77 protein-coding genes are annotated in these 93,745 nt (G+C 47.9%); 27 read left to right on the top strand and 50 right to left on the bottom strand.

The genetic code is table 11. The features are described 5' to 3' along the window. The 6 genes from A596_RS18255 to A596_RS18230 form a co-directional block, all read right to left on the bottom strand. On the bottom strand, positions 1-4,197 hold a 4,197-nt coding region (locus tag A596_RS18255; protein ID WP_235425776.1), incomplete at its 3' end, for a YhdP family protein. 25 nt (positions 4,198-4,222) lie between these two features. Further along, positions 4,223-5,692 (bottom strand): ribonuclease G, encoded by a 1,470-nt coding sequence (gene rng / locus A596_RS18250; protein WP_039917482.1) that lies wholly within the window; start codon positions 5,690-5,692, stop codon positions 4,223-4,225. Then, the gene (locus A596_RS18245) at positions 5,689-6,306 is read right to left on the bottom strand and encodes a Maf family protein (RefSeq protein ID WP_039917480.1); all 618 of its coding nucleotides are present in this window, start codon (positions 6,304-6,306) and stop codon (positions 5,689-5,691) included. The genes rng and A596_RS18245 overlap by 4 nt, the downstream gene beginning before the upstream one ends. Before the next feature lie 97 nt (positions 6,307-6,403). Then, complete coding sequence (gene mreD / locus A596_RS18240; protein WP_039917478.1) at positions 6,404-6,889, bottom strand: rod shape-determining protein MreD; 486 nt, start codon at positions 6,887-6,889, stop codon at positions 6,404-6,406. After that, positions 6,889-7,812, bottom strand: a complete 924-nt coding sequence (mreC, locus tag A596_RS18235) for a rod shape-determining protein MreC (RefSeq protein WP_084128595.1) — start codon at positions 7,810-7,812, stop codon at positions 6,889-6,891. Before mreC ends, mreD begins: the two co-directional genes overlap by 1 nt. Before the next feature lie 72 nt (positions 7,813-7,884). Further along, complete coding sequence (locus A596_RS18230; RefSeq protein WP_039917477.1) at positions 7,885-8,919, bottom strand: rod shape-determining protein; 1,035 nt, start codon at positions 8,917-8,919, stop codon at positions 7,885-7,887. Between the two features lie 442 nt (positions 8,920-9,361). Between A596_RS18230 and gatC the strand changes: the two genes are divergently transcribed. From gatC to cysZ, 7 genes are all read left to right on the top strand, one after another. Beyond that, positions 9,362-9,649, top strand: coding sequence for an Asp-tRNA(Asn)/Glu-tRNA(Gln) amidotransferase subunit GatC (gatC, locus tag A596_RS18220; protein WP_039917474.1), 288 nt, complete (start codon positions 9,362-9,364; stop codon positions 9,647-9,649). A gap of 198 nt (positions 9,650-9,847) precedes the next feature. After that, a complete protein-coding gene (gatA, locus tag A596_RS18215) occupies positions 9,848-11,302 on the top strand; it encodes an Asp-tRNA(Asn)/Glu-tRNA(Gln) amidotransferase subunit GatA (RefSeq protein ID WP_039917472.1) in 1,455 nt (484 codons plus the stop codon). 16 nt (positions 11,303-11,318) lie between these two features. Next, on the top strand, positions 11,319-12,764 hold the full coding sequence (gene gatB / locus A596_RS18210) for an Asp-tRNA(Asn)/Glu-tRNA(Gln) amidotransferase subunit GatB (protein WP_039917573.1): 1,446 nt from the start codon (positions 11,319-11,321) through the stop codon (positions 12,762-12,764). Positions 12,765-12,784: 20 nt separating this feature from the next. Continuing rightward, entirely contained in the window at positions 12,785-13,081 is a 297-nt protein-coding gene (locus A596_RS18205; protein ID WP_039917471.1) for a PA4642 family protein, read from the top strand. Between the two features lie 39 nt (positions 13,082-13,120). After that, positions 13,121-13,777, top strand: a complete 657-nt coding sequence (locus tag A596_RS18200) for a phytanoyl-CoA dioxygenase family protein (RefSeq protein ID WP_039917467.1) — start codon at positions 13,121-13,123, stop codon at positions 13,775-13,777. Between the two features lie 7 nt (positions 13,778-13,784). Further along, positions 13,785-14,378, top strand: a complete 594-nt coding sequence (rrtA, locus tag A596_RS18195) for a rhombosortase (RefSeq protein WP_235425775.1) — start codon at positions 13,785-13,787, stop codon at positions 14,376-14,378. Continuing rightward, positions 14,379-15,113 (top strand): sulfate transporter CysZ, encoded by a 735-nt coding sequence (gene cysZ, locus A596_RS18190; protein WP_039917464.1) that lies wholly within the window; start codon positions 14,379-14,381, stop codon positions 15,111-15,113. Positions 15,114-15,183: 70 nt separating this feature from the next. Here the strand turns inward: cysZ and A596_RS18185 are convergent, their stop codons facing one another. The 4 genes from A596_RS18185 to rhlB all read right to left on the bottom strand — a co-directional run bounded on the left by A596_RS18185 (position 15,184) and on the right by rhlB (position 19,640). After that, the gene (locus A596_RS18185; RefSeq protein WP_039917461.1) at positions 15,184-16,440 is read right to left on the bottom strand and encodes a response regulator; all 1,257 of its coding nucleotides are present in this window, start codon (positions 16,438-16,440) and stop codon (positions 15,184-15,186) included. 101 nt (positions 16,441-16,541) lie between these two features. Beyond that, a complete protein-coding gene (locus A596_RS18180; protein ID WP_039917459.1) occupies positions 16,542-17,348 on the bottom strand; it encodes a DODA-type extradiol aromatic ring-opening family dioxygenase in 807 nt (268 codons plus the stop codon). A 37-nt stretch (positions 17,349-17,385) separates the two neighbouring features. Beyond that, positions 17,386-18,264, bottom strand: a complete 879-nt coding sequence (locus A596_RS18175) for a DMT family transporter (protein ID WP_039917456.1) — start codon at positions 18,262-18,264, stop codon at positions 17,386-17,388. Between the two features lie 74 nt (positions 18,265-18,338). Continuing rightward, positions 18,339-19,640 carry an ATP-dependent RNA helicase RhlB gene (rhlB, locus tag A596_RS18170; protein ID WP_412130337.1) on the bottom strand — a complete coding sequence of 434 codons (1,302 nt, stop codon included), beginning with the start codon at positions 19,638-19,640 and terminating at the stop codon, positions 18,339-18,341. A 521-nt stretch (positions 19,641-20,161) separates the two neighbouring features. Here rhlB and A596_RS18165 point away from each other — a divergent pair. Continuing rightward, entirely contained in the window at positions 20,162-20,854 is a 693-nt protein-coding gene (locus tag A596_RS18165; RefSeq protein WP_039917453.1) for a type 1 glutamine amidotransferase, read from the top strand. 15 nt (positions 20,855-20,869) lie between these two features. Here A596_RS18165 and A596_RS18160 read toward each other — a convergent pair whose 3' ends face one another. Next, positions 20,870-21,565 carry a VIT1/CCC1 transporter family protein gene (locus tag A596_RS18160; protein WP_039917451.1) on the bottom strand — a complete coding sequence of 232 codons (696 nt, stop codon included), beginning with the start codon at positions 21,563-21,565 and terminating at the stop codon, positions 20,870-20,872. A gap of 264 nt (positions 21,566-21,829) precedes the next feature. On the opposite strand from A596_RS18160, the gene A596_RS18155 reads away from it, so the two are divergent. The 6 genes from A596_RS18155 to A596_RS18135 all read left to right on the top strand — a co-directional run bounded on the left by A596_RS18155 (position 21,830) and on the right by A596_RS18135 (position 31,508). Further along, positions 21,830-22,438: a TetR/AcrR family transcriptional regulator gene (locus A596_RS18155; protein WP_039917448.1), complete on the top strand. Its 609-nt coding sequence runs from the start codon at positions 21,830-21,832 to the stop codon at positions 22,436-22,438. Between the two features lie 614 nt (positions 22,439-23,052). Beyond that, the gene (locus A596_RS23385) at positions 23,053-23,319 is read left to right on the top strand and encodes a hypothetical protein (RefSeq protein WP_200882966.1); all 267 of its coding nucleotides are present in this window, start codon (positions 23,053-23,055) and stop codon (positions 23,317-23,319) included. Next, entirely contained in the window at positions 23,273-25,399 is a 2,127-nt protein-coding gene (locus A596_RS18150) for a DUF1549 and DUF1553 domain-containing protein (protein WP_200882965.1), read from the top strand. The genes A596_RS23385 and A596_RS18150 overlap by 47 nt, the downstream gene beginning before the upstream one ends. A gap of 38 nt (positions 25,400-25,437) precedes the next feature. Next, a complete protein-coding gene (locus tag A596_RS18145) occupies positions 25,438-26,880 on the top strand; it encodes a DUF1501 domain-containing protein (protein WP_039917446.1) in 1,443 nt (480 codons plus the stop codon). Between the two features lie 463 nt (positions 26,881-27,343). Then, a complete protein-coding gene (locus A596_RS18140) occupies positions 27,344-28,267 on the top strand; it encodes an MBL fold metallo-hydrolase (RefSeq protein WP_052417663.1) in 924 nt (307 codons plus the stop codon). A gap of 391 nt (positions 28,268-28,658) precedes the next feature. Continuing rightward, positions 28,659-31,508: a TonB-dependent receptor gene (locus A596_RS18135; protein WP_039917443.1), complete on the top strand. Its 2,850-nt coding sequence runs from the start codon at positions 28,659-28,661 to the stop codon at positions 31,506-31,508. 52 nt (positions 31,509-31,560) lie between these two features. Here the strand turns inward: A596_RS18135 and A596_RS18130 are convergent, their stop codons facing one another. After that, a complete protein-coding gene (locus A596_RS18130; protein WP_039917441.1) occupies positions 31,561-31,929 on the bottom strand; it encodes a zinc ribbon domain-containing protein in 369 nt (122 codons plus the stop codon). 191 nt (positions 31,930-32,120) lie between these two features. After that, positions 32,121-33,350: a formamidase gene (gene fmdA, locus A596_RS18125; RefSeq protein ID WP_039917439.1), complete on the bottom strand. Its 1,230-nt coding sequence runs from the start codon at positions 33,348-33,350 to the stop codon at positions 32,121-32,123. Between the two features lie 261 nt (positions 33,351-33,611). Here fmdA and A596_RS18120 point away from each other — a divergent pair, with 261 nt between their 5' ends. Further along, positions 33,612-33,944, top strand: coding sequence for a hypothetical protein (locus tag A596_RS18120; RefSeq protein ID WP_039917437.1), 333 nt, complete (start codon positions 33,612-33,614; stop codon positions 33,942-33,944). A 124-nt stretch (positions 33,945-34,068) separates the two neighbouring features. Here the strand turns inward: A596_RS18120 and urtE are convergent, their stop codons facing one another. The 7 genes from urtE to A596_RS18085 form a co-directional block, all read right to left on the bottom strand. After that, positions 34,069-34,758 (bottom strand): urea ABC transporter ATP-binding subunit UrtE, encoded by a 690-nt coding sequence (urtE, locus tag A596_RS18115; RefSeq protein ID WP_039917435.1) that lies wholly within the window; start codon positions 34,756-34,758, stop codon positions 34,069-34,071. Between the two features lie 20 nt (positions 34,759-34,778). Then, a complete protein-coding gene (urtD, locus tag A596_RS18110) occupies positions 34,779-35,525 on the bottom strand; it encodes an urea ABC transporter ATP-binding protein UrtD (RefSeq protein WP_039917434.1) in 747 nt (248 codons plus the stop codon). Beyond that, positions 35,518-36,687: an urea ABC transporter permease subunit UrtC gene (gene urtC / locus A596_RS18105; protein WP_412130336.1), complete on the bottom strand. Its 1,170-nt coding sequence runs from the start codon at positions 36,685-36,687 to the stop codon at positions 35,518-35,520. The genes urtD and urtC overlap by 8 nt, the downstream gene beginning before the upstream one ends. Positions 36,688-36,744: 57 nt before the next feature. Beyond that, the gene (gene urtB, locus A596_RS18100; protein ID WP_039917431.1) at positions 36,745-37,671 is read right to left on the bottom strand and encodes an urea ABC transporter permease subunit UrtB; all 927 of its coding nucleotides are present in this window, start codon (positions 37,669-37,671) and stop codon (positions 36,745-36,747) included. Positions 37,672-37,932: 261 nt separating this feature from the next. Beyond that, a complete protein-coding gene (gene urtA, locus A596_RS18095; RefSeq protein WP_412130335.1) occupies positions 37,933-39,183 on the bottom strand; it encodes an urea ABC transporter substrate-binding protein in 1,251 nt (416 codons plus the stop codon). Between the two features lie 291 nt (positions 39,184-39,474). After that, positions 39,475-39,780 carry a type II toxin-antitoxin system RelE/ParE family toxin gene (locus A596_RS18090; protein WP_200882964.1) on the bottom strand — a complete coding sequence of 102 codons (306 nt, stop codon included), beginning with the start codon at positions 39,778-39,780 and terminating at the stop codon, positions 39,475-39,477. Then, positions 39,777-40,010 (bottom strand): type II toxin-antitoxin system ParD family antitoxin, encoded by a 234-nt coding sequence (locus tag A596_RS18085; protein WP_039917427.1) that lies wholly within the window; start codon positions 40,008-40,010, stop codon positions 39,777-39,779. The genes A596_RS18090 and A596_RS18085 overlap by 4 nt, the downstream gene beginning before the upstream one ends. A gap of 119 nt (positions 40,011-40,129) precedes the next feature. Here A596_RS18085 and A596_RS18080 point away from each other — a divergent pair, with 119 nt between their 5' ends. The 4 genes from A596_RS18080 to A596_RS18065 all read left to right on the top strand — a co-directional run bounded on the left by A596_RS18080 (position 40,130) and on the right by A596_RS18065 (position 45,910). Beyond that, positions 40,130-40,327, top strand: coding sequence for a hypothetical protein (locus tag A596_RS18080; RefSeq protein WP_039917425.1), 198 nt, complete (start codon positions 40,130-40,132; stop codon positions 40,325-40,327). 41 nt (positions 40,328-40,368) lie between these two features. Continuing rightward, positions 40,369-43,851: an ATP-binding protein gene (locus A596_RS18075; RefSeq protein WP_039917423.1), complete on the top strand. Its 3,483-nt coding sequence runs from the start codon at positions 40,369-40,371 to the stop codon at positions 43,849-43,851. 14 nt (positions 43,852-43,865) lie between these two features. Beyond that, on the top strand, positions 43,866-44,777 hold the full coding sequence (locus A596_RS18070; RefSeq protein ID WP_039917420.1) for a response regulator: 912 nt from the start codon (positions 43,866-43,868) through the stop codon (positions 44,775-44,777). 233 nt (positions 44,778-45,010) lie between these two features. Beyond that, positions 45,011-45,910 (top strand): aspartyl/asparaginyl beta-hydroxylase domain-containing protein, encoded by a 900-nt coding sequence (locus tag A596_RS18065; protein ID WP_039917418.1) that lies wholly within the window; start codon positions 45,011-45,013, stop codon positions 45,908-45,910. A 197-nt stretch (positions 45,911-46,107) separates the two neighbouring features. Here the strand turns inward: A596_RS18065 and A596_RS18060 are convergent, their stop codons facing one another. From A596_RS18060 to A596_RS18040, 5 genes are all read right to left on the bottom strand, one after another. Then, positions 46,108-46,698, bottom strand: a complete 591-nt coding sequence (locus A596_RS18060; RefSeq protein WP_039917415.1) for a CPBP family intramembrane glutamic endopeptidase — start codon at positions 46,696-46,698, stop codon at positions 46,108-46,110. Positions 46,699-46,992: 294 nt separating this feature from the next. Next, on the bottom strand, positions 46,993-48,102 hold the full coding sequence (locus A596_RS18055) for a retropepsin-like aspartic protease (protein WP_039917411.1): 1,110 nt from the start codon (positions 48,100-48,102) through the stop codon (positions 46,993-46,995). Positions 48,103-48,136: 34 nt separating this feature from the next. Further along, positions 48,137-48,619, bottom strand: coding sequence for a glutathione peroxidase (locus A596_RS18050; protein WP_039917408.1), 483 nt, complete (start codon positions 48,617-48,619; stop codon positions 48,137-48,139). Between the two features lie 104 nt (positions 48,620-48,723). After that, positions 48,724-49,539 carry a 3-keto-disaccharide hydrolase gene (locus tag A596_RS18045; protein ID WP_039917405.1) on the bottom strand — a complete coding sequence of 272 codons (816 nt, stop codon included), beginning with the start codon at positions 49,537-49,539 and terminating at the stop codon, positions 48,724-48,726. A 118-nt stretch (positions 49,540-49,657) separates the two neighbouring features. Next, a complete protein-coding gene (locus A596_RS18040) occupies positions 49,658-50,818 on the bottom strand; it encodes a transglutaminase-like domain-containing protein (RefSeq protein WP_039917402.1) in 1,161 nt (386 codons plus the stop codon). 490 nt (positions 50,819-51,308) lie between these two features. On the opposite strand from A596_RS18040, the gene A596_RS18035 reads away from it, so the two are divergent. The 5 genes from A596_RS18035 (at position 51,309) to A596_RS18015 (ending at position 59,483) form a co-directional block, all read left to right on the top strand. After that, the gene (locus A596_RS18035) at positions 51,309-52,706 is read left to right on the top strand and encodes a CmpA/NrtA family ABC transporter substrate-binding protein (RefSeq protein ID WP_052417662.1); all 1,398 of its coding nucleotides are present in this window, start codon (positions 51,309-51,311) and stop codon (positions 52,704-52,706) included. Positions 52,707-52,802: 96 nt separating this feature from the next. Beyond that, on the top strand, positions 52,803-53,780 hold the full coding sequence (locus tag A596_RS18030; protein WP_039917399.1) for an ABC transporter permease: 978 nt from the start codon (positions 52,803-52,805) through the stop codon (positions 53,778-53,780). Between the two features lie 92 nt (positions 53,781-53,872). Then, positions 53,873-54,733, top strand: coding sequence for an ABC transporter ATP-binding protein (locus A596_RS18025; RefSeq protein ID WP_039917396.1), 861 nt, complete (start codon positions 53,873-53,875; stop codon positions 54,731-54,733). A 292-nt stretch (positions 54,734-55,025) separates the two neighbouring features. After that, positions 55,026-56,834: a thiamine pyrophosphate-binding protein gene (locus A596_RS18020; protein WP_152600223.1), complete on the top strand. Its 1,809-nt coding sequence runs from the start codon at positions 55,026-55,028 to the stop codon at positions 56,832-56,834. Positions 56,835-56,948: 114 nt separating this feature from the next. Further along, positions 56,949-59,483, top strand: a complete 2,535-nt coding sequence (locus tag A596_RS18015) for a GGDEF/EAL domain-containing response regulator (protein WP_052417661.1) — start codon at positions 56,949-56,951, stop codon at positions 59,481-59,483. 37 nt (positions 59,484-59,520) lie between these two features. Here A596_RS18015 and A596_RS18010 read toward each other — a convergent pair whose 3' ends face one another. From A596_RS18010 to A596_RS17890, 25 genes are all read right to left on the bottom strand, one after another. Beyond that, positions 59,521-60,384 carry a hypothetical protein gene (locus A596_RS18010; RefSeq protein ID WP_039917390.1) on the bottom strand — a complete coding sequence of 288 codons (864 nt, stop codon included), beginning with the start codon at positions 60,382-60,384 and terminating at the stop codon, positions 59,521-59,523. Next, on the bottom strand, positions 60,368-61,186 hold the full coding sequence (locus A596_RS18005; protein ID WP_039917387.1) for a citrate synthase family protein: 819 nt from the start codon (positions 61,184-61,186) through the stop codon (positions 60,368-60,370). The genes A596_RS18010 and A596_RS18005 overlap by 17 nt, the downstream gene beginning before the upstream one ends. A 24-nt stretch (positions 61,187-61,210) precedes the next feature. Beyond that, a complete protein-coding gene (locus A596_RS18000) occupies positions 61,211-63,370 on the bottom strand; it encodes a TonB-dependent receptor plug domain-containing protein (protein WP_039917384.1) in 2,160 nt (719 codons plus the stop codon). Between the two features lie 204 nt (positions 63,371-63,574). Beyond that, the gene (locus A596_RS17995; RefSeq protein ID WP_084128590.1) at positions 63,575-65,911 is read right to left on the bottom strand and encodes a YfiR/HmsC family protein; all 2,337 of its coding nucleotides are present in this window, start codon (positions 65,909-65,911) and stop codon (positions 63,575-63,577) included. Positions 65,912-66,128: 217 nt separating this feature from the next. Continuing rightward, positions 66,129-67,646 carry a BAR domain-like protein A BdpA gene (bdpA, locus tag A596_RS17990; RefSeq protein ID WP_039917381.1) on the bottom strand — a complete coding sequence of 506 codons (1,518 nt, stop codon included), beginning with the start codon at positions 67,644-67,646 and terminating at the stop codon, positions 66,129-66,131. Between the two features lie 69 nt (positions 67,647-67,715). Then, positions 67,716-68,648 carry a polysaccharide deacetylase family protein gene (locus tag A596_RS17985; protein ID WP_039917378.1) on the bottom strand — a complete coding sequence of 311 codons (933 nt, stop codon included), beginning with the start codon at positions 68,646-68,648 and terminating at the stop codon, positions 67,716-67,718. 30 nt (positions 68,649-68,678) lie between these two features. Further along, positions 68,679-69,098 carry an SMU1112c/YaeR family gloxylase I-like metalloprotein gene (gene gloA2 / locus A596_RS17980; protein ID WP_039917560.1) on the bottom strand — a complete coding sequence of 140 codons (420 nt, stop codon included), beginning with the start codon at positions 69,096-69,098 and terminating at the stop codon, positions 68,679-68,681. A 344-nt stretch (positions 69,099-69,442) separates the two neighbouring features. Then, a complete protein-coding gene (locus A596_RS17975) occupies positions 69,443-70,666 on the bottom strand; it encodes an EAL domain-containing response regulator (RefSeq protein ID WP_039917374.1) in 1,224 nt (407 codons plus the stop codon). Beyond that, positions 70,663-71,709 (bottom strand): protein-glutamate methylesterase/protein-glutamine glutaminase, encoded by a 1,047-nt coding sequence (locus A596_RS17970; protein ID WP_039917371.1) that lies wholly within the window; start codon positions 71,707-71,709, stop codon positions 70,663-70,665. Before A596_RS17970 ends, A596_RS17975 begins: the two co-directional genes overlap by 4 nt. A gap of 117 nt (positions 71,710-71,826) precedes the next feature. Continuing rightward, positions 71,827-72,309: a chemotaxis protein CheD gene (locus A596_RS17965; protein ID WP_039917368.1), complete on the bottom strand. Its 483-nt coding sequence runs from the start codon at positions 72,307-72,309 to the stop codon at positions 71,827-71,829. Between the two features lie 3 nt (positions 72,310-72,312). After that, entirely contained in the window at positions 72,313-73,134 is an 822-nt protein-coding gene (locus tag A596_RS17960; RefSeq protein ID WP_052417659.1) for a CheR family methyltransferase, read from the bottom strand. Between the two features lie 67 nt (positions 73,135-73,201). Beyond that, complete coding sequence (locus A596_RS17955; protein ID WP_235425774.1) at positions 73,202-74,836, bottom strand: methyl-accepting chemotaxis protein; 1,635 nt, start codon at positions 74,834-74,836, stop codon at positions 73,202-73,204. Between the two features lie 60 nt (positions 74,837-74,896). Continuing rightward, positions 74,897-76,567, bottom strand: a complete 1,671-nt coding sequence (locus tag A596_RS17950; protein WP_039917364.1) for a methyl-accepting chemotaxis protein — start codon at positions 76,565-76,567, stop codon at positions 74,897-74,899. A gap of 28 nt (positions 76,568-76,595) precedes the next feature. After that, the gene (locus tag A596_RS17945) at positions 76,596-77,105 is read right to left on the bottom strand and encodes a chemotaxis protein CheW (RefSeq protein ID WP_039917363.1); all 510 of its coding nucleotides are present in this window, start codon (positions 77,103-77,105) and stop codon (positions 76,596-76,598) included. Then, positions 77,106-79,304, bottom strand: a complete 2,199-nt coding sequence (locus A596_RS17940; protein WP_039917361.1) for a chemotaxis protein CheA — start codon at positions 79,302-79,304, stop codon at positions 77,106-77,108. 11 nt (positions 79,305-79,315) lie between these two features. Continuing rightward, positions 79,316-79,615 carry an STAS domain-containing protein gene (locus A596_RS17935; RefSeq protein ID WP_039917358.1) on the bottom strand — a complete coding sequence of 100 codons (300 nt, stop codon included), beginning with the start codon at positions 79,613-79,615 and terminating at the stop codon, positions 79,316-79,318. A 13-nt stretch (positions 79,616-79,628) separates the two neighbouring features. Beyond that, the gene (locus A596_RS17930; protein ID WP_039917356.1) at positions 79,629-79,991 is read right to left on the bottom strand and encodes a response regulator; all 363 of its coding nucleotides are present in this window, start codon (positions 79,989-79,991) and stop codon (positions 79,629-79,631) included. Positions 79,992-80,000: 9 nt separating this feature from the next. After that, positions 80,001-81,254, bottom strand: a complete 1,254-nt coding sequence (locus A596_RS23815; protein ID WP_039917355.1) for a methyl-accepting chemotaxis protein — start codon at positions 81,252-81,254, stop codon at positions 80,001-80,003. Between the two features lie 257 nt (positions 81,255-81,511). Beyond that, positions 81,512-83,830 (bottom strand): hypothetical protein, encoded by a 2,319-nt coding sequence (locus A596_RS17920; RefSeq protein WP_039917354.1) that lies wholly within the window; start codon positions 83,828-83,830, stop codon positions 81,512-81,514. Between the two features lie 23 nt (positions 83,831-83,853). Beyond that, positions 83,854-84,534: a PilW family protein gene (locus A596_RS17915; protein ID WP_052417658.1), complete on the bottom strand. Its 681-nt coding sequence runs from the start codon at positions 84,532-84,534 to the stop codon at positions 83,854-83,856. Next, a complete protein-coding gene (locus A596_RS22300; RefSeq protein ID WP_052417657.1) occupies positions 84,518-85,003 on the bottom strand; it encodes a PilV family protein in 486 nt (161 codons plus the stop codon). Before A596_RS22300 ends, A596_RS17915 begins: the two co-directional genes overlap by 17 nt. Then, the gene (locus tag A596_RS17905; RefSeq protein ID WP_039917351.1) at positions 84,984-85,478 is read right to left on the bottom strand and encodes a prepilin-type N-terminal cleavage/methylation domain-containing protein; all 495 of its coding nucleotides are present in this window, start codon (positions 85,476-85,478) and stop codon (positions 84,984-84,986) included. The genes A596_RS22300 and A596_RS17905 overlap by 20 nt, the downstream gene beginning before the upstream one ends. Then, complete coding sequence (locus tag A596_RS17900; protein ID WP_052417656.1) at positions 85,475-85,927, bottom strand: type IV pilin protein; 453 nt, start codon at positions 85,925-85,927, stop codon at positions 85,475-85,477. The genes A596_RS17905 and A596_RS17900 overlap by 4 nt, the downstream gene beginning before the upstream one ends. Positions 85,928-86,385: 458 nt before the next feature. Beyond that, the gene (gene ppc / locus A596_RS17895) at positions 86,386-89,001 is read right to left on the bottom strand and encodes a phosphoenolpyruvate carboxylase (protein WP_039917349.1); all 2,616 of its coding nucleotides are present in this window, start codon (positions 88,999-89,001) and stop codon (positions 86,386-86,388) included. 560 nt (positions 89,002-89,561) lie between these two features. Further along, on the bottom strand, positions 89,562-89,786 hold the full coding sequence (locus A596_RS17890; protein ID WP_039917346.1) for a hypothetical protein: 225 nt from the start codon (positions 89,784-89,786) through the stop codon (positions 89,562-89,564). Between the two features lie 359 nt (positions 89,787-90,145). Between A596_RS17890 and A596_RS17885 the strand changes: the two genes are divergently transcribed. The 3 genes from A596_RS17885 (at position 90,146) to A596_RS22295 (ending at position 93,579) form a co-directional block, all read left to right on the top strand. Then, on the top strand, positions 90,146-91,321 hold the full coding sequence (locus A596_RS17885) for a lytic polysaccharide monooxygenase (protein ID WP_052417655.1): 1,176 nt from the start codon (positions 90,146-90,148) through the stop codon (positions 91,319-91,321). A gap of 226 nt (positions 91,322-91,547) precedes the next feature. After that, the gene (locus A596_RS17880; protein ID WP_039917344.1) at positions 91,548-91,814 is read left to right on the top strand and encodes a DksA/TraR family C4-type zinc finger protein; all 267 of its coding nucleotides are present in this window, start codon (positions 91,548-91,550) and stop codon (positions 91,812-91,814) included. A 250-nt stretch (positions 91,815-92,064) separates the two neighbouring features. Next, positions 92,065-93,579 (top strand): basic secretory protein-like protein, encoded by a 1,515-nt coding sequence (locus tag A596_RS22295; protein WP_052417654.1) that lies wholly within the window; start codon positions 92,065-92,067, stop codon positions 93,577-93,579. Positions 93,580-93,745: the final 166 nt, after the last annotated feature.

Below are 93,745 nucleotides of genomic sequence, written 5' to 3'. Positions count from 1 at the left end.
TTCAAACAAGCGATCAAAACTCATTTGTGGCTCGTCCCAGCTGCCGTTAATGGTGTAGCTGATACTCGTCGCTTGATCCACTTGCTTCTTGAACAATTTGCTGACCAGATAAACCCCGGCTGCTGCCGGCAAACCGGTAGCCAATGCCGCAAAGAACGTCAGGTTACCCGCGACCGGCAAGGTCGCAACCAACCGGGTATTGATGGTTTCATCACGCAAGTTAATGGTGCCGGCCATCTGCAAACCGCTTGATGGTGTACGCACCAGTAGCGGATCTTCAAATACCAATGTGCCCTGGTTAAAACGCACCTTGCCATTAATCTCATCGTAGGCCAGACCGCTTTTGTAGAGATCGGAAAAATCCAGCCGCATACGTCGTGCCAGCGAGTCAAAATTCAGGATAGATAACAACCGTAAAATACCATCGCCGGCACTGGCTTCACGTTTAAAGCGACCGTTTTCCATGTGGATGGTCATCTCGCCACCCAAGTCAACCACCGAGAAATCCTGCGGCGAGCCCGGCCAAAATAAATCGGCTTGATAGACGGCACGGGTACTTTCGATAGTGTCCGGCTTTTCCCATTCACGTAGCACTGCGCCTATATCCCCGGCACTAAGGGTGCCCACAAAACGGGTTTGCACACCTTGCGCGGTCTCCTGCCAGAATATTTTTGCACCCTGATCATTGGCGCCGCCAATGGTCACACCGCGAATACTGCCGCGAATCTTATCAATGACCACACCCTTCCCGTCCGGGCGCAACTGCAAGGACCAGTTACCGTAATTATTGCCATCCAGAGAAAGGGACTTTACGGCGATATTTGCCAGGGGCATGGAGCGTGGATCGAGTAATTTGCGTTCAGGTTCTACAGGTGCAGTCGCTGTCTCTCCAGCGGCAGGTGCAACATCCGGTGCGGTAGCGGCAGTATCAGTAGCAGCAGTGGTATCAACCGCCGCGTCAGTTTTGGCGAGTGAAGGATCTATCGATTGGACGATTACTGTTTCGGTATTGTCCTCCTGGCCCAAGGCAGCCCTGGTTAACGCCAGGCGCTCCAGGTTAACCTCCAGTGGTGCCAATTTGCTGGAAGGCACTAATAACTCACCAGCGACTTGTGGATTGTCAATATTCAATTTCCAACCGGCCTTCACTGGGACAGCAACCAGATTCAGGTTTTCCAAACGCAAACTGCCCACATCGTAGCGGCCAATCACCAGGTCAGTCCTGAATGGCAAACCACCTATACGTCCCACCGCTTCGGATTCAGCAGCCAATAACTCTTCCACTTCCCGGGGAGTGGAGGGATGCCTGAGCGGGTTAACCACCACTGATGTCAGTTGGTCTACATAGGCCTGATAGCGCGCTTGCACAGCTTTCCATTGATCCAGATCCACATCGGGAACAAAACCGGACACAACAAACTCGGGTTTATCGCTCAAGTGAGCATCGGCCCCCAGGGCAATATTGGCAGCCAGAAGGTTGTTGTTACGACGATCCATGCGCAGCAGCGCCTGGACATTTTCGCCATAGGCCAGGTGAATCTGGGATTGGGTTTCCTGCAACCAATACTGGAATACCAGGGGTCTGCCAGCCATACCCGCCTTGCCATAGGGCGCAGGCAAGTCCGCAGTAACGCCTTGCAAATCGCTGGTCACCGTGATGGTAGCAAACGCCTTGCTGGCAAACTCCGCGGGCGTTTCGGTTTTGACATCTATCGCCTCCGGGCTGAGCTCCGGTGGAGCAACATCGGCGCGCGGGCGATGGTTGAGCTCCACCATCGCTTTATAGGGCAAGGTTCCCTGCATAAATAAAACTTCCGGGCGCTTGCTCCAAAAGGCCAGCTGGCGCGCATCAACCGCACCACCCAGGCTAATCAGCGTCTTGCTGTAACCATCCTGCTTCTGTGTGCTGAGCTGGGCTTCCAGCGGTTGGTCAAATACTTGCCCGCGCAATTGCTCGCTGCTTACACCCGCCTCACTGTTGTAACTGATGTGACCACTGAGGTCCGTCACACTTAGATTCAGGTTCTGTAATTCAAACAAGGGGGATTTAAGGTCAACATCTACCTGTTGGCGATGGTCTTTCGCGTTTTTCTCGCCGGTGCCAATGGGGATATCCAGATCAAGGCGCGCCACCATATCGCCTTGCATACTCCATGAATCCAGGCTGGACCCCATGTATTTGCGCATTTCGCCTTCGCGCAGCACACGGATACCATCGCTCGCCTGGCCTGCTATTAGCCCTTTTACCTGCAAAAGCGAGCCGGCATTCCCGGCGCGCGGGCTTACGCGAACCTCGGCATGTTCGACCTTGCTATCAAACACTTTGGCCGCAGCAACGCTGGCCGCGATATGGGCATCACTAACCAGCAGGCGCCCATCCATATTAGTCAGTGCAGGCCAGCCGGGATGATAGGCAAGTGCAGCCTGTTGCAAGTCCAGGTACAACTGGAAAGTACGCGCCATCGTATTTTTGGTATTGAGTGTGCCGCGATATAAAAATCCCGCTTCACTCGCTTTACCAGGATTTTCCAGCCCGATACTTTTATTCAACCAATCGGCCAGCGAAGCCGGAACCGTGGCGGGTGTATATTTTTTATAGAGGCTGGCATTGAGTTGCTTGCCGCCAATTTGTAAAAACAAATCGACATCACCGGTATTGCGCTTCCAGGGTAACCCCAGCCACATATATCCGCGAGCAACCTCTTCACCCTGGCGAAACTCCAGCAGGCCGCTGTTGACGTAGATCTGGTTTTTTTCCGGTTGCAAATGCCAGGCAACCTGGCCTTTGGCAGTGTCGTATACCATAGGCGCAGTGTAGGTAGGCGAGTAATGCATGGAGAATCCGCGGCGGGAATCGATATCAACAAAACCACCCGCTTGTCCTGCTTGCACATAACCATCCACCCCCACTAATCCGGGAACACCTTGCCAGGGATTTACCGCCACCTGGTCGAGATTGGCACGCACTTGCCACTCTTTGGGGTTTTTCACCGGCAAGGTCAATTGCACATTGCGCAACTGGCCGCGTGGGTTAAGCGTCTGTAACACCTCGCGCAAACGCCCTTCGCCCAACACACCCGCATCGTTGAGGATACTGTTGAAACGCGCCAGATCGAGGTTATCCAGGCTTACTTTCACCGGCTGCTGGAAGCCGGCGGAAGTTGCGGCCACATTCAAACCGGTAATCTGCTCATCTTTCATCGATGCATTGATTTGCTGCAAACCCAAACGCCATTCGCCGCCGGGCAGCCAGAAACCGGTAATTTCGGTCGCGAAATCATCCAGCGCCACATGGCGCTCACCAAATGGCACAGCCAAACGCTGGACCCCGAGGCTTCCTACCAGGTCGTAGCCCCTGCCACTTTCGCCGTTTGCACCTTTGCGGGTTTCAAACCAGATATTCGCATCCACCTGCCCTTCACCCTGCAAAGCCGATTTTCCGCCAAGTAAAAAGGCGCTGGCAGCGGCGATGGGCTCGCTGGTAGGGAAGCGATTCAGTTGCAAATAACCTTTGCTATGGAAATGCTGCTGGTCGCGTGGGTCACCCTTGCCTTCGGCCACCAGGTAAACGGTGCGCGGCTGTTCATCCACATCAATTTGCAGCGATAGCCGGTGAAACCCGTCAGCGTTTTCCATCAACAGATAAGGAGAGTCCAACGTCATTTGGTGGCCGGAATTGAAGGTAAAGCTGAGATGGCTGCGCTGGAATTCGATGCGACCGGATAACAGCAACATATCGATCAACGCATCGATTTGAACACCGGCATCACTTTCCGGTTTCGCCTTGCGCGGTAAACCGGGAACCTCCCAAAAACCGTCTTCAGTCTGGACAAAACTCATGTCCACCTGATTTAGGATTAAATTGCTCCAGACCGGACTGAAATTGAGCAGGGATTCAAGCATATCCAGGCGTAACCGCGCTTGCTTCAAGGCAATAATCGGCTGGTTATCCTGGCTTTTGATCGTGAAGTCCTGCACCACCAGGCTGGGCTTCAACCCCGCCCATTCGGATTCAATCTGACCAATGCTGACTTGCGCATTCAGGCGTGACGAAAAGTAATTCGCAATGCTTTGGTTGTAGTCACCCAGCAAATGGGAAAAACTGCGCCCGGACTGCACCAGCACCGCCAATAAAATCAGGGCGATGGCGGCCAGCAGGTAGCACCATTTAACCAATTTGCGAAATGCGCGACTCATGTACCTTCAGGGCTTCCGGAAAAAATTAAACTAACACAATGTCGTACTGCTCTTGATGAAAGAGCGCCTCAACCCGGAACTCAATGGTGCGCCGGATGAATGCTTCCAGATCTGCCACATAAGCAGCCTCTTCATCAAGCAAACGATCAACCACCAGTTGCGACGCCAGCACCAAAAACTTTTCATTATCGTAAGTGCGCGCCATGCGCAGGATTTCACGAAAAATTTCGTAGCACACCGTCTCCGCCGATTTAACTTGCCCCCGCCCCTGGCATACCGGGCAAGGCTCGCACAGCATTTGCTCCAGGGATTCCCGCGTCCGCTTGCGCGCCATTTCCACCAGGCCGAGCTCAGACACACCAGTGATCCGCGTTTTGGCATGGTCTTTTTCCAGTGCCTTTTCCAGCGTCCGCAACACCTGGCGTTGGTGCTCAGGGTCTTTCATATCGATAAAATCGAGGATGATAATGCCCCCCAGGTTGCGCAACCGCAGTTGCCGCGCAATGGCAGTTGCCGCCTCCAGGTTGGTTTTGAAAATCGTCTCTTCCAGATTGCGGTGGCCAACAAACGCACCGGTGTTTACATCCACGGTGGTCATGGCTTCAGTCTGTTCGATAATCAGATAACCATTCGATTTCAAGGCGACGCGCGGTTCCAGGGCGCGGTGGATTTCCTCTTCCACCCCGTACAACTCCAACAGCGGGCGATCACCGCTGTAGAGATCGATCAAATCGATTAATTGCGGCGAATACTTGGACACGAACTCCAGCATTTGCTGGTAGGTCAGCCGCGAATCCACCCGCACCCGATCAATTGGTGCCCGCGCCATATCGCGCAGGGCGCGCAGATAGAGCGGCATATCGCGATGAAGTTCCGCCGGCACGCCAAGGCCGGGTAACTTTTGCGTTAAATCCTCCCACAAGCGCAGCAGGAACGGGATATCGGCAACAATCGCCTCGGCTTCAGCGCCCTCCGCCACCGTGCGCACAATAAATCCGCCGCGAATTTCCTGTTCGGCAACGGCAGTTTCAACTGCACTGCGCAGGCGCTCGCGCTCGGGCTCATCTTCAATCCGCGTGGATACGCCAATATGATTGGCATTAGGCATATACACCAGATAACGAGACGACAAGGTGAGATGGGTGGTAAGGCGAGCGCCTTTGGTGCTGATGGGATCTTTGGCGACTTGCACCAATAACGTCTGGCCTTCGCGCACCAGGGAACGGATATCGGGGACTTCCGCGCGGCGCACCTCGCCTTCCGGCGGTTCGGGCATCATGTCAGCGGCATGGATAAAACCGGTGCGCTCCAGCCCGATATCGACAAACGCGGCCTGCATACCGGGCAATACCCGCACAACTTTGCCTTTGTAGATATTGCCCACGTAAGTCTCGCCGTGGCTGCGCTCGATATAAAACTCCTGCACCACCCCGTTTTCAACCAGGGCAACACGCGTCTCCACCGGGGAAACATTGATCAGGATTTCTTCACTCATGCTTCAGCTCCCGCCGACCACCAGGGCACATTAAACTCGCGCAATAACTCGCAGGTTGCTTCAATCGGCAAACCCACCACACAGGAATAGCTGCCATGGATCTCTTTGACAAATACCGCGCCCAATCCCTGAATCCCGTAACCACCCGCTTTATCCTGTGGTTCACCGGTGTTCCAGTAAGCATCAATTTCAGCATCACTTAAGTCGCGGAAGGTCACGCGGGTAATGGCGAGGCGCTGGGCCTGATGCAATTGACCATGCAGGGCAACCGCAGTAATCACCTCATGGGTGCGACCGGAAAGCTGGCGCAAAATTGCGCGGGCATGCGCTTTATCGCGGGGTTTTTCGAGGATCACACCATTGATTAGCCCCAGCGTATCAGCGCCCAATACCGGCGCTAACGGCAACTGCTGGCGCTGTAATTCAGCAAAACCGGCAGCGGCTTTTTCGCGGGCGAGGCGCTGGACGTAATCGAGCGCATGTTCACCAATAGCAGGTTGTTCCGGAACAGAAGCGCGCACCACCGCATGATTCACACCAATCTGCTGCAACAACTCGCGGCGACGGGGAGACTGACTGGCAAGATATAAATCGGGAACCACCGGCTTCACCATCACAACTCCTGACCCAACACGAAAATATTATTTTAATAAACTGTTTATGGATAAACCCTGAACCGGCATCCCAGCCGGCCATCAATTTGCAGGAGCGCTAATGATGATGGCGATGCGTCAAACGATCCAGCCACAAGGAACAGGGTGGCCAGAGAAGCGCACTGGTCAGCGCAGGATAAAGAAATTGGATGCCGGACAACGGGCGTCCCGCCATACCCTGAACCCAGTTATCGGTAAGTTGGGCGATACCGACCAATACAAAAATCCATGCCGACTGGCGCCAGATCGAAAAATTGCGCACCCGCTGGTAGGACAAGATGCAGATATACCCCACAATCACCAATCCCAAACTGTGCTGGCCAAAAGGCACACCTTCGAGCAAATCCTGGAACAGGCCCAATGCACACAGGAAGAAAAAGCTGACGGTAAGCGGCATAAAGAACATCCAGTAAATTGCCACCACCAATACAAACTCGGGCCGCCACCAACGCATGTCCATGGGTAACGGATAAACTGACAAAACAAGCGCCACAAATACGCTGAGAGCGATAATGAGATAAAGGTTTAGCGACTGGGAGGGCATTACTGTGCCCCGCCCTGTGAACTGGAAGAGGAACTGCTGGATGATATTGAAGAAGCAGACGTTGTCGCAGGAATATTTAATGCACCGGGTACACTGGCTCGATCGCGGTTTTCAAATACCAGCAATAAATGGCGGCTGCGGTCAAGGCGCGCCATTGGCTTGGCAATTACCGTTAAAAATGCCTTGCCCGGATCGCGCACAACTTGAAGAACCTCTGCCACCGGATAACCCACGGGAAAGCGATCCCCCATACCCGAGCTCACCAGCAAATCGCCAGCGCGAATATCGGTATTCGCGGAGACGTGGCGCAAACTCAGGCTGTTTAAATCGCCGGTGCCTTCGGCAATTGCGCGCACACCATTGCGATTAACCTGTACCGGAATCGCATGGGTAGAGTCAGAAATCAACAGCACTGTACTGGAGTTTTCGCTAACTTCGGTCACCTGCCCCATCAAGCCAAAAGCATCCAACACCGGCTGGCCTTTGAATGCACCATCTTTGGTGCCGCGATTGATAATGACTTTATGGCTGAGCGGGTTGGGCGATACGCCAATCAACTCGGCGATCAACACAGTATCCTGCAACATCTGGCTGGCATTCAGCAGCTGGCGCAAACGTACGTTTTCGGCAGCCAATGATGCGAGTTGTTGCAGTTTGCGTTGATGGATTAGCAGCTCGGTTTTGAGTGCATCATTTTCCGTTTTAAGGTCAGCCTGGGATACAAACGTATCTTTGCGCCAATCATTAACGCGGGTAGGAACATTGGTAATTTGATAAAAGGGAGTAACCAGTTGCGCCAGCTTTTCACGCAGCGGTTCAAGTTTGTCGGTATAGAGGCCGACCACCACCAGCACCATCATGATCACAATGAACAAGAAGGCGCGACTGGTCGCAGATGAGCCTCGGGCAAAGAGCGGTTTAATGGCCGTATCTCCTGTCTGTTATTAACCCCTGCCAACAGGGAGCGGGAGCGACGCATCGCCCCCGTCATTTTATCAGGACGACAGCAGATCCATATTGCGCTTGTCGCTCATCTCCAGCGCCATGCCACCGCCGCGCGCAACGCAAGTCAACGGGTCTTCCGCGACAATAAAAGGCAAACCGGTTTCGTTAGAGAGTAGACGATCAATATCTCGCAGCAACGCACCGCCGCCGGTCAGCACAACACCGCTTTCGGCAATATCAGAAGCCAGTTCCGGTGGAGATTGTTCCAGCGCACTTTTTACTGCCTGTACGATGCCAGCCAGTGGATCTTGCAGCGCTTCCAACACTTCATCGCTGCTCAAGGTAAAGCTGCGCGGCACACCTTCCGCCAGGTTGCGGCCGCGCACATCAATTTCCCGGATCTCGCTGCCCGCAAATGCGCAGCCAATTTCCTGCTTGATACGTTCGGCGGTTGCATCGCCAATCACGCTGCCGTAATTGCGACGCACATAGTTAACGATAGCTTCGTCAAAACGGTCACCGCCGATACGCACAGAATCGGAATACACCACACCATTCAATGAGATAACCGCGATCTCGGTCGTACCACCACCAATATCCACCACCATCGAACCACTGGCTTCCGCCACTTTCAGACCGGCGCCAATGGCAGCGGCCATAGGTTCTTCAATCAGACGCACTTCGCGCGCGCCAGCACCCAGGGCTGATTCGCGGATCGCACGCTTTTCTACTTCGGTGGATAAACAGGGAACGCTGATCAAAACGCGGGGAGATGGGTTGAACCAGGAGTTTTCATGCACTTTACGGATAAAATGTTGCAGCATTTTTTCGGTAACCTGGAAGTCGGCAATAACACCGTCCTTCAGTGGGCGGATTGCCGTAATGTTACCCGGAGTACGGCCCAACATACGTTTGGCCTCAACGCCCACAGCTTCCACAATCTTGGTGCCATTGTGATGGCGAATTGCCACTACCGAAGGTTCGTTCAACACGATGCCGCGGCCGCGTACATAAATCAGGGTGTTAGCTGTGCCGAGGTCAATAGAAAGGTCGTTGGAGAAAGCTCCACGCAGAAGTTTCATCATAATGGGATGGGGCCTTAAGAAATGGGTTAAAAATAATATTCTGTTCCAGCCTGGACTCGGGGCACACTGGTTGGACCCGCTCTCCCTGAGTATTAACCTTGCGTATGCGAATCTGTTCAACCTGATCCGCTACTAAAGGACTTTCCTTGCACTTTTTCAGCAAGCGCGCAGTATAAGTGAATTTTGGTTTTTTATCCGACCCAATTTGCGCTGAAAGTTCACCGGATATCGGATAATTTGCACGAATTGCGTTTAATTTTTGCGCAAATTCACCAAAATTAAAAATGCTTGCCCGCCGCCTTGAAAACTGGCTGCACTCTATCAACCACAGGGTTTCTGGGCAAGGCGCAAATGTGATACCTTTGGCGCCCGTTTTTAGCGGTATATCGCGGGTTGGCCGCATGTTCACCGCATGTTTCGATTTTCTCTGCTGGAGCTTCCCATGGCTGTTGACCGTTCCGATATCGCCAAGCTATCCAAATTGGCGCGTATCCAGATTTCCGATGAGGCTGCCGATGAGGCGGCGAAAAGTATTTCCGATGTGCTGGCTCTGGTTGATCAATTGCAAGCCGTCAATACCGATGGCGTATTGCCCATGGCGCACCCGCTGGATGCGGTACAACGTTTGCGCGCCGATGTGGTGACTGAAGCGAATCAGCGCGAAATGTTCCAGTCCATCGCGCCTGCTGTGCAAGATGGTTTGTATCTGGTTCCGCAGGTTATTGAATAAGTGATTGGGCATTAACACTGTGCCAGAAAAAGAAGTGATAGTTTTCAAGACACGCCGTAAATCCATCCCTGGAGGTTTATCGTCGACATCCTTGTCTCCGATAGCCTTGAAAACTATCACTGCTTTTTCTCCAGAGATCTCCGCAAATTCAATTTAAAAAATGGCGAAAACTCGCCGATTAAAATCAGGATATTCGCAATGCATCAATTCACCATTGCCGAGCTGGTAAAAGGTCTGCGCAACAAAGACTTTTCCAGCACCGAAGTAACGCAACATTATCTGGAGCGCATTGCGCGTCTGGATAAAACCTACAACAGTTATATTACTGTCACGCCTGAATTGGCATTAGCGCAAGCAAAAGCAGCGGATAGACGCCTTGCAGACGGAAACCAGCCCGCACTGTGCGGTGTGCCTATCGCGCACAAAGATATTTTTTGTACTACCGGTGTGCGCACCAGCTGCGGTTCAAAAATGCTCGATAATTTTATCGCGCCTTACAACGCAACTATCGTCGATAATTATTTGGATTCCGGCGTGGTGATGCTGGGTAAAACCAATATGGATGAATTCGCAATGGGTTCATCAAACGAAACAAGTTATTACGGCCCGGTAAAAAACCCATGGGCAATTGATTGTGTTCCCGGCGGATCTTCCGGTGGCTCTGCTGCAGCCGTTGCTGCGCACCTGGCACCGGCTGCAACCGCATCGGATACCGGCGGATCAATTCGTCAACCCGCCGCATTGTGCGGATTAACCGGTATTAAACCAACCTATGGCCGCGTATCGCGCTGGGGCATGATTGCGTTTGCGTCAAGCCTGGACCAGGCGGGAATTTTATCGCGAACCGCAGAAGATGCCGCGATTTTGTTAAACGATATGGCGAGCTACGATGCAAAAGATTCAACTTGTGTTGAGCGCGATGTACCGGATTACACCGCTGATTTAAACAAACCCTTAAATGGTTTGCGCATCGGCGTACCCAAAGAATATTTCGGCGAAGGTTTGAATCCGCAAACGGCTGCGCATGTTGAATCGGCAATTAAAGTTTACGAAAGCCTCGGCGCAACGATTCACAGTGTCAGCTTGCCGCATACGCATCTCGCAGTACCTGCATACTACGTTATTGCTCCGGCAGAATGTTCTGCCAACCTGTCGCGTTTTGATGGGGTGCGTTACGGTCATCGCTGCGAAAACCCAAAAGATTTAAATGACCTTTATATGCGTTCGCGCAGTGAAGGTTTTGGGGCGGAAGTGAAGCGTCGTATCCTCGTTGGTACTTATGCATTGTCGGCTGGTTATTACGATGCTTATTACAGCAAAGCACAAAAAATCCGCCGCTTGATCAAGCAGGATTTTGTCGATGCCTTCCAAAATGTGGATGTAATCATTGGCCCGACTTCGCCATCACCCGCATTCCAATTTGGCTCAAAAACCAAAGACCCGGTTGCAATGTACCTGGAGGATATCTACACCATCGCCACCAACCTGGCAGGCTTGCCAGGCTTATCTATTCCGTGTGGTTTGGTGGATAACAAACCTGTGGGATTGCAATTGATTGGTAATTTCTTTGCGGAATCACAACTGTTAAATGCAGCGCATCAATTCCAGCAAGCCACTAACTTCCACCAACAAACTGCACCCAATATTGATTAATGATGCGAGAAAAATTATGCAATGGGAAACTGTAATCGGGTTGGAAGTTCACGTACAACTTGCCACCAAAACCAAAATTTTCTCCGGCTCCAGTACTGCATTCGGCGCTGAGCCAAATACCCAAGCCTCCGCAGTTGATTTGGCGTTGCCGGGTACTTTGCCAGTTGCCAACGAAGAAGCCTTTCGTTTTGCTACCATGTTTGGTTTGGCTGTGAATGCAGAAATCGGCAAACGTTCTGTATTTGAACGTAAAAATTATTTTTATCCGGATTTGCCGAAAGGTTATCAAACTACACAACTCGCTGAGCCAATTGTCGGCGCTGGTTTTGTGGATTTGGAATTGGAAGGTGGCCGCACCAAACGCGTTCGCATTCACCACGCCCATCTGGAAGAAGATGCAGGCAAATCCTTGCATGAAGATTTTGCGGGCATGAGCGGAATCGATTTAAACCGCGCAGGAACCCCATTGATCGAAGTGGTAACTGAACCGGATATGCGCAGCGCTGAAGAAGCGGTGGCCTTCGCAAAAAAACTGCATTCAATCGTCACGTCGCTGGAAATTTGCGATGGTGAAATGTCGCAAGGTTCCATGCGCTTTGACGTAAACATTTCTGTTCGTCCGAAAGGCACAGAAAAACTCGGCACCCGTACCGAAACCAAAAACCTCAACTCCTTTAAATTTATGGAAGAGGCAATTGAGCTTGAAGTTGAGCGTCAAATTGATGTTCTGGAAGACGGCGGGAAAATTACCCAGGAAACCCGCCTGTACAACGGCGACACTAAAAAAGCCCGCTCCATGCGCAGTAAAGAAGACAGCAACGATTACCGTTACTTCCCCTGCCCGGATTTGCTGCCAGTAATCCTGGATGATGAATACATCGAATCAGTGCGCAAACAAATGCCGGAATTACCCGAAGCCAAACGCGCACGTTTTGTGGAGCAATATGGTTTGAGCAGCTATGACGCTGGACAAATCACCATGGATAAATTCAGCGCAGCATTTTTTGAAGCTTCAACAAAAATTTCCAATGAACCAAAACTCACTGCCAACTGGATCATGGCCGACCTCGGCGCCTATTTAAATCGCACCGAACAACGTATCGATCATTCACCGGTAACCCCGGAATTACTCGCCGGTTTGGTAGTAAGAATTAAAGATGGCACACTCTCCAGCAAAATCGCCAAGCAAGTATTTGAAGCGATTGCCAATGGCGAAGGCGATGCGGATACCATCATCGAAACCAAAGGTTTGAAACAGGTTTCTGATACTGGCGCTCTGGAAAAAATTATCGATGACATCATCGCAGCAAATACGGCGCAAGTGGAAGGTTATCGTGCTGCCGCCGAAGACAAGCGTGCGAAAATGCTTGGATTCTTTGTAGGCCAGGCGATGAAAGCATCTAAAGGCCAGGCGAATCCGCAGGCGCTGAATGAGTTATTGGTCAAGAAGTTGAATGGGTAATTAACAAAGAGATTTTTAAAATGAGCCTACGCAAAGATAAAGAAAAAGTCCTCGGCGAAACCTTTACCGATGAACGAATCAAAACCTTTTTGGATTACCCCGCCCCCGCAGGCGTTAATGCCGATTACCATCTGCTCGAAAAAGCCTACCGCGGTATGCTTGGCGGAAACTTTGCCACTTTTGTAAAATTTTTCGTTGAAGCAGGCAAGGATATCAATGCAGTAGGCCCGGATGGTAAAACCTTCCTGCAATCAGTAAAAGGACATCGCAACGGTGAAGAATATGCCCAGGCACTGGAAGCGGCAGGCGCAAAATAAATTAAAGGCCGCTTATGCGGCCTTTAATTTTATCGACTTATGAATTTTTTAACGCACGGTTTTGAGCTGGTTGAAAATATTCCCCCTCCAAACGATATAGATAATATTCATCGGGACATTGACCAGCTCCAGGAATGCGATTCAGCAGGTATTCGCCACGCTGACACCAAGCTATCCACGCTGCAACAACTCGCCCAATCCGCCCCGGTATTGCAACTTGCTGAATATTATATGCAGGATAAGCCGCAATTAATGCGCTGCATTCTTTTCAATAAAACTGCTGGGCAAAATTGGCTGGTTAGCTGGCACCAGGATAAAACACTTTGCATGCCGCGCAAATTTTCACATCAGGATTGGGGGCCGTGGAGCATTAAGGATGGATCTCATCATGTGCAACCGCCCACCAATATACTTAATCAAATGGTAACCTTGCGTTTTCACCTTGATGACAATCACCATGAAAATGGTTGCCTGAAAGTTTTGCCGGGAAGTCACAATAACGGAATATTATCAACGCAACAAATACACGCACTTAGCGAAGAGATATTACCCGTTTACTGCCTTGCTCCCAAAAGATCCGCACTGGTGATGAAACCTTTATTGGTGCACGCATCAAGCAAGGCAACCAAACCGGACAGAAGGCGGGTCATCCATATGGAATTCGCGCCCGTCGAATTAATTTCTGCCTACTTGTAAAGCCCATATGAAAAGATCCCTTTCCCATCCGACCTTCCTGGCAAGCCTCGCCGTGAGTGCCGTAATATTAGTGCTGGCAATGTTTGAACCCCATTTATTCAACCTATTCAGCCTTGATCCAACACCAACCCGCCAAGGCCAATACTGGCGAATTTTCACGGCTAATTTTGTTCATTTCGGCTGGGCGCACACATTAATGAATACTGCCGCATTAATACTTTGTACGCTGGCATTACTCAGTGAAATGACATTGCAAAAATACGTGTATCTATTGTTGTCCAGCTGTTTGGTTGTTGGCCTGGGGATATATTGGTTTAATCCTGAGTACCAGCCTTACGCGGGTTTATCCGGCGCAATCCACGGTTTAATTGTGGCAGGATTGATACAAACGCGCGCCTATCCACTCTGGATAAAAGCTACAGGATTATTATTAATCATGGGCAAATTATTGCAAGAAAACCTACCCGGTTATGAAGCCACCGATTTGCAACAATTAATTCCTGCCACAGTTGCCGTGGAGTCTCACGTATACGGAGCGATTGCAGGGGCGGCATTTGCCTTGGGCGATGGGTTAATCCAACTGAAAAAGAGGAAACCATAAATGCAAGGTTCACCCGGTAAAGCAATAAATTATTTTCTGGAAGGCATGCGCTTGATTTTGCAGCCGGGCTTGCGCAAATTTATTTTGATCCCGCTGCTCGTAAATGTGCTGATTTTCTTTTTGGTTACCGCTGCATTACTAAATGCCTTTGGTGACGTGTTTGCAGAAATTCAGGCACTGACGCCCGGCTGGCTGCAATGGCTAACCTGGATATTATGGCCGTTAGTCGCCTTTATATTTTTGATTGTGTATGGATACAGTTTTAATATCATTACCAATTTTTTGGCAGCGCCTTTTTTTGGTTTGCTCGCAGAAAAAATTGAAACGCAATTAACCGGTATTGCGCCGCCCGACGAACCCTGGAGTTTATTGATTCCGCGCACACTGCAACGCGAAGCAATCAAGCTTTGGTATTTTATGACCCGGGGATTATTGGTGCTAATTATTTTTATCGCCCTGTTTTTTATCCCCGGTGCCAACCTGCTGGGTGCAATAATCGCTGCGCTCTGGAGTTGCTGGTGCATGGCGATCCAATATTCAGATTACCCTGCTGATAATCACCAATTACGTTTTCGCGAGCTACGCCGCCGCCTGAACACACAACAACTCACCAGTTATTCCTATGGCGGGATTATTTTGCTAGGAAGTATGGTGCCACTATTAAATATTTTTGTTACACCGGTTGCTGTGGCCGGAGCAACAATTTATTGGGTCAGGGAAATCAAGCAACTGTAGCTTTTTCATGGGGCAAAGGAAAAGGCGCGATAAACGCGCCGCTACAATAATGATTATCCATCAACAATGGTTATTCATCGCCATCATCGACGATCATATTGCCCCCGGCTTCTTTTGCGCGCTGCAAATAAATATTGGCTTGTGCCAATTGCTGGTCAAGGCTTTGGTGCAACTGATCACAAATACCCGCGCTGAAATAAAAATGTGTGTCAGCGCCATCAATATGAAAACTTTCTGCGGCCAATAATTGCTTTACCTTAGCCAGAAAGGATGCCGCTTTTTCATGGTCAAGCCCGGGCATCAACACAAAAAAATCATCGCTATCGGCGCGCGCTAATAAAAACCGCCCCAGCATATTTTGCAAGCTGGTGGCGATGCATTTCAAAGCCACATCGCCCCAGGAATTGCCATGTTGCTCATTCACCTGGCTGAAATGATCAATATTAATAATTGCCAATGATAAAGGTGATGCTTTTTCTACCGCCTGGCGATACAACTCACGTGCCGCATTAAAGAAATAGGAACGATGGTAAAGGCCCGTTAAATGATCGCGCTGCGAGCTGTAGGTGATCTGCTCAATTAATTCGAGCGACTCAATGTTATGGATAATCCGGCAATAAAACTCTTCAGGATGGAACGGTTTGCGCAAAAAATCATTGGCGCCGTGTTTAATAAATTTGGCAGACAATGCTTCACTGCTTTCACCGGAAACGCCAATCATAATCAAATCGGTTTTGTCGTATTTGTAACGCAGGTTGCGCACCAATTCAAAACCATCCATCCTGGGCATATTGTAATCGGTGATAACCAATTTAATATCCGGGTTCTCCAGCAGGACTTTAATTGCATCCACACCATCAACAGCTTCCAGCACCTGGAATAAATGCCGTTTGAATAAATTGGCCACATGCTTGCGCGACATATCGGAATCATCGACCACCAACACTTTAATATGCTGGTTTTTTTCCAGGCGATTGATCATGCCAATTGCTTTACTGTAAGCGTAGCGACCTTCCTTGGTAACGTAATCCACGATACCTTTATTGAAAAGTTGTTCGCGACGTTTTTCGTCGTAGCTACCAGTTAATACAATGGTGGGAATTTTTTTGCCGAGGGTAAAATCAACCACTTCACCGTTAGGGGCATCGGGCAAATTCAAATCAACCAGGGCCGCAAAAAAATCGTGGGGATTTTGCTCATAGGCATCTGTCGCTTGTGCCAGGCTATTTGCATACACGGCTTCATAAACCAGGGATGAAGATTGCACCAGGTGGCGCAATACCTTCATTACCATCTCACTGTCTTCAACGACCAGAATCTTTTTCATCAGATCACTCTCAATAACATTCCATTAGCAATTGCTTGCGAATAATTATTGAGTGTAGCCAAGAATTACTAAAATGCGCCAAAACCGCGCAAGGCGACAAATTATTGCCAGAGGAATCCACTCACGCGAGTACCCAATAGATAACCGCCAAAATTATGTTGCGCGCCAGATGAAGCCTTTGCCGCACCAAAGCAAACATGCAAAGGCAACAGATGCTCCTCACGCGGATGGCTGAAACGTGCATCAGGTGCACTTGCCCACGTGTTTAATCGCTTTGCGCGCTGCGAATAATCCAGCGCATTACTGGTCAGGGTTTCAACCAGCCATTGATCGAAATTGTCGCTTTTTGTTTTTACTGTCGGGCTCGGTGAGAAAAACGCGCGCATATTATGGAATGACATTCCCGATCCAAGAATTAATACACCTTGCTCACGTAACGGCGCTATGGCGTTGCCAAGGGCGATATGAGCGGCAGGATCGAGTGAGGCCAGCAATGATAATTGCACTACCGGGATATCCGCGTGCGGGTAGCTGAGTAACAAGGGCACAAATGTACCGTGATCATAGCCGCGCTGGTCATCCAGGGTGACCGGAATATTATTGGCGCGCAGCAGTTGTGCAATATTTTCTGCCAGCTGTGGTTGGCCGGGTGCAGGATAACGAAACTCATAACTTTCGGGAGGGAAGCCGTAATAGTCAAAAATCATGGCGGGGTTGGCAGCACTGGATACGTGCGCAATCGATTCTTCCCAATGGGCACTAATTACCAGGATCGCTTCAGGCGTTGGCAGATCCTGTGCGAGGTTTTGCATAAATGCAGTCAGTTCACGATGGCTGGCATCCCCCAGCAATGGCATTGGGCCACCACCATGGGGAACAAATACTACTGGCATTAATGTTTTACTCATAATCTTTCCTCCGCAATTAACAGGAGTTTAGTCAAGATCAGGCATAACCGGATTTTTTATGCTCGCGCACTGATTCATAAATCGCAGCGCCCATAATAATCGCACCGCCAATCAAGGTGCTGCTCGCAGGAATTTCATGCAGCAGAAAAATTTCATAAATCACCGCGTACACCGGCTGCAAGCAAGCCACCAGCCCCACCGTTTTCGCGGTTAAATAACGCAATGAAAAACCCAGCAGCGTGTGGGTAACAGCGGTAAAAATAATCCCCAGGCAAATTAATAACCACCAATCTTTTTCGGTAGGCTGATGGTTTGATAACAGCAAAACCGGTGTCATCAATAATGCAACAATCAATACCTGGTAACTCATGGAACGCGCCGCAGTTTGATTGCTAAACCAATGGCTCAGCAATAAATTACGCACGGCAAATGTGAGTGCGGAAATCACCCCCCAAATTACACCTTCGGTGAGGTTGTTACCGAGATCAAATTCCGGCACCAGCCAGTAAATCCCGACTAACACCAACACACCACTGACCACATCGCGCCAATCCAGTTGCGTGCGTTTAATCCAGGGCTCGATAAATACGGTGACGACGGGATAGGCGTAAAGCGAAATCATTCCCACAGCGATATTGGCAACTTGCATCGAATAAAAAAACGTAACCCAATGCAACGCCAGCAATACGCCCAATATCAACATGCGGCCATAATCGCGCGGTGATTTTAGAGCGATATTACGCTCACGCCACCACACCCAGGCAAATAATACTGCGGCTGCAATCCAGGTGCGATAACCAGTGATATCCCACGCGGGCAATTCAATAATTTTGGAAAACAAACCCGTGGCACCCATCATAAAAGCACCGAGATGCAACGTGAGTAATGCCGATTTGGCCGGGGAAGCAGCAGACATAAACATTCCGTTAAAAACAATTTGCCCGGCATGTGCCGGGCAATTAATTCATTTATTACTTAACGCATCAATAATCAGTGGCGCGGGCGACGATTGCGATTACCACCGGGGCGATTTCCCACTGAACGATTAGTGTAACGCTCATTGCCATTACGCGAACGCGGTGGTGCAGGAGGTAAATCCGGCGGCGCCAGTAGTAAAGGTTCGGGCGGTTGCTCGCATTTAATTGGCTTACCCAACAATTCTTCAATAGGCGCTAAACGCAATGCATCATCCTCGCATGCAAAACTGATCGAGGTTCCGGTTTTGCCGGCGCGACCAGTGCGGCCAATACGGTGTACATAATCTTCCGGCTCTTCCGGCAAAGTGAAATTCACTACGTGGCTAATACCACTGATATGAATTCCGCGCCCCGCAACATCGGTAGCTACCAATACCTTGATATCACCATTTTTAAATGCGTCCAATGTGGACACACGTTTGTTCTGGGTAATTTCGCCAGAGAGCAAACCGGCCTTAATACCATGGCGCAATAACTTTTCATGCAGGTCACGGCACTCATCGCGGCGATTGGCAAACACAATCATGCTCTCGGCGTGTTCCTGTTGAATCAGGTTGTATAGCAGCGTGTATTTTTCTTCCGTAGAAACCAGGTACACATGTTGGTCCACTCGCGCATTGGCAACGGATTCAGGTTCAATTTCTACGGTGACCGGTTTGTAAGTCCACTGCTGCACGAGGTTGTGCACATCATCAGTAAATGTCGCGGAGAAAAATAATGTCTGGCGATCTTCACGCTTCGGTGTCTGGCGAACAATTTGCCGCACCTGCGGAATAAAACCCATATCGAGCATGCGATCCGCTTCGTCGATAACCAGTATTTCCAATTGATCAAGGTATACATCTTTGTTGCCACAAAAATCCAGCAAGCGGCCCGGGGTAGCAACAAGGATATCCACCAGGTCTTCGTGTAAATGGCGTTGCTGTTTGGTGTAATCCATACCGCCAACAAGGGTATGGATTTTTAAATCCGTAAATTTGCACAACGCTTTCGCATCGTCAGCGATTTGAATAACCAGTTCGCGCGTGGGCGCAATGACCAATGCACGCGCTTCACCGGCATAACGTTTTTCCGCGATGGGGTTTTTTAACAAATCATCAATAATTGCCGTCAAAAATGCAGCAGTTTTTCCCGTCCCGGTTTGCGCTTTACCGACAACATCTTTACCTTGCAACGCATGGGGCAATGATTGGGCTTGAATCGGGGAGCAATATTTAAAACCCAGCTCGGCAATACCGCGCATCAGGGGTAATTCCAGATCGAAATCATGGAAGCGGGTTTTGCCCTCTATTTCTTCCACTGGAAATTGGGAAATATCCCAGGGGCCGTGATCTACTTTGGCAGGGCGTTTGGGAGCGTGGGATTTTTCTGGTTTGGGTTGCGCAGGTTTCTCTGCTCGCACAGCGGATTTGTCAATGTGCTCGGATTTTTGTGTACTGCGTTGATTGCGATTATTACGCGAACGCTGCTGCTCCTGGCTTTGACGATCTTGTCCCTGGGTATGGTCCCGGCTTTGATTCCGTTCCTGGCCCTGATGGCGTTCACGTGGATGTTTTCTGCTATTCGCCCCATGTTCATGGGCCGACTTCCCGGATGTTTTTACAGGACTATCTTGTTTAGCGGGCTTATCAGTCCCGGAGCCCATCAATTTTTTAAAAAAGCCTATCAATCTCGTCACCACAGTTATAACGCACAAATAATGGCCGAAGTATACACGAATCCCCAGGTAATCCGCCGCCTTGCGACGGTAACTTACGGAATAAACAGCCAAACTGGCTGGATTTCTGCATAATCGATGCCTGCTTATGCCTACTCGCCCGGTTCAAGGAGTTTTTTATGCGCATCCACAGCTTACAACATGTCCCCTTTGAAGATATTGGCAGCATGGCCAATGACTTCATTGCTCGTGGCTATGTACTCAATACCACCCACTGGTATCGCGGCGACAAAGCACCGGACGTGCACAGTTTTGATGCATTGGTCGTTATGGGTGGCCCTATGGGAATTTATGACGAGGCAATTTATCCCTGGCTGGCTGATGAAAAAATCCTGATCAAGGAAGCGATTCATGCGGGAAAAATCGTGATCGGTATTTGCCTGGGGGCGCAATTAATTGCTGATGTATTGGGTGGTAAAGTCACACGAAATGCTAACAAAGAAATCGGCTGGTTACCGTTGCAGATTTTACCTGAAGCAAATGCCCATCCTATCGCCCAAATCCTGGCGAAATACCCGGAAGTGTTTCACTGGCATGGGGATACCTTTGCCATTCCCCCTGGTGCATTGCACATCGCGCGCAGCGAAGGTTGTTTAAACCAGGCTTATGCTTTAAATGATCAGGTATACGGTTTCCAGTTTCACCTGGAAACCACACCTGCCTCGGCAGCTGCATTAATTGAACATTGTGCAGAAGATATCGATGGCTCGCGCTATACCCAACCCGCCAGTTTTATGCTGGCCGATGCCCGGCGTTTTGCGCGGATTAATCGCGCCATGAGCGAAGTGATTGCGCATATCTTTGATAAATAAATGCCGATAAAAATATTAAACCACCGCGCCAAACAAATGCCCTGCCGCAGCGGTCAATGCCATAGCCGCTGCGCCCCAAAAACCTACGCGTACAGCACCGGCAAACACATTCGCTCCACCAACTTTTGCAGCTAATCCACCGAGCATAGCCAGCGCAATTAACGATATTGAGCTGATTGCAAATGCAATATATTCAGCGGGGTGTAATAACACCACCACTAACGGAATAAACGCGCCCACTGAAAAAGTTAACGCGGATGTCAGTGCAGCTTGCAGGGGACGTGCGGCGAAAATATCAGTAATACCCAACTCGTCGCGCGCATGGGCACCGAGTGCATCGTGTGCCATTAATTGTCTGGCAACTTCACGTGCAAGGTCGCGCTCCAATCCGCGCGCAACATAAATTTCTTCCAATTCGCGATGTTCGCCGCCGGGGTTTGTTTCAAGCTCGTGAGTTTCCCGTGCAAGGTCTGCCGCTTCGGTATCAGCTTGTGAGCGTACCGATACGTATTCGCCTGCAGCCATGCTCATCGCGCCGGCAACCAAACCAGCAACTCCACTTAATAAAATCGTAGAGCCTGAAACACCAGCCGTTACCATTCCCATCATTAAACTTGCCGTGGAAATAATTCCATCATTCGCCCCTAAAACCGCTGCGCGTAGCCAGCCTGAGTGCTGGGATCTGTGACGTTCGTGATGGCGATGCGGCATTATATTTCCCCGGTAATATTTGGTATGGGCTAAATGATATAACCAATATGGTTATATGCAATGCCACATATTGATAAAACAGATCCACCGCGTTGTGCAATTCGTTGTTATTGACAAGCCAAACAGCCTTACTATTTAATGCCTACCGACCATGTGGTCGGTTTAAAATTGATCAAATCGATATTTCAAACTATCCCTATAAATATTCCAGCTATCAATAATAATTAACTGCCAACATATTTCTTGCTGGCCCACGAGAACACCATGCCCATTGAACGCAATGCTGAACATACCCGCGCCCGAATTCTGGAAGCTGCCCAGGAAGAGATTTATGAAAACGGCTATCAGGGGATGCGCATCGAAACCATATTGCAAAAAACACAGTTGGCAAAAGGCGCGCTCTATTATCACTTTCCCAACAAACTTGCGTTGGGTTATGCCGTCGTTGATGAGATTTTGCTGGAGCACGTCAAAGCAAACTGGTCAGAATTTTCTTCAAAATACCCCAATCCACTCACAGCAATCCAACAACTGTTTTTATGGAAAGCCGATGTTTATAAAAATGAAATTCATTTTAAAGGGTGCCCACTCAATAATTTAAACCAGGAGATGGCATCTATTGATAAAGGCTTCCATGAGCGGTTGGAAAAAATTATGGCGACAATTCATGGATCAATATTCGCCGCACTTGAGCAAGGCCAACAGCAAGGGCTGGTCCGTAAGGATATTAACCCGGGTAAGATTGCGATGTTCATTATGGCAAGCTACCAGGGGATTATCGGTGCGGCCAAATGCATGCAAGCGCCGCAATTACTCGCTGATTTATTTGGTACATTAAACGAATACATTGATACATTGCGAACACCTGCATAATAATTAGTGCTATTGCCCATCCGCTTTTTACCCTATCCATCATAGTTATCCGCAAAAAAACAATTATCGACACTCAATGGCATTGATATCCGGCCGCCATTGGCAGAGTAATGGTTACAGGCCAATCAAATAACTCCCGGATTGAACACGCGGGAATGTTGACCTCCAATATATTTTTACTGCATGCAACATTTACCCGTGATCAGAAACACTGATCACAGGTGCGCAAAACTCACCCGTTCCTCAACCGGTTTGCATCAACAAAAACACCCTGGCAACAGTATTGTTAGCTTAGGGGCAATAGTTTGGTGCCAGTTCTGCTTAGCCAACAGTGTAAAAAAAATCACTCTTCTTTTTTTAAATGTTTATAACGGCTCAATTTTTTTAAAGTTTGGCATACAAGCCATTTTTTGTTGCTATAGCAATAGCGCTATTTTTTAAAAACCAACAACGCACTGCTGCAAAAATAACTAAAAATCTACTGGCACGGTTACTGCAAAAACCCCTCCCTCAACGGCAGGACACATTTCCGTATTTAATTCCGTGCCCGAAAATTTTTTAGCATCCACGTAAACGATTCTTATCATCTGAATATAAAGAAAGGAGAGCCAAGAGTGAAAAGAACGGTCATTTTCATCGCGCTTTTTAGTCTCACATCCGTGGCGATGGCCCAGACAGGAAAGCCACCTGCAGATTCCATACACGCGAATGTTCCCGTGTTAACGGAAAAGCAAAAATCGCGTTTACCCTGGTCATGGCAACCGGTAAAAAATAGTGAGGTTCCCACACCGGCACATTCATCCTGGGTACGCACACCCATTGATGCATTTATCCTTGCCAAACTGGAAGAAAAAAAAAATCAAACCGTCAGTGGATACTGATCGCGGTACTTTTATCCGGCGGGCGACATTGGATGCCTGGGGTGTAATTCCAACGCCGGAGGAAGTAAAAGCATTTGAAGCTGATCACTCATCGCAAGCCTATGAAAAACTCGTTGATCGATTACTCGCATCGCCCCATTACGGCGAACGCCAGGCACGCCGCTGGCTGGATTTGGCGCGCTATGCCGATAGTGGCGGCTTTGATAATGATGAAACACGTCCGAATCTCTGGCGTTACCGCGATTACGTGGTTAACGCATTTAACCAGGACAAACCGTTCAATCAATTTATCCAGGAACAACTTGCCGGCGATGAATTGTGGCCAGAACGCCAGGAAGCTTTGATTGCTACCGGATTTCTGCGCAGCTTTCCCGACAATCCGAATGGCCGCAACCTGGTCCAGAAAAAATACCAGCACACGACTGATATTACCGACACTGTCGGAAAAGTTTTCCTCGGCCAAACTGTTGAGTGCGCGCGCTGCCACAATCACAAGCTCGATAAAATTTCGCAAAAAGATTATTTCGCATTACAAGCATTCTTTGCCAACACCAGCGTACGCGATGATATTCCAGCCGCAATAGGTGCGCAGGAAATTGCTTACAAAGAAGCCGCAGCAAAATACGAAGCGGAAATTGCACCAATCAATGCCGCGAAAAAAGCACTGATAGATCCTGTGCGCGAGCAAGCCAGTAAATACCTAAAAGAGCGTTATGATAAGGATACGTTGGTATCACTTAACAAACCCCAAAGCGAATGGAATGCCCATGATCGCTGGATTAATAATTATTACGGTCCATACGTTGATGATGATCGCCTCGCAGGTTATTTACAGGATACCTCCACCGATAAAACCGCACCGGATTACAATCCAAAACACGTAGACTTGTGGAAGCAATACGACAAGCTGCGCAAGCAAGGTCGCGAAATAGCAACGCGATTAAAACCACAAGGTTCGCTTTATCTTTCTGCTGCAACAGAATTGGGGCATGCTGATGCACCACCGACATTCGTTTATTTTGGTGGAATACAAGAACGCCCATTGGAAGAAGTGCAACCGGCATTTCCGGAAAGTATTACCAGCGAAAAACCGGTGATAGTTCCTACTGCGACTTCATCCGGTCGTCGCACGGCACTGGCAAACTGGATTACCAGCGAAAAAAATCCGCTGACCGCGCGCGTGTTTGTTAACCGTGTTTGGGAGCAATATTTTGCGCGCGGTATTGTAGATACTGTCAGCGACTTTGGCCGCGCCGGCGGCAAACCTACACACCCGGAATTACTCGATTACCTTGCCGCCCATTTTGTGAAGGAAGGCTGGAGCGTAAAACAATTACATCGCCAGATTTTATTATCCAGCGTGTATCGCCAATCCTCAGCGGAACGCGATGAAGAGGTGCGAAAACTTGACCCGGATAATAAATTGCTCGCGTTGTTTCCACGCAAACGCCTTGAAGCAGAACAAATTCGCGATTCACTCCTGGTTGCAGCAGGCAAATTAAATGACAAGCAAGGTGGGCCGGGTGTGTTCCCGCCAATTCCTTCCAACCTCGTAACGGGTAATTCCAATACCGATGGCCAACCGTTCTGGAAAACTTCTGCCGACAGTGCGGATTTCTATCGCCGCAGCCTTTATATCTTCAACCGTCGCAGTGTGCCCTATCCATTACTGCAAACATTTGATCTGGCTGGCACCCAGGAAGTGCATAGCAAACGCGATGTCACCACGACACCATTGCAAGCACTCACGCTTTATCACAGCGATATTGTATTTGGTTTATCGCAAGCGCTGGCGGGGCGTGTTATTTCGGAGGGCGGAAAAAATGAAAAAGCGCAACTTGATCGCCTCTACCAGATTCTGTTTGCGCGTAAACCTGACAAAGCAGAACGTAAGTTATTGCAAGCTTATCTGAATGACCAGGAAAAAATTATTCGCGAAAAAGCCATTTCCGGAACGCTGGCAATCAACCAACCCACGGGCTTGAAAGATGTGAACGGCGTTGACCCGATCCGGGCGGCGGCCCTGGTTGATTTGGTCCATACCGTAGCAAACTCCAATGAATTTGCTTATCGGCTCTAATTTCAATTTCATTAAACGATTTTTAAAAGGAAAATATTATGAGTAATTCACGTCGCGATTTTTTATTGAAAGCCGGTTATGGTTTGGGCGGTTTGGCATTAACCAGCGCACTGCCTGGCGGCGGTTTTTTTGCCACGCCGGTACTGGCATCCGAATTGATAGATCCACTTGCACCGAAGAATCCACATTTTGCACCTAAAGTAAAATCTGTGATCTGGTTACATCAAAATGGTGCACCGTCTACATTGGATTTGTACGACTACAAACCGGAATTGATCAAACGTGCAGGCCAGGAAATTGCGCCATCCTTTTTAAAAGGACTTAACGTTGCAATTCGCGGCGGCACGGGAAAACTGTACGCTTCCAATCGCAGCTGGAAACAATACGGAGAAAGCGGTGCCTGGTTTTCTGATTTATTGCCCAACCTCGCTAACCACGCCGATAAACTCGCATTTATTAAATCCAGCGTGACTGTGGGCGCAACACACGATATTTCTATTTTGAAATTAAATACCGGCTCATTGAATCCTGGCCGCCCTACACTCGGGGCATGGATTAATTATGCATTAGGTTCAGCTAATCCGGATTTGCCGTCTTACGTTGCACTTTACAGTGATCAAAAAGAACCGCGCGGCGGCAGCGCCAACTGGACCTCCGGATTTTTACCCGCTGTTTATCAAGGTACTCCATTTCGTCCGGGCGATTCGCCCATTCTGCATTTGGAACGCCCGGAAAATTTCTCGGCGGAACAACAGCGCAACAGTTTAAGTTTGTTAAATAAACTGAATCGCCATGGCTACGCCGATTACGCGCATGATACTGAATTGCAAGCACGCAACCGTTCTTATGAATTGGCATCGCGCATTGAAATCGCAGCACCTGAAGCCGTAGATATCAGTAAAGAAAGCGATGCAACTAAAGAGCTTTACGGGCTTAATGATGAAGTCAGTAAAGGCTACGGCGCAAATTTATTGCGTGCACGCCGGCTGGCGGAACGCGGAGTGCGTTTTATCCAGGTAATCTCCGGTGATTTGGAAATCCGCGGCGAAAATCGCAACTGGGATGCCCACAATAGTCTCGATGAAAATCACGGCAAACATGCACGCGCCGTTGATAAGCCTATCGCCGGTTTGCTGGAAGATTTGAAATCACGTGGTTTATTGGATTCAACCTTGATTGTATGGACTTCAGAATTTGGCCGTACTTCGTATGGACAAAGTGGTAACGGGCGCGATCACAATCCGTGGGGCTACACCCAATGGCTGGCCGGTGGCGGTGTGAAAGCGGGCTTCACTTACGGTGAAACGGATGAAGTAGGTTTGCGCGCAGTGGGTGAAAATGTTGTCGACACCTATGATTTGCATGCAACCGTATTGCATTTGCTCGGGTTGAATCACTTGAAAACAACCTTCCTGCAAAATGGTCGCTCCGAACGGCCGACCGTAGTGTATGGAAAAGTCGTTAAAGAATTGCTGGCTTAACACATCGAACGTTTTGTTAATATTTTTAGGTCTTCACCATCACCGATTAAGGAACGAGTGGTAAAAAGAAACGAGTGATAAAAACGAACGATGAGCAAAACGAAAACTTTCCTCCAGGCCGTCCGTGTAGCTATATACCGGGCGGCTTTTTTATCAAGGCAAAGAAGAACCCACCAAAACACCTTGTGTTTTTATTTAGTCCACACAAAAAAATTACCAAAGAAAATCCATTAAAGCTTATAACCACATGCAATGGTTATTGCTGATAAAAATCTAAGTAACCATTTGCTTTGCGCCAATTATCGCTGCCATAATCCAATCGTACACACAAGTAAAGTATCGAACTCACTAAGTCGTGCGTCGAAAATCCCACAAGGTCGTGGGATTTTTTTTGACTTTAAAATAGTAAAAATCCATTCAATCCATGATGCCTTTACCTTTAATTGAAAAACGGAGCTTCTCTATGTCACCCATCAAGCGTAAAACGCTTTTCACCTTAACAGCAGCGCTATTTTTTATTGCCAGTGCCCAGGCCCAACAACAGCAAATTGATTACAATACGGTAGAAATAAAAACCAATAAAATCGGTGACAACCTTTATACCCTGGAAGGTGCGGGCGGAACGATCAGCGCCCTCACCGGGCCGGATGGTATATTTTTAGTGGATTCACAATTCGCTCCCCTCACCGACAAATTAGTTGCTGCATTAAAAAAGATTTCCAACCAGCCAATACGTTATCTGGTGAATACCCATGTACACGGCGATCATACCGGTGGCAACGAAAATTTTGCCAAACAGGGGGCCATTCTTTTTAGTCGCGATCAGCTGCGTGCGCGCTTGGCGAACCCCAATCCCGCGCCTGATGGCACACCCGGTAAACCCGCGCCCGCCAAAGCATTGCCAGTTATTACTTACGACAATCAAGTGACCCTGCATATTAATAATGAAGAAGTTCGTTTGATTCCTATTCGTGTTGCCCACACCGACGGTGATACCCTGGTGCAATTTACCAAACAAGATGCCTTGGCTACCGGTGACTACTTCCGTTCAACTGGCTACCCTGTGGTTGATTTAACCAATGGCGGCACATTGCGCGGGATTCTGGATGGCCTCGGTGCAACTATTGGCCGCGCCGGCCCCAAAACCAAAATCATTCCCGGCCACGGCCCGATTACCGACCGCAATGGCCTTATTGCTGCGCGCGATTTGATTCTGGCCGCACGCGACAAAATTTCCCCGCTTGTTGCACAAGGAAAAACTGTGGAAGAAGTGCTCGCATTAAATCCAACCAAAGAATTTGATGCAAAAGTGGACGGTGTAACCCCGCAAAGTACGGAACGTTTTGTACGCTGGCTTTACACAGAAATAAAAAACGGAAAATCGTAATTAAAATGTAGGGCTGGAGCGTATTCAACAATAAGATTTATTCTCCAGCCAACGCTGTTAGTTTTAACGCACCCGGTTGCACGCCTGCAATTTCCCCTTTAATAAATTCCGCACCTTATAAAAAAAACTGCTGCTTGATTATCACTAATATCAGTGAGCACAATTACGCAGAAAACCGTATTTCAACCAGGCATTGCAATAGATCCAGCAATAATTTTTTATTTATCAACACTAAAAACCATCATAAAAACCAAATGCAATATTTATATTTCCCCAATTTTAATTACCCGATACATTCCATTCTCTTGTAAAAGCTAGCGCGGCTATTTGGCATAGATATCGCAATTCCTCCTGCATCGGTATTTTAATTAACCTCGCGAAAGGAAAATTTATGCGTCTGAAGTCGGCACTGCGCCATCAGTATTTATCCATTCAAGTCAAAAAAATGAGCACTCGTATTTTTTTATTGGCAATCAGTGCATCCAGTTGTTTATCTCTTCCGGTAGTGGCGGCTCCCACTGCGAAAGACATTGTTGACGAAAGTGATAATTTTACTCCAGCCGAAATTAACGATGATCTCGCACAAGCAGCACCACAACCATCAGCGGATCAATTGTCACCGGATCAATTATTGGAGCAAGAACCAACCGCCGCTGGCCGTAACAATACCCAGGGAATTGAAGAAGTGATTGTCGGGGGCAAAAAAGTGATTGTGCCACTGCGCAGCGTTAAAGATGCACCCATTTCAATTTCAATCGTGTCAGGTAATGAATTGGAAAAATTTGAAGTGACGCGGTTTCAGGATGTATTAAAAAAATTGGGCAATGTGCGCATCGCCGGCCAAACCGGCCTGGTAACCGGGCAAAATTTATCGTTACGCGGAATTGGTTTTCCCGGTGGCAGCCCGCAAGATCCTGGTATTGGCGTGAGCGTTGACGGTGTGAGTTATGCGTTTACCGATATGGCCGGCAGTTTTAATTTTTATGATCTGGAATCGGTTGCTGTGACGCGCGGAGCCCAGGGAACACAAGGTGGCCTTGCTGCAAACTATGGCCGTATTACGTTTCGCACCCAAGCGCCGACTTTTGACGATGAAGTACAAGCATCGATAACCGCCGGGCAACGCAATACCTTAATCACCCGCGCTGCTGTTGGAGGTGCGGTGATAGATGACCTGCTGGCTTATCGTGTGACGTTTTTACGCGAGCAAGCCGACGGTCCTTTTATCAATCATTATGACATCACCCAATCACTGTATAACCGCGACCGGACCTCCGCAAAAATCCAGTTACTACTGACACCGGATGAAAATTTCAGCGCGCATTTGAGTGCGGATTTTACACCTAAAGGTGCTGAATACGGTTCCTCGTCTTTCGGTGCATTTTCACGTGCAACACCAACTTACTATGACACACTGAATCCGGAAACCGGTTTACCTATCGCCGTAGTTCAAGAGCTGGAACCAGCGGGACGACTAGAGCGGCGTTGGTTTAAACAAGACCAAAGTTATAATTACCTTGATCCCGATGGAACAAAAAATCGCGTTGAACGCAGCGATGGCCCACCACAAGAGCGCGACACCGGCGGCGCATCTCTTGAACTCAATTGGAAATTAGGCAATTACACCTTGAATTCGATTACCGCTGCACGCGATTTTACGTTTGCCTGGCACGGTAAAAATACCGGGTTACGCGATATCTTCGACATCATGCGCGAGCCTTCGCAAGCCTGGAACAATTACAAACAACTGAGTGAAGAATTCAGTATTTCCTCCTCTGATATTGAAACAGATTTCGGGAAGTTTAATTACAAAACCGGTATTTTTTATTTGCATACAGAAGCACGCACCGGGCAACCCGGGTGGGGAACCCGTTTTGGTTCAGACGCAGGCGCTTACTATGCCACTGTAACTCAATACAAGGCATTGGATACCGACGCCGCTGGCCGTTATTTGTTACTTAACTCCGTTGACCGTTTGAATATCGCAGCACATACAAAAACTGATGGCGATAAATTAGCCTGGTTTGGCAATATTGATTGGAGCCCTACTGAACGTATCAGCATTAATTTTGGTTTACGTGTGTCAGATGAAAAATCGCATCAATTGCAATCTGCCAGTTATATTTCCCATCAAGGTTATGCGCCCGAATTAAATCCGGTTTCGGTAAACAACGTGCAACTTGGCGGATTTGATAGCGACGCTAAAGGTGATATAGATCTAACAAAAAATTCGCTCGCGCAATTAGCCCTGGCGGATTCCGTTGCACTCAAATATTTTAAAGTACCCAATTATGGGAGCCTTAATGCCATACAAAAAAATCAGGTGGCGCAAGCCAAAGCGATACGTGCCGCGCGAATCGGCGGTGTTTATCAAACTACAGCCGCAGAACCCTTTGATGATGTATTAACCGGGGCCAATATAAGCCCGAGCTTTCAACTCAATGATAACCACACGGTTTATTTTTCCTGGCAGCACGGAGAAAAAGCCGGGGTTTCACAAATTGTGGGAGCGACCAAGGAAGGCGGAAAATCGGCGCTGACGAAAGCAGAAAAAACGGATAACTATGATTTGGGCTGGAAAGCTAATTTACTGAACGATAATTTAATCCTCAGCACCAGCATCTATTATCTGGATATCAATAATTACATCCAATCACTTTATTATTACGATGCTGAACAGACCCGGATTAATGACGATGGCAAACCGGCTTATACCGCAGGCTTGGGTAATGTTCCAAAAATTACTGCCAGGGGCATTGAGTTTGATGCAGCCTATACACTCAATAACACTACGCTGCGTTTTGCCGGCGCGTACAGCGACCCCCGCTATAAAGATTTCCAGTACGCGGCTAAACCACCGGAATTAGGTGGCCTGCTATCGGCCCCGCCCTATTACGATGTCAGCGGCAAAACCATCGCCGGTGCCTCCAAAGTCTCGTTCAATATTTCACTTGAGCATACCGAATTGGTTTTCGGGGATAACGAATTGCACGGCAATATCAATTACAACTATGTGAGCAGTTTTAATCCCAATACCTCGTTATCCCGTTATGCAAAACAGGATGGTTATGGATTGACGGACCTCGCCATTGGTATCGCCACCAATAATCGTAAAGTCGATTTCACCCTGATTGTGCGCAACCTGTTTGAGGTGGAGTACGGCAGCCTTTACGACTGGAACAGTTTTTCACCCAGCGAGCCGCGCTGGATCGGCGTGAGCTTGAGTAGCAAATTCTTTTAATCGACAAGCAACATAATTTCTTGCTGCGTGAAAAAAACGCAGCAAGAATTAATTAATGGCTAATCATCCACGGGCGCATGGAGGGAAACATTTTATTCCCGCCAGCGGTGTACATCAGGTTGGATTTGCGAATCGGCTTATCACCGCAACCGCAGCCTTTACCGTGTTTATGCTCGCGTCGCGCTTGTTGTTCAGCGCGATAGTCAGGCGTCGAAAAAACCGGGGCATTCATCGCCGTTTCATTGCGTTGATGGGCCATGCGGTTTTCTTTTTTCATATCCAGGAATTCCGGTGCGAGCATAATTACCCGCGCGCATAATTTTGCACACTCCGGGCACGCCATGGGTTTGCTGGAATCTTCCATTGCGGCTAATTCGTAAAACAACCCATGGTCGGCGCATTTGTAGTCGTAAACAGGCATTACAAAACCTCACTGGCATAATTAGATTTTCGCAGGGCGGGCTCCGTCATTCACTTCGGGACACGCCGTGAATACATCCCTGTAGGCTCGGGCGCAGCATCCATGCTGCGCACGGTCCCGAAGCAAATGCCGGATCCCACCTCAACAGATCCTACCTGCATCGAAAAAATAAAAGTGACTCTATCTCACCACTATTTATCTTTCGAAAGCGGGACATCAGTACCCGGTGTAACCTTTTTCGTCGGGCCTTCCGCCGTAGGATTCACATCGAAATCAAAAATATCTGTGGGCAACCATAATGTTGCACAGGCATTCGGAATATCCACCACACCGGAAATATGCCCTTGCACCGGCGCACAACCAAGGATCGCGTATGCCTGGGCTTTGCTGTAACCAAATTTGGTTAAATAATTAATTGCATTCAAACACGCCTGGCGATAGGCAACATGAACATCCAGATAATGTTGCTCGCCATATTCATCGACAGAAATACCTTCAAAGATCAGGTAATCGTCGTATTTGGGTGCGATTGGGCTCGGCTTGAAGATAGGATTTTTGATCCCGTATTTCGCCATACCGTCTTTAATTAAATTTACACGCAAGTGAATCCAGCCCGCCATTTCGATTGCGCCGCAAAACGTAATTTCACCGTCGCCCTGACTGAAATGCAAATCGCCGACCGAGAGCCCGCCACCTTTCACATACACCGGGAAATAAATTTTTGAGCCGCGCGATAAATCTTTAATATCGCAGTTACCACCGTGTTCACGCGGCGGTACAGTGCGCGCACCTTCAGCGGCAGCGGCCTTGGCCGCATCACCACTTAATTTGCCCATGTGTGCCGTATCGGCGTAAGGCAATGTTGCCAATGCAGGCACACGCTCAGGTTCGGTATCGTAAAGTTCTTTTTCGCGTTTGTTCCACTCCAGCAGCATTTCTTTGGAGGGCAAGCAACCAATCAAACCGGGATGGATTAAGCCCGCAAATTCCACATTGGGCACATGGCGGGATTTGGTAAACATACCATTAAAATCCCAAATCGATTTTTGCGCTTCCGGAAAATGTTCTGTTAAAAACCCGCCGCCATTTTGCTTGGAGAAAAATCCGTTAAAGCCCCACAGGCTTTCCTGGAATGCGCCGATATCCAGAATATCCACCACCAGTAAATCGCCAGGCTCTGCGCCTTCCACACCCACCGGGCCGGAAAGGAAATGTACTTGTGACAAATCCACATCGCGCACGTCATCCGCGCTGTCATTGTTAGCGATTTGCCCACCGGTCCAGTCGTAGCATTCGATAATAAAATCCGCACCAGGTTTTACCGTCGCCGCCATGGGAATATCCGGATGCCAGCGATTGTGGATATTTTCATTCTCGTAGGGAGTTTTTTTTAAATCTATTTTGATAATCGTTTCAGCCATGGTCTGACTCCTGGTGTAGGTTGGACAATTCGTCGCGGAACAGGGTCAGTATCTGGCGCAAGGCGCATACTCTCAATACGACAAATAGCGCGCGCCTATACGTCATTCACCCCATAGACAAACATACATAACCAAATTTCAGGTGCGCGCGCGCACTCATCAATTGTGCAAAGACTGTGATACACACTGATTCTGCTGAACCAACAACCGTTTGATTTATCTCATGGGTAACGTTAATAAAGTAATCTGTACGAGGTACCTATGGCATCATCCCAACTACTTAAAACTGCTGGTATTGCCGGCATTTTTTTACATATAGTGTTGCAACCGGTATATGCCGTTGAAAACCAGCAACCGGAACGGGATGGAAAACGTGTTGGCCCACCGGAAGAAGCACTGCTGGCGTGCAAAGGGTTGGTGGAAAATGATCCATGCAGTTTTGCAGGACGCAATGATGAATTAATTAATGGTATCTGTAGCTTGCCTCCGCGACGCGGTGAAACAGCAACACTGGCGTGCAAGCCAGATAATATGCCGGAGCCGCCCGAAGGCGGGCAAGATGGGCGCGAACCACCGCCGGATAGAAATGATTAAGCAATGACGTGATTTACGCTATCAATAGGAGGAAAAAAGCCAGCGATCGCCCGAGACTTAGCGAAAGCTGGCTGAAGCTGAAGTATCATCCAGGGTCTACATTAAAAACTATGTCGATAAAAAATCACACTGACAAATAGGAAGCCACTTTCGCTTCGTTTACTGTCTCCCGTAATTCTTCATGCACAATCTGGCCTTTCTCAATCACCAGGATTCTATCGGCAATATCCAGTGCAAAACTTAATACCTGTTCGGAAACAACAATTGAAAGTCCACGTTGGTCACGAATGGCTTTCAGGGTGCGCCCCATTTCGCGAATGATTGATGGCTGGATTCCTTCGGTGGGTTCATCCAGGAATAACAATTTGGGATCACTTGCTAAGGCGCGCGCGATAGCCAATTGTTGCTGCTGCCCGCCCGATAAATTTCCACCGCGACGGCTGCGCATTTCCTGCAATACCGGGAACATATCGTAAAGTTCTTTTGGTACCGAACGTTTTTTGGTAGTGGTTAATCCGGTTTCAATATTTTCTTTCACGGTCATACTGGAAAAAATCATACGCCCTTGCGGCACAAAACCAAAACCGTTAGCAACTCGCTGAAAACTTTTCAACTGGCTGACTTCTTTACCATCCAGTTTAACGCTGCCACCGGAGCTGGGAATAACACCCATTAATGATTTCATCAAGGTGGTTTTGCCCATGCCATTGCGCCCCATCACCGCCACAATTTCGCGCGGCTTCACTTTAAAATTCAATCCGTGCAACACTTCGCTTTGGCCATAACTTACGCGGTAATCAGATACAGCTAACATAATTAATTCCTCATAAGTAATTAGTGACCAAGATAGACTTCAATCACCTTCGGATCATTCTTCACTTTATCGACTGAACCTTCGGCGAGAATTTTCCCCTGGTGCAATACCGTGACCTTGTCAGCGATTTGCGCAACGAATTGCATATCGTGTTCAATCACAATCACCGAGCGGTCTTTAATAATGCTGCGTAACAATTCCGCTGTTTGCTGGCGCTCGCCAACCGACATGCCTGCAACCGGTTCATCGAGCATTAGCAAATCAGGGTCTTGCATAAGCAACATGCCGATTTCCAACCACTGCTTTTGTCCATGGCTGAGCAACTCGGCTTGTCGGTCCAACTGGTCGCCCAGGAAAATCATGTTGGCCACTTCATGGACCTTGCTGATGACTTCTTCATCGCGCTTGAAGGCGAGCGCTCCAAATACGGAACGGCCACGGGGAAAGGAAATTTCCAGGTTTTCAAATACAGTGAGATCACCGTAAATAGACGGATTCTGGAATTTCCTGCCAACACCGGCTTTGACAATTTCGTGTTCGCGCAATTTGGTTAATTCGCGATTGCGGAATTTGATCGAGCCGTCAGTGGCTTTGGTGCGGCCGCAAATTAAATCCAGCACGGTCGTTTTGCCCGCACCATTAGGCCCGATAATTACGCGGATTTCATTTTCATCCACGTAAAACGTTAAGTCATTTACCGCCTTGAAACCATCGAAGGAAACCGTGAGCCCTTCAACAGCAAGCACAAAATCTGTATTGCTACTCATGGAGTGCTCCTTGTGGGATAACCGGGGTTTCCGTTTTGGTTGCAACGGGCTTATTTACGAGGGGCGTAGCGGGCGGCGGTGGTGCCGCAGCTACCGCCGGCTTTTTGCTGAAAACTTTCGCAAAAAGCGCATCCACCTTGGGTGCCGCATAAGTGTTATACAAACCCGCCAAACCATTGGGGAATGCCATTACTACGGCGATAAACAATCCGCCCATCGCGAACAACCATAATTCGGGGAAACTTTCGGAAAAAGATGTTTTTGCGGCGTTAACAATCAATGCACCGTATACCGCACCGATGATTGAGAGGCGGCCACCCACGGCGCAGAAAATTACCATTTCAATCGAAGGTACAATTCCTACTAGCGTTGGCGACATGAAGCCCACTTGCAAAGTAAACATCGCACCGCCGATTGCAGCGAAAACACCGCCAATGCAGAACACAAAGATTTTAAAATTGGCAACGTCATAGCCGGAGAAACGCACTCGATCTTCTTTATCGCGCATCGCCACCAATAAGCGGCCCAATTTACTTTTGCGAATAAATTGTGCGGCAAAGAGGCAGGCAAATAACAAAGCAACACACAAGAAGTAGAAGAAATATTTGGCGCTATCGGTGCGGATATCAAAACCGTGGAGCGTGCGCAAATCTGTCATACCATTCACGCCGCCGGTATAACCTTGCTGGCCGATAATTAAAATCGTGAGGATTGCGGCCAGTGCTTGCGTGATAATCGCGAAATACACACCGCCCACACGACGTTTAAACATGGCTACGCCGATGATGTAACCGAAAATGCACGGCAACAAAATAATCGCCGCCAGCGTAAAACCGAAACTGTGGAAGGGCTCCCAGAAAAAGGGCAATTCAGTGAGCTGGTTCCAGTCCATAAAATCGGGAATGCCGGGTGTGGATTGGATTTTAGTGCTTTCGGGATCAGACGCTTCCAGCTTTAAAAACATCGCCATGGCATAACCGCCCAAGCCAAAAAACACGCCCTGCCCTAAACTTAAAATCCCACCGTAACCCCAACACAACACCAGACCAACAGCAACGAATGCGTAAGTTAAATATTTGCCGACGAGATTGAGGCGGAAAATATCCAGTGTGAGTGGCAATATCACCGCAAGGATAATTGCCAGCACCAGAAAACCCAGCATTTCTTTTTTCGGAAAGAGTGCACCAAAACCTTGATAAGACATAATCAGTTACTCCTCTTAACGACGCACTTTCAAGGTGAATAAACCTTGCGGGCGCAACATCAGGATAAACACCACGAATAACAACGTGAGCACTTTGGACATGGAACCACTCATAAAGAATTCCATGGTCGATTGCGCTTGTGAAATGGTGAAGGCTGATGCGATTGTGCCGAGCAAACTGGATGCACCGCCAAACACAACTACCAGGAAAGTATCCACAATATAAAGTTGGCCGGATGTTGGCCCGGTTGAACCGATCATGGTAAATGCGCTACCGGCCACACCGGCAATGCCGCAACCCAAGGCAAAGGTTACGCGGTCCACTTTTGCGGTATTAATTCCCACTGCGCCGGCCATTGCACGATTCTGCACCACTGCGCGCACTTGGGTGCCCCAGCGGGAGCGGTACATTAAAATTGCAACGGCGAGTGAAATTCCTATCGCAAGGCTCATCACAAATAAACCATTAATCGGCAATTCGATTGAATCGGTTAATTGATACGAACCCATTAACCAATCCGGCAACGTCACACCGACTTCGCGTGCACCAAACACGGTGCGATAAAGCTGTTGCAGGATCAAACTCAAACCCCAGGTGGCGAGCAATGTATCCAGTGGTCGGTGATATAAGTGGCGAATCATCGCCCATTCCACTAATGCGCCTAGCGCACCTGCGGCAATAAAGGCGAGCACCATCGCGAGAATAAAGTAGATGCTGAAAAAATCTGGCAAGTACGTGGAAAAAACGTGCGAGGTTAAATAAGTCACGTAGGCGCCGAGAATCATAAATTCGCCGTGCGCCATATTGATTACGCCCATTTGCCCGAAAATAATGGCGAGCCCGAGGGCCATAAGGACAAACACTGAAAATAAAATCAATCCCGCTACGCCTTGCATGGCAAAGATCGATAACAATTCCGAGGTACTGTATTCAGCAAACATGGCTGTATCCTCATCATCTCGTTTAAAAAATTAGCTATTTCATCGCAGGAGTGATGCGTAGAGTTCAATTTAAAACACGCCGTAAATACGTCCATGTAGGCTCAAATCGGCCTTCTCTTCGCGCTCCCGGCGCTTCGAGAAACTTCCCACATCCCTGTGGGTCGTCCATGCCTCATATGGTTTTAAATTGAACTCTACTCCTCACTCATCACCATTTTCGTAAATTCAAACAGCCAGCTTTTCAGCTGGCTGTAATTTTTATTATTGATAACCTTTCGGGAATGGATCCGGCTCGATCAAATCTTTAGTCTCGAACACTACGTCATACTGACCGTCGGTACGGGCGTGGCCGATACGGGTTTTGGACCAGAGGTGATGGTTCGGGTGAACTTTTACGTAACCTTCCGGTGCAGTAGTCAACTCTATGCCGGGTGATGCAGCGCGAACTTTATCGATATCAAATGAGCCGGCTTTTTCCACTGCGGCTTTCCACAACCAGGGACCGAGATAAGCCGCTTGGGTTACGTCACCAATCACGATGTCTTTACCGTATTTCGCTTTAAAGTCAGCAACAAATTTCTTGTTATTGTCGTTCGGCAAGCTTTGGAAATATTTCATCGCCGCGTAAGCACCCACCATGTTTTCACCGCCGATGCCAAGGATTTCGTCTTCGGTTACGGAGATGGTCAATACCAGTGGTTTCTCTTTGGTCATATCGATACCGGCCGCTTTCAATTGTTTGTAGAAAGCCACGTTAGAGCCGCCTACAACAATTGCGTAAATCACATCCGGTTTTTTCAATTTTATTTTGTTGATCACCGAGTTAAATTGCGTGTGACCCAGTGGATAATATTCCTCACCTACTACACTCAAACCTAATTTTTCAATGTGCTTGCGCGCAATTTTGTTGGAAGTGCGCGGCCAAATATAATCTGAACCGAGCAGGTAGAACGATTTCGCACCTTTGGTTTTCACTACCCAATCAATACCCGCAATAATTTGTTGCGTCGCTTCCTGACCGGTGTAAATCACATTGGGTGATTGCTCCAGGCCTTCGTAAAAGGTCGGGTAATAAAGCATGCCGTTGTACTGCTCGAAAATGGGCAATACCGCTTTGCGCGATGCGGAAGTCCAGCAACCAAATACCGCAGCAACTTTATCGTTCACCAACAATTTTTTGGATTTCTCTGCGAAGGTTGGCCAGTCACTCGCACCATCCTCCTGGATAAATTCGATTTTGCGGCCCAACACACCGCCCATTGCGTTGATCTGGTCAATCGCCAATTTCTCTGCTTGCACTGAACCTGTTTCACTGATTGCCATAGTGCCGGTTACCGAGTGAAGGATGCCCACTTTTACGGTGGTATCAGTCACTGCCAAACCGGTGGTATTTACATCGGCAGCATGCGCACTACCAATGGCCAGGGATGCCGCAAGTGTTAGCAAACATTTTTTCCAGGTGCTGGCCGCTTTGGCGGGCCGGCCCAGATGCAATCTATTGTGCTTGATCATTTTCATGGTCTTTCCTCAAGTAATTAAGAGTGGCAAATCCCGATCTAAAAAAATTTAACGATGGAAATAGTTGCGAGCTGTTACCACTGAATTGTTTCGTTCAATATTGCCGTGATTCAAATCAAGTGGCTTTCCAATGTGAGGTTCGTGGGGAAATTGCTTGTCAGCGGAAGCGATTTCACACTTCCCAATCTAGGCGGGAGGGACGGCTTAAACCATTCGATAAATAACACAGACCACTACGTCATTTGACGCATGGAGAACAAATCCATAAGGATTTATGGTCAGAGTTTAAAAGGCACGAGAGAGATCGCGGCTGGCGTGAAGCACACGAACAATACGAATATGGTCGGTGCGCACCCGGTAAAAAATGATATGCGAGGAGTGAATAATACTGCGCAGGTTTGCGCGTATTTCAGGGCGCTCACGCCCTGACGTTGGATTACTAATTAAATCATTAAAGATAGCATCAAGCGCCATCAGGTAACGCGATGCTTGAGCCTTGCCAAACTCCTTTTCGGTGTAGTCAAAAATTGTTCCCAGGTCTGTTTCAGCCTGCGCTGATAGCAGGTAATGCGTAATCGTCCGTGATCTCACTTCGGTTTGATTTTCCCTTTAGCGGCAATAATATCTTGTACGGTTTTATTACTGGTCGGGCCATCCCAACCTTTGGCAATTTCTGCACGCAGCTCTTCGACAATCCGATGACGGTAAATTTCATGGAGTCGCAATGCATCCCGCACAACCTCACTGGCATTCTGATAATCGCCGCCGCTGACTTGTGTAGCAATATATTGCTGCTGCTTTTCAGTAAAGCTGATATTCATTAAAACCACCTGTCAGAAAGTTAATAAGCCATCCAGGCACATATCAATATCCAAAACAACATTTTGGCAAGGCTATCACTCATGTCCATATTTGGCAAACTTTGACAAAAGGGTTACTGGTGGCCTTTCGCTATCTTTCCCAAGGCCCTTCACAGGTGAAAGTTGGTACGGTGATTGACTGGATAAAGCGAGGAAGCTTTAAACGTCAGCAATTATCAGCATTTATGAGCAGGCGCAAAGATCAAATGCACCAAAACACAATAGCTATTACCGATGCTGCACAAACAAAGCGCATTTTAAAGGCCTTTTTACTTTGACCGAGACGTTCCCGGATGAACAACTGTTTAACGGGGAAACCATGACCGCCAAGCAACATATTTTTCGCGTGCGGCGCAATTACAACCAGTGGGTCGCGAACCAGACACTGGAAGATTACGCCTTGCGCTTTACCGCCAAAAGCGCACGGCGATGGTCGGCTGCGCGCGTCGCAACGACAGCATTGGGCGCAATTTCATTTCTTGCATTAGAGGCGATTGGCGGTGCGATTACATTGCACTACGGATTTGATAATGCCGTTGCCGCTATTTGTGCGGTAAGCCTGATTATTTTTTTAACCGCAATCCCCATCAGTTATTACGCTGCCAAATACGGTGTTGATATTGACCTGCTGACGCGCGGTGCAGGGTTTGGTTACATCGGTTCAACGATTACCTCGCTGATTTACGCTTCGTTCACCTTTATTTTTTTCGCGCTGGAAGCCGCCATTATGGCGATGGCGCTGGACCTGCTTTTTAAAATTCCGCTGGTATGGGGTTATCTGATCAGTTCAGTGGTGATCATCCCGCTAGTGACCCACGGCATTACGTTTATCAGTCGCTTCCAATTGTGGAGCCAACCACTGTGGATTGTGCTGCAACTATTGCCATTTGTTTTTATTATTTATGCCGATGCCAGTGCAGTAGAAAGCTGGACTGAATTTTCCGGCAGTTTGCCGCCGGAAAATACGCAGGGAATAAGCATTCTATTATTTGGTGCGGCATCCGCTGTGGTGTTTTCGTTAATTGCGCAAATTGGTGAGCAAGTGGATTTTTTGCGTTTTATGCCCGCACCACAACCGGAAAAAAAATGGCGCTGGTGGGCGGCGTTGATTGCCGGTGGTCCGGGCTGGATTGTTATTGGCTCTATAAAAATCCTGGCGGGATCATTCCTTGCCGTATTGGCGATTAACCATGGCATCGGCATGCAAGAAGCGGCCGACCCCACGCGCATGTACATGGTGGCATTCAGCTATATCGCCAATTCACCGGAGGTCGCGTTATCGGTTGCCGGTATTTTTGTCATCATCAGCCAATTAAAAATTAACGTAACCAATGCTTACGCGGGCTCAATCGCCTGGTCGAATTTTTTCTCACGCTTAACCCATAGCCATCCGGGACGGGTTGTATGGTTGGTGTTTAATGTGGCGATTGCATTATTGCTGATGGAGCTGGGGGTTTACCGCGCACTGGAACAAACGCTCGGTTACTACGGCATAGTGGCTGTTGCCTGGCTGGGTTCATTAGTGGCCGACCTGGTAATCAATAAACCACTGGGTTTCAGCCCACCACATATTGAATTTAAACGCGCGCATCTCTATGACATAAACCCGGTGGGTTTCGGTTCCATGCTGATTGCCTCTGTTGCCGGCATCACCTGCCACAGCGGACTGTTGGGCGATATTGCGCAAGCGCTCTCACATTTTATTGCGCTCGGTGTTGCGCTCTTATGCGCGCCGTTAATCGCATGGGCAACAAAAGGCCGCTACTATCTCGCACGTCCTGCAGTTAATTTGGCCGCCGAACATAATTTGCAAGACAAAAAACATGCATGCCTTTCCTGTTGTATTTGCGAACACAAATTTGAATTGGAAGATATGACATATTGCCCGGCGTATGCCGGGCATATTTGCTCACTGTGTTGCTCACTGGATGCGCGCTGTAATGATCACTGCAAACCGGGCGCGAATTACACTGAACAAGTCGGCATTTTTTTCAAAAAATTTCTACCTCACTCGATTACCGATAATATCAATTCCCGCCTCGGCCATTTTTTAATTCTGGTGCTGGTCATTAATGGCCTTTCTGCAATTTTACTATCGCTGATTTATTTCCAGACACCGATAGACGCACCCGAGACTGCCGCATTGCTGGAGGCAACATTGTGGAAAGTATTTTTCCTATTAGTCATTGTGACAGGTGTAGTGAGCTGGTTATTTGTGCTCGCCCATGAAAGCCGTGTTGTTGCACAGGAAGAAACCCAGCGGCAAACCCGTTTATTAATGGAAGAAATTGATGCGCACGAACGCACTGACCGCGCATTGCAAGCGGCAAAAGAAGAAGCTGAAGCTGCGAACCTTGCAAAGAGCCGTTACCTTACCGGTATCAGCCACGAATTACGTTCGCCGCTGAATGCAGTTTTGGGTTATGCACAATTATTGGAAAAAGATCCCAGCATGCCTGCGCACCGGCGCGATGCGCTGGGCGTAATTCGTCGCAGCGGCGAACATCTGGCAGATTTAATCGAAGGCTTGCTGGATATCTCCAAAATCGAAGCGGGCCGCCTGGATTTACACCAGGATCAGGTGCGCATCGCCTTATTGTTGGAACAATTGGTACACATGTTTCGCCTGCAAGCTGAAGCCAAAGGTTTGCAATTTATTTTTGAATGCAATGATCGCTTACCGGAATTTGTGCGCACCGATGAAAAACGCCTGCGCCAGATTTTAATTAATTTATTATCCAATGCGATTAAATACACTGATAAGGGCAGTGTCACTTTTAAAATTCGCTACCGCAGCCAGGTTGCCGAATTTACCGTGACCGATACTGGCGAGGGTATCGCCACTGAAAATATTGAACGTATTTTTCGCCCCTTCGAACGTGTGCGTCGCCCCGGTTCTACGGCGACCGGAACGGGTCTCGGTTTAACCATCACTCGTTTGCTCAGCGAAATTATGGGCGGTGATATTTCCGTTTCCAGCACTCCCGGTAAAGGCAGTATTTTTAAAGCGAGCTTGATGTTGTCCAGCATCAATAAACCGCACACTGAATCCATTACCGCACCGGTGCAAACTATTTACGGTTATCGCGGCCCTGTACAACGCATTATGTTAGTGGATGATGAGTTATCACACCGGCAACTGATGCGCGCCATGCTAACACCGCTCGGTTTCGATATTATCGAAATGGATAATCCGCTCAATGTTATTGCCCGCCTCGCCCAGGAATTCAAGAATGAAACAGCGCCGGATTTAATCATGCTGGATGTGTCCATGCCAGGTATGAATGGCTGGCAACTGGCGCAAGCCATTCGCGACAACCATTACGCATTGCCGATCATTATGGTTTCTGCAGATGCCAGCGAAGGAAAAGAGTTGCCAACAGAACACGATGACGAAGAACTACCGCTACACAATGCCTACGTTATTAAGCCCGTGCGAATTCAGCTCCTGTTGGATCACATCGGGCGCCTGCTAAATATAAATTGGCGTTATGAAAACGAAACGAAAAAGGATATTGAAACGCACATTAATACAATTGGCGAAAAAAATATTATTGCAACTGATGCAAGCAATAACATCATCACACTACACGATTCTGATTTAGATGAATTAGTCAGGCTTGCAGCCATCGGCCATAAAAAAGGGTTGCAGGAAAAAATCCGACAACTACAACACCATGGACATTATCCGCAACAGGATGCGCAATTACTACAACAACTCGCCAGCTACAGCGCCAATTTTCAATTTGAAAAAATACTCGAATTGATTGATCAGTACACCGCCGCCGCTGAGCCATTTTAAGACTGGAGACGATTATGATGAGCACCACGAATGTAGTACTGGTAGTTGATGACTCAATCGACAGTATTCATATGCTGAACGATGTGCTGGAAGATGCAAAATTCACCGTACTTGTTGCATTGGAAGGAACCCAGGCGCTCACTATTACAAAAAATATTCGCCCCGATATTATTTTGCTGGATGCAGTCATGCCGAACATGGATGGTTTTGAAACCTGTAAGCGCTTGAAGCAAAACCCGCAACTCGCCGATGTGCCGATTATCTTTATGACCGGCTTAAGCGATACCGAACATGTTGTCATGGGGCTGGGTGCCGGCGGTGTGGATTACATCACCAAACCGATTAACCCCGAAGAACTGATTGCACGCATGCGCGTGCATTTGGCGAACGCACGCATTAGCCAAAGTGCACGCGCGGCCCTGGATACCGCAGGGCAGAATTTATTAACGCTCAATGCACAGGGGCAATTGCTCTGGGCAACACCGCAGGTCTATGAATTACTGAATGCTGCCGGTGTATTGGACGCATCCACGTTATTGAGCAACTCCATTAATAACCAGTTACGCGATTGGCTCAGCCACAAACCCGAGGCGGGCCGTCAATTGACACTGGCCGGATTAAACCAGGCGATGAATGTGGAAATGCTCAACCTTATTGATGGCAAGGAGTATCTGCTACGCCTGAGCCATTGCCACGAGCCCGCCAGGGATACCCTCGCCCTCAAGCAGCAATTTTCTGTGACGGGGCGTGAAGCGGATGTATTACTGTGGATTGCTAACGGTAAAACCAACCGCGAAATTGGCCAGATATTGGAGATGAGCCCAAGGACTGTGAATAAGCACCTGGAGCAAATCTTTAAAAAGCTGGGTGTTGAGAATCGTACATCGGCGGCCGCAATCGCTATTAAATGCATGAGCAAAGCTTAGACAGATCGGTATGGTTATAATTTTCAATAGCTTTATGGCATTAAAATGAAACCCCAGGCTTCATTAAATTATTAATGGTTGTGTTACCTGCCATTTAAACCTTCCCTCTTTCAGGAAAGTTCCGTGTTACAAATGGATACAATTAGCAGCAAAAGGTGACATTAATCAGCTTGTGTTTTTACATACCAGTCGGTATCGTTCCCGCTTGCCTAAGTCCAACGGGAGTTTTACCTATGGGATTAATCGTTCTCGCCGTATTTATCCTCGCCGCCCTTTATGTTCAGAACCGGGGTGTAGTCCAACACGATAAGTTCACCCGCAAGTTAACTGATCACTCCAATTTCCTCGCACCGATCAACTGTCTGTTCTACTTTTTCTCCAAAGATACCCAGTCGGCTTACATCGATGTGGAGAAATTCCCCGAGCTGAAGGTTTTGCAGGACAATTGGGAAGTGATCCGCGATGAGGCGATTAACCTCAATAAAGAAGCCCATATCAAAGCGTCCGCTGACCTTGATGACCTTGGCTTTAATTCATTTTTCCGCACCGGCTGGAAGCGTTTTTACCTGAAATGGTACGGCGCGAATTTGAAATCAGCCGAGCAGTTGTGCCCGAAAACGGTAGAGCTGATTAGCCAATTGCCCAATGTAAAAGGTGCAATGTTTACGATGCTGCCACCCGGTTCACGCCTGGGCAAACATCGCGACCCCTATGCAGGCTCACTGCGCTATCACCTGGGCTTGGTGACTCCAAACAATGATGACTGCTATATCTCGGTCGATGGCCAGAAATATTCCTGGCGCGATGGTGAAGCGGTTATGTTTGATGAAACCTTCATCCACTATGCCGAAAACAAAACTGATCACAACCGCATCATCCTGTTTCTGGACGTAAAACGCCCGGTCGATTTTGTATGGGTAGACTGGATTAACGAGATTTTTTCACGCCTGGTTGTCGCTGGCGCCGCGACCAAAAACGTGCAAGGCGATAAAGTTGGATTTTTAAACCGTGCGTTTGCGTATTTGTATCAAGTACGTATTGTGGGTAAGAAGATCAAAGCGTTTAACAAACCGTTGTATTACATCCTGCAATACGGTTTATACCTCGGGTTGATTTACCTGATTTTCTTTTAAGCCACCGTAGTAATGCTCACGTAAAACCAAAAAGCCGCAAATTTAACTGCGGCTTTTTCTTTTTTAAACGTTTATTCCCTCGTTTTCTGTTCTTTATTGGTTTTCACATTGGCCGCATAAAGCTTGAACGACAACAAAACATTAGCCAGCAAACAATTTTACGAAACATCCCTGGTTTTGTTTTCGATTTATATAGTTTATAAGCCCGCTTTCTTTGCGCTTATCAAATAACGATACTTAACCAGTACTGCAAGCGCAATCAAGTCATACACCCCATGCCACACCATCACCATCACCAAGCTGCCAGACAGGTAATACACAACACCAAAAACAATACTCATTAACACAGCGCAAATAAAATACGCATGGGATAAATAATGCAACGCAGCGAACACCAGCGATGTAATTAAAATCGCCCAGCCTATCGGCAGATAGCCACTCATCAAGGTTTGAAAAAACCCGCGAAATAATAATTCTTCGCCAATACCCGCTAACGCGGCTACAAAAATAATTTTGCCCCATGAATATCCATGAAACAGTCCCCACACTCGCTGGAGATCCGCCAACAACATTTGGGCAAAGCGCCCACCAAAACGATAGATGGCTAAAAAAATGGCGAACGTAACAACAGCGAGGATTATTCCAAAAGCACTTGCAACTATCGCGTCGAGCTTCGCTTCAGGAAGCGATACATCCAATATCCAGATACCAGCAAGCCCCAACACAAGAATTGCCGCTTGACTGACCAATACCACACCCAAACCGGGGGTTTGCGGTTTATTATTCATTATTCACCTGTACAGCTCGTTTCTAGAGTATTGCAGTCAATTGCCGATAAAACTCCATCACTGGAACCCGCACCCTAAATATTAACTTAAGCGCCACCATTAAAAAATTACAGCACATGACCAATTGCAGGAAATAACGATGGAAGCAGAATTCTGGCAGCGCAAATGGGAAACCAATGAAATTGGGTTTCACAACTCCCGGGCGAACCTTTATTAGTAAAAACCTGATTAGTAAAAACCTGGGGGCAGCTGACGTGGGGTAATAAGAATGGAATTTCGCCAGGAGGTTAAAATTTATTGCCGTTTGCGCAACCGCAACTCTGCTTTTTCCTGATCGATAACAAAATCAAAGCGCCCTAGAATATCAACGCCCAGCAACCCGTCGAAACTATCATAATTATCCATAGGCAAACGAGCGAGCATATGCTTATTGAAAGTCACACCGGAAAATTGCAGCGAATCCACGACAAATAGAAAACTATCCACAGTACCACTGGCCGTGTTGAGCTGGATGGGCTTGGGGGATTTTACAACACTGTAATTGCGGTTGATAAAGCTGGAGGTTAATCCGCTAATAGATGCGCCGGTGTCCAATAGCAGTTTTACGGTTTTACCTTCCACAGAAACCGGAACCAGAAATTGTTTTCCAAAACGAATCAGCTGTACTTTACTTTCCTGGTCATCGGTTTGCTCTGCGATAGCATTATCAGTCAGCTTCGCGAGAAATTCTTCCGCTCGCAAACGGGTTCCATCCTGATTCGCCGCCATAAGCGCATGGTATTGCGCCTGCTCTTGATCATTCACCTTTGCATGCATATCGGCTAATAGTAAATGCAGCTCGCCGTTATCCGGGGTGAGTTTAATCAGGTCATTTAATTGCGCCATCAACCATTCACGGCTTGCACCAAAAATTCCCGGATTATTGACCAGGCGAATCAGGTAACGCGATAGATAAGTGACAGCGTCCTGGAATTTTTTTGCATCTACTTCGATATTCAAATAGCGAAACCAGGTAGTGACAGCATCTTCATGTTTGCCCTGCTTTTCCAGCACGCGTGCGAGTAGCAATAATGCTTCAGTATCGTTCGGATTATTTTTCAAGATTTCGTTCAGCGCCTGTACTGCACCAGGAAATGCATTATTGGCGATAAGCTGTTGTGCACGTTCCAACGGTGATAATTCGTGTGGCAACGCGGTAATAGACGTAGTAGGTACCGGAGCATGTTGTGCTACCGGTGCGACTTCTACTGGCACATTTACAATCGCTTGCGGTGCAACAATTTGATCCACTGGTTCGAAGGTATCAGCAAGCGTAGCTTGTTGTTGCGCATGGCGATACTCGCTGGCATAAAAACCCAACCCGAATGCGGCGGCGGCAATAAAAATATTTTTTTGAAGGCTCATCGTTATTTTGATTTAACTATTTTGCGAAATAAAATTAGCGTGCAAGTTCTTTTTGGATAAACGTTGCCATCTGTTCCGGCTTGGTAATAGTGGCAAAACGTTTGATGGGCTTGCCATCGCGGCCAATTAAAAATTTGGTAAAGTTCCATTTAATCGATTTTCCCAACCATCCGGGCAACTCACCCGTCAACCATTGGAATAACGGATGTGCCGCAGGGCCATTCACATCCACTTTGGCAAATATGGGAAAAGTTACACCGTAATTAATTTCGCAGGTGTGGGCAATTTGCTCCGCGCCGCCCGGCTCCTGGTTGCCAAATTGGTTGCACGGAAAACCGAGAATTACCAATCCCTGATCGTTAAACTGTTGGTATAGATTTTCAAGGCCGGCGTATTGGGGAGTAAATCCGCATTTACTGGCGGTATTAACAACCAACACCAGTTTCCCTGCGTAATCAGACAGGTTTTGCAACTGGCCGTTCAATCGTTCGGCAGTGAAAGAATAGAAAGGGCTCATGCGCAACTCCGGTAACCTGGCAATGGAGGGGGGTGACATGAGCCCAGACTGCCCGCGCGAACGGGCTAATTCAACTGTTTTGTGCAGATTTAACAGCTTTTTTATCAGTATTGATCAGCAGGTTTATCCAGGGTTTTGATCTGGATATTGCGATAGAAAGTTTCCGCACCTTCCGATTGTATCTGCAATTTTCCACGGGTTAAGGGTACGTATTTACCATCCACTTTTTCGCGGGAATTAAAACCGCGGAATACTTCTTTACCGTTGACTTTGTGGATAAGGGTTTTGCCATCGGTGATGACTTCCATGGTGTCCCATTCGCCGGACGGTTTTTCATAAAGGCCGCGTTTCAATACGCGCGCGGCGATATCTTTGCGCAACGGAGCCTTGGGATCATAGGCATAAAATTTCCAGTCACCCTCATTCGCATCACCGGCGTGCACATCGATAATCACCCCATCAAGGCTGTGATAATCCCCGCTATCGCCTTCCTGCACCTGGAATTCATGGCTGCGCATCCAGTGAGTACTCTGGGCACCATGGGGCCCAACGGCAAAATACAGAATGCCGCTATCGCGACGGGCATCCAGACGCGGTGGCCATTTTTTTACGCCCCATTTCACATCAAATTTCAAATGGAAATTTTCAAATTCTTCAAAGGTGGTGATACCGCCCCACTCTTCTCCGGAAACACGCAGCAAACCATCAACTACCGTGAATACTTTTTTAGGGTCGTTATTCACCCCGCGCGGCTTGTGTTTGGAAACAAGATTGTAAGCGTTGGTCTCCGGCTGGTAACTGACATAAGTTTCCCAGCCAGTAAGATCCTTACCGTTAAACAGGTTTTTCCATTCGCCGGCAAAAACCGACGTGCTGGCCAGAAGGCCGCATAAAGAAAGTCCCAGGAGCAGTGGTTTCATTATCATTCCTCGCGTTATTGCTGTAGTCGTTGTTGTAATAGACGCGAAGCCTAGGCGGAGCGGAACCATGAGTCCATATAGGCAGAAGGACAATTACAGTCCTTTACCTTTATGGATATTAGAAACGTATCGTATCGAGCTGATAAATTTTATCGCGCATCAGTTTGGCGTTTTCGCTGTCGCCGGTGCGCTCGTATATTTCAGCGGCCAGCTTATAAAAACGCACCTCGTCTTTTTCTTTTTTGATGGATTTTCGCAGTAAATCCAGCGCTTTGTCATCTTCATTACGCTGCGCGAATTCTTCAGCCAATTTGAACATATAGTATGGATTGGCATTGCGATGTTGACGCACTCGCTGTTGATATTCCTTATGCTTTGCCGTATTGCCCAGTTCAAGATACAGGCCAGCTAAATTATGCATGATGGTGTAATCGCGCGGGTTAATCGCTAGCCCATGAAGATAAATCGCTTCAGCTTCGGCGAACATTTTTTGGCGGCGATAAAAACTGCCGAAATTGCTCCAGATATAACTGGGTTCAGCGCTCATCAGCAAGGCCTTACGCAAATATAAAAATGCCGCACGCGCATCACCTTCTGCAGATAATTCCATTCCGCGATTGGAATAAAATTGTGCCGCAACCAGATCTGCACCAATCACTTTTTGTTTGTAATGCGGGCGAAATCGACGCATTTCCAAATCCACAACTATATCGCCCACATCGGCCGTTTCTGTCACACGCACCCAGGAAAACATATGCTTGCGCGGCATAAATACCTTTGCATTCACATGCCGCATAAATAAATAGGTATCGCTATCGCGCATATCCCAGGTGGGCGGCAACATGACCTCATTCACTTCAGCATTTAGACCGAGATGGCGCGCCATGGAGACGAACAACAATGTGTAACTCAAGCAGTTAGCCTGTCGCTGCTCGAAAGCGTCGATGCCTGTATTAGTGATGTAAGCGGTATAGGTAATGCCGCGGCCGCCGTGGGTCCGGGAAGTCATTAGTGCCTGATGAAGGGCTTCCGCTTTGGCCTCTTTGCGTTTGGCTGAAGTGGTTACAGTTTCGGCAAACTGACGCATTTCAGGGGTAAGGCCAAACAAATCCACATTGGGCAACTCATCGTTTTTATAGGCGCGCCCTAAAATCAATTCCCCGGATAAAGCTTTGGTTAAAAGGCTTTTATCCGTTGCAAACGGTGTTTTTTGCACCACGGAAGAACAGCCACTAAACAGCAAAATCATAAAAACCATGGCCAAAGCGGGTAATTTCATGGGCTTATCCAGATAAGGGAAATGGAATCCGCTTTTAGTATAGGCCGGCAAAAACAAACTTGCGCGTCACAAATGTCACGCTAAGCCACAGATATATAAGGTTATTTTTACCTTAAGGGGAACATTGGAATACGAGAGGCTAAACATCTGCGACAGATTTAACTGCTACAAAAATACTATTGCGCAAAAAAAGTGCGCGTTTTCAAAATGTCGTTTGCAATCAGCGCACGAACCTCCTGCAATTTGCAGCACCAAAAAAACGCAAGCGCTTTTGGTGTGTATCAGCAATGTGCAAACCCCATAAAAATATATACAACCATTGCAAAATCCCTGCGCTAAAAATGTGCGTCACTTAACTTGGCATAGTGTTTGAATAAGCCCTCTTGTATCGATTCAAAAAAATTCCTTGTGCCGAAATTTCATTTTAAAAAAATTAAACAAGCACAGAAAAAATTACATTGCCAAGCACTACCAAAGCCAGGAGCCAGAGATGAACGTGTCTTTTACTAAAACGAAAAAAATTTCCGCATTCTTAAGACCATTAACAAAGTTAACCTGTGCCATAGCAGCAAGTATTTCTTTGATTACCAGCGCGCATGCAGCGACTGGTCCCGCAGAAAAAACTGATTTGAAATTTGGTTTTATTAAATTAACCGACATGGCTGATCTGGCCGTTGCTTACGAAAATGGTTATTTCGACGATGAAGGTTTAACCGTAGAACTGGAGGCACAAGCCAACTGGAAAGTGGTGTTGGACCGCGTAATTTCCGGCGAGCTGGATGGCTCACACATGTTGGCAGCACAACCGGTAGCAGCGAATATTGGTTACGGCACTCCAGCGGAATTGGTGTTTCCATTTACCATGACCCAAAACACTTATGCGATTACAGTTTCCAATGAAATTTGGAAAAAAATGAAAAAAAATGTTCCTGTAGGCGCAGATGGAAAACTGGTTCATCCGATTAGCGCAGAAGCATTGAAACCTGTTGTCGATGCAATGAAGGATGCAGGAAAGTCGATCAACATGGGCGTAGTGTTCCCGGTATCTACCCACAATATGGGTTTGCGTTACTGGCTCGCTGCTGGCGGTGTTAACCCCGGTTTTTATGCACCGCTTAAAGGTGACACACTCGGGCAAATTAATGCCGACGTTTTGTTATCCGTAACGCCACCACCGCAAATGCCCGCCACAATGGAAGCGGGGACTATTCAAGGTTATTGCGTAGGCGAACCCTGGAATCAACAAGCCGTATTTCGTGGAATTGGTGTGCCGGTCATTGCAGTCTCCAACAAAATGGCTGACAAAGTGTTCGGCATGCGTAAAGATTTTGTTGAGAAAAATCCCAACACCAGTGTGCGAGTGGTGAAAGCATTAATTCGTGCCGCCATGTGGCTTGATGCAGCGAACCATGCAAATCGCGATGCGGCAGCAAAAATGATTTCTGCTGCGCATTATGTGGGTGCCGACTACAAAGTTATCGCTAACTCCATGACCGGCATTTTTGAGTACGAACGCAAAGATGTTCGCCCCGCACCGGATTTCAATACCTTCTTCCGTTACAACGCTTCATACCCTCACGTTTCTGATGCGGTCTGGTATCTCACCCAAATGCGTCGCTGGGGGCAAATTGCTGAAGCCAAACCGGATGGTTGGTATCTGGATATGGCGAAAAAAGCGGTAGCACCTGATGTTTATCAAAAAGCGGTTGCGGACCTGGTTGAAGAAGGCAAAGCAAAAGCCAGCGATTTTCCCGATTTCAAAGTCTTCAATGGTATTCGCAAAGTTGATGAAACCGTATGGATTGACGGTATTCAATTTGACGCAACCAAACCCAACGATTACCTCACCAAATTTAAAATTGGTTTGAAAGGCAACGAAAAAATTTAATCACGTTAAAACATTTCGTCGTTATAAATTCAGTCAGCATTAAAGACCATAACTTACCGGGTTGCGGCCCGGCAGGCATCCTCAGAGGAAATTGTCATGAGTAACAAACTCGCCACCCTGAAATTTGAACAGCTGAAAGAAATTAAATGGCGCGAGTTGATTATCGGTGTGAGTATGCCAATGATCGGCTTGCTGGTTTTTCTGGCGCTATGGCACAGCGTTGCGCCTAACATCAAAACATCACTCGGTGAATTTCCCCAACCCAAACAGGTCTTCGCACAATGGGGAAATTTGGTCGATGAATATCAATCAGAACAAGATCGCGCTACGCAATTTTATGAGCGCCAGGAAAAACGCAACGCAGAATTACTGGCAAAAGATCCCGCAGCAAAAGTGGACACACGCGAATTCAGTGGGCGTCCGACGTTTTTCGATAAAATCAAAACCAGTTTGATCACGGTATTATCCGGTTTTTTAGTAGCGACAATTATCGCTATCCCTATTGGTATCATGATTGGTTTGAGCCAAACACTTTACAGTGCGATCAACCCGCTGATCCAATTATTTAAACCCGTATCACCACTCGCCTGGTTGCCATTGGTAACTATTGTTGTCAGCGCCGTGTATGTTTCTGATTCACCGGCGTTCTCCAAGTCCTACATCATTTCATTATTTACCGTAAGCCTGTGTTCGCTGTGGCCCACTATGATTAACACCGCAGTCGGTGTAGCCGGTGTTAGCAAGGATTTAATTAATGTGAGCCGGGTTTTGCGTTTGGGTTGGTTCACTCATGTGGTGAAAATTGTATTGCCTTCCGCAATTCCAATGATGTTTACCGGTTTGCGTATTTCACTGGGGATCGCCTGGATGGTGTTGATCGCCGCTGAAATGTTGTCACAAAATCCAGGCCTTGGAAAATTTGTGTGGGATGAATTCCAGAATGGCTCATCCGAATCACTCAGTCGCATTTGCCTCGCCATTTTAGTGATTGGTTTGATCGGTTTTTTACTTGATCGCGCCATTTTAATGCTGCAAACCTATGTGAATTGGGACAAGAGTGCGGTAGTGCGCTGATCGCAACCGGCCAACCAATTGCGTTGCATAAATTGCTTCAGAAACATTCCATACATTATTTTCAAAAAACAGGATTGAACAGAGGAAATCCCATGAGCCAGATTCATTTGGAATTGACGAAAGTAGGAATCGAATTCCCCACCCCCAAAGGTCCGTTTTGTGCATTGCGCGATGTCGATTTAAAAATTAAAAAAGGCGAATTTGTATCGCTGATTGGTCATTCGGGTTGCGGCAAATCTACGGTGCTTAATATTGTTGCCGGCTTGTACCAGGCCACCACCGGCGGTGTAGTACTGAATGGCCGCGAAGTGAATGAACCCGGCCCCGAACGCGCCGTTGTTTTTCAAAACCATTCATTGTTGCCCTGGCTAACCGCGTACGAAAATGTAGAGCTGGGCGTGAAGCGCGTATTCAAAGGCAAGAAAACCAAAGCAGAGATGCGCGACTGGATTGAACACAACCTGGAGCTCGTCCACATGACCCATGCGATGCACAAACGCCCGGATGAGATTTCCGGCGGTATGAAGCAGCGCGTAGGTATCGCCCGCGCCCTGGCGATGGAACCACAAGTATTATTAATGGATGAACCCTTCGGTGCGCTGGATGCATTGACCCGCGCCCATTTGCAGGATTCGCTGATGGAAATCCAGAACGAACTGGGCAATACCGTGATTATGATTACCCATGATGTGGATGAAGCGGTATTGCTCTCGGACCGCATTGTGATGATGACCAACGGCCCGGCGGCAACCGTGGGGGAAATCCTTGAAGTAACACTGCCTCGCCCGCGCAATCGCCTGGAGTTGGCCGACAATGCCGGGTACAACGGCTATCGCTCGGCGGTACTGCGCTTTCTCCATGAGAAACAAAAAAAAGTTGAACCCATTGCGGCCAAACGCGCTGATAAGCACCGTGAACAAGACACGCCTGCACAGGCTAAAAGCGTCGCCTGATTTCGTAACATGCATTTGGCGTTCCTGCACATCGATGGTGCCTCCCCGATTCTGTAAAAGCCAGGCCAGTGCGAAAACACCCTCTGTTTGCCCTGCTTGCCAGGGCTTTTTTATGCCCCTTTGCCCCCTATTTGCAGTTCTTTAGCACCTTTATTCGTGAAAAGTTCATCTTTTATACTAAATGATCATTAAATGAGTGGCACATAGTTCATCATTGGTATATATTGTGCAGCATACTTAGAACCTATCAACTGTGATGGACCACTCACTTTTGGAACAAGGTGCGAAGTCCATGCTACAGCTCGTTAACATCCCTTATCTTGCCCCTGAATTACCTGATACAGAGTCGCTCACCCAACCTGGAATCACCACCACCTACGCTGATTTGATCGTTGATTACCTGCATCAAATGGGTATCGATACCGTATTTGGTGTGCCGGGAGGCGCTATTGAGCCTCTGCTCAATTCATTAGCCCGTAGCGAAAGGCGTGGTGGGCCGCGCCTGGTTGTTGCCCGCCATGAATGCGGTGCTGCGTTTATGGCCGACGGTTACACGCGCGAAACCGGAAAAATGGGCGTGGTGTGCGCCACCACAGGCCCGGGCGCAACCAACCTGATTACCGGTGTTGCGTCTGCACTGGCTGATGAAGTGCCAATGCTGGTGATTACCGCCCAGACACCGCTGCCCAAATTCGGCAAGCGCGCGTTGCAGGAATCCAGCTGCACCGCGATTGATACTGTCGGCATGTTCCGCTACGTAACCCAGTTCAATACGTTGGTATCCCATCACGAACAGCTGGAAAGCAAACTGGTTTCCGCCATTATGGCCGCGCATCGTAAACCTAACGGGCCGGTACATATCAGTATTCCAGCCGACGTGTTGCGCTCACCGGCAACGATCAAGGCTCATATTCACAGCGATCTGCTCGTCCACGATTTCGCCATGGCCGATGATTCTGCCATTGCCCGCCTCGGTGAAAAATTGGGTCGGGTCGACAATCTGGTCATGTATATCGGCAATGGCGTTGGTAAAGCCAGCGCGCAGATTATGGAGTTTATCGAACTGACTGGCGCCGCCTTTGTGACTGGCCCTATGGGTAAAACCTGGGTGGATGAACACCACCCGCTCTATCGCGGTGTATATGGTTTTGCCGGCCATGAAAGCGCCAAAAACCTGCTGCAAAGCAAAGACGTGGACCTGATCCTCGCGGTCGGTACCGAACTGGGCGAGCTGGGCACCAGCGGCTGGAAAGATGACCTGCTCAACACCAAGCTGGTACATATAGATTCTTCCATTGAACACTTCACCCGTTCGCCCATGGCGAATTTGCATGTGTTCGGCAATATCGATGTGATTTTCACGCGCTTATTGGAAAAAGTGCGCGAAGCACGCAAGTGGGGCCGCAAATGGGAAACCCTGCCGGGAACCAGTTCCACCCCCAATGCCAACGGCGGCTTTTTTACCCTCGCCGATGAAAGCAAATGTTACTCCGATGAGCGCCCGGTAAAGCCCCAGCGCCTGATGAGCCATTTATCCCGCCAGTTACCTGAAGACACCCGCATATTCGTCGATGCCGGTAACGGCTGGTCCTGGGCCACCCACTACCTGAGTCGCAGCAACAGTGCCGGCCTGTATCGCATTGCAATGGGTTATGGTTCCATGGCCTGGTCAATTGGTGCCGCTATCGGCTCTGCCATTGGCAACCGCATGGCCCCTACCCTGTGCATCGTGGGCGATGGTTCTTACCTGATGAGCGCGCAAGAAATTACTGTTGCCGCCCAACAACAATTACCGGTTGTATTCCTGGTCTTAAACGACGCCGCCATGGGCATGGTGATGCACGGCCAACGCCTGGGCCAGCAGGAATCTATCGGCTGGGAATTGAATACCGTTGATTATGCGCTAATGGCCAAATCCATGGGCGTGGACGGTATCGTTATCGATTGCCCGACGCAGCTCGATCAAGTGGATTATCAGGCGCTTTTTAGTAAAAAAGGGCCTACACTTCTGGATGTACGCATAGACCGCAATGAAGTCCCCCCGATGGGTGACCGAATCAAAGGTCTGGCAGTCAATGGCTCTGCAACACCGGGTGGTTAGCACCCGGTCAAACCGTTTTCTGCAAGGAAGAATCCGCGGGCAGTTTGTCCCAGAATAAAAAAGAAAACAGCGGTTTATGCTAGGCTAAAGGGATATTAATTCGGAGATTTATGCGTGTTACCCAATAACACCAATCAACCTGACTCGCCTATTAACATACTCATCGTTAATAACGATTCCCAAGCGCTGGCCACCATTGATGCCAGCCTGCAAGTACTTGCACAAGCCACCACCATTTGTGTCGATTCCGCTCAAAAAGCCCTGCGTGTATTGCGCCAGCAAACCATCGATTTATTGATTGTGGATATTGATATTCCCGACCTGGATGGCTGGAGGCTTTCACGTTTGGTACGCAGCGGGATTTTATTATGCCGCATCGATTTGCCCATCGTCATCACTGCGCAGACCTGGTGTGAACGCATTGCCGAAGTGACTGCGCGCGAATATGGCATCAACCAATTATTACCACTCGAACACATTGCCCAACTACCCCCGCTGGTGAAAAGCTTAACGCGCAAGCAACAGGCCGGAACAGCAAAACCACGCTTGTTAGTTATAGAGGATGAACCTGATACCGCCGAATTAATTCGGCGTTTTCTCTCCGCATCATTTGATATTGAATTTGCCAGCGAAGGTGATGTCGGCTTGCAAGCCTGGATACAAGGCCGCCAGGATTTAATCCTGCTGGATGTAATGCTGCCCAAGCTATCCGGGCGCGATATCCTGATAGAAATCCAGAACATAGATCCAAACCAACCGATCGTGATGATGACTGCACATACCACCATCGACCAGGCCGAGGAATTAATGCTGCTAGGCGCGGTAGATTTTCTGCCCAAACCATTTCGCGCCGAACAACTGCGCAAAGTGTGCGATATCGCCATTCACCGCGATGACTATTTAGTTAGCAACGCGCAGTTTGCCGAGCGGGTAAAAACCGTGCAGGAACGCGAGCGCGAATATCGCGCACTCTATGAAAGCCATCACCAATTGCTCAACGATTTGCAATCGGTAGTCATGGAGCTGGATGCGGATTTTAATATCCAATACCTAAACCAGGCATGGGAAACCATGATGGGATTTTCAATCAGCGAATGCCTGGGAAAACCACTGGAAACATTTGTCTCTAACGAAGACTTTAGCCAATACACGTTATTTAAAAGCAAAATCCGTAAATCCTTGCAACACAATAAACCCTGCCCTGAATTTGAATTGTGCCTGAGCAATTACCGCGGCCAAAAATTATGGGTGCAACTCAAGATCAGCCGCTCCACCAAATTACAAGGTTCCGAAAACCTCACTATCTGCCTGGACAATATTACCGAGCGGCGCGAATCCCAGGAGCAATTAAAATACCTGGCGATGCACGACTCATTAACCGGTTTATACAATCGCCATTTCTTTGAATCCACACTCGCGCAACTCACTGCCGATTCCGTGCGCAATAATCGCCAGCATGCGCTGGTGTATCTGGATCTCGATCATTTTAAGGTGATTAACGATACATTCGGCCACCAGAAAGGCGATGAAGTGCTGCGGGAAATGTCGCACTTGCTCAGCAAACGTATTCGCGGCACCGATATTTTATGTCGCCTGGGCGGCGACGAATTTGCGATTTTATTGCGCGATATTAAAGCTAATGAAGTGTACGAATTTGCGCGCAATATCCAGCAAATTGTGGCGGAATTTACATTCCAGTTGCAGGAGCAACGCATCAGCCTGGGCAGCAGTATTGGTTTAACACTGATTGATGGCAGCACCAATAATCCTGAAGAACACTTAATGCGCGCCGATATTGCGCTCTACGTTGCCAAAGGGCGTGGGCGCAACCTGATTCACCAATACGATCCACTCGACAGCGAGAGCGACGAGTTGCGTCACTCGGTTAACACCTCGCAAAAAATTCGCAAAGCGATTATGGAAGATCGCATGGTGCTCTACTTCCAGCCAATCTTTGATATTAAAAATAATCGCGTTTCCTATTATGAAGCGCTGGTGCGCCTGCGGGAAACCGATGGGCGTATTGTAGGGCCGGATACATTTATTCCCGCATTGGAATCCGCCGGTGAAATGCATTTGCTGGATCGCTGGATCATCAAGCTAGCCATCCACACTTTGCATAAACACCCGGAACTGAATCATATCGCCATCAATTTATCGGCGCAGGCATTTAAAGATGAAAACCTCACGCCGAGCATTCTGGAAAACCTCAATGCAACCGGCGTAAACCCCAAGCGCATTACCTTTGAATTAACGGAAAGCGCCAGCTTGTTCAATTTACACATCACCCAGAAAGTGATTGCTGATTTACACAAGCTCGGTTGCAGTTTTTCGGTGGATGATTTCGGCTCAGGCTTTAGCAGCTTTGCGTATTTAAAAGATTTGCCTGCAGATTACATCAAGCTTGATGGCTCATTTATCCAGAATTTGCACCGCGATCAAATTGACCAGACGTTAGTGAAATCCATGATCCAGGTTATCCAGGCGCTCGGCAAAAAAGCCGTGGCCGAATATGTCGAAAACGAAGCAATCCTGGAAATACTGAAAGATATGGGTGTGGATTTTGTGCAGGGTTATCACATCGGGCATCCATTGCCGGTGGAAAAAATACTACTGCAGCACAACAAAACCGAAGCGTCCCAAGCATAAGTTAGGGCGCATTGAGTGATAGCAACGCTGCTATCACTCAAGGTTGGGGGACGCTACGCGCTGCCGGCCCCTGGTAATCAATATCGTCACAGCGCAACGGTAAAAAAGTATCGGGTGGACGACGGTAAGTATCCAGGTAACAAGCGGTCACACCACTCGCCACCATCGCGGCAAACATTTGATACACCTCTTCCGGCGTAAATCCCTGGTCCGATAAAAAGGCGGACATATAACCATTAATATTCATGCCCTCGTCAAACTCGCGCATTAATATTTTTTCGATGTCATAAGCCAGTGTTTGATGCGAGCCGATAGCAAAACCCAATTTTTTTGCGTAGCGTTCCATCGCTTCAAGGCGCTCATCACCTTTGGCGATAGGACGAATATAACCAACAATATAGGGTTTGCCGCGATTGGCCGCGGTAATACGCTGCACAATTTCTTCAGCGGTCGCGCCCGCTAAAAATTGTGCGTGCGCATCCTGGATAAAGCGCAAACCATCCAGCAATGTGTAAGGGCCATAGGAGCGGGAATCAGCAGCAAGTGAGCCGATCGTGGTGGCGGCTACAACCGAGGTACGTGCAGCACCGGCCAATGCACCAATTTGATTGCACCAAATGCGCGGGTCAGGCCAACTTAAACAACCATAAATTGCCTCAACCCAATCTGCTAATTCCTTGCTGACTAATTTTCCGGTCGCGTTGAGAATTAAAATCTGGAAATACGATTTCACGCCGACCAATTCTTCCAGCATGGAATAACCGTGGGCGAAGACGCCTTTGCCGGGAAACCAGCCGCCAGTGTTGCTGACAATTCTTCCGCGTTGCTGATCGAGGAATTCGACAACATTTGTGTCGGTGTTGGACGAAACCACAGGCGGGGTATTAGCGTTCGATAACATAATTGTCATCACTCACAAAAGGCATTGCTGTAATAGGCTTGTTGGCTAATTCCAAACCGTGGGCAACCAAACCGGGCGCACCGAGTAATTGAAACAAGCTACCGCCCGCACGCGGATGAAAACCCAAATCGGCAAACACGGCAGCGGCAACGCCCGTACTTAACCAACCCATTCCAAAAGACTGTAAACTATTTGCCAATTGCTGCCCCCACCGCAAACATTTGCCTGCGCCCGGCAATGAGAGTAAATGTTCTGCGATTGATCGGGTTAATAAATCCACACCACCATTTTTTTGGCCAAAACCATAAATGCCGTGTGTAGCCAGGCTCTCGGGCGATGCGCCTGCATCGCGCCATTGCGCACAAAATTCCTGTGCCGGTGTGGAATGATGTTTGCGCAAAAAACGCATGGCATTTTCTATTTCACCACCGCCGAGGTAATCGCCCCCAAGCACCGCGCTGGCGATTGGTAAAATATGCAGGGGATTCGTTTTACCCACCCCTACATTCATGGCAGCGCGCGTTGCAGGGTGGCGTGGACCGGGATTTATCAAACCAATCATCAGCGCCTGGAATAGTTGCACTTCCGCCGGTGTTGGTAATTCGCCGCGAAATAACAAATAAAACACATCGGCAAATGAACGCTTATCCATCAGCTCCAGCAAATCGTACCCATGGCAGGAAGCCGCTTGAGCGATGTATGGATTATCAGCATCCGGCGTTTCATGCCATATGCGGGTAACAGTTTTGGCCACAAAAGGTTCATTGCGGCTGCGCACCTGATCGTGTTTGGGTTCTTGCATTTACATTCACTTGGGGGGAATACGTTAATCGAATTGATAACTTAATTGTAACCAGACACTGCGCGACTCCAGCGGATAATCATCCGCAATTTCACCACTGCTGGGCTCGCGGGCATCGGCATCAGCCAGGTTTTTAAATACGAGGGCAGCATCCAGCTGCGGAAAAATATTTTCACGCTTTATTGCAAAATCCAGTAACGCGTAATCATCAATTGCAGGGCGCAAATCTCCTTCACGGCGTTCGCGGTCAGCAATAACAATCAATTGGCCATTTGCAGTCCAGGACGGAGCGAACTCCCAATTCATATTCATTTTTATTTGTTGCCCGGGCGCGTCGGCAACCGGGCGGTTAGTGGCAACATCGCGCCCATCCTGGTAGGAATAACTGCCTGAAAAATGCAATGAGGGTTTAGGTTTCCAATTGAATTCCAATTCAAAACCTTCACCATCCTGATCGCGCACGTTTTGTGCAGTTTTAATATTGACCACACTTTCCGACACAAACTCGATCATATCGCGAGCTTCATAATTGAATAGTGTCAGTGACGTTTGCAGGTCTGGTGTTACCAGGTAATTAAATGAAAGTTCGAGTGTATTTATTTTTTCCGGATCCAAATCCGGATTCCCCAGCAGCACCGGATTATTTTTTGAGCCCTGCTCCATAAACGAAGGTGCACGGAAAGCACTGCCGTATAGCAACTTGGTAGTCAATTGTTCGGTGCCCGACCACACCAGCGCAATACGCGGATTAGTGGTGCCGCCGAAATCAGAATAATCGTCATAACGAACACCGGTTGTCAGCTCCAATGCAGACGTAATTTGCCACTCGTCTTGCAATGAAAGATAACCAATGGTGCGTGAACTTTTCGCCAGGAAAACATAATCAGTATTGCTCACATCGGTGACATTGCCGGAGATCACCGGAATACTGCCATCAATCACACCCGGGCCGAAATTTTTATATTCGCGCGCTTCGAGTGTTTGATGTTTAGAGCCGGCAGCAATTCTCAGGCGATGTGATTCCCAACCGGAATAGATGGAAATCATATCTATTTGGGTGTCCGCCGATTCCTGCCCGGGCTGCCCGATTAACCCATCAGGAAATGACACAATACCCACTGGGTCAACCGCGTTGACATTGCCGTCGCCACCAATGGGTATCACGGCGCCTTCGGGAAATAAAGAAAACCGTGTTTGTAAATCGTAATAGAGATAACTCAAGCGAACACTGTTGTCCCACTCGCCATCGGCGTTATCAAAATGGTGTGTTCCATCGATTAGAAAAAGATTGCTTTCATCGTTGCCATTAAAATCCAGCGCCTGGGCTCCACCGGCACCGATGCCAGCGTCGTTGGAAACCCAGCTCCACATATTAATCTGGGTTCGCTCGCGTGTGAGTGCCAGATGGGTGTCCAGGATTTGATAGCGTGTTGATAAAGCGCCCGGGGCAAGCGATGCATTGGTTCCAAAAACCCTATCCAGGGTTGATTGGATATCCGTTGTAACCATACGATTGTTATCGCCATTGCTTTCCTGGTAACTGAGGCTTAGCGACGCATTCCAATTATGTAATTCAGTGGCAGTCGTTAACCATACATCCCTGCCACCAAATGAACCTACACCGCCACCCATACGGGTGGAATCGATTGAAGAGGCATCCTTGGTAATAACATTGATAACGCCCGCATAAGCATCAGCCCCATATACGGCTGAACCAGGCCCGCGAATAATTTCAATACGTTCAATACCGGTAGTGGGAACACGGAGTAATGATGGCCGGCCGCCCTGCAAACTGGATTGCACCGGAACACCATTCATCATTAACAACACTTGCGGATTAAATCCGGTGTGGATACCACGAATGGAATACACCGAATCCAGGCGGCTTAAACTGGACAGCGAAACATGCAAACCGGGCACCGTTTCCAATATTTCATTTAAATTGCGCGCGCCCATTGCCTGGATTTCGCTGGCGGTAATTACAGTAGCTACCGCTGGTGCACGGTCTAACGAAATACTGTTGCCCGTCGCAATGGAAATTTGAATTTGCCCTAATTCGGCGAGGGAAAGATTATAAAAATCTTCAGATGACGAGGGAGGTGAAGCAGTAGATGCAACGGCTGCATATGAAATAGCAGCCGAGAGCAACGTCAGCGAAAATTTTGCCATGGATGACAAGCGCATAATGACAACCTATTAAAAAAGGGCTTGCGTCACTCCGCTGACTGAATCACTCACTACTGCTAATCCACTACTACCCAACTACACCAATAAGCCGTAACACTGCCCAATCGCTATTGTTCAACACTAAAAATAGCGAGTAAGTACTTTTTGCACTAAGAAATCGTAAGACTAGTTTAACTTCGCATGAAAGCAAAGCCCATTGACTTAACTTTTACGGGGTGCGAGACGCTGGATTGCCAACTTCAAGGTTTCGCGTTTAACCGGCTTGGTTAAATATTCCTCAGCAGGTTGGCGATTAAAACGTTTACGCTCTTCGATCATTGATACCACGATTACAGGAATATCACGGACATCCGGATCATCTTTAATACGTTCAAATAAAATCCAGCCGTGCTGATCGGGCAATAATAAATCCAGTGTGATGACTTGCGGTTTGACTGACTGGATTAAACGCCAGCCACTTTCCGCATCACTCGCCGTATGCACTTCATAACCTTCAGCACGAATCGTGCGCGCCATGATATCCAGGAATGCCGGGTCATCATCAATCATCACTACATGCTCACCTTCTGTAACGGCGGGCGTTGTCGGTGCGAGCGGTAATATATCGTCAACATCATTTTTAATTTTGTTGGCGGCTACCGGACTGATTGGTAACGGCAGCTCCACAATAAATTTCGCACCTGCCCCCAACTCACTTTCTACACGGATACTCCCCCCCATCAATTCACACAATTGGCGGGTAATGGAAAGCCCCAGGCCACTGCCCTGGAATTTACGGGTCGTACCTGAATCCGCTTGTTTGAATGGGTCAAAAATTCCAGCTTGTTGTTCTGCAGAAATGCCAATGCCGCTATCCGCCACGCTGATATAAATACGTTTGGGCTGATGATATGCCTTGATACGCACCTGGCCGTTCGGCGCAAATTTGATCGCATTACCCAATAAATTAATCAATATGTGCAACAGTTTTTCCGGATCTGCCTTGGGTAAAAACTCACCGTCATCGACATCCATCAACAACCGGATAGCATTGCGTTCAAGCAGCGGCGCAACCGTCCCGACCGCTTCATCAACCAGGCTGGATAATTTCACCTCGGTTAAATCCAGATCCATACGGCCAGATTCAATTTTGGCCAGATCCAACACCCCGTTAATTAACTTTAACAACCGTTCGCTGTTGGTAATTACACGTGTTAAATCTTTTACATGATGTTCGTCATCGATCAGATTCAATTCTTCGATAACCACTTCGGTATAACCAATAATGGCCTGCAAGGGCGTACGTAATTCATGGCTCATTAACGACAGGAATTCACTTTTTGCCTGGCTCGCGTCTTCGGCTTTGCGTTTGGCAATTGCCAACCGGTCACGCGCCATTTGTAGATCCTGGCTGTGTGCAGCCAGGCGTTGGTTATCGCGGCGTTTGACCGTGTACGCAATCAGGACAGTAACAATTAACAGCGCACCGAGAATAACCGACCCCCACAAATAACGCAGGGCGACTTTTTGCGAATCAACCAATTCATCCAGATCAACAATCGCTGCTTTTTGTTTATGGATTATGTCTTCCTGCGATTGGATAGTGTTATTGAGATACGTCAGACGCTTCTCGCGCGTATCAATCTCTGCGCGAATTGTATTCAAATGCTGTTGCTGTTCATCCAATTCCTGCGTGCGCTGTGCCACTTCACGCAATAAATTTTCACGCTCCAGGGTGCTGGCTTCAATTTGTGTTTGCTGGTTTTGCAATTGCAGTTTTTGTTCGGCAATCAGCGCATCGCTCTTTTGGATATTTTGGTTGAGCGTGGTCATTTGCGCTTGCAACTGGTCAGTCGCAGCCTGCTGCTTCTGGATAGAAAGGGTTAATTCATTCAGGGCTTTTTCACGCCCTTGCAATTGTTTTTGTAACGCGACTAACGACGCCTGCCCTTCCCGATACAAACGGGCCACATCAATTTCAGTGCCACCATTCAAAATCAACTCAGGTAAGGGTGTTAGCCCGTGATTGATAATGTTGGATTTATTCACTTCAAACTTCAGGCGATCATCCCCGGTGGGAACCAGGTTAATCATCACCAGTTGTTTATTGTCATACGCGTGGGTAACCAGCAATATCGGTTTGCCTTCAAGGGCATCGTAAATATCACTAATCGTTTTGGCGCTCACCTGCTCCACATACACCAGGTGATATTTTCCCAGGGAGTCAACGCGGTTGACCTGGGTGACTGTAATAGGCAGGTTGCGCAATTTGACACGTTGTTTTAATACGTTGAGCTCATCCATCAGTGCCGGGCTGTATGAGCCGTACACACCAATATCAAATGAAGTCATAGCCTGTTGATTAGGCCATTCAATATTTTTCGCGAAGTTATAGAGATAGGAAACGGTTATTTTTTGTTTATCCAGCGCGAAAGCAACACTGGGGACAAAAACCAGCAATGTCGCCAAAAGCAACGCACAAACAGCCACACGAAAGGGCTCTGGCGAAATTCGCCATGCAATAAAAAAATTTGATGACCGTCCGGGTAACGTCAGCATTGTATTAGGTCTTATTAAAGGAGTGAGCGTGTTACAAATTTTTCACCGCTAACGACAGCGGCGCGAAAATTATCGCTCGGGGAAGCATAGCTTGTTAATGACTATTTGGGTATACGCGCGACAAGTTTTCACAAGAGCACCAATACTGGCGACGACGTTAAAAAAACGCCCCATTAAAGAATGGGGCGTTTTTAACATTGCTACGTTAACAAGCGGGTTACATATAGGCTTTTGCAAAAGCGGCTTTGGATTCCTGAATATACGCGCGAACTTTTACTGCGTGGGATTCCCAGAGCGCGCGATCTTTGTCATCGGAAAAGGGATTTTGGTCTTTGGCGACAGAACGATCAAATTTATCGTAGAAAGTAATCACCGAAGACGCAATCACATTGAAACGCTCTTTAAAGACTTGCGTCTCTTCCATAGTGCCAGTCGCCTTCATCATAAACTGTACAAACTCGGTGTTTGAACTGGAATGGTTTTGATAGCTTTCCGCTTGCAGGGTGAAATAATTGTTAATTTCCTGCAATGCTTCGTTGCGCGTTGGCTCATCCTTACTCATAACACGATTGTAATTTTCCTGGCCGCGCCCCATGCCACCGGCGATAAGCGACTCTTTTAAATGCTTGTCCAGGTCTTTACGGAATTTATCCACTTCGCGCTGGATATCAATCAGGTCTTTATCCAACGCAACTACGGTATTGAGTTCTTTCTCTACTTCACCGAGGAAGCCCTCGGCCTTGGCAAATGTTTTCAAACCATTCTCTTCCGCAAATTTGCGCGCTTTGCGATCAACACCGGCATTTTCGTAGGAAACCCGATCAAACGTTGTAGCCACAATGGTTTTAAAGGGTTCGGCAAATGCCTGATAGGCACCTTGCGTCATCACATTCAAAGTCGCAGTGGCAATATCCCCCAACGGTTTCAGCAATGATTCCATACGCGATTTTTGTATAGGCGATGCCACAGTGCGAACATCATTTACAATTCCTTTAAAAGTTTGATAACCCAAAGGGTTGGCCATTTTTCCGCGCTCGGACGTGGCGAGAACCAGCGTAACACTGGAGTAAATACCATTCGCATATTCAAGGTACTGGCGTTGCACATCAATTTGGGCCGCGTAATTTTTACCCAATGTGCGCAACGCATCAGCCTGGACCTGATAGTTTTTATCATCGCGCAATTTGCCCAATACTTCGGCAATAACTTTTTCCTGGTTTTTTTGCAACGCGGTGTCCAGCAGGATTTTTTCTACGCTCAGGTCATCAATCCACACTTGCCCATTAGTGACTTCAAAATCCAGGCGCAAATATTTTTTGCCCGGATCATCGATGGAAATACGTTTGGCATGGTATTCGGCCGACGCATTGCTGCCGGTTACCTGCCCTACTTGCACCCACCCGGTATCTGTATTCTGGCTGGTCGCCACCAGTACCGTCACTTTATATTGGGTGGCAGGCGTGGAAGTTTTAAGCCAGAATTCCAGTGTGCCTTGCTCGCTTAAGTTTACGCGGGAACGGATTGACGCTTCGCCCTCTTCAATTTGCACCGCACCGGTACCGTTGCGTACTTGTTCGGTTACTGTTTTTGCGCCATACAACAAAGCAATTTTTTTGGTATCGGCTTCAGAATCAAAACCGTTTTTAAAAATCACTGATTTTTGTTGCGCCATGGCACCCGTCGCTATTGCACTGGCAACGAAGAGTGCGATCAAACGGGATGTATTTTTCAGCATGCTTGCCTCTACTACCTGATAAAAATAAATTCAATAATATGAAAAAAATGGATAACGATGAAACAAAAACTATTCAATAAAACCCGGAACCTGTAGTTGCAACAAGCGATCAACGCCCGCTTGCCGCTCGCCAATTACACGCGGGTAAGCCACCGGTAATTCAGGCAAACCGGTTAAGCCGTGGAGATAACTATTCGCACCCCAGCCACCTTGTGCGATAGGATTGACCAGGGGGTCATTCATCGCTTTTTCGGCAGCGATCATGGTCCAGCCTTGCGCAACCAATTCATCTACCAACGCCACAATAAAATACGCCGCCAAATCATTCTCCTGAATCACCAGTACCTGGCGCGGGGAATAACCGAGCATGTTGAAAAGATATTCATCTTGTCGCTGCAAGGGTTGCAACATTAATTCGACATAGGTTTTTTCCAGCGCTGCCATATCTACGCGGCGATTGTTGCGAATTTTCTTTTGGTAAAGCTGATCAATATACGCATCAATTCCACGCGCGTTATTAAAACCGGTGAAGGCTGGTTGGTAATCGCGCTCGCGCAAGAATTCAATCAGTCCGCGCTGAATTCCTGTATCAGCCACTTCATGCAACGTAGAAAAATGAATATGTTTTTTGTACCCGGAAAATTGCTCCAGAATACGATTGGCCTTGAGTATGCCAATCTCATACGCATAGAGGTCACTTTTGCTCACCAAACTGTGATTGTGACCAGCATTTACCAGCAAGTGCCCTTTATCACTATACAACGCAACACGGTCACTGTTCTTAGCGCCCATATTTTCCGTTTTAATTAAAAACATCGCTTGCGGAACACCGGCAATTGCCAAATTGCGCACCAGCATTTGTGAACGCGCCATAGCATCCAGTGAGGTAGACTCCTGTAATGTATTTTCAAATGCTAACACCAGTTCGCGTGCGCCTGCCTGATTGGCGCCGAGGCAACAGAACAATCCCAAAGCCATTAACGAATAAACGCGTTTCAACACAAGCGCATCTCACTTTGCAATTGATAGGAATTAGTTGTGCGATATTGCCGGTAATTCATAAAGTTCCAACGGCAAACCATCGGGATCCTTGAAAAACGTAAAACGTTTGTGTGTGTATTCATCCACGCGTACTGGCTCCACGTCTATGTGATGACTCACCAGCCAATCAATTAGCGCATTCAGGTCGCGCACTACAAATGCCAGATGGCGCAAACCGCAAGCCTCTGGTTGCGACGACCGCGCCGGTGGGTTAGGGAATGAAAACAGCTCCAGTTGGGTACCGTTGGGTAACGCCAGGTCCAATTTCCAGGATGCACGCTCGGCACGGTAATTTTCTGCCAACACCTCAAGCCCCAGGATATTTACATAAAAATGTCTGGATTTTTCATAATCCGAACAAATCAGGGCAACGTGGTGTACAGCATGTAGTTTGGGTTGCACGTTGTTCATAGCTATAGCCCTATGGTTAATGGCCATTGCACAATTAATGGCAGCCGCCAGGGTTAATCGGGGAACATTGCAGCGAACACTTGCCAGTTGCGGCTTATGCTGCGACGGCGAGGCTGTACCCATCATGAATAAAGCCACAGCGGATACTAAACCAAATCCGGCGAGAGAACCCCACCGGATTTGCCTGGAGGCCTTATATTAACCCGTCTTTGTGATGATTTCCCCGCTGCGGGGGGCAAAACTGCCGGCAACAGGCAGATAGAAGCGACCCATGTGCCGAATGGACAAACTATTACCCAAAAATGGTAACGGCGGTTATAACCGGGATTGAGCGGATAAAAAAATTATTTTTGTTCCTGTTGGCGGCGCAGCTGACTCAAATCATTCTTAACCCAATTCAATAGATCATCAGCGAAAAGCGGTTTGGAAAAATAATAACCTTGTACCAGATCTACACCCAAATCGTAGAGGATTTTGAAATCTTCTGCGGTCTCCACACCTTCCGCAACCGTAGTGAGATTCAGGTTTTTGGCCAGGTCGATGGTGCTCGCAAGAATGGTTCGCTGTTGTGGTCGGGCTGCAGCGCGATGAACCAGAGAGCGATCAATTTTTAATTCTGTGGCCGGCACGCGCGATAATTGCTGGGCGTTCGCAAAACCAGTGCCGTAATCATCAATAGCGATATGGAAACCTTTTAACCGCAAACGCGCGAGCGTACGTATCGCACTGGCCAATTCGCCCAATAAGGCATTCTCGGTCACTTCAAAGGTAATTTCGGCAGGCGCAATACCGTACTTTTCAGCCATCTTGCACAACCAATCTACCATGTCAGAATCGGCGAGCGACAATGGCGATAAATTAAATGCGAGATGGAAACGCAATCCATACTGTTGCCAGGTGCGTTTGTGTTTGAATGCTTCTTCTAATAAAAAATGCGTAAGCGCATCGATCATCCCGTGGCGTTCTGCCAATTCAATAAATACTACCGGCGATATCATGCCCTTGGCAGGATGGCGCCAGCGGGCCAATGCTTCTACGCCGCGCAATAATAATCCATGCACGGTCAACTTGGGCTGAAACGCAAGGGTTAATTCGTTGTTCGCCAACGCATGGCTGAGTTCCAGGGCGGTAACTTCTGTATCGTTTGATTTTTTTGGCTCTGCCGCCACTTTAGTGTCCTGGATAAAGCGCAACAAACTGCACTCCAGGGCATCAGGCAACAATGGTTTTTGAAAAGTTCCCAACACATGCAGACCATCAGCCTCGGCCATAGTGCCTACGCTGGCGATAAGAATAGGATCTTTTGCACTGAGGATAATGACACTGCTATTTAATTTTTTTTGCGCGATGGAGCGAATTAATTCCACCCCATCCATGATCGGCATTTCCAGGTCAATTAATACAACATCGACGCTGTTTGTATCCAACACGTCCAATGCATCGACACCATTGGCTGCATCAAATAAAGCTTGCACGCCCAGTTCCTGGCACAGGTCCATGGCGTACTGGCGCTGGGTGAGGCTGTCGTCAGTCACCAGCACGCTCAATTCGGAAATCACAGACTTCATGCCTTGCCTCCCAACACTGCCGGGATTTGCGACAATGGCATAATTTCTTTTGCGGCGCCCATGTTAATCGCTTCTTTGGGCATCCCAAATACAACACAGGATTGCTCATCCTGTGCAATAGTCCTGCAACCAACCTGGCGCATTTCCAATAGCCCGCGCGCGCCATCATCACCCATGCCGGTCATAATAATTCCCATGGCGTTGCGACCTGCGTAGCGCGCAGCCGAACGAAACAACACATCCACAGAAGGACAATGGCGATTCACACTCGGTCCGCGAAAAACCTTGGCAATATACTGGGCCCCCGAACGCTGTACCTCCAGGTGATGCCCGCCTGGTGCAATTAATACACGCCCGGGAATTAAACGATCACCGCTCTCCGCTTCTTTTACATCCACTTCACAGAGCCCATCAAGGCGTTTTGCAAACGCAGCGGTGAACTTTTCCGGCATGTGTTGCACCACAGCGATGCCCGGACAAGTACGCGGAATCTTACTAAGGATTTCTTCCAGCGCCTGGGTACCACCAGTCGATGTGCCGATGACAATAATAGTATCGGTAGTCGCCGTCATAGCGACCAGATCAGCCGCTGGTGCAGCAACCGCAGCCGGTTTTTTATCGGCTACCGATGCACGGCGCGATACATGGGCACCCGCTGCACCGCGTACGGTTTGCCACAACAAATGCTTGGCTTCGAGTAAAAAATCTTTCACACCCAATTGCGGTTTGGTGATGATATCAATGGCGCCGGCGGCCAATGCTTGCAACGTTAGCTCTGCACCTTTTTCGGCCAGCGAAGAACAAATAATTACCGGTGTTGGCCGCTCCTGCATTAATTGCCGCAAAAATGTCAGGCCATCCATGCGCGGCATTTCTATATCCAGCAACACCACATCCGGCCATTTTTTTTGCATCTGTTGCTGCGCAAATATGGGATCAGACGCAGTGGCATAGACACTGATATCCGGTGCCTCGTTGAGAACACCGCTCAGTACCTGGCGCACCACGGCTGAATCATCCACCACCAGCACATTAATAGTCATAGCATCTCAACTTCTACATAGGTTTGGCTTGTGCTTACACAAATTGGCTTGCGCGTGTTAATACTCACGCTGCGCGACTTCACCAAGTATTGTCGATAAGCGCGGCTTTTCAACAACTTAACCGGCATTCATTTGATAATGTTTTAGCTGGATTTCCCCGGTAGATATAATCAGCGTGAGGGAACGCGAAATCTTTCCACCGACATCCACATGCAATGGTTTTAATTTTTCGCGCATCAACCAATTGCGTGCAAATTGGATATTGTCTGTACCGATGGAAGTGGCAGTGATGTAAGCAAACATATCACCGCCACCAAACACGCCCAACTCAAATTCTGAAGGATTGGCAAACGACATCATCGCCAGTTTCATCTGCTCAAGGGCATTGGCCGCGTAGCGACAATCGCGTCCCGGTAATTTTTGCTCGGGCATTTTTGCCAGCAGATAATGGCAAAGCCCTCCCAGCCTCAGCTTCGGGTGCCAGGCAGTCAAAGCTACACAAGAGCCCAGCACGGTGTGCAAGCGCTCATATTCAGTACCGAAATACCACTCACCGGGATGAATACTGTGCAGCGGTTTTGATTCAGGAGCAGCAATCATTCATTAACGCCCGACCAGCCTGTAAATAGCCGGTTTTACAGGAACAAAGCGGTTACTGATTCCGTGCAGGCTCTCGGAGTGACCCACAAATAAAATGCCACCAGGATTCAGCTTGTCAGCAATCCGCTCCAGGATTTTGGTTTTGTTGTCATTTTCAAAATAAATTAAAACGTTGCGCAGGAATACCAGATCGAATTTCCCCAGATCAGGGAAATCTTCATGCAGGTTGAGCGTAAAAAACTGCACTGCCTGGCGCAATTCGGCAATCACCCTTACATTGCCAGTTTGCGGGCCAACACCTTTACGGCAAAAACGGCGCAAATATTCCGGCGGAATATTGCGCACGCGCATATCCGGGTATATCCCGATTTTCGCCTGCTCTACTACCGTACGATTTACATCGGAACACAGTAGTTCCCAATCGCAGTTGCAACGGTCTTTCAATACCATTGCAATACTGTAAGGTTCTTCACCGGTTGACGACGCTGCACTCCAAACCCGGAAACTATGGCCAGGGCGATAATTGGGCAGGATTTCATCCTGCAAATAATCAAAATGTTTTTGTTCGCGAAAAAAATACGTTTCGTTAGTAGTAATTAATTCCAGCGCTGTGCTTAATTCACCACGCCCCTGCGGACTTTGGATAAAACGATAATATTCACCAAAACCTTTTAAATCGCAGGCCTGCAACCGCTTCCACAAACGGTTGCTCAATAACGCTTTTTTTTGCACGGGCAAAAAAATACCCAGCTTTTGCTGAATGAGCTGCTGGAATAATTGGAACTCCTGATCAGTAGGAATTGGAGTTGCGTTATCCGCGGACATAATCACCATCACCCCTGCTGATCGTTATACATAATATTTTTATTCTGCTCATCATAAACACCGCGCGTCAGGTATAACGCACAAAATCCTTGTCAAGGTCATCGTCACTCGGTGTCGGTTTTGTTGCAGGTTTTTTTGCACGGGTTGGCGTAACAGGTTGTGCAGGCGTAGCGCGCGAACTACGTGCAAAATTGCTGCGGGAATCTTCAACAGACAATGTGAAATAACTCACTGCATCTTGCAGTCGCATCGCCTGTGAACTCAGTTCCTCCGAGGTTGAACTTAATTCTTCGGCAGCCGCTGCGTTTTGTTGCATGGTTTGGCTTACCTGGCCAATCGCGGCATTAATTTGATTAACTCCCGCTGTTTGCTCGGACGAAGCTGCGGAAATTTCCTGTACCAGATCAGCCGTTTTACGAATACTCGGCACCATTTCCTGCAAGAGTTTGCCCGCATTGTCGGCTTTGCTAACGGTCTCACCAGCCAGCGAACCAATTTCCTGTGCGGCGACCTGGCTGCGCTCAGCAAGCTTGCGCACTTCCGAGGCAACCACCGCAAAACCACGGCCGTGCTCGCCCGCGCGCCCTGCTTCAATCGCGGCGTTCAGCGCAAGCAAATTGGTTTGATAGGCAATGTCATCAATGACGCTGATACGATCCGCAATTTTCTGCATTGCCTCTACGGTGCTGGCAACAGCGCTGCCACCGGTTGCTGCATCTGCCGCCGCTTTTTGGGCCATGCCATCAGTGATACTGGCGTTTTCATTGTTTTGCATAATGGACGCTGACATTTGTTCCATTGATGCCGAGGTTTCCTCCACGCTCGCCGCTTGAACCGAGGCGCCTTTCGCCAGCGATTGCGCGGTTGCATTTACTTCCTCGGAAGCCGAAGCCAACGCATCAGCCGAACTGCGCACTTCCCCCAGCACTTGCGATAAGGACGTCGACATTTCCCGAATCGCCGCGAGCATGCTGGTAGTATCACCCGGCCTGGTGTTCACTTGCTGGGTTAAATCGCCACTGGCAATTTTGGCCACAACTGCCGCTGCGTAATCAGGTTCACCGCCAAGCTGGCGAAGCAGGTTGCGCGCAATGAAAAAACCGATTAGTGCAATAGCAAGTAGTGTAACGATAGAAATAATGATTGAAATTAATGCCGCTTTTGATTTGGTTGCCAATGCATTATTTTTGGCATTATCAGCCAATTCCATATTATACGCAGAGTGATTTTCCAATGCCGTAGCGAGAGCTCGTGCATCATCTCCGGATTTTTCCATTAATGCGAGCGCGGCATCGGTTTGGCCTTTTTTTGCAGCGGCGAGAATTTCCGGCAAGTGTCCTACAAAACTATCGAAGAATTTTTTATCGGCCGAAAACAGCTCCCGATCCTTATCCGAGGACAAATAGGTTTCATATTTTTTTAAACCATTGCGTGCATCGGCCATCGCTTTATTTAAGTCGATTTCCAGCTTTTCTATTTGCGTTTGATCCGTATTTAATACAAAGCGACTCAGGCGAATCCGGAAACGATAAACACTGCTTTGAATTTCCGCGAGCAAACTCATACTTGGTATAACATTTTCATTGCTGTAATTTGCTTGTTCAAACACAGTGTTAATTTGCACCTGGGCAGCGCCAGACAGAATAATTATTCCCAGCACCGCAGTAGCGACCAGCAATAGCATTTTTTTTGCAACAGTCATGTTTAGCTCCATTAAGATCTTTGATCACAAATTCCCGATACATTAATCAGGCAATTTTTATCAGTTAAAGCGTACAAAGTTATCATCCAGGTCATCACCACTGGCTACACGTTGTGCAGTGATTTTTTTAGGGCCAGGACCGGATGGTTTGGGTGATGTCGTGGAAGATGTTTTTTTAAATGAATTCTTAGCCGCTCCCGCGTGTAACTTGAAATAGGTCATCGATTCCTGCAGCCGGATTGCCTGCGCGCTCATCTCTTCGGAAGTCGAACTGAGTTCTTCCGATGCTGCGGCATTTTGTTGCAAGGTTTGGCTTACCTGGCCAATGGCTCCGTTAATTTGTGCAACGCCAGCGTTTTGTTCGGAAGAAGCGGCCGCAATTTCTTGTACCAGATCGGCAGTTTTGCGAATCGCTGGCACCATATTGTTAAGCATTGTTCCCGCTGTTTCAGCGCGTCTCACCGTATCTAATGCCAAGGTCCCGATTTCCTGTGCTGCAACCTGGCTGCGTTCGGCGAGTTTGCGAACTTCAGACGCTACAACAGCAAACCCGCGGCCATGTTCACCTGCACGCCCGGCTTCAATCGCCGCATTCAAGGCGAGCAAATTAGTTTGGTAAGCAATGTCATCAACCACACTGATACGCTCGGCAATTTTTTGCATGGCTTGCACTGTATTCATTACCGCTTCACCGCCAGTTGCGGCATCGTTCGCCGCTTTTTGAGCCATGCCATCGGTAATTTTTGCGTTCTCACTGTTTTGTGAAATAGATGCTGACATTTGTTCCATTGACGCAGACGTTTCTTCGACACTCGCCGCTTGTATCGACGCGCCTTTTGCCAGCGATTGCGCGGTTGCGTTCACTTCTTCCGAGGCCGATGACAAGGCGTCGGCCGAACTGCGCACATCGCCAATAATTTCAGCAAGTTGTTTGCGCATATTGGCCACACTGGCCAGCAATGAACTTTGGTCACCGTGCTTGAGCTGGATATCAATATTGAGATAACCATTGGCCACTTGCGACACTACATCAGCTGTATACGCAGGTTCGCCGCCAAGGGTTTTAAACATATCGCGAAAAATAATTACCATAGTCCCGATAATAGTGGCCGATGCGACAACACAAATGATGACCAGAATATTTACGGTCCTGTTATAAACGGCTTCGGTTTTGTTATCCGAATCATGCAAATACTGCTCAAAACCGGTTTTGGTTGCAGCGGCCAGCGCTTCCATCTGGGACGCTGTCTCGCGGTCCATTCCACTGACTTGTTTATCAACTGCTTTGCCGGTATTGGGTTGATCCTGTTCAAAATTGCTTAATGCATTACGGTAATTTTTTCCGAGGTTCGCATGCTCTGCCTGCAGTTTTTCAATCGCTTCCGTTGCAATGCCCTCTGCTTTTTGCAATGCCATCGCCTTGGACAAATGGTTTTGTACAGTTTTTTCGGCGAGGTTAAAACCATCGGCATATTTCACAAACTGTTCCGGTTCGTTACCGCGGATAAGGATATTTTTCCATTCCTGTACCTGGGTTTTAAACGTGATAGCGGAACCTTGAATCTCACCCAAAATATCCGCGCGACGCTGCACGTGCACATTGGTCTCATCAACAATTGCGTTGAACTGGCGAAGTTGTAAGTAGGCGGAGCCACCCAGCACACACAACCCTATAATAATCAGGGCGCTGAGCAACAATATTTTGGACCTCAAGGTTAAATTGGCTAACACGGTAACTCCCTCACAACAATAAATTAGGTTATTGCAACTGGGCTTCTACCAAATGCGCCAGCTCGCGGATGGACAAGGCATTATTTGCATCCAGCAATACCACAAATTCATCCTCGCGCTTGGCAATACCTTGAATAAACTCGGCGCGGATATTAGCTCCAAAAGATGGTGCATCTTCAATGTTTTCGTCATCCATTTCGATCACTTCACTGACGGCATCTGCAAGCAAACCCAGCACATGGTTTTGCTCATTGTTTTGCAACTCCACCACAATAATGCAGGTACGCTTTTGTACTTCAATGGACTTGCGCCCCAAGCGCACAGCCAAATCAATAACCGGCACGACTTCACCGCGCAAATTAATCACACCGCGCAAAAAATTTGGCATCAATGGGACTTCGGTAATGCCACTGTATTCAATAATTTCGCGGGTTTGCGACAACTCCAGGCCGTAATGCTCATTGCCAATACGAAACGTCAGGTATTGCTTGATCACTTCTGGGGAACCGGTCTTTTTTTGTTTACTTGCCTGATTCATTTATTCCTGCTCCTGGATGTTGACTGAAAAGGCATTGTTACGGAGATGTTCGCGGTTAATTGCAAAACTGATTAATTGCTGGATATCCAAAATCAGTGCAACCGCACCTGTGCCTAAAAGACTTGAACCGCCGATCCCCTTCAGCGCCTGGAAAATAGGGCCCATGGGCTTTACAACGGTTTGAATTTCACCGTGCAATTCATCGACAACAATGCCCGCACGTTTTTCACCAAATTGAACAACTACAATTTTTTCACGGCTGTGGTTACCCGGTTGCAACGAAAAAATTTCACGCAAGCGAATATAAGGAACCTGGTCGCCGCGCAGATTTACACAATTTTGCCCCTGCACATGATTCAGCGAATTTAAGTCCACACATTCGAGAATCGTATTTTGCGGCACAATAAAATCAATATTACCCGCCGTAACATGAAAGCCATCAATAATCGCCAGCGTAAGCGGCAAGCGAATACTCAAGCTCGTTCCCACCCCCATTTCACTTTCAATTTCAATACCGCCTTGCAGCTCTTCGATATTGCGTTTTACGACGTCCATGCCGACACCCCGCCCTGACAAGTTAGTCACTTGTTCGGCGGTTGATAAACCGGGATGGAAAATCAACTGGAACAATTCCTGCCGTGAAAGATGCACACCCTCTTCGATCAAACCATTAGTGATCGCTTTCTTGCGAATTTTTTCCACATCAAGGCCACCACCATCGTCGTGAATACCAATCACAATATTGCCTGCATCGTGGCGCGCAGTCAGTTTGATGGTACCGCTATCCGGCTTGTTACGCGCTTGCCGCACGGAAATGGATTCAATACCGTGATCCATTGCATTACGCACAATATGCATTAGCGGATCATTTAATTTTTCCACCATTGAACGGTCCAGCTCGGTCTCTGCACCTTCAATTTCCAATTCAATTTCTTTGTTAAGCGATTTGGCGGTATCGCGCACTACGCGTTTGAATTTCTGGAAGGTATCGCCAATTGGCACCATGCGTAGCGTAAGTGCCGCATCGCGAATTGCCTCGGTAAAATTCCCCATGGACGTTACCGCTTCAATCAGGGTTGGATTACCCATTTTGGACGCGAGCAAATCAACACGCTGGCGATTGATCACCAACTCGCCAATCAAATTAATTAATTTGTCCAAACGCTCGGCGTCAACACGAATAAACCGATTTTCAGGACTGGATTTTTTCTCGTTGTTTTTTTTCTGTTTATCCAATGCGGCATTGACAATTTCCGGGGCCACCGCCTGTTCTTCAATTAAAATATCGCCAAGCATGCCCACTTTACCAAGTGCTTTCGCCTGGTTTTTCTGGGTGGCTAATGCAGCCTCAAGCTCCTGATAAGTGATTGCATGGCTTTTCACCAGGATTTCACCAAGCCGCTGGGCATTTTCCGGCAATGACTGGATTAAATTAACAAAAGCATAGATATTACTGCGCGGTGGAATAATTTTGATTGAAGATTCTTCGCGCACAAACATAAACGCATCTTCAATTTGCTGCTGGCTGGCATTACTGCCCAAAGTAATTTCAAAACCCAGGTACAGTTGCTCCGGATCAAAATCATTAAACTCTGGCAGGTGTTCAGTAATAGTGGTGATGTGGGTGATTTCACCCAGCGTGCGTAAAAAACGCAAAATCGAAAACGGGTCCATGCCGTTGCGCAATAGATCCGGCCCAAAGCGCACCGAAATATGCCAGGAGTCGCGATCAGACGAGCCTCCCGTATTACCATCAAAAAAACCCGCGCTTGCATTGCTTTCTTGTTTGGCAATGACAGGTGCTGCCGCAACGCCAAGCCAGGGTTTTAATGCATCGAGTAACGCTTGCCCTTGTGCAAGGCAGGTTTCATCATTCGCGCGTTCGTGCATGGCATTTTCTACCAGTACGGCAATGTGATCCCGACAAGGTAATAAGATGCTGAGTAAATCGCCACTCACAGTGATTTTTTCATCGCGCGCGCGATCAAGCACATTTTCCACGATGTGAGTAAAACTCACGATATCGTTCAAACCAAATAAACCCGCAGAACCTTTAATGGTATGTGCTGCGCGAAAAATTTCATTGATGGTTTCCATATCCTTATCGCCTTCGTCCAGACGCAATAAGGCAGCCTCCATTGAATTCAATAAGTCCTCCGCCTCGGCGAAGAATGTCTGCAAGGCACCGTCAAGATTCATAGGGGTTTCCTTTAGCGAGCGAATTGACTATTCACATCCAGCGCGACCAGTACACTCTCTACTGATTCATTGCTTTTTGTGATAAATACGGACTTATGAATTGCGCTGAAAAATTTCTTTGCAAATAACAACAACTGCACGCCGGCGGTATCTATTTCGGTAACCGCATGTAAATCCAACGCAATTTTGTCGGCGAGCTTGTCGTAATCGGCAAATAATTCATCTTTCAATTGGCTGACGTTATAAATAGTCAGCTCACCTTCAAAAATAAGGGTGGAAGTATCCTTGCTTTTTTTGCGTTCGATTTTCATAGCGGCGCGGCCTTTAGATCAGCATCGAAACGGCCTGGAGCATTTGCTCGGGGCGAAAAGGTTTTACAATCCAGGCTTTCGCACCTGCGGCTTGCCCCTCGCGTTTTTTCTCTTCGGCACCCTCAGTAGTGAGCATGATTACGGGCGTAAATTTGTAATTGGCTTTTTGTTTCATTTCTTTCAAAAAGCTGATGCCGTCCATATTTGGCATGTTCACATCAGAAATCACCAGGTTAATTTTTTGGCCATCCAGTTTGGTTAACGCATCTTTGCCATCATTCGCCTCTACTACGGTATAACCGGCACCGCGCAACGCAATTCCCACTACTTGACGAACACTGGCAGAATCATCAACAACCAAAATAACTTTAGACATTCACTGCTCCTAAAAGAACGTAATTTCAGAATTGCTCGGCGTTTTAGAGTGATGCGATCCGTGATGCACATCCACTTGTTCGAGCGTGGTGTAGGTTTTTTGTATAGCGCGCAGCCATTCCTGAATATCAATGAGCGTCACTGATTCACCATGGCGCAAACGTGTTTCCTGATCAGCGACAGCGCCTACCAGTTTTTCCATATCATCGGTAACGTGACTCAGGATCTGGCTGACACGATCCTGGAATTGCAAATTCACCAATACTTCCTCCACGCTGGATTGCACCGCAGCGCTTTCTTGTTCAAGCACATGTGCAGATTGCAAAATGCTTTCACTGGAGTGCTGGAATTGCTCGAGGACCTGAGCGATAGAGCCTTCGGATTTACTCAAGCGATTACTGTCTTGCGCGGCGTATTCAGTGGTTCTATCCAAAGTGGTTTGCAAAGCGGAATTCACTTGCTCAATGCGTTTACCAATGCGCGCACCGGTTTCACCCGAGCGAGTAGACAAGGTGCGAACCTCATCAGCAACGACAGCGAAACCACGCCCATATTCGCCAGCGCGGGCCGCTTCGATTGCCGCGTTGAGCGCAAGCAAATTGGTTTGTGATGCAATGCCCGCAACCTCCGCACTCATGCCGCTAAGTTCGACGGTGATTTTTGATAAACCGGAAATTTCAGTCAGTAAATCATCGCGCTGCTCCATCGCCGCGCGCAGGGTTTGGGTGATTTGTCCGAGCTCAGCATTGGCAAATTGAATAACACCACCCAAACCTGTATCGCCTTTCATGCTGCTTGCGGTAGTTGAAGAGCTTGCAACCGCGGCTTGCAACCGCTGGTGGATTTCTGAAAAACGCCCCACCAGTTCAGTGATGCTTGACTCTAGTTGATGACGTGCCAGCTCGGTTTGGCGCTGCCAGGTGGGCAATAAGTCTTTTAATAATTGTTGGTAATTTTCCAGCAGGGTTTTGTAGGTTTGGGTTAGTTGCTGTTCGAACTGCGCACGCTTCAATTCTGCTTGCAGCGCCTCTACTTGCTTGAGGGCAGCCGATGCCTGTATCCAGGTAAAAATCGCCGCCGCAACTACTGCCAGTGCCAGTAGTAATTTCCAGACAAAGGAAAGCGAGCCACTGAAAATCGCCCCCAATGCCACTATGGCGATCACACCCACTGCAACACTTATTCCCAATAAGGATGTGTTTCCAGCCGTTGTCGGGGACGAATAGGATGCGGTTGAATTCCCGCTGGAATAGCTATTACTCATGGTTTATTCCGTCAATATCAATCGCAAAAACACAGGTTGTTGTGTAGGAATCCCTGCGCCAGTGCTCTCAGGAGGGTTCTCTAGGTATAGACGGGGATTAAGGAGGTGTCAAAAGCCCCCCGCTGAGTGAAATTACTCAGCTAACTCGCTGTAAATACAGGGATTCAGGGCGACGATCAGAGGAAAAAACTTAAATAAAAAAGCGCAAATTGATTTGGGATCAATTTGCGCTTTTTGGGGGGTAATGCGAACAGGTGTTAGAGGTAGCGGCTCCAGAGGACTTCGGATTTGGCGGTGGCACCAGAGCTTCCACCACTCATGTCAGGAATTTTTGTGGGGTCATAACCTTCCGGCAGGTTAGTTAAATCAACAGTGGTACTTTGCGTTAATTTATTTTTTTCATCCTCGTTTTGTTTCAAGCCAGCCGCAGAAATGTATCCATAGACGTGCGTACTCCCACCTGTTTCCAGAATATTTCCCGACACAATAGTACCGTAAATAGCGTTACTTGCTGCCAGATTGATATATCCACCGGTGTAAATATCTGCATCTGCGGGATTGTAACCACCCGCCAAAATGCCGATATTCCCCACGGGATTAGATACATATTTCCCTTCGACGCAATAATTAGTTGGATACTGACCTGAAAATGCCGCAGCAGCAGCAGTGTTTGCATATTCGAGTTTACAAACTGCATTTTTGGAAACACCAGAGTCTAGTTTCTCATAAGCTGCAGCGTAATTCAGTGCGTAAGAAACTACAGTGCCGGAAGTTGATACATCACCAGTAGCAATAATGGTGTTGTAGTAGGTCCCATTATTTAATACCACATCACCTTTAATCCAAACCACCCCGGGAACCAGGGTTTTACCACCAATAATGAATTTATCGCGTATTTTTTCCCCTTTGGCATCAATAGATGTGCCATCGGCAACAGTGAAGGAAATACAAGAGTTCTTATCACTTTCACCATAGCAGAATGCATGAACAGGAGTACTGGGGCTTTTGGCCGCACACAATTTACGGTCTGCGGTGAGGGTCTTACACAAAAACTCCCTATCGGTATCTGAGCCGCTTACAGGGCGCAAAAAATATGTTCCATCAGCCACATCATGTACACTTTTCACAGTGACCTGAGGCACGCCATCAGCATTAATTTCCAGTGCGTAATTCGCTTGAGAGCGCAACAACCACGCATTAACTTTAGGCTGATCTAATTTAACTTTGGGTATTTTGTCAGGAATAGTGATGTCCACCACAGGCATGTCCACCTTGGCTTTTTGAAACCAAGTAGGTTTGGGTGTAGTGTCCCAAGTGGGTTTACAGTCTTTAATTGTACCGCCAGCTTTAAGGTTTTCGTAGATTGTTGAGACGCCGGGAGGGCATGTAATATCACCTACGGCTTCGACGTTTTTAGTATCTACGTTATTCAGAGAAACATTGCCGCCTGATTTAATATTATTGACAGTTCCATTTGAATGAACAGTAACGCCACCAAGTGCAGTAATTTTATTAACAGTCGCACTACCACTATTTGTTACGTTTCCCTTTGAAACAACACCTGGAGAGCCAGTCATAGTCACACCACTAAGGGTTACATCACCTATCGATTTAATGAACTCAGTGATGTTTCCTCCAGATGTATTAGTTACCGTACCGCCAGCAGTAAGTCGCTTGTGATTGCTGCCGCCACGAGTAATGCTGATATTGCGACGCGCATTTATTTCATCAACACCACTGCCTCCAGAATCAACTGATCCATTAGCATTGATTTGTGTTACACCAGTTCCTCCGGTCATTTTGACATTACCGCAACAGGTATCATCCGTTGCATCAGGATCACCAAACGCGAAAACTTTTGTAGCACTTGCGCCACCGACGATCGTGACATTTTTTGCCCACAACTCTTCAACGCGAATATCTGATCCAACAGTTATATTGCCTGTCACAGCCATTTTTTTGAGCCCTGATCCGCCAATGCTAAGACTAGTTGCATTAAAGTCTCCATCGACATTAAAGCTCAACCCTGCATCAGGACTCTTGAGATCCATATGGCCACTCATCTCGAGATCGTTGTAAAAATCCAGTACCCCCGTCAACTCAAAGGGGTCAGCCGCTGCCCCCGGTACCACTTCATAAACCACCTCAACAGTTGATGAAGACTGTCCAGCTTCAGCCACCGCACTAACCAAAACCCTGATTTTATAATCGGTCTTGGAGGCAGCCGGTGGGACAACAGCCTTAACAACAGCTTTCTGTGTTAGGCCATTGACCCCCACTCCGCTGATAGTCCATTCATTATCTATGACCAAACCCGCCAGTTGGTCTGCCGTTAACGTACCCAACAGCTGGCGTACCGTCTCCACTGCCGCCCAAGCACCGGCCTGTGCATTAATCTGTGAATGCGCTACCAACTGACGCTCCTGGGTGTTGCGCATGGTATGCATGGTGCCGACTGACACTGCGACCAGGCCTACCCCCACCATTAAAATGACCAAAATAGTGGCCACACCAGATTGCTTGCGCTGACTCGCACGACGAACACCAATTCCTAATGCTGCTTTAATCGTTTTCATAGCGTCTGCTCGACATGTGGAAATTAAAGGTTGGATAAACAAAAATCATAGCGAAATGGCGCGTTAGGCCCTGCCGCTGTTGCATCAATTTTCTTAGCTGCAGTAATGGCTGCGTTGTCAGCGGTGATGGTTACCAGAGGATGTACCCCCTTGGTCCCCATGCCGTAAGGGAAACATGAAGCTGGCGCAACAGAATCAATAGTAATAACCGGTAAATCCACTGCAGTTGCATCCGATTTACGAAACTCGGCAAGCGGATTTATTTCGACTTTATCGGCATCATTCCAGCTAAATGAATTAAGCGCAGATGTTTCATCACAACCTGATGTGAGTTTGAGCAACACCAATTTGCGATGAGTACCCGCATCATTGTCTTCGATACGGAAACTTCTGCATTGAGCAGAACCATCTTTGAATCGCCAATAAAGAGTCTTGCCATCAACCAATTGCACATGCGTCGTGGTGGGGTCTTTTGCAATGCCATAGCCTGCACTTTGCAGCTCCAATTGCAAAGTAAGCATCGCCGATGCAATCTGGCCATCTTGCAAAGCATCACTACGTGCCTGTACTGAGGATTGCACGATATTTTTGTAAAGCAACATACCGGCGAGAATACTGATCATGGCCAGTAATAATCCCACCATCAAACTAATCAGTGATATGCCTTTTTGGAAGAGAAAAAACTGCTTATGGAGCGGTCGCATCACGCACCTCAACACCCCCGACACGTACTTTGTTAGTGTCGGTGCCGACCTCCAGAACTACAGGGCGCATACTCGATACCGTTTGTTTCACCATCGTAGTAGTACCGGTTTTTACATTAGTGATATCCATATTGACGTTGTTGCAACCTTTAACTACCACGGCAGTTTCTTCAGTTTGGCCCGGTAACTTTACTTTGGGATTAATACCTGCCGCACACAAATCTGCGCCGCCAAAAGTGCGATTCACCAACATACTGCGCATTTGATTTACCGTAATGTTATTCACTGCCTGCTGCTGTTGGGTATTTGCCATACGCGCTGTTGCATGCATTACACCGCCACCAATGACACTAAGGATTAGCAACCCAACAAGAGACTCAATCATCATCCCGCCTAATTGCGTGAATTTGGAGGCGCACTCAACAGGCGCTTTATGCAACTGCGATGATTTAGTAAAAACTGCGTTCATCACTATCAACTCCAGTGTGTCCAAATTTAAAATTCAGGTTAGTGCTGCATTCATTGCAATTGGCTGAGTCAGTTATCGCTAATCCTTTATTGTTAAAGCAGCTGCACGACCATGTTGATGGCGTATCGTCTTTATCTTTAAACGTTTTAACGGTAACAACATCAGACAGTTTTGCAGTCCACACAGGGGTCAAATCGCATTTAACTTCCTGGGTTGGGGTCGCGGGAACCACTACTTTGACTTCTGATGAGCTAAAACAAACCCTGCTCGCCGGTTTGTCGCCAGTCACGCGAGCGGTGTTGCGCAAGGCGGCAGCCTTTGCTCGACCGATAGCCTCTTCAACAGCTGATGCACCTTCGGAAACTTTTGCATCCTTCACCCAGGCAGAAGTAAATGGCGAAGCTGCAACCGCAATAAGTCCGATGATTAAAAGAACAATCATCAACTCAACTAAAGTCACGCCCTGCTGCTTCATAACCACGAACTACCAGGGTTATATGTGCAACCAGAGGTTGTACGCTCATTTTTATAGTTAAGGCTGATAGTACATCCCGTCTGGCGACCACTACCTACAGCAGAAATTTTGTAAACTGAAGCACTGCTCTCGTCAACCTTGAATTCAAAGTTGGAGGTACTTGTTGTCCACCCCTTGAAATACCCCTGAATACCCGCTTTATTTGCTTTTTCAGCCGCAGTCAACGTGGGATAAACCAGGGTGCGCTGATAGCGGTTTTCAAAGTTCAGGCTCAATGCCAGCAGGTCAGCCTGGGCTGAGCGAATTTCGCTTTTTGCGATATAACTGGTGTAGGCAGGAAAAGCGATAGCAGCAAGGATTGCCACAATAGCTACCGCGATCATAAGTTCGATCAACGTAAACGCACGCTGAAAACCAAACCTCCCCCTCATTGAGGTAATCGATTTCATCGTAAAACACCTCTAACACACATTGATTTTAGGTATAAAAAACTAATATCTATATTTTTTAGCTATTAAAAATAACAAAGCCTTCCGATAGCTGCCGGGATAAGCCTCAAAGCAGTACCTTCCATAGGTGACCGTGGTCCAAAATGAGTCGTGTAGTATTGCTTCTGGAGCGAAGCTATTTGTGTGGTATGGATTATTGTTTTTTTAAATGACTGCGCTGTCAGGTGTGCACTTAAACAAACTTTAACGACAAAGCCTTTAAATGCCAAGCGAATTTGCGATAACCAGTTCAAATTATATACCGAACGGCTTTTTAAGAAGATCTGCCAACTCCGTCGGGTGGAAATAGGCGACCTATAGAAAAAATCGTGATAAGGGGTTTTTACAAGAGGGTAGAAAGGAAACAGGAGGTAACAATCGCCGGCGGCCATAATTTAGCCGCCAGCATCGTCTATAAATCAACCCGTGTTGCGCATACCTGCGGCAATACCTGCCATGGTCACTTTAAGTGCACGCTCAAGGTCTGGACTGATGGTTTCACTGCTGCGATAGCGCTTGAGCAGCTCTGCCTGGAGGTAGTTCAACGGATCAACGTAAGGCTTGCGCACCTCCAGCGATTGACGCAGCATCGGATCATCTGCCAGCAGCGTATCCTGTTTCTTCATCTGGTTTATCAAGCCCTCAAGGGCTTTCAAATCACCGCGTAATTCCTGCCCCAAGCCACGGTATTCAACAGGCACCAACTGCTCTTCGTAATAGGTACAAATCGGACCATCCGCCTTGCCAATGACCATTTCCAAAAGATCGAGGAAGCTGGAAAAGAACGGCCAGTTGCTAACCATGTCCTGCAACAACGCCGGATCATTTTCCAATGCATATTCAAACGACTGGCGAGTACCTAACCAGGCCGGCAGATTCAAGCGGACTTGTGTCCAGGCGAATACCCAGGGAATTGCGCGCAAACTTTCTACGCCACCAGTGGATTTACGCTTGGCCGGGCGGCTGCCCAACGCCAAAAGGCTTAGCTCCTGCTCAGGTGTCAAATTACGGAAATAAGGCACGAAGTCTTTATGGCCACGCACAACACTGCGATAGGCTTCCAGACTGGCTTTACCCATGCGTTCAATCAGATCACGCCATTCATCTTTCGGTGCCGCGTTGGGCGACATAGTTGCGCGCAGGGTTGCCACGACATAGGAAGACAAGCTGCTGAACGCTACCCGTGGCAGACCGAATTTATAGCGAATCATCTCGCCTTGCTCGGTCACACGGATACGCCCTTTCACAGATCCCGGTGGTTGTGATGCCATCGCTTTCTCTACCGGGCCGCCACCGCGGCCAACAGTACCGCCACGACCATGGAACAGCACCAGAGACACATCAAACTTATCAGCCAGCGCCACCAGTTTTTCCTGCGCCTTATATTGCGCCCAGGTTGCGGCGAGCTTACCGGCGTCTTTCGCCGAATCCGAGTAGCCGATCATCACTGTCTGCTGATGAGCAGAATATTGCTGATACCACTCCAGGCCCCACAAGCGCTCCATCACAACCGGCGCACGATCAAGATCATCCAGAGTCTCAAACAACGGCACAATGGGCATGTTCCAGGTCATGCCACATTCTTTCAACAAGAGTGCAACAGCCAGCACATCCGAGGGTTGTTGGGCCATGGAAATAATGTAGTGGGACAGAATCTCGCGCGGTTCTTGCGCGACTACACGGCAAGTCGCCAATACTTCAGCAGTTTCATCACTCACCGGCCATACCGATGGTAACAACGGACGCTTACTGGTTAATGATTCCAACAGAAATGCCTGACGCTCTTCTTCGGACCATGCACGATAATCACCCAGGCCGAGGTATTGCACCAATTCATCAATAGCTTGTACGTGGCGATCACCATCCTGGCGAATATCCAGCGGCACCAGGTTAATGCCGAAACAGTGGATACGGCGAATAGTGTCAACCAACGGGCCATTGGCGATATGTGGTAACCCCACTTCGTTCAACGAACGGAAACACAGCATTAACGGCGACAACAAATCTTCGCGGCTGGTGATCAGATCCGCAGGCACTTCCACCGCACGCCCCTGTAAGCGGGCTTCAGCCCACTCCAGCGTGGACTGGATGCGACGACGCAAATCGTACATCGCATCGCGATAAGGAGTAGCACTGTCCGGATAGCGTGCGCGCAATTCGTCGCTCGCTTCGCTCATACTCAGATCACCACCAAGGCTATAAATATCGCGCGAGTAAAGTTCGGCCGCCATCCAGCGGCCCAGCAACAATACTTCGCGGGTAATTTTGTGAGTCACATTGGGGTTGCCGTCGCGGTCGCCACCCATCCAGGAATAAAACTTGATGGGGCGAATATCTACCGGCAGGGATTCCCCCAAATGACGGGTACACATACGGTCCAGATGGCGGATAAAGTCAGGAACCGCTTGCCACAAGCTGTTCTCGATAACTGCAAAGCCCCATTTGGCTTCGTCAACAGCGGTAGGACGGGTAGTACGGATTTCGTCAGTAGACCAGATTTCCTCGACCAAACGGTGCAGGCGGCCACGTAATTTATCCTGCTCAAAGGTCAGTAAGCTACCGTTCTGGCGATCGGCAAGGGTATCTACGATTTGATCATATTTGCGAATCAGGGTGCGGCGGGTCACCTCGGTCGGGTGAGCGGTCAAAACCAGCTCGATACGCAATTTATTGATAATTTCAGTTAATGCACTTTTGCCATGAACCCGGGAAAACTCCTGGATCATGGTCTGCAAGCTGTCCTCGCGCTCGGCTTCGGCACTGGAGAAGTACTCCTGGTCCGCAATATTGGCCAGGTTAAGGAATTGGTTGAACGCTCGTACAATCGGCAGGATGTCCTGGTCATTCAAACTGCTCAGCATCGCAACCAACGGTGCAGAGTCACCATTTTCAGCCTTGGTAATTGCCTTACCTAATTTGCGAATACCTTCGACCTTGGAAAACAGCGCTTCGCCTTCGTGGGCGTGAATTGTTTCACCCAGAAGTTCCCCTAGCAGGCGGACGTTTTCGCGCAGGGTTTCAGGCAGCTTTAACATTAGGCTTCTCCAACAAATCGAGGGATTAAAAAACGCACAAGCGAATCACCAAAAGAGGGCGGCATTCTACGCCATCACTCAAGGCAAGAGGTAGAAAATGACGATTGGATCACTATCAACCAGACCAATACATGCCCAAACCTTTAGTGGGTGCTCGCATCATTTAGGATTATTCGGGCTTTTTGGGCGGGCGCGCAGATTACATAAGGTGCACGGATCTATGCAAGCGCACCGATGCAATGCACCCCCATCAAGATGATAAAAATCGTAAATTTAATGCCACTTTCACCTTTCCAACAGCAGATTTACCCGCCGCAGCCAGATTTCCGCCACATTTATCCAAATATTACTTATCTGGAAAGATTTAGGCGGTTAAGCGATAGAGATGATTCAGCAAATACTATGCCCGATAGTATTTACCGATTTAACCGGATGCAGAGTGAGACTATCCACAGAAGCTGTGGATAACTCTGTGGATGTCATTTTGGTAACCAGCCCTGCCCCAGCAATGGCTTGCATTGCCGAAGCCTGCTCAATTCATGGTCGCACCTCAACCCGGGTTAACGCTCCCGGGTATTAATATCATCGGGAATACGCTCTGCCGGGTTTTGGGGCGACTTTTGATCCTGACCTTCAACATAGTCGATTTTTTGTACCTGGTTACCCTGTTCCGTCGCCTTCAACGGATGATCAGGATTGTTAATAAAGAGCTCGTCGGTTTGCTCGCCGCCCGTTTGGCGACGCTGAAGGTGATGCTGATATCGGGTTTGTGTACTAGTTGACATCTGCCCTACTCCTAAAAAAAACATTCATCTTTTAGGAAACAACTAAAAAGATTAAGTTCACATTTAATGGCTTGGTTTTCCAACGCTAATGAATTAGTTATTTCTATTGCAGTAATGCAATGCTGAATGACGCATAAATTTCCATTCAAACAAGTGCGTTTTTTTTCATCGTAAAGTCGAACGCTAAAACCCCGGAAAAGCGAAAAGTCAGACTGGTGTTTTAAATTGAGCATCGTAGACTCAACGCCCGAATAAAATTTTTATTGTTAAATTTTATTCTTTCAAAAATATCAAATCCTTTTTGATAAATGCCATCGACATATCAACATTGATAAATGTGGAGAGTGAAAGTGAGAATAATGAATAATCCTTCTGTTGTTGCCCGTGTTAAAACATTTAGCGCTGTAAGTTTATCGGCGTTAATAGGTTCTGCTGCGTTATTGAGCGCGGTAGAAGTTAGTGCACACGGTTATGTTTCGAGCCCTAAAAGCCGTGCATTCCTGTGTACATCCGCTCAAGGCGGTGGTAGCTCGGCAGCGTGTATTGCAGCTTCAGCTGCAGGTAACTCAAGCCAGTATGAACCACAATCCATCGGCATTGGTGGTGCTAACGACAATCACCAGAACCTGATTCCCGATGGCAAATTGTGTGGCGCCAATATCGGTAGCATGAATGGCTTAAACCTCGCGCGTAATGATTGGAGTGCGACTACTGTTAGCGCAGGTCCACGTGCATTTATCTGGACCAACACTGCTGCACACAAAACCAAGTACTTCCGTTACTACATTACCAAACAAGGTTTTAATCCCGGCGCAGCACCATTGAAATGGTCTGACCTGGAGCAAATCCATCAATCAGCACCTGCAGATCGTGAAACAACTTCTACTCATATTGTGAACCTGCCGCAGCGTACTGGCCGTCATATTGTTTACAGTATTTGGCAGCGTGATCCAGTGGCTGATGCGCCGGAAGCGTTCTATCAATGTATTGATGTAATCTACGGCACACCAACCAGTTCATCGTCTATTGCGTCGTCTGCTGTTGTAACATCGAGCTCTTCTACCGGGACAACATCAAGCGCATCAAATAATACGTGCGCGGGCTTGCCGGTATGGAATGCAACTACTGCGTATAACAACCCGCAGCAAGTTCAATACAATAACAGACGTTACTCTGCTAACTATTGGACCCAGGGTAACAACCCTGCTGAAACCTCTGGCGCCTATAACTATTGGCTGGATTTAGGTGCATGTACTGACAATGGTTCGAGTGCATCATCCGTTGTTGTCTCAACAAGTTCATCACCACTTTCAACCAGTAGTGCACGTTCATCATCTTCTGCACCTGCTACTGGCAATTGCACATCACCTGCGTTTGTCAACGGCGCAAGTTATGCGAATAATGCATTGGTACAAAATGGTGGTAGCGAGTACCGTTGTACTGTGAGCGGCTGGTGTTCACAAGGCGGCGCTTATGCACCGGGTACCGGTTGGGCATGGAATAATGCCTGGACATTAGTACGCAGCTGTCAGTAATGGATATGCAAAATTAATAGGAAAATGTAATCAGGGAACAGATTAACACCTAAAAAACGGCAACCCTGGTTGCCGTTTTTTAATTTACAGGCACATCGTCGCCAAACGAAAAACTGAACTTTATTTTACGCCTGCCAACCAATTCATATGGCGACAGTTAAAATATACCTGCTGCTTTTTATCGCAATCGCAACACCAATATAGAAATGCTAACGAGGAATAACGAATGGCTGGAGGTTGGGCAAAAGACGGGGCTGTCCAGGACCAAATAGATGCAAGTATTGATGACGCCGTCCAACAAGCGCGCAGCCGTATTCCTGCCGGAGAAAGCCTGACCCGTTGCGAGGAATGCGATGCACCTATTCCGGAAGGGCGTCGCCTGGCAATCCGCGGTGTGCGGTTATGTATTAAATGCCAGGAAGAACGCGACAAAGAAGAAACCACTCACTCACCCATCAATCGTCGCGGCAGCAAAGATAGCCAATTACGTTAACACATACGTTTAAAAACCATCAGTGTAAAAATTTGTATTTTTGTGACTGACCTTCGCGCAAAAATTCTGCCTAAAAAATTCTTTCAAGAAAAAATCACCCCAAACAAATTCAGCCGACAAAATTTTTTCCAATACGACTTTTAATCTTCTTTTTGTCACAGGCCTGGCTGATGATCGCCAGGCTCAATGCTGTTTGGTTCGAGCAAATTTGGTATCAGATGAGTCATTAATGTGAACAATGGAGAGCAATATGAAGTACACCATTCGCAAACTGTTTGCAAAAATCAGGCATGCACACACGGCGATGAAAAAAATGTGCGCCAGGAAAATGCTATTTCAATTAACCAGTGTGTTAATAACGACCGTTTTTGCAGCAGGCGCACTGGCACAAACACAAACGGATATATTGGGTTTTGAATCAACACAACACTGGTCTGCCAGCTCGGGCACATTGGCAAACACCAATGTGCATTCACAAGGCAACTCTGCTATTGCCATCAATAATTTTTCCTACACCCAGTTAAGTTCTGTACCACTGGCAACGCTTTCAAATGTTTCACAGGAATTTGAAATTGATGTTCAGCTTCCCGCAGTATTCTCCTGGGGCCAAGTACAACTTTCTGTTTCCAGTCCAACACTGGGGCTTTACAGCGCCTGGGTTGGTTCCGCCAATCTTGCAAACTTATCCGCAAATACATTTCATAAATTATCCATTCCAATTCCCGCTAATATTGAAACTGCATTGAAGCAAAACTATTCGGATCTGGTGATCAAACTGGTATTAAGCGTCCCCAATACCAATAGCGCTATTGTGGTAGATAATTTACGTTTTTCGGGTCAGCCTGTAAGTGGTTGCCAAAGCAATATCAATTTAATCATTAGCGTAGAAGGGGTATTTAATAACAACACGTTAAATAACCTGGCATGTACATTCCATACAGTGTATCCGCAATTATTTGCACGTTTTAATACCAGCGCCCCACAAACTGTTTATCTGGATATACGCGACATAGACCCACCAGCCTACGCTGGCGGTGATCGCATTACCGTTAAAAGACAATGGATGCTCGATAACCCGCATGACACCGATATTATGGTTCACGAAGGCATGCATATTATTCAGGCTTATTCATTTGGAAATGTTCCGGGCTGGCTAACCGAAGGCATTGCTGATTTTGTGCGTGATGAATATGGGTTGAGTAACCTCGGTTGGTCATTGCAACAATATCGCTACGGCCAACATTACAGTAACGGATATGGAGTAGCAGCGAGCTTTTTGCAATGGATTGATACGAATTACGCGGGTGGTGGAAGTTCACGCGTGGATCAATTGGATCAACTGCTACGTAGCGGGCAATACACCAACGATATCTGGGTGCAATGGACCGGCCATGATGTAGATCACTTGTGGTATTTCTATTCCGTTGAAAAAGGCGCGCTCTATGGCGAACAACCGGCACCACTGCCAGCAACACAAGGTATTACGGTATTCGAACACGCTAACTTTGAAGGTTTTGGGTTGAAACTCGATGTCGGGAATTACACACCCAATGATTTAATTGTGCGCGGTGCACCGGGTTCATGGTTTGATCCCAACAGCGCAAATTCAGGTGTATCTTCCGTTAAAGTGCCCACTGGTTATCGCGTCACTTTATTTACCAGCACTGATCTTTCCGGTACCGGTGTCCAATACACATCCGACGTCTCATTTGTCGGTGCGTTGAATGACAATATCCATTCTATTCGCGTTGAACTCGCTCCATAGAAATATGTCACTGTGCAGTTATGGGCCAAGCTCATAACTGCTTTTTACCAGATACAGCAATTCGCTATGAATACTAATTATCTACAAAATCTGCTGCCTCAAAACGACAACGACCTGTTTGCACTGTATTAAAAAAAATAGCACCAGCGATTGATGAATATCTGAA

The organism is Cellvibrio mixtus subsp. mixtus J3-8, from assembly GCF_000766945.1.
GTDB classification, from domain to species: domain Bacteria; phylum Pseudomonadota; class Gammaproteobacteria; order Pseudomonadales; family Cellvibrionaceae; genus Cellvibrio; species Cellvibrio mixtus_A.
Note: the sequence above shows the minus strand (reverse complement) of the source record. Positions and strands in the feature narration are given on the sequence as shown.

Coding starts and splice junctions, on each gene's coding strand:
- A596_RS18140 (WP_052417663.1), top strand. CDS start 27,344: ATGTCACCCATCAAGCGTAAAACGCTTTTCACCTTAACAGCAGCGCTA.
- A596_RS23815 (WP_039917355.1), bottom strand. CDS start 81,254: ATGAGTAATAGCTATTCCAGCGGGAATTCAACCGCATCCTATTCGTCC.
- A596_RS18130 (WP_039917441.1), bottom strand. CDS start 31,929: ATGCCTGTTTACGACTACAAATGCGCCGACCATGGGTTGTTTTACGAA.
- urtE (WP_039917435.1), bottom strand. CDS start 34,758: ATGTTAGCTGTATCTGATTACCGCGTAAGTTATGGCCAAAGCGAAGTG.
- A596_RS18050 (WP_039917408.1), bottom strand. CDS start 48,619: ATGAGCCCTTTCTATTCTTTCACTGCCGAACGATTGAACGGCCAGTTG.
- A596_RS17905 (WP_039917351.1), bottom strand. CDS start 85,478: ATGAAGCAGCAGGGCGTGACTTTAGTTGAGTTGATGATTGTTCTTTTA.
- A596_RS22300 (WP_052417657.1), bottom strand. CDS start 85,003: ATGAACGCAGTTTTTACTAAATCATCGCAGTTGCATAAAGCGCCTGTT.
- A596_RS18055 (WP_039917411.1), bottom strand. CDS start 48,102: ATGAGCCTTCAAAAAAATATTTTTATTGCCGCCGCCGCATTCGGGTTG.
- A596_RS22295 (WP_052417654.1), top strand. CDS start 92,065: ATGAAGTACACCATTCGCAAACTGTTTGCAAAAATCAGGCATGCACAC.
- A596_RS17945 (WP_039917363.1), bottom strand. CDS start 77,105: ATGAATCAGGCAAGTAAACAAAAAAAGACCGGTTCCCCAGAAGTGATC.
- A596_RS18120 (WP_039917437.1), top strand. CDS start 33,612: ATGGCATCATCCCAACTACTTAAAACTGCTGGTATTGCCGGCATTTTT.
- A596_RS17970 (WP_039917371.1), bottom strand. CDS start 71,709: ATGACTATTAATGTGCTGGTGGTGGATGATTCAGCCGTGGTGCGCCAG.
- A596_RS18175 (WP_039917456.1), bottom strand. CDS start 18,264: ATGTCTGCTGCTTCCCCGGCCAAATCGGCATTACTCACGTTGCATCTC.
- A596_RS17960 (WP_052417659.1), bottom strand. CDS start 73,134: ATGTCCGCGGATAACGCAACTCCAATTCCTACTGATCAGGAGTTCCAA.
- bdpA (WP_039917381.1), bottom strand. CDS start 67,646: ATGCTGAAAAATACATCCCGTTTGATCGCACTCTTCGTTGCCAGTGCA.
- urtC (WP_412130336.1), bottom strand. CDS start 36,687: ATGCTGGGTTTTCTGGTGCTGGCAATTATCCTTGCGGTGATATTGCCA.
- A596_RS17930 (WP_039917356.1), bottom strand. CDS start 79,991: ATGTCTAAAGTTATTTTGGTTGTTGATGATTCTGCCAGTGTTCGTCAA.
- A596_RS18200 (WP_039917467.1), top strand. CDS start 13,121: ATGAATTTTTTAACGCACGGTTTTGAGCTGGTTGAAAATATTCCCCCT.
- A596_RS17975 (WP_039917374.1), bottom strand. CDS start 70,666: ATGAAGTCTGTGATTTCCGAATTGAGCGTGCTGGTGACTGACGACAGC.
- A596_RS18135 (WP_039917443.1), top strand. CDS start 28,659: ATGCGTCTGAAGTCGGCACTGCGCCATCAGTATTTATCCATTCAAGTC.
- urtB (WP_039917431.1), bottom strand. CDS start 37,671: ATGTTTGCTGAATACAGTACCTCGGAATTGTTATCGATCTTTGCCATG.
- A596_RS17935 (WP_039917358.1), bottom strand. CDS start 79,615: ATGAAAATCGAACGCAAAAAAAGCAAGGATACTTCCACCCTTATTTTT.
- A596_RS17965 (WP_039917368.1), bottom strand. CDS start 72,309: ATGATTGCTGCTCCTGAATCAAAACCGCTGCACAGTATTCATCCCGGT.
- A596_RS18155 (WP_039917448.1), top strand. CDS start 21,830: ATGCCCATTGAACGCAATGCTGAACATACCCGCGCCCGAATTCTGGAA.
- A596_RS18185 (WP_039917461.1), bottom strand. CDS start 16,440: ATGAAAAAGATTCTGGTCGTTGAAGACAGTGAGATGGTAATGAAGGTA.
- rng (WP_039917482.1), bottom strand. CDS start 5,692: ATGAGTGAAGAAATCCTGATCAATGTTTCCCCGGTGGAGACGCGTGTT.
- A596_RS17920 (WP_039917354.1), bottom strand. CDS start 83,830: ATGAAAACGATTAAAGCAGCATTAGGAATTGGTGTTCGTCGTGCGAGT.
- A596_RS18180 (WP_039917459.1), bottom strand. CDS start 17,348: ATGAGTAAAACATTAATGCCAGTAGTATTTGTTCCCCATGGTGGTGGC.
- A596_RS18230 (WP_039917477.1), bottom strand. CDS start 8,919: ATGATGAAACTTCTGCGTGGAGCTTTCTCCAACGACCTTTCTATTGAC.
- A596_RS17940 (WP_039917361.1), bottom strand. CDS start 79,304: ATGAATCTTGACGGTGCCTTGCAGACATTCTTCGCCGAGGCGGAGGAC.
- A596_RS18025 (WP_039917396.1), top strand. CDS start 53,873: ATGAGCCAGATTCATTTGGAATTGACGAAAGTAGGAATCGAATTCCCC.
- gatA (WP_039917472.1), top strand. CDS start 9,848: ATGCATCAATTCACCATTGCCGAGCTGGTAAAAGGTCTGCGCAACAAA.
- A596_RS18085 (WP_039917427.1), bottom strand. CDS start 40,010: ATGAATATCAGCTTTACTGAAAAGCAGCAGCAATATATTGCTACACAA.
- A596_RS17955 (WP_235425774.1), bottom strand. CDS start 74,836: ATGACTGTTGCAAAAAAAATGCTATTGCTGGTCGCTACTGCGGTGCTG.
- A596_RS18035 (WP_052417662.1), top strand. CDS start 51,309: ATGAACGTGTCTTTTACTAAAACGAAAAAAATTTCCGCATTCTTAAGA.
- A596_RS18245 (WP_039917480.1), bottom strand. CDS start 6,306: ATGGTGAAGCCGGTGGTTCCCGATTTATATCTTGCCAGTCAGTCTCCC.
- mreD (WP_039917478.1), bottom strand. CDS start 6,889: ATGCCCTCCCAGTCGCTAAACCTTTATCTCATTATCGCTCTCAGCGTA.
- rrtA (WP_235425775.1), top strand. CDS start 13,785: ATGAAAAGATCCCTTTCCCATCCGACCTTCCTGGCAAGCCTCGCCGTG.
- A596_RS17900 (WP_052417656.1), bottom strand. CDS start 85,927: ATGAAATCGATTACCTCAATGAGGGGGAGGTTTGGTTTTCAGCGTGCG.
- ppc (WP_039917349.1), bottom strand. CDS start 89,001: ATGTTAAAGCTGCCTGAAACCCTGCGCGAAAACGTCCGCCTGCTAGGG.
- A596_RS18060 (WP_039917415.1), bottom strand. CDS start 46,698: ATGAATAATAAACCGCAAACCCCCGGTTTGGGTGTGGTATTGGTCAGT.
- A596_RS18005 (WP_039917387.1), bottom strand. CDS start 61,186: ATGCAAGAACCCAAACACGATCAGGTGCGCAGCCGCAATGAACCTTTT.
- A596_RS18165 (WP_039917453.1), top strand. CDS start 20,162: ATGCGCATCCACAGCTTACAACATGTCCCCTTTGAAGATATTGGCAGC.
- A596_RS18205 (WP_039917471.1), top strand. CDS start 12,785: ATGAGCCTACGCAAAGATAAAGAAAAAGTCCTCGGCGAAACCTTTACC.
- A596_RS18045 (WP_039917405.1), bottom strand. CDS start 49,539: ATGAAACCACTGCTCCTGGGACTTTCTTTATGCGGCCTTCTGGCCAGC.
- urtD (WP_039917434.1), bottom strand. CDS start 35,525: ATGAGTAGCAATACAGATTTTGTGCTTGCTGTTGAAGGGCTCACGGTT.
- A596_RS18075 (WP_039917423.1), top strand. CDS start 40,369: ATGACCGCCAAGCAACATATTTTTCGCGTGCGGCGCAATTACAACCAG.
- A596_RS18030 (WP_039917399.1), top strand. CDS start 52,803: ATGAGTAACAAACTCGCCACCCTGAAATTTGAACAGCTGAAAGAAATT.
- gatC (WP_039917474.1), top strand. CDS start 9,362: ATGGCTGTTGACCGTTCCGATATCGCCAAGCTATCCAAATTGGCGCGT.
- gloA2 (WP_039917560.1), bottom strand. CDS start 69,098: ATGAACAACGTGCAACCCAAACTACATGCTGTACACCACGTTGCCCTG.
- A596_RS17880 (WP_039917344.1), top strand. CDS start 91,548: ATGGCTGGAGGTTGGGCAAAAGACGGGGCTGTCCAGGACCAAATAGAT.
- A596_RS18040 (WP_039917402.1), bottom strand. CDS start 50,818: ATGAAATTACCCGCTTTGGCCATGGTTTTTATGATTTTGCTGTTTAGT.
- A596_RS17885 (WP_052417655.1), top strand. CDS start 90,146: ATGAATAATCCTTCTGTTGTTGCCCGTGTTAAAACATTTAGCGCTGTA.
- A596_RS18010 (WP_039917390.1), bottom strand. CDS start 60,384: ATGTTATCGAACGCTAATACCCCGCCTGTGGTTTCGTCCAACACCGAC.
- gatB (WP_039917573.1), top strand. CDS start 11,319: ATGCAATGGGAAACTGTAATCGGGTTGGAAGTTCACGTACAACTTGCC.
- A596_RS18070 (WP_039917420.1), top strand. CDS start 43,866: ATGATGAGCACCACGAATGTAGTACTGGTAGTTGATGACTCAATCGAC.
- cysZ (WP_039917464.1), top strand. CDS start 14,379: ATGCAAGGTTCACCCGGTAAAGCAATAAATTATTTTCTGGAAGGCATG.
- A596_RS18020 (WP_152600223.1), top strand. CDS start 55,026: ATGCTACAGCTCGTTAACATCCCTTATCTTGCCCCTGAATTACCTGAT.
- A596_RS18145 (WP_039917446.1), top strand. CDS start 25,438: ATGAGTAATTCACGTCGCGATTTTTTATTGAAAGCCGGTTATGGTTTG.
- A596_RS18065 (WP_039917418.1), top strand. CDS start 45,011: ATGGGATTAATCGTTCTCGCCGTATTTATCCTCGCCGCCCTTTATGTT.
- A596_RS17915 (WP_052417658.1), bottom strand. CDS start 84,534: ATGCGACCGCTCCATAAGCAGTTTTTTCTCTTCCAAAAAGGCATATCA.
- urtA (WP_412130335.1), bottom strand. CDS start 39,183: ATGATCAAGCACAATAGATTGCATCTGGGCCGGCCCGCCAAAGCGGCC.
- A596_RS17890 (WP_039917346.1), bottom strand. CDS start 89,786: ATGTCAACTAGTACACAAACCCGATATCAGCATCACCTTCAGCGTCGC.
- A596_RS17995 (WP_084128590.1), bottom strand. CDS start 65,911: ATGCTGACGTTACCCGGACGGTCATCAAATTTTTTTATTGCATGGCGA.
- fmdA (WP_039917439.1), bottom strand. CDS start 33,350: ATGGCTGAAACGATTATCAAAATAGATTTAAAAAAAACTCCCTACGAG.
- A596_RS18000 (WP_039917384.1), bottom strand. CDS start 63,370: ATGCGCTTGTCATCCATGGCAAAATTTTCGCTGACGTTGCTCTCGGCT.
- A596_RS18160 (WP_039917451.1), bottom strand. CDS start 21,565: ATGCCGCATCGCCATCACGAACGTCACAGATCCCAGCACTCAGGCTGG.